Origin of the sequence: Enterobacter sp. CRENT-193 (assembly GCF_002787395.1) — a bacterium.
GTDB classification, from domain to species: domain Bacteria; phylum Pseudomonadota; class Gammaproteobacteria; order Enterobacterales; family Enterobacteriaceae; genus Enterobacter; species Enterobacter hormaechei_C.
This window is the reverse complement of sequence record NZ_CP024812.1, coordinates 399,768-515,110: the sequence shown is the minus strand read 5'-3', so window position 1 is coordinate 515,110 and position 115,343 is coordinate 399,768. Positions and strand designations below refer to the sequence as shown.

The following is a 115,343-nucleotide window of genomic DNA, read 5'->3' as shown; positions in this document are numbered from 1 at the left end:
CTCATTTTTTTATGTCTGGTCTATTTTGCCAACGATATCTATCAGGTGGTTTCCGCACCGCTGATTAAACAGATGCCGCTGGGCGCGACGATGATTGCAACGGACGTTGCTTCGCCGTTCTTTACCCCGATCAAGCTGACCTTCTGGGTGTCGTTGATTGCCTCTGCGCCGGTCATTTTGTATCAGGTCTGGGCATTTGTGGCGCCCGCGCTGTACAAGCATGAACGCAAGCTGGTTATTCCGCTGCTGGTGTCCAGTTCGCTGCTGTTTTATATCGGCATGGCGTTCGCCTACTTCGTTGTCTTCCCGCTGGCCTTCGGCTTCCTGACGCATACCGCGCCGGAAGGGGTGCAAGTGTCGACGGACATCGCCAGCTACCTCAGCTTCGTGATGGCGCTGTTTATGGCCTTTGGTGTCGCCTTCGAGGTGCCCGTAGCGATTGTCCTGCTCTGCTGGGTAGGGGTGACCACGCCTGACGATCTGCGTAAGAAGCGCCCGTACATCCTGGTGGGGGCATTTGTTGTAGGTATGCTGTTAACGCCACCGGACGTCTTCTCGCAAACCTTACTGGCGATACCGATGTACTGCCTGTTTGAAGTCGGCGTATTCTTCGCTCGTTTCTACGTCGGAAAGGGGCGTACCCGGGACGAAGAAGACGAGCCGTCTGAAGAGACCACGAAAGAATAAAACCAACCGCCCGTCAGGGCGGTTGTCATATGGGGATACGTATGTTTGATATCGGGCTTAACCTCACTAGCTCCCAGTTTGCGAAAGACCACGATGAGGTGGTGGCGCGCGCCTTTGCCGCCGGCGTGGGTGGGCTGCTACTGACGGGAACGAATCTGCATGAGAGTGAGCAGGCACGGCAGATGGCGCAACGCTATCAACACTGCTGGTCCACCGCAGGCGTGCATCCTCATGACAGCAGCCAGTGGACGCATGAAAGCGCTGAGGCGCTTCATCGTCTGGCACAAACGCCAGAAGTGGTTGCCATTGGCGAATGCGGGCTTGATTTCAACCGTAACTTCTCGACGCCTGAAGAGCAGGAGAAGGCATTTACCGCCCAGCTTGCGCTGGCAGCAGAGCTGGAGATGCCGGTGTTTATGCACTGTCGCGATGCGCATGAACGTTTTCTGGCGCTGCTGGAACCCTGGCTGGAGAAGCTGCCCGGTGCGGTGTTGCACTGCTTTACGGGCTCCCGTCAGGAAGCGCTGGATTGCCTGAACCGCGGGCTTTATTTGGGTATCACGGGCTGGGTCTGCGATGAGCGTCGTGGGCTGGAACTGCGTGAGCTGTTACCCGTTATCCCGGCCGATCGTTTGCTGCTGGAAACGGATGCGCCGTATCTGTTGCCCCGTGATATGCAGCCCAAACCGCCATCACGACGTAATGAACCGGCCTACCTGGGGCATATTGCTGAGCGAGTGGCGCACTGGCGGGGAGAAGATGCGCAGTGGCTGGCAGCACAAACCGATCATAACGTGCGTCGTCTGTTCGGCGTGCAGTTCTAAACTTTGCGGAAATCGGTGTTTTTCACGCTCTGCAACACCTCTTTGTTCAGCAGGTTGAGCAGCAGCATGGAGCGCGCTTCACCGTCCGGCTCAGCGAAGATGGCCTGTAAGCCTTCAAAGGCGCCTTCGGTGATCACCACGCTGTCGCCAGCATAAGGGGTTTCCGGATCGGTAATATCTTCAGGCTGCTGGTAGACAGAAAGCTGATGAATAACCGATGACGGTACTCTTGCCGGATGGGCGCCAAAACGCACAAAATGGCTGACGCCGCGTGTGGCACTGATCGTCGTGGTGTGGATCACTTCGGGGTCGAATTCGACGAACAGGTAATTCGGGAACAGAGGCTCACTGACGGTCGTGCGTCTTCCACGCTGCATTTTTTCAAGCGTGATCACGGGTGTCAGGCAGTTCACAGACTGACGTTCAAGATGTTCCTGCGCGCGCTGAAGTTGCCCGCGTTTGCAATACAGTAAATACCAGGCCTGCATAATCACTCTTCCCATTGTTCGGGGCGCAAGCATACCAAAACCCTGGCGGGATCGCTAAGGTGATTATAATGGCGAAAAAGAGAGTAAGTCGTGGAAGTTCACGCTAATTTAACAAAATTACAGCATCACGCGGTCTTACGCCGTATAATGAAGCGCTTACAGAGAGGCCATGATTAACTGCATGAAATACCACGATCTACGCGACTTCCTGGCGCTGCTGGAAAAGCAGGGCGAACTCAAACGCATTACGCTTCCTGTTGATCCGTATCTGGAAATGACAGAAATCGCTGACCGCACCCTGCGCGCGGGCGGCCCGGCGTTGCTGTTTGAAAACCCAAAAGGCTACACCATGCCGGTGCTGTGCAACCTGTTTGGCACACCTCGCCGCGTGGCGCTGGGGATGGGGCAGGAAGATGTCACGGCGTTACGTGAAGTGGGCAAACTGCTGGCCTTTCTGAAAGAGCCGGAGCCGCCAAAAGGGTTCCGCGACCTGTTCGACAAACTGCCGCAGTTTAAGCAGGTGTTGAATATGCCCACCAAACGCCTGCGCGGTGCGCCGTGCCAGCAAAAAGTGCTGGAAGGCGATGCGGTGGATCTGACCAAAATTCCCATCATGCAGTGCTGGCCTGAAGATGCCGCACCGCTGATCACCTGGGGCCTCACCGTGACGCGTGGGCCGCATAAAGAGCGTCAAAACCTCGGCATTTACCGCCAGCAGCTGATTGGCAAAAATAAGCTCATCATGCGCTGGTTGTCCCATCGCGGCGGGGCGCTGGATTTCCAGGAGTGGTGCGCGGCCCATCCGGGCGAACGCTTCCCGGTTTCCGTCGCGCTGGGTGCCGATCCGGCAACCATCCTGGGCGCGGTGACGCCTGTTCCTGATACGCTGTCTGAATATGCCTTTGCAGGACTGCTGCGCGGCACCAAAACCGAAGTGGTGAAGTGCATCTCCAATGACCTGGAAGTACCGGCCAGCGCAGAGATTGTGCTGGAAGGTTACATTGAACAGGGCGAGCTGGCACCCGAAGGGCCGTACGGCGACCACACCGGCTATTACAACGAAGTGGATAACTTTCCGGTGTTCACCGTCACCCACATTACCCAGCGTGAAGATGCCATCTATCACTCCACCTATACCGGCCGTCCACCCGACGAACCGGCGGTACTGGGCGTGGCGCTGAACGAAGTGTTCGTGCCGATCCTGCAAAAGCAGTTCCCGGAAATCGTTGATTTTTATCTGCCGCCGGAAGGGTGTTCGTATCGCCTGGCGGTGGTGACGATGAAGAAGCAGTATGCCGGTCACGCTAAGCGCGTGATGATGGGCGTATGGTCTTTCCTGCGCCAGTTTATGTATACCAAGTTTGTGATTGTCTGCGATGATGACGTCAATGCCCGCGACTGGAATGACGTTATCTGGGCCATCACCACGCGTATGGATCCGGCGCGTGATACGGTGTTAGTGGAAAACACGCCGATTGATTACCTGGATTTTGCCTCGCCGGTTTCCGGACTTGGCTCAAAAATGGGACTGGATGCCACGAACAAATGGCCTGGCGAAACCGACCGTGAATGGGGTCGCCCGATCGAAAAAGATCCTGCCGTGACCGCGCGAATTGACGCGATCTGGGACGAGCTGGCCATAATGAATAACGGTAAGGCAGAATAAGACCGTTTAGCCCTATAGACTTCCCGACAGAGAGAGCGAATGACAACCTTAAGCTGTAAAGTGACGTCGGTAGATGCTATTACCGACACCGTATATCGCGTCCGTTTGGTTCCTGAAGCGGCATTCTCATTCCGTGCCGGTCAGTACCTGATGGTCGTGATGGACGAGCGTGATAAGCGTCCTTTCTCTATGGCCTCAACGCCAGCAGAGAAGGAATTTATTGAGCTGCATATTGGTGCGTCTGAGCTTAACCTGTACGCGATGGCCGTGATGGACCGCATCCTGAAAGAGCGTGAAATCGTGGTCGATATTCCTCATGGCGAGGCCTGGCTGCGTGAAGACGAAGACCGTCCGCTGATCCTGATTGCCGGTGGCACGGGCTTCTCCTATGTCCGCTCTATTCTGCTGACGGCGCTGGCGCGTAATCCAAATCGCGATATCACCATCTACTGGGGCGGCCGTGAAGAGAAGCACCTTTACGATCTGTCTGAGCTGGAGGCGCTGAGCGTAAATCATCCAAACCTGCGCATTGAGCCGGTTGTCGAGCAGCCGGAAGAGGGCTGGCGCGGGCGCAGCGGTACGGTGCTGACTGCGGTATTGCAGGATCACGGGACGCTGGCCGGGCACGATATCTACATTGCCGGTCGCTTTGAAATGGCAAAAATTGCCCGCGACCTGTTCTGCAACGAGCGTGACGCGCGGGAAGATCGTCTGTTTGGCGATGCGTTTGCGTTTATCTGATTGAGAGACCCGCTTCGGCGGGTTTTTTATGCTCGGGCAATAGCCTGGTGAAAATTTAACCTTGAAATGGGCGGCGCATTGCCGTTATTCTTGTTCCCGTTAAATTTCGCCCTCAGGAGCGCCCCCCAAAAATGAACAAACACGACTGATGAATTTCGATCCTTGCTCAACGCATCGCGTCGGCAGGGGATGTTTTGATTTCATTCAGGAGTGCTTATGGCTCATTTTGCGCAGTCCCCCTCTTTTATTTTGCATCAGGTCACCTGTCAGTTTGCGACGGGCGATATCCTTTTTGGTCCACTGAATCTTTCTCTGGATGCGTCAGTGTGCGCGCTGGTTGGCCGCAACGGCAGCGGTAAAACACGCCTTCTCCGGTTGCTGGCAGGAGTTGATGAACCCGCCAGCGGTCATATTGAACGCTTTGGTACACACGTCTACGTGGCGCAGCAGCAGGATATTTCTGCGGATACCACGCTTGCCGAACTGCTTGGTTACGACGCGATCTTTGCGGCGCGCACGCGCATCGACAGCGGTCATTATGAACCCGACGATCTCGACACGCTCGACGGTTATTGGGATCTGGCTGAACGGCTGAGCCAGGCTTTTATCGCTGCAAAACTTCCCCCTTTTGACCCGAGTAAACGCGCGGCAGAGTTGAGCGGTGGCGAGCGCATTCGTGCCTTGCTGTGCAGCGCATTCACCGCGGATGCTGACTACCTGCTGCTGGACGAACCGACCAACCACCTCGACAGGCAAGGCCGCAAGTGGTTCTACGAGCAGCTTTCCAGGTATCAGGGCGGGGTGCTGGTGGCCTCTCACGACCGTGAGTTGCTGGCCCAGGTACCGCGAATCCTTGAACTGAGCGCGTTGGGCTTGCGCAGCTACGGTGGGAATTATGCTGACTATCGAACCCAGCGTGATGCTGAACAGCTGGCTGCCCGCGCCGCGCTGGAGCATGCTGCCACCGAGCGCAAGCGTACCCGCGCCCGTATGCATAAAGAGCATGACGACAGCCTGCGGCGTTCAGCCAAAACGCTTCGCACGGTCGACAGCCTTAACATCGCCTCGTTTGAACGGGTCAAATACAAAGGGGCGGCGAAAGAGCGTATTGGTTCCTGGAAAAAACAGCATAGCGATCAAAACCATGCTTTGAACGCTGCGGTCAACCAGGCACGCGAGCGGGTTGAAGAGGATAATGCGGTGATGTTTACCCTGCCGGGCAGTGAAATCCCGGAAGGGAAACAGGTGCTGGTGCTGGAAGAACTGGTGCTTCCGCACGTGCCTGTCCCACCGATAAACTGGCGAATGGATGGCCCGATGCGCGTGGCGCTACGCGGGCCGAACGGCTGTGGAAAATCCACGCTGTTGAAAGTGATGTTGGGCGAAACCGCCCCTGTTACGGGAACCTGTAAGGTCTCTGTCAGATGTGCTTATCTCGATCAGCATCTTTCCCGGCTGGATCTGTCGCAGTCGGTGATGACACACCTTAGCCTGGGCAATACGCCGCTCGAAGAGGGGGCGCTGCGTACCCGTTTAGCGCAGCTTCAGCTGGGCGCGGAGAAAGTGACACTTCCACTGGCCGAACTGAGTGGCGGCGAGCGCCTGAAGGCCGCGCTGGCCTGCGTATTGTGGCGTGAAGCGGCAACGCAGCTGTTGCTTCTGGATGAGCCGACCAACCACCTCGATCTGGCCTCTGTTCAGGCCATTGAAGCGGCCTTAGCCGATTACCCCGGCGCGCTGCTGGTGGTGTCGCACGATGAAGCTTTTCTGGCAGGGCTGAAGCTGACGCATGAACTGGTGTGGGAAGAGACGGGATGGCGATGTGAAAGCCTGTAAACACAAGCCCCCGCAAGGGCGGGGGCAAACAAACTTTATCAGGCTAACTGCTTGCGAAGGTCAGGGTTTGCCTGGATCAGGCGCATCAGCTTTAGCTCGGCTGGGGTAGGTTTTTCACGTTTTGACTCCCACTCCAGCACCATTGCTACGCTGACACCCATTGCTCTTGCGAATTCATCTGTTTTCAGGCCCGATCCTTTGCGTAAACGCTCAAATTCACTAAAAGGATTGGACTTTTGATTCAGGGTAACCGTCGGCGGTACATCTTTAAAAATAATCTGTTCCAGGCTGCTCAGCAGCTCAAACTCAGGATCTTTTAATTCCATTGAGAACTCCTCATAAATCACACATCGGGATCATGAACATCAGAGAGCCTGTTAAGAATAGTCCCTAAACCAGACACAGGATCGTCACGGCTGTGATTAATTGTGCGATAACGATCGCTTTACACGTTTCAGCTATATGGATAGTTATGCTAATTACCTGATTAGTCATATGTAGGGATTCACAGGTATTTTTTTGTAAATAGTCAGTACAAAAACGGGAATACCCGTTTTGCATGAAAACTCTATCTTGCAAGGCTGACCTGGACTATCCTTGTCAGCGTTGGGCACGCGTGTGCCGGTGTGCGCTTTTTGGGTGAAAGGAGTAATAAAATGGCGACAGGAAAGTCCTGCTCTCGCTGGTTTGCGCCTATTGCGGCGTTATTGATGGTTGTTAGCCTGAGTGGGTGTTTCGATAAAGAAGGCGATCAGCGCAAAGCGTTTATCGATTTTCTACAGAATACAGTGATGCGTAGCGGCGAGCGTTTACCAACGCTGACTGCGGATCAGAAAAAACAGTTTGGTCCATTCGTGTCGGATTACGCCATTCTGTATGGCTATTCTCAGCAGGTAAGCCAGGCGATGGATTCCGGTATTCGCCCGGTAGTGGATAGCGTGAATGCCATCCGTGTTCCACAGGATTATATGACCCAGCGCGAACCGCTACGCCAGTCAAATGGCGCGCTTGGGGTACTGAGCCAGCAGCTGCAAAATGCCAAAATGCAGGCTGATGCGTCGCGTTCCGCGTTGAAGCAGGGCGAGGATCTTAAACCGGTCTATGACCAGGTGTATGAGAAAGTCGTGACCAAGCCGTCAAACGCTTTGCAACCGCTGATCCCGGCGGCGCAGGTCTTTACTCAGCAGTTGGTCCAGGTGGGTGACTTTATTAGTGAACAAGGTACGCAGGTGAGCTTTGTCTCTAACGGTATCCAGTTCCCGACCTCCCAGCAGGCGAGCCAGTATAACGCGCTGATCGGTCCGCTCGCGTCCCAGCATCAGGCCTTTAGCCAGGCCTGGAGCGCAGCGGTCGCTGCTACGGAATAAGAAAAACCCCCGCTTCGGCGGGGTTTTTTTATGCTTGATGAAAATAACGCTTGTCATTCATCTACCACATCGGTATAACTATGTTCGTCGGTTTGTTACACAGACCTAAAGCAGTTTAGTAAAGCAGTCCAGATTGTTATCCATAGATACCCTTCGTAGTGACCCTTCCTTCATCGCTTAAAAATCTGTAACGCAATCCATCAAGCCGGAAGGCACAATATATTTGTTAATAAGGTAATTTCTATGTCTGCTAAAATGACTGGTCTGGTAAAATGGTTCAACGCTGATAAAGGTTTCGGCTTCATCACTCCTGACGATGGCTCTAAAGACGTGTTCGTACACTTCTCTGCTATCCAGAACGATGGCTACAAATCTCTGGATGAAGGTCAGAAAGTTTCCTTCACCATCGAAAGCGGCGCTAAAGGCCCAGCAGCTGGTAACGTTGTAAGCCTGTAAGCTTCCAGCCCAGTAGCACTAAATTCAAAAACCCGCCTTCTGGCGGGTTTTTTCGTTTCTACTGTTGTATCTGCGGGTTAACGCAGTTCTTATTCACTTTACCGCCGAGCGCGGCAATCAGGTTATCCACGGCGGTCGCCGCCATGTTGTAGCGTGTTTCATGAGTTGCAGAGCCGATGTGAGGCAGGGCGACGACGTTCGGCATGGTCAGTAGCGGAGAATCCACCGGCAGCGGCTCCTGTTCAAACACGTCCAGACCAGCGGCGTGGATCTCACCGTTTTGCAGTGCCTCAATCAGCGCCTTCTCATCGACCACCGGACCACGACCCGCGTTGATGAAAATGGCCGATTTCTTCATCTTTTCAAACGCCGCTTTGCCGATGAGATGACGCGTTTCATCCGTCAGCGGCAGGATCAGGCAGACAAAGTCGGCTTCCCGCAACAGCGTATCAAGCTCGCAATAAAGGGCGTTGAAACGTTCTTCAGCTTCACTGTGGTGACGGCGCGCGTTATACAGAATGGGCATGTTGAAGCCAAAATGCGCGCGCTGTGCCAGCGCCAGACCGATACGGCCCATCCCAACAATCCCCAGCGTTTTGCCATGAACGTCCACGCCGAACCAGTCCGGGCCAATGCTTTTGGACCATTCGCCCGCTTTCACGCGCTCGGCCACTTCCACTACACGACGGGCGGTGCTGAGCACCAGCGCCATCAGCGTGTCGGCGACGGTCTCCGTCAGGGCATGGGGCGTGTGCATCAGCAGGATGTTGCGCGCGTTTAGCGCATCCACGTCGAAATTGTCGTATCCCACCGAAACGGTTGAGGTAGCACGAAGCTTCGGCATTTTCTCCAGCAGCGCTGCATCCACCTTTTCGCTCGAACCCAGCAGGCCCTCGGCGCTGGCAAACGCGTCGGCGTGCTGTGCCACGGTTTCCGGGCTGAGGTTCTTTACCCGGGTAACGGTAAAGTGTTCCTCCAGGCGTTTTTGCAGATCTTCAGGCAGTGCTTTGTACAAAATGACGGACGGCTTCATGCTAATCTCCGTTGATTTTAAAAGGATTCAGGCGTGGCGTGCGCCGACGGGTAGCTGTTGATTATTAGCAGGCTTAACAATCAGAGTAAGCCATACCGAGGCAAAAAGCGCCACCCCCATAAAGATGTAAGAGGCCGACGGGCTGCCGGTGGCACCGTTAAGATAGCCCACAAACCACGAGCCAAAGAACGAACCCAGCGCACCCATACTGTTGATCAACGCCATCGCGCCCCCTGCGACGTTACGCGGCAGCATTTCCGGGATGATGGCAAAGAACGGACCATACGGGGCATACATGGCCGCACCCGCAATCACCAGCAGAGTGTACGAGACCCAGAAGTGGTTCGCGCCTACGGCCCAGGAGCCAATGAAGGCAAAAGCAGCGATCAGCAGCAGTGGCCAGACGAACAGCTTACGGTTTTGCAGCTTGTCCGATGCCCAGGAGACGATAATCATCGCGATGGTCGCAGCCAGGTAAGGCACCGATGACAGCCAGCCCACTTCCACCATGCCAAGGTTTTCACCGCCGCTGCGGATAATCGACGGCAGCCACAGCACAAAACCGTACACGCCAATACTCCAGGTAAAATACTGTGCACACAGCAGAATAACGTTCCGGGAGCGGAAGGCTTCGCCGTAGTTACGCACCGCTTTAAGCCCCTGCTGCTCTTTATCCAGCTGCGCCTGGAGTGCGGCTTTTTCGTCTTCAGAAAGCCATTTCGCCTGGGCTGGCTTATCTTTCACCAACACCCACCAGCAGAAGGCCCAGATAATCGCGGGAACCCCTTCGATGATGAACATCTCGCGCCAGCCGAAGGACTGGATCAGATAGCCGGAAACCACCGACATCCACAGCACGGTGACCGGGTTACCGAGTATCAGGAACGTATTAGCACGTGAACGCTCCGATTTTGTGAACCAGTTGCTGATGTAAATCAGCATTGCTGGCATGACGGCCGCCTCAACCACGCCGAGAATAAAGCGAATAGCCGCCAGAGCAGGAATGTTATTCACCACGCCAGTAAGCGACGCACAGGCACCCCATAAGATCAGGCAGATGAAAATGAGCTTTCGCACGCTGCGGCGTTCAGCGTAAATCGCGCCGGGGATCTGGAAGAAGAAATACCCCAGGAAGAAGAGGGCGCCCAGCAGGGACGAGACCCCTTTGGTGATCCCGAGGTCTTCGTTGATCCCGGCGGCGGATGCGAAACTGAAGTTGGCACGATCCAGGTACGCCAGGCTGTACGTGATAAACACGATTGGCATGATGTACCACCAGCGTTTTACTGCATTGGTCGAACTGTTCATAGGCTTGCCTCTGTTGTTGAGGTTGTTGCCGCCGTTGTCTGTAGGGTACACGGTGGCTTAATTATCTGGTGCGGATTGCTGCCCCACCCTGGTCCACTCTCACGGGGAGAGGGAATTTAGACGCCGAGCTCTGCTCGTGTTGGTAATCCTTCGCTGTCGCCCTGCACCTGAATCGCCAGCGAACCAATTTTGTTGCCTCGCGCCACGGCCTGCGACAGCGGTTTGCCCTCCAGCAGGGCGCTGATGACCCCGACGGCAAACCCATCGCCCGCGCCCACGGTATCGATCACGTTGTCGACTTTTACCGCAGCGACAGCGCCTTGCTCACCGTCGGCAGTTTTAAACCATGCGCCGTCGGCACCGGTTTTCAGCACCACGGCTTTTACCCCTCTGTTGAGGTAAAAATCAGCAATGCCTTCGGGCGTGCTTTCGCCAGTGAGGATCATTCCCTCTTTTATGCCCGGCAGAACCCAGTCCGCCTGAAACGCCAGTCGGTTGAGTTTCTCAGCCATCTCCGCTTCGCTTTTCCACAGCACCGGGCGCAGGTTCGGATCAAAGGAGATGGTTTTGCCCTGCGCTTTCATTGCCGAAGCCGCGTGATCGAGTAAATCGTACGAGCTGGCCGAGAGCGCCGCCGCCACGCCGCTCAGGTGCAGGTGGCGCGCGGAGGAGAAATACGCGGCGTGATAATCATCCACGGAGAGATGGCTTGCCGCTGAGCCTTTGCGGAAATACTCCACGATGGGATCGGTTCCATTTTCAACTTTAGATTTCAGCTGAAAGCCCGTCGGGAAGCGTCCATCGAGCGTGACGCCTGCGGCATCAATGCCCTCTTTTTTCAGCGAGTCGAGAACGAAATGGCCAAAGCTGTCATTGCCCACGCGGCTCACCCAGCCGACATTCAGCCCCAGCCGCGCAAGGCCGGTAGCGACATTCAATTCGGCGCCTGCCACGCGTTTGATGAAGTGCTCCACTGCGCTCAGCTCGCCCGTTTCGGTGGCGACAAACATCGCCATGGCCTCGCCGATAGTGATAACGTCCAGCGTCTTGTGCATGGTTTACTCCTCGCGCAGCAGGTTGACGTAATGGCGGGTGACGGCGGTGAGATCCGTCCCTTCGAGCGGAAATTCGATACCGCGCGGCGCGTCGGCAGGCAGTTGATTAAGCAGATCCCGCCAGCGAGAATCGGTCTGATCCGGCGCGACGGCGCGGAACTGCGCCTTATGCGGGACTGCGGCCTTCACATGAATATAGCTCACGGCGGGAGCCAGCTGACGTGCAGCCTCTTCCGGGGAGTCGCCAACCCACAGCCAGTTGCCCATATCGAACGTCAGTGTGACCGGCAGCGCCATTACCCGGCAGGCGGCTTTGAAGCGCTGCATCGGCGCGAGCTGCCCGCAGTCGGTCTGGTCGTTTTCCACCACCAGCGTCATGCCGCTTTCATCCAGCAGTGCGCGCAGGGCTTCAAGCGGTTGTTTGTCGCTGAAATGACCCAGCGAGACTTTAAGCCACAGCGCGTTCAGTGCGCTGGCTTCGCTAAGGTAGCGTGGAAGATCCGGGTTGAGGGTTCCATCGGGCATAAGCAGGGGGACCGGGGCGGAGTAGCACGCCAGTAAACCCAGCAGTTCAATGGACTCGCCCAGCGCAGGCAGGGCCATTAACTCGTCGTGGCTGAAGAGCTCACGGCGGATTTCAACGCCATCAGCCCCTGCGCCAGCAATCACGGGAAGCATCGCCCGTTGACCGCCTGCCTGTCGCACCTGATCCGCACCATACGCGGCGGTGACCACCATAATTTTCCTGCTCATTTCCTGACTCCAGAGCGTAATCGATAGTATTACGCTAGATGGAACCGGTTCCAAAGAAAAGATCGGGATGCTGAATTTATGATCGCTGTCACGAAGGGAAAATTAACGGGCAGTAGAGCCGCGAACGATCAGCTCGCCAGAAAAAACCTGCTCGCGTACGGCGTCGCGGGTGCCTTCAATGCGGCGAACCACTTGTTCAACCGCGGCATAGCCGATCTGCCAGGTGGGTTGTTTGAGGGTGGTAATGCCTACGCCAGCAAGTTCAGCCCACTCCAGTTCATCAAAGCCGAGCAAGCCGATGTCGCTGCCCCAGTGCAGGCCAATGCGTTTAAGCGAGCGGGCAACCTGAAGCGTCAGCGCCCCGTTAGCGGAGATCACCGCCTTACGCATTCCCCGATGGCGGGTATGGAACTGGCGCAGGGTATTATCCAGCTGTCCGGCTTCATGGAGGGGGATTTCAGCATTTTCGGCGATCACACCGGGATAACGCGCCAGCGTGGCGCGAAATGCAGCCAGGCGGTCGCGGCGGGTGTTAACCATACCCAGCGGTTCGCTCAGGAACAGAATGGCTTCGAAACCCTGTTCAATCAGGTGCTCGGTGGCAGTGGTGGCCGCCTGGGTGTTATCCAGCCCGACCACATCGCAGGCAAATTCCGGGATTTTGCGGTCAATAAGCACCATCGGGAGAGACGATTGTTGCAGACGATTTAGCCCCTCTTCGCGCATCCCGACGGCATTGACCACGATCCCTTCCACCTGATAGCTGCGCAGCAGATCGAGGTAATGCAACTCCTGATCAACTTCGTTATTGGTGTTACAGACCAGCGGGGTAAAGCCTTTTTCCCGGCACGCCGCTTCGATGCCGCTGAGTACGTTAACGGAGTAGGGGTTAGTGATATCGGCGATGATAAGCCCAATCAGGCGGGTGCGACCCCGCTTGAGGCCGCGCGCCATCAGGCTGGGACGGTAGTCGAGATCGGCAATGGCTTGTTCGATCCGCGCCAGCAGCGCATCGGACAGCAGGTGTTTCTCGCCGTTGAGGTAGCGTGAAATGCTGGTTTTACCGGTTTTGGCGGCTTTCGCCACGTCGCTAATGGTGGCCCGGGTTGGTTTGATCATCGCTGATTTCCCTGAATTTAGTGAGAATACCTTAGCGGGAAAATCTGGCGAATCAAGCAATTTGCCGGGTGGCGGTCTGATGCCCTCACCCCAACCCTCTCCTACAGGAGAGGGCGCAAATACTAAAACGGCAACGGGGTTGCCGTTTTGCTTTTACCTACTGCACAGGACTCAACGTAATTTCAACGCGGCGGTTCTGCGCTTTGCCTTCCGCCGTGCTGTTGCTGGCGATCGGGTTAGCCGGACCCATGCCGCTGGTGCGGATGCGGTTCGCTTCTACGCCCTGGGTGATCAGCGAGCTGGCCACGGAATCGGCGCGCTGCTGCGACAGACGCATGTTCAGATCCTGGCTGCCGGTGCTGTCAGTGTAACCAATCACGTTCACGGCAGTTTTATTGTACTCTTTCAGCACTGCGGCCACGCCGGTCAGGGTGTTCGCGCCTGCGGGTTTCAGCGTCGCGCTGCTGCTGTCAAAGGTCACGTTGTTTGGCATGTTCAGGATGATGTTGTCACCGCTGCGCGTCACGCTCACGCCCGTACCTTTCATTTTGTCACGCAGTTTTGCTTCCTGCACGTCCATGTAATAACCCACGCCGCCGCCCAGGGCTGCGCCTGCCGCTGCGCCAATCAGCGCACCTTTGCCGCGATCTTTCTTGGAGGAGGAGAGTACGCCAACGCCAGCGCCCACCAGGGAACCAATACCCGCGCCAATGCCGGATTTGCCCGCTTCGCGTTCACCGGTGTAAGGGTTGGTTGTGCAGCCTGAAACAGCCAGTGCGCCGCTCACCAGAGCGGCAATAACGAGTACGCGTTTTTTCATCTTATTTCCTTAATCCTTTTTATTCTTTGCCACGACGGACGTGGCAGTGGATTATGACGTCCGGATACGGAGAAAATTCAGTGTATAACTCTGAAATTTGTCACAAACGATAAATTGCCTCAATGAAAGGCCGAAACACCTGCACGCAACCAGGAGCGCACGCTTTGAGCACCTCAACAAAAACCATTCTGACCGCCGCCCACTGGGGGCCGATGCTGGTCGAAACCGATGGCGACACTGTGCTGTCGTCTCGCGGGGCTTTGCCTTCGCGCCATCTCAACTCTTTACAGACCGTCGTTCGCGATCAGGTACACAGCAAGACCCGCGTCCGCTGGCCGATGGTGCGTAAAGGCTTTCTGGCGTCACCGGATAAACCGCAGGGTATTCGCGGGCAGGATGAGTTCGTGCGCGTGAGCTGGGACGATGCGCTGGCGCTGATCCATACGCAGCATAAACGCATCCGCGACAGCTATGGCCCGTCGTCCATTTTTGCCGGCTCCTATGGCTGGCGCTCAAACGGCGTGCTGCATAAGGCTGCAACCCTGCTGCAACGCTATATGAGCCTGGCCGGAGGATACACCGGCCATCTGGGCGATTACTCGACCGGCGCGGCGCAGGCAATCATGCCGTATGTCGTGGGCGGGAATGAGGTTTATCAGCAGCAGACCAGCTGGCCGCTGGTGCTGGAGCATACAGAGGTGGTGGTGCTGTGGAGCGCCAACCCGCTCAATACCCTGAAAATTGCCTGGAATGCGTCCGACGAGCAGGGCGTTTCCTACTTCGATGCGCTGCGCAAAAGCGGCAAGCGCATCATCTGTATCGATCCGATGCGCTCTGAAACCCTGGATTTCTTCGGCGACAGCGCCGAGTGGATCGCGCCGCATATGGGCACCGACGTGGCGATGATGCTGGGCATCGCCCACACCCTGGTGGAGAACGGCTGGCACGACACGGAATTTCTGGCGCGTTGTACCACGGGGTTCGATAAATTTGCCGACTATCTGACGGGACAAAGCGACGGTATTGCCAAAACCGCAGAGTGGGCCGCGGCGATTTGCGGCGTTAATGCCGTTAAAATCCGCGAACTGGCGGCGTTATTCCATAGCCATGTCACGATGCTCATGTCCGGCTGGGGGATGCAGCGCCAGCAGTTTGGCGAGCAAAAGCACTGGATGCTGGTGACGCTCGCCGCGATGCTTGGGCAGATTGGCACACCCGGCGGCGGTTTTGGCCTTTCCTATCACTTTGCCAACGGCGGCAACCCGACGCGTAAAGCCGCGGTGCTGGCGTCCATGCAGGGCTCGGTGCAGGGTGGCGTGGACGCTGTGGATAAAATTCCGGTGGCACGCATTGTTGAAGCCCTGGAGAACCCCGGCGGGTTTTATCAGCACAACGGTCAGGATCGCCATTTCCCGGATATTAAGTTTATCTGGTGGGCGGGTGGGGCCAACTTCACCCATCACCAGGATACCAACCGCCTAATCCGCGCCTGGCAGAAACCGGAGCTGGTGGTGATCTCGGAGTGCTTCTGGACTGCGTCAGCGAAACATGCCGATATCGTTTTGCCTGCCACGACCTCGTTCGAGCGTAACGATCTCACCATGACGGGGGATTACAGCAACCAGCATATGGTGCCGATGAAGCGCGTCGTGGCTCCCCGGGATGAAGCGCGGGATGATTTCGACGTCTTTGCCGACCTGAGTGAAATGTGGGAAGCGGGCGGGCGGGAGCGTTTCACCGAGGGCAAAACGGATCTGCAATGGCTGGAAACATTTTACCAGATTGCCAGCCAGCGCGGGGCTGCGCAGGGCGTGTCCCTGCCGCCATTTGCTGAGTTCTGGGAGGCGAATCAACTCTTCGAAATGCCAGAAAGCGAGCAGAACGCGCGGTTTGTGCGCTTTGCTGACTTCCGTCGCGATCCGGAGAATCACCCGTTAAAAACCGAAAGCGGGAAGATTGTGATCTACAGCGAACGCATCGCCAGCTTTGGCTACGCGGACTGTCCGCCGCATCCGGCGTGGCTGGAGCCGGACGAATGGCATGGCAATGCGCAGCCGGGGCAGCTTCAGCTGCTGTCTGCCCATCCTGCCCATCGTCTGCACAGCCAGCTCAACTATTCGGCTCTGCGCGAGCAGTATGCGGTGGCGGGTCGTGAGCCGATCGCGCTGAATAGCGACGATGCAAAGGCGCGGGGGATTAACGACGGCGATCTCGTTCGGGTCTGGAACGCGCGCGGGCAGGTGCTGGCAGGCGCCGTGGTGAGTGACGGGATCCGCCCTGGCGTTTTCTGCATTCATCAGGGCGCATGGCCGGATCTGGCGCTGGACGAGGGCGGTATTTGTAAGAACGGCGCCGTAAACGTGCTGACCAAAGATCTCCCCAGCTCGAAGCTGGGGAATGGCTGCGCGGGGAATACGGCGCTGGCATGGGTGGAGAAATATGAGGGGCCGGCGCTTACCCTTACGGCGTTTGATCCGCCTGCCAGCTCATGATCCACGTCGGGTGTTGGGTATCATCCTGCCAGGCGCTGTCTTCGATGCGAAAACCCTGAGCATGATAGAAATTCACCGCCCGCACGTTTTTCTGGTACACCTCCAGGGTTAAATACGGGTAGTGCTGCTGAACGTGGTTCAGCAGCGCACGCCCAATCCCCTTTCCGATGAACGCCGGGGCGACAAACAGCGCCCCCACGAACTGGAACTGCATGACGCTGATAAAACCGCACAGGGTACCGTTTTCTTCCCAGACCCAGGTCTCGGCGGCGGGAAGGTATTCATCCCGCACTACCGCTTCATTCGCTTGCCAGTAACTTGCGTCGATAAACGGATGCGCCTCGGTGGTGCTCTCCAGCCACAGACTCAAAAGCGGCGCGGTGTTCTCACTTTGCCATTTGCGGATCATGGTGGCCCTCCGGATGGCAGAAGCAGCCCGTAATGTGGTCATTGACCAGCCCGCAGGCCTGCATAAAGGAGTAACAGATGGTGGTGCCCACAAACTTAAAGCCGCGTTTTTTCAGCGCTTTCGACAGGGCATCTGAGGCGGGGGTCGACGTTGGGATCTCTGCAAGCGTGGCGGCCTGCGTCACCTTCGGCTCGTTATCCACAAACGACCAGACAAATGCTGAAAAGGGTTCGCCATTTTGCTCCATCGCCAGATAAGCACGCGCGTTACCAATAATGGCCTGAATTTTACCGCGATGGCGGATGATACCGGTATCCAGAACCAGCTTTTGTACGTCGTCGTCGGTCATGGCGGCAACCGCAGCCGGATCGAACTGGTGGAAGGCTTTGCGATAGTTCTCACGCTTTTTCAGAACGGTGATCCACGACAGCCCGGCCTGCTGGCCTTCAAGGCAAATCATTTCAAATAGTTTTTTACCGTCGGTTTCCGGTACGCCCCATTCCTTGTCGTGATAATCGATATAAAGCTGATCCTGGCTTACCCAGCCGCAACGTTGCATAGGTCATCTCCCTTCCTGATACGGTAAACGCAAAAATTTCAATCTGCCCGGCTTGACGTGTCTGCTAAAGAGACAATAGTTAATACAGGGCTATACGCCCTAATACCTCTTCGAACAATGACATATATCGCCGAACTCGGCTCTTTCTGGAGTCGCTTTGATGATGATAAAAAAAATCAGTGGTCGCCATGCTGCTTCTGGCCTGGTGGGTGTTTCAGTCTGCCTGCTTTTTTGTCACACCGCTTTTGCGTGGCAACAGGAATATATCGTTTCAGATGCACAAAGTAATACGACGGAACGTTATACATGGGACGCCGATCACCAACCTCGTTATGAAGATATTCTCGCGGAGCGTATTAACCGCACGCAGAATGCTACGGGGTTTACCCTGAACGATCCCTCCGGTTCGGATGCGGAAACCGTTCTGAGCGTTGGCTGGAATTTTCCCGTGGCGGGACATTTCACCACCGGGCCCGTCATGGCGTGGCGCACTGATGGCGCCCCCCCTGTAACGGTGAATGCGTTTGAGGATACAACCACCACGCAGTCGCTTACCGATCCCCTCTGGCATGCCAGCGTGAACTCATTGGGTTGGCGTGTTGATACGCAGTATGGTGATTTACACCCCTGGGCGAAGATCAGCTATAACCAGCAAACTGAAGAAGAATATTTATATACGCTGGGATTGAGCGCCAAATTTTAAGGGTTGTTATTTTTTTAAACGATACGATAACATATTTAATACAATTATGACGGGGTCTGGAGCGATAGTGCCCACTAACAGAACAGCGCTTCATTCCCCGGCAAGGTCATTCATTCCAGATCCCAGGCATTTCATTCCTTCTCTCCTGCATTTCATTCCGTTTTTCCCCAACGCTATAAAGGTTTTGTTTATCGTTGTCCTCAGCGAATTTCCATAATTTATCTTGCAGGACACTGCCATGAACACATCAACTTATAACCGCACGCGTTGGCTGACGCTATTCGGCACCATCGTTACCCAGTTCGCACTGGGATCGGTCTATACCTGGAGCCTGTTTAACAGCGCCCTGTCCGATAAGCTCGGCGCGCCGATAAGCCAGGTGGCATTCTCCTTCGGCTTGCTGAGTCTTGGGTTAGCAATTTCCTCTTCCGTGGCGGGCAAACTTCAGGAACGTTTCGGCGTGAAGCGTGTAACCATGGCATCCGGGATCTTGCTGGGCTTGGGATTCTTCCTGACGGCATATTCTAACAACCTGATGATGCTGTGGCTGAGCGCCGGGGTGCTGGTGGGGCTGGCGGACGGCGCAGGTTATCTGCTGACGCTGTCTAACTGCGTGAAGTGGTTCCCGGAGCGTAAAGGGCTTATCTCCGCATTTGCCATTGGTTCATATGGCCTGGGCAGCCTCGGCTTCAAATTCATCGATGCGCATCTGCTGGCCTCGGTTGGGCTTGAGAAAACCTTTATGATCTGGGGCGTGATTGTGCTGGTAATGATCCTCTTCGGCGCCACGCTGATGAAAGATGCGCCGCAGCAGGAAGTGAAAACCGTTAACGGCGTGGTGGAGAACGATTTCACCCTCGCTCAGTCCATGCGTAAGCCGCAGTACTGGATGCTGGCGGTGATGTTCCTGACGGCCTGCATGAGCGGTCTGTATGTCATCGGTGTGGCGAAAGATATCGCGCAGGGAATGGTAAAACTGGACGCGGCGACGGCGGCGAACGCCGTAACGGTCATCTCTATCGCTAACCTCTCGGGTCGTCTGGTACTGGGTATCTTGTCTGACAAAATCGCCCGGATCCGCGTGATTACGCTGGGGCAGGTGATCTCCCTGGTGGGTATGGCAGCACTGCTGTTCGCTCCGCTGAACGAGGCGACATTCTTTGCGGCGATAGCCTGCGTAGCCTTTAACTTTGGCGGCACTATTACCGTCTTCCCGTCGCTGGTGAGCGAGTTCTTCGGCCTGAACAACCTGGCGAAAAACTACGGCGTGATTTATCTCGGCTTCGGTATCGGCAGTATTTGCGGTTCACTGATTGCCTCGCTGTTTGGTGGCTTCTACGTGACATTCTGCGTGATATTTGCCTTGCTGATTATTTCGCTGGCGCTGTCCACCACGATTCGTCAGCCGCAGCGCGAGGTATATAAAGAAGCGCATGCATGATTCGATAAAAAGGGGCCGCAGGGCCTCTTTTATTTATTTCTAAATCGCTTCCGGACTTGCTATTTTGTAAAAATCTTCATCGATTCACATTCTCTGCTGCCACTTTTCTTTCCTGCTGTGGTCTACTTATCGCGCTTGTAGACGTTTCTGATAACGGTTTCTCTCGCATCTACTTACTCTGTCAGCTTTCTCACTGAGATTCGGCGGGTCTTTATACCCCTTCCCCCAGGGTTGTTTGCATGAAATATATTAGGTCTCTTACCCAGCAAAGATTGTGTCTGATGCTGGCTGTCTATATCGGTTTGTTTCTGAATGGCGCGGTGCTGTTCAGACGAGTGGAAGGTTATTTCGAACACCTCACTGTAAGAAATGGAATTTTTGCCGCGATTGAAGTGTTTGGCTCAATTCTGGCGACCTTCTTCCTGCTACGCCTGCTCTCGCTTTTTGGCAGACGTACATGGCAGGTTCTGGCCTCGCTGGTGGTGATTATCTCTGCCGCCGCAAGCTATTACATGACATTCATGAACGTGGTCATTGGCTACGGTATTGTGGCTTCGGTGATGACCACGGACATCGACCTCTCGAAAGAGGTGGTGGGAAAAGGGTTCATCATGTGGACAATTTTGACCTGCCTGATCCCGCTCTTCTTTATCTGGAGTAATACCTGTCGCTATACCCTGTTACGCCAGCTGCGTACTCGTGGACAACGCATCCGCAACGTCGCCGTCGTTCTTCTGGCGGGTCTGCTGGTATGGGCCCCTATTCGCCTGATGGAAAAACAGCAAAAACGGATCGAAAAAGCGACAGGCGTAGATATGCCAAGCTATGGCGGCGTGGTGGCTAACTCCTATCTGCCGTCTAACTGGCTGTCGGCGTTAGGTCTTTATGCCTGGGCTCAGGCGGACGAATCCAGCGATGTGAAATCGCTGATTAACCCAACCAAAAAGTTCACCTACCAGGCTCCGGCTGAAGGGCTGGATGATACTTACGTGGTCTTCGTTATCGGCGAAACGACGCGCTGGGATCATATGGGTATCCTCGGTTATGACCGCGATACCACCCCGAAACTGGCGCAGGAAAAGAATCTTGTAGCTTACCGCGGCTACTCCTGCGATACCGCCACGAAGCTCTCGTTGCGCTGTATGTTTGTTCGTGAGGGCGGTGCGAGTGATAATCCTCAGCGCACTCTCAAAGAGCAAAACGTGTTTGCTGTTCTGAAGCAGCTTGGATTTAGCTCCGATCTGTTCGCCATGCAAAGTGAGATGTGGTTCTACACCAACACCATGGCGGATAACATCGCCTACCGCGAGCAGATTGGCGCCGAGCCGCGTAACCGCGGAAAGAACGTTGATGACATGTTGCTGCTCTCTGAGATGGAACAGTCACTGAAAAACCATCCGCAGGGTAAGCATCTTATTGTTCTGCATACCAAAGGGTCACACTACAGCTACTATCAGCGTTACACGCGCGATTTCGCCAAATGGACGCCTGAGTGCGTCGGCATTAACAAGAACTGTAGCAAGCAGGAGCTGATCAATGCCTATGATAACTCGATTCTGTATGTGGATACCTTCCTCAGTCGGGTGATCGACCAGCTTCGCGATAAGAAAGCGATTGTGATCTACGCGGCCGACCACGGCGAGTCCATCAACGAGAAAGAGCATTTACACGGTACGCCGCGTAAGCTGGCTCCGCCTGAGCAGTTCCGCGTGCCGATGATCATGTGGATGTCGGATAAGTACCTGGAAAATCCGGACAAAGCCAAAATGTTTGCCCATCTGAAACAGCAGGCAGAGATCAAGGTACCGCGCCGTCACGTTGAGCTGTACGACACCATTATGGGCTGTCTCGGCTATACCTCACCGAACGGTGGGATTAACGAAAACAACAACTGGTGTAAACTCCCTGATAACACCACAAAAGCCGCGCAGTAGCTGGTCTGGCGAGAATATCGCCAGTTGAATGGCTTTTTGAAAATAAGGGATTGACGGGGGCGCACCTCAGCAGTAAGATGCGCTCCGCATTCGGCGAGTAGCGCAGCTTGGTAGCGCAACTGGTTTGGGACCAGTGGGTCGGAGGTTCGAATCCTCTCTCGCCGACCACATTCTAAAAAGGGCTAACCGCAAGGTTAGCCCTTTTTGCATTAACGCGTTACCCCGCACGAGTCCTCAAAATACCCCTTAGCCCTGCTTCCCCCTGCCTGCTTGCGGTTTTGTGACATAATCCATTGTATTTTTTTATATATAGTTTGATCTTTTTTCGCGTTGCTTATGGATAACCTCAGCATTTTTCGCTGTGCGTTTTAACGTTCGCGGTATTTAGTGCTCAGATAATCACCATCCTGTAAGAAAATTTACCCATTCTGAATAAAACTTAATCACTGAGTGTTGCGAAATATGAAGATAATTGTGCTGCATCATGGCGAGTAGCATAAATTTCTCTGCTGAAAACTCATGGTCAGGGTTTTTTTAATCTTTGTTTGCGGTTTCTCACACTCCACGTAAATCCCCGCCACCTGTATTGACGTTTTCACATTCTGTTGACAGATTGTAGGGCACGAGGGGCATTTCAGGGAGGATCTGCGCTGCAACTCAAACGCTCTTCTGAAAGGATTCTCTATCCCTTTTAACGCCTTCGGGCATCACCGACCGGACCGGGTAAAAAATAAATAAAGGTCAGGCGGCGTAACACAACAAAGCAAAACATCACATTGGAGCACAATAATGAGTATTTCCTTGAAGAAGTCAGGGATGCTGAAGCTTGGTCTGAGCCTGGTGGCCATGACCGTTGCAGCAAGCGTACAGGCAAAAACCCTGGTTTACTGTTCTGAAGGCTCTCCGGAAGGCTTTAACCCACAGCTCTTTACCTCTGGTACGACTTACGACGCAAGTTCTGTACCGATCTATAACCGTCTGGTTGAATTTAAAACCGGCACCACGGAAGTGATTCCTGGCCTGGCTGAAAAGTGGGATATCAGCGAAGACGGTAAAACCTATACCTTCCACCTGCGTCAGGGCGTGAAGTGGCAGGACAGCAAAGAATTTAAACCTACGCGCGACTTTAACGCCGACGACGTTGTGTTCTCCTTCGACCGTCAGAAAAATGCCCAGAACCCGTACCATAAAGTGTCTGGCGGCAGCTATGAATACTTCGAAGGGATGGGTCTGCCAGACCTGATCGCTGAAGTGAAAAAAGTGGACGATAAAACCGTCCAGTTTGTGCTGACGCGTCCGGAAGCGCCATTCCTGGCTGACCTGGCGATGGACTTCGCCTCTATTCTCTCTAAAGAGTATGCGGACAACATGCTGAAAGCCGGCACTCCGGAAAAAGTGGACCTGAACCCAATCGGTACCGGCCCGTTCCAGCTGCTTCAGTACCAGAAAGATTCCCGTATTCTGTATAAAGCCTTCCCGGGCTACTGGGGCACCAAGCCGCAGATCGACCGTCTGGTCTTCTCCATCACGCCTGACGCATCCGTGCGTTACGCAAAATTGCAGAAAAACGAATGTCAGGTGATGCCGTATCCAAACCCGGCTGACATCGCGCGCATGAAGCAGGACAAAAATATCAACCTGCTGGAGCAGGCGGGCCTGAACGTGGGTTATCTCTCCTTCAACACCGAGAAGAAACCGTTCGATGACGTGAAAGTGCGTCAGGCGCTGACCTACGCGGTGAACAAAGAAGCGATCATCAAAGCCGTTTACCAGGGCGCTGGCGTTGCGGCCAAGAACCTGATCCCACCAACCATGTGGGGCTATAACGACGACATAAAGGACTACACCTACGATCCTGAGAAAGCGAAAGCGCTGCTGAAAGAAGCGGGCCAGGACAAAGGCTTTACCGTCGAGCTGTGGGCGATGCCGGTACAGCGTCCTTACAACCCGAACGCACGCCGTATGGCGGAAATGGTTCAGGCTGACTGGGCGAAGATTGGCGTGCAGGCCAAGATTGTGACCTACGAGTGGGGCGAGTACCTGAAGCGCGCCAAAGCGGGTGAACACCAGGCGGTCATGATGGGCTGGACCGGCGACAACGGGGATCCGGACAACTTCTTCGCGACTCTGTTCAGCTGTGCGGCAGCGAAAGACGGTTCTAACTATTCTCGCTGGTGCTACAAGCCGTTTGAAGATCTGATCCAGCCGGCGCGTGCGACCGACGATCACAACAAACGTATCGAACTGTACAAGCAAGCGCAGGTTGTCATGCACGATCAGGCTCCGGCGCTGATTGTTGCTCACTCCACCGTGTACGAACCAGTGCGTAAAGAAGTGAAGGGCTACGTGGTCGATCCACTGGGCAAACACCACTTCGAAAACGTGTCTGTTGAATAATAAGTAGGGTGTTCTCCCTCTCCCTCCTGGAGAGGGCAGGGGTGAGGGGCGTGCATGCACCCCCTCACCCTAACCCTCTCCCACAGGGAGAGGGAATTTACATTTGTGAGCAATACAGACGTCACGCCACTGGTCGTGCGTCATCAGAGAGAATCCGGGTTATGTTGCAGTTCATCCTCCGACGTCTGGGACTTGTTATCCCCACGTTTATCGGTATCACCCTTCTCACTTTTGCCTTCGTCCATATGATCCCCGGCGACCCGGTAATGATTATGGCGGGCGAGCGTGGTATTTCCCCTGAGCGCCATGCACAGCTGCTGGCTGAACTCGGCCTCGATAAGCCGATGTGGCAGCAGTATCTCCACTATATCTGGGGCGTGTTGCACGGCGATTTAGGGATTTCACTGAAAAGCCGTCTTCCGGTGTGGGACGAGTTCGTACCTCGCTTTAAAGCGACGCTGGAACTCGGTATCTGCGCCATGATCTTCGCGACCGCGGTAGGGATCCCCGTTGGCGTACTGGCTGCCGTTAAACGTGGCTCTATTTTTGACCACACCGCTGTTGGCCTGGCACTGACCGGCTACTCCATGCCTATCTTCTGGTGGGGCATGATGCTGATCATGCTGGTCTCGGTGCAGTGGAACCTGACGCCGGTCTCCGGACGCGTCAGCGATATGGTTTTCCTTGACGACACCAATCCGTTAACCGGCTTTATGCTGATTGATACAGCGATCTGGGGCGAAGAGGGCAACTTCATTGATGCGGTTGCGCACATGATCCTGCCTGCAATGGTGTTGGGCACCATCCCTCTGGCGGTGATCGTGCGTATGACCCGTTCCTCCATGCTGGAAGTGCTGGGCGAGGATTATATTCGTACTGCCCGCGCTAAAGGCCTGACCCGTATGCGCGTCATCATCATTCATGCCCTGCGAAACGCTATGCTGCCGGTGGTAACCGTTATCGGTTTGCAGGTCGGTACGCTGCTGGCGGGGGCGATCCTGACCGAAACCATCTTCTCCTGGCCGGGTCTTGGACGCTGGCTGATTGATGCGCTGCAACGCCGTGACTATCCGGTTGTGCAGGGCGGTGTACTGCTGGTCGCGACGATGATTATTCTCGTCAACCTGCTGGTCGATTTGCTGTACGGCGTGGTGAACCCGCGTATTCGTCATAAGAAGTAAGGGGCCATCATGTCACAAGTTACTCAAAATAAAGTGGTCACCGCACCGGTACCAATGACGCCGATGCAGGAATTCTGGCACTACTTCAAGCGCAACAAAGGCGCGGTCGTCGGGCTGGTGTATGTTTCCATCATGATCCTGATTGCGGTGTTTGCGAACGTACTTGCGCCGTATAACCCGGCTGATCAGTTCCGCGATGCGCTGCTGGCACCTCCTGCATGGCAGGACGGCGGAAGCCTGGCGCACCTGCTGGGCACCGACGACGTGGGTCGCGATGTGCTTTCGCGCCTGATGTACGGCGCACGCCTGTCGCTGCTGGTTGGCTGCCTCGTTGTCGTACTGTCGCTGATCATGGGGATCGTACTCGGCCTGGTGGCAGGCTACTTCGGCGGCATTGTTGATAACATCATCATGCGCGTCGTCGACATTATGCTGGCATTGCCAAGCCTGCTGCTGGCGCTGGTGCTGGTGGCGATCTTCGGTCCGTCGATTGGTAACGCCGCGCTTGCGCTGACGTTTGTTGCGCTACCGCACTATGTGCGTCTGACCCGTGCGGCGGTGCTGGTGGAAGTGAACCGCGACTACGTTACCGCCTCTCGCGTGGCGGGTGCCGGTGCGATGCGTCAGATGTTTATCAATATCTTCCCAAACTGCCTTGCGCCGCTGATTGTTCAGGCGTCGCTCGGTTTCTCTAACGCCATTCTTGATATGGCCGCTCTTGGCTTCCTTGGCATGGGTGCGCAGCCGCCAACACCGGAGTGGGGCACCATGCTCTCCGACGTGTTGCAGTTCGCGCAAAGCGCCTGGTGGGTCGTCACCTTCCCGGGTCTGGCGATTCTGCTGACGGTGCTGGCATTTAACCTGATGGGTGATGGTCTGCGTGATGCACTTGATCCCAAACTGAAGCAGTAAGAGGCACGAGATGGCGTTATTAAATGTAAATAAATTATCCGTGCACTTTGGCGACGAAGGCACACCGTTTCGCGCCGTGGACCGTATCAGCTACAGCGTTAATCAGGGCGAAGTGGTCGGGATTGTAGGAGAGTCGGGCTCCGGTAAGTCAGTGAGTTCGCTGGCGATTATGGGGCTGATTGACTACCCCGGCCGCGTGATGGCGGAAAATCTGGAGTTCAACGGTCAGGATCTGAAGCGTATTTCCGAAAAACAGCGCCGCCAGCTGGTGGGCGCGGAAGTGGCGATGATCTTCCAGGACCCCATGACCAGCCTGAACCCATGCTACACCGTGGGTTTCCAGATTATGGAAGCGATTAAGGTGCATCAGGGTGGGAATAAGAAAACCCGTCGCCAGCGTGCTATCGATCTGCTGAACCAGGTGGGGATACCTGACCCAGCATCGCGTCTGGACGTTTACCCGCATCAGCTTTCCGGCGGCATGAGTCAGCGCGTGATGATCGCCATGGCGATTGCCTGTCGACCAAAACTGCTGATTGCCGATGAACCAACTACCGCGCTGGACGTGACCATCCAGGCGCAAATCATCGAGCTGCTGCTGGAGTTGCAGCAGAAAGAGAATATGGCGCTGGTGCTGATTACGCACGACCTGGCGCTGGTGGCGGAAGCGGCACACAAAATCATCGTGATGTACGCGGGTCAGGTGGTGGAGACCGGAAGTTCGCACGATATCTTCCGCGCGCCGCGTCATCCGTATACGCAGGCGTTGCTGCGTGCGCTGCCGGAGTTTGCCCAGGACAAAGCGCGTCTGGCGTCACTGCCGGGTGTGGTTCCGGGTAAATATGACCGTCCGCAGGGCTGCCTGCTGAATCCGCGCTGCCCGTATGCGACAGATAAATGCCGCGCCGAGGAGCCAGAGCTGAATCTGCTGGCCGATGGTCGGCAGTCAAAATGCCACTACCCACTCGATGATGCCGGGAGGCCAACACTATGAGTACGCACCAGGCCACCACGCAACAGCCGCTGTTGCAGGCTATCGACCTGAAAAAACATTACCCGGTGAAGAAGGGGATTTTTGCCCCCGAGCGCCTGGTAAAAGCGCTGGACGGCGTCTCCTTCAGCCTTGAACGCGGTAAAACGCTGGCGGTCGTCGGGGAGTCGGGCTGTGGGAAATCCACGCTGGGCCGTCTGCTGACGATGATTGAAACGCCAACCGGCGGCGAGCTTTACTATCAGGGCCAGGATCTGCTCAAGCACGATCCGCAGGCGCAGAAGCTGCGTCGCCAGAAAATCCAGATTGTGTTCCAGAACCCGTACGGTTCTTTAAACCCGCGTAAAAAAGTGGGGCAGATTCTGGAAGAACCGCTGCTGATTAACAGCAATCTGAGCAAAGAGCAGCGTCGTGAAAAAGCGCTGGCGATGATGGCGAAGGTGGGGCTTAAAACCGAGCATTACGATCGCTACCCGCATATGTTCTCTGGTGGTCAGCGTCAGCGTATTGCCATCGCTCGTGGGCTGATGCTTGACCCGGACGTGGTGATTGCCGATGAGCCGGTCTCAGCGCTTGACGTGTCCGTTCGCGCGCAGGTGCTTAACCTGATGATGGATTTACAGCAGGATCTGGGACTGTCGTACGTCTTCATCTCCCATGACCTGTCCGTGGTCGAGCACATTGCCGATGAGGTGATGGTGATGTATCTGGGACGCTGCGTGGAGAAGGGGACGAAAGATCAGATCTTTACTAACCCGCGTCATCCGTATACCCAGGCACTGCTGTCTGCGACGCCGCGGCTGAACCCGGATGACCGCCGTGAGCGCATTAAGCTGACCGGTGAGTTGCCAAGCCCGCTTAACCCGCCGCCGGGATGTGCGTTTAACGCCCGCTGCCGTCGCCGCTTCGGTCCGTGTACGCAGTTGCAGCCACAGCTAAAGGATTATGGTGGACAGCTGGTGGCCTGCTTCGCGGTCGATCAGGATGAAAACGGCGAAAAGCCGCATGCATAAATAAAAAACCGGCGATAAGCCGGTTTTTTTTACGTCTGAGGTCTACTTCCGTAAACGAATCTGGTCGACGGCGTGTTTCTCACTCTTGGTGAGGATCAGGCTTGCGCGTTCGCGCGTCGGCAGGATGTTCTCTTTGAGGTTGACGTAGTTGATCTCATTCCACAGCCCGGTCGCCACGCTGATAGCCTCTTCTTCAGAGAGCTGGGCGTAGTTGTGGAAGTAGGAATCCGGGTCGGTGAACGCCCCTTCGCGGAACTTCAGGAAGCGGTTGATATACCAGCGTTGCAGCAAATCTTCCGGCGCATCGACATAGATTGAGAAATCGACAAAGTCAGAGACAAACACATGATGCGGATCGTGAGGGTAATCCATCCCGCTTTGCAGGACGTTTAAGCCTTCCAGAATCAGGATGTCGGGCTGCACAACCGTTTTGTCGCCATCCGGGATGCGGTCGTAGATCAGATGCGAGTAAACCGGCGCGGTAACATGAGGTACGCCCGATTTTAGATCTGAAACAAACTTTACCAGGCGGTGCATATCATAAGAGAGCGGGAAGCCCTTCTTTTTCATCAGGCCGCGTTCTTTCAACACCTCGTTGGGATGCAGGAAGCCGTCGGTGGTGATCAGCTCCACGCTGCGGTGTTCCGGCCAGCGGCTCAGCAGCGCCTGAAGCACGCGCGCGGTGGTACTTTTACCCACTGCCACGCTGCCCGCAATACTGATGATATAAGGAATACGTTGACCGTTCGTGCCGAGGAACTGTTCCAGTACGGCCTGACGACGCAAATTGGAGCTGATATAGAAGTTAAGCAAGCGAGAGAGGGGGAGATAGATTTCTGCCACCTCTTCCAGGGAGAGATCTTCGTTTATCCCTTTTAGCCGTGCGATTTCACCTTCCGTCAGTGTCATAGGGACGGAGTCACGCAGGGCTGCCCACTGGCTACGGTTAAACTGAAGATAGGGCGTCATTAACGTTTGCTCTTTTTTGCTCATAAGCATGCTTCTGTGAACCATCACGAAACGGCGGGTGCGGGCTCATCACATAGTTAATTTTGGACAATGGGCAGGAGGTTAACACCAGATGAGAGGAATAATAAGAAAAAATATGGGAAAGCGATGCTTAACCGGGCAGGTATCACGTGGGGCTATAGCGTGCCGAAATCAGGCGTTCATGTTGAATTTTTAACCGTGAGCGGATGAATTTACAGCGGTTAGCCCTGGTTTCGAATAAAATGTGAGCGAAAGAACGTTTTATGCAATTTTTTAGTTGCATGACTGCGCAGGTCTCCATAGAATGCGCGCTACTTGATGCCGACTTAGCTCAGTAGGTAGAGCAACTGACTTGTAATCAGTAGGTCACCAGTTCGATTCCGGTAGTCGGCACCATCAAGTCCGGTGGGGTTCCCGAGCGGCCAAAGGGAGCAGACTGTAAATCTGCCGTCACAGACTTCGAAGGTTCGAATCCTTCCCCCACCACCACTTTCTGGCAGCGTCAACGCCGCCGGAGCTGGTTGGAAAAATTGACCAGCTCGAACAGAAAAGAGAGAAATCTCTTTTTTTGTTACAGAAAGAACTGGGTAGCCGAGTTTCAGGATGCGGGCATCGTATAATGGCTATTACCTCAGCCTTCCAAGCTGATGATGCGGGTTCGATTCCCGCTGCCCGCTCCAATACGTGCTGATATGGCTCAGTTGGTAGAGCGCACCCTTGGTAAGGGTGAGGTCCCCAGTTCGACTCTGGGTATCAGCACCACTTCACTTCTCCCTCCCTTTCTCTCTGTTTCAATGTAAATGTATTCAACAGTTCAGGCATTTTCGCCTGGTTGATGTGGTGATATCACCGATTTATCCGTGTCTTAGAGGGACAATCGATGTCTAAAGAAAAGTTTGAACGTACAAAACCGCACGTTAACGTCGGTACTATCGGCCACGTTGACCATGGTAAAACAACGCTGACCGCTGCAATCACTACCGTACTGGCTAAAACCTACGGCGGTGCTGCTCGTGCTTTCGACCAGATCGATAACGCACCAGAAGAAAAAGCTCGTGGTATCACCATCAACACTTCTCACGTTGAGTATGACACCCCGACTCGCCACTACGCACACGTAGACTGCCCAGGCCACGCCGACTATGTTAAAAACATGATCACCGGTGCTGCGCAGATGGACGGCGCGATCCTGGTTGTTGCTGCGACTGACGGCCCTATGCCTCAGACTCGTGAGCACATCCTGCTGGGTCGTCAGGTAGGCGTTCCTTACATCATCGTGTTCCTGAACAAGTGCGACATGGTTGATGACGAAGAGCTGCTGGAACTGGTAGAGATGGAAGTTCGTGAACTGCTGTCTCAGTACGATTTCCCAGGCGACGACACTCCAATCGTTCGTGGTTCCGCGCTGAAAGCGCTGGAAGGCGATGCAGAGTGGGAAGCGAAAATCATCGAACTGGCTGGCTACCTGGATTCTTACATCCCAGAACCAGAGCGTGCGATTGACAAGCCATTCCTGCTGCCAATCGAAGACGTATTCTCCATCTCCGGTCGTGGTACCGTTGTTACCGGTCGTGTAGAGCGCGGTATCATCAAAGTTGGTGAAGAAGTTGAAATCGTTGGTATCAAAGAGACTGCGAAGTCTACCTGTACTGGCGTTGAAATGTTCCGCAAACTGCTGGACGAAGGCCGTGCTGGTGAGAACGTTGGTGTTCTGCTGCGTGGTATCAAACGTGAAGAAATCGAACGTGGTCAGGTTCTGGCGAAGCCAGGCTCAATCAAGCCACACACCAAGTTCGAATCTGAAGTGTACATTCTGTCCAAAGACGAAGGCGGCCGTCATACTCCGTTCTTCAAAGGCTACCGTCCACAGTTCTACTTCCGTACAACTGACGTGACCGGTACCATCGAACTGCCAGAAGGCGTAGAGATGGTAATGCCAGGCGACAACATCAAGATGGTTGTGACTCTGATCCACCCAATCGCGATGGACGACGGTCTGCGTTTCGCAATCCGTGAAGGCGGCCGTACCGTTGGCGCGGGCGTTGTTGCTAAAGTTCTCGGCTAATCGCTGATAACATTTGACGCAATGCGCAATAAAAGGGCATCATTTGATGCCCTTTTTGCACGCTTTCACATCAGAACCTGGCTCATCAGTGATTAATTTTGTCATAATCATTGCTGAGACAGGCTCTGCGGAGAGCGTATAATACGAAAAGCGAATAGCATTTCGATTGGTTTGCCTCGCACTCGCGGGGTGAAAATGTTTGTAGAATACTTCTGACAGGTTGGTTTATGAGTGCGAATACCGAAGCTCAAGGGAGCGGGCGCGGCCTGGAAGCGATGAAATGGGTAGTTGTAGCCGTGCTGCTGATTGTGGCGATTGTCGGCAACTATCTTTATCGTGACATGATGCTGCCGCTACGCGCGCTTGCAGTGGTAATTCTGATTGCTGCGGCGGGTGGTGTCGCGCTGTTGACGACGAAAGGCAAAGCGACCGTTGCGTTTGCCCGCGAAGCGCGTACCGAAGTCCGCAAGGTCATTTGGCCGACTCGCCAGGAAACATTGCACACCACGCTGATTGTAGCGGCGGTAACCGCTGTAATGTCACTGATCCTGTGGGGACTGGATGGTATTCTGGTTCGCCTGGTATCCTTTATCACTGGCCTGAGGTTCTGAGATGTCTGAAGCCCCTAAAAAGCGCTGGTACGTCGTTCAGGCGTTTTCCGGTTTTGAAGGCCGCGTAGCTACGTCGCTGCGTGAGCATATCAAATTACACAATATGGAAGAGTTATTTGGCGAAGTTATGGTTCCGACCGAAGAAGTGGTTGAGATCCGTGGCGGCCAACGTCGCAAAAGCGAACGTAAATTCTTCCCGGGTTACGTGCTGGTTCAGATGGTGATGAACGACGCGAGCTGGCACCTGGTGCGCAGCGTACCACGCGTGATGGGCTTTATCGGCGGCACATCTGACCGTCCGGCGCCAATCAGCGACAAAGAAGTTGATGCGATTATGAACCGCCTCCAGCAGGTGGGTGATAAACCGCGTCCGAAAACGCTGTTTGAACCGGGTGAGATGGTTCGTGTTAACGACGGTCCGTTTGCTGACTTTAATGGCGTCGTCGAAGAAGTGGACTACGAGAAGTCCCGCCTGAAAGTTTCCGTTTCTATCTTTGGTCGTGCGACCCCGGTAGAGCTGGACTTTGCTCAGGTAGAAAAAGCCTAAGCAGCGATCAAAAAAGCGACGATTTAATCGTTGCACAGGGCGCGAGATTGGAATACAATTTCGCGCCTTTTGTTTTTATGGGTTCCGACCCGTAAAACGAATTTTATTCACGGGGAGCCTCTCCGAGGCGTTATTACCCAATCAGAGGATTTTAGAATGGCTAAGAAAGTACAAGCCTACGTCAAGCTGCAGGTTGCAGCAGGTATGGCGAACCCAAGTCCACCAGTTGGTCCAGCTCTGGGTCAGCAGGGTGTGAACATCATGGAATTCTGTAAAGCGTTCAACGCCAAAACTGAATCCATGGAGAAAGGTCTGCCAATCCCAGTTGTAATCACTGTTTACGCTGACCGTTCTTTCACTTTCGTTACCAAAACCCCTCCAGCAGCAGTTCTGCTGAAGAAAGCAGCGGGCATCAAGTCTGGTTCCGGTAAGCCGAACAAAGACAAAGTGGGTAAAATTTCCCGCGCTCAGTTGCAGGAAATCGCGCAGACCAAAGCTGCCGACATGACTGGTTCCGACATTGAAGCGATGACTCGCTCCATCGAAGGTACTGCACGTTCCATGGGCCTGGTAGTGGAGGACTAAGAAATGGCTAAACTGACCAAGCGCATGTCCGTGATCCGTGACAAAGTTGATGCGACCAAACAGTACGACATCAACGAAGCTATCGCTCTGCTGAAAGAACTGGCAACTGCTAAGTTCGTTGAAAGCGTTGACGTTGCCGTTAACCTGGGCATCGACGCTCGTAAATCCGATCAGAACGTTCGTGGCGCAACTGTACTGCCACACGGTACTGGCCGTTCCGTACGCGTAGCTGTATTTGCTCAGGGTGCAAACGCTGAAGCTGCTAAAGCTGCCGGCGCTGAACTGGTAGGTATGGAAGATCTGGCTGATCAGATCAAGAAAGGCGAAATGAACTTTGACGTTGTTATTGCTTCTCCAGATGCAATGCGCGTTGTTGGCCAGCTGGGCCAGGTTCTGGGTCCACGCGGCCTGATGCCAAACCCGAAAGTGGGTACTGTAACTCCTAACGTTGCTGAAGCAGTTAAGAACGCTAAAGCAGGTCAGGTTCGTTACCGTAACGACAAAAACGGCATCATCCACACCACCATCGGTAAAGTGGACTTTGACGCTGACAAACTGAAAGAAAACCTGGAAGCTCTGCTGGTTGCGCTGAAAAAAGCAAAACCAACTCAGGCGAAAGGCGTGTACATCAAGAAAGTTAGCATCTCCACCACCATGGGTGCAGGTGTTGCAGTTGACCAGGCTGGCCTGAGCGCTGCTGCAAACTAATGCCTTTACGTGGGCGGTGATTTTGTCTACAATCTTACCCCCACGTTTGCTAACAAAAGTTAGCGGCTAAAAGAATTGTTCGTTGGAGCCTGGCCTATCCAGGCCTCCGTCGAAGACCGCAGGTGTTTCGCAAGAAACTTAATCCCCTGCGTAGACGGTGACAGAACGCTAAGATTATTTTAAATACTCTGGCTTGTTTCTGCTCACCGTATTAAGACGCTCTTCCCGTTGGGTCGAGTGAAGTGAGTTCCGGAACATGAGTTCCGGCAAACATCCAGGAGCAAAGCTAATGGCTTTAAATCTTCAAGACAAACAAGCGATTGTTGCTGAAGTCAGCGAAGTAGCCAAAGGCGCGCTGTCTGCAGTAGTTGCGGATTCCCGTGGCGTTACTGTAGACAAAATGACTGAACTGCGTAAAGCAGGTCGTGAAGCTGGCGTATACATGCGTGTTGTTCGTAACACCCTGCTGCGTCGCGTAGTTGAAGGTACTCAGTTCGAGTGCCTGAAAGACACGTTTGTTGGTCCGACCCTGATTGCATACTCTATGGAACACCCGGGCGCTGCTGCTCGTCTGTTCAAAGAGTTCGCGAAAGCGAATGCAAAATTTGAGGTCAAAGCTGCAGCCTTTGAAGGTGAGTTGATCCCGGCATCGCAAATCGATCGCCTGGCAACCCTGCCGACCTACGAAGAAGCAATTGCACGCCTGATGGCAACCATGAAAGAAGCTGCGGCTGGCAAACTGGTTCGCACTCTGGCTGCTGTACGCGATGCGAAAGAAGCTGCTTAATCGCAGTTATCTTTATAAAGCATTTGCTTACGTATAAACTTATTCTGATTTTCAGGAACAATTTAAATGTCTATCACTAAAGATCAAATCATTGAAGCAGTAGCAGCTATGTCCGTAATGGACGTTGTAGAGCTGGTTTCTGCAATGGAAGAAAAATTCGGTGTTTCTGCTGCTGCTGCTGTAGCTGTAGCTGCGGGCCCGGCTGAAGCTGCTGAAGAAAAAACTGAATTCGACGTAATTCTGAAAGCTGCTGGCGCGAACAAAGTTGCTGTAATCAAAGCAGTACGTGGCGCAACTGGCCTGGGTCTGAAAGAAGCTAAAGACCTGGTAGAATCTGCTCCAGCTGCGCTGAAAGAAGGCGTGAGCAAAGACGACGCAGAAGCACTGAAAAAATCTCTGGAAGAAGCTGGCGCTGAAGTTGAAGTTAAATAAGCCAACTTTTCTGGTTGCAGCCTAAGCAATTAGGCTGATGGCTGGTGACTTTTTAGTCACCAGCCTTTTTGCGCTGTAAGGCATCAGCAGCATTTCACACTGTTTGACTGCTGGTTGTCCTGACAATGCTTGTTTCTATCGACGACTTAATATACTGCGACAGGGTGCTCGCTCTGTGTAAATCGCAATGAAATGGTTTAAGCGTGATAGCAACAGGTATTGCGGAAAGTATTCAATTTTCCGGTCCACAAAATGGTGTTGCACAAACTGTCCCTTCGTCGGACAGATGGGTCGACTTGTCAGCGAGCTGAGGAACCCTATGGTTTACTCCTATACCGAGAAAAAACGTATTCGTAAGGATTTTGGTAAACGTCCACAAGTTCTGGACATTCCATATCTCCTTTCTATCCAGCTTGACTCGTTCCAGAAGTTTATCGAGCAAGATCCTGAAGGGCAGTACGGCCTGGAAGCAGCCTTCCGTTCCGTGTTCCCGATTCAGAGCTACAGCGGTAATTCCGAGCTGCAGTACGTCAGCTACCGCCTTGGCGAACCGGTGTTTGACGTTCAGGAATGTCAGATCCGTGGCGTGACCTATTCCGCACCGCTGCGCGTAAAACTGCGTCTGGTGATCTACGAGCGCGAAGCGCCGGAAGGCACCGTAAAAGACATTAAAGAACAAGAAGTCTACATGGGTGAAATTCCACTCATGACGGACAACGGTACTTTCGTTATCAACGGTACTGAGCGTGTTATCGTTTCCCAGCTGCACCGTAGCCCGGGCGTCTTCTTCGACAGCGATAAAGGTAAAACGCACTCTTCCGGTAAAGTACTGTATAACGCACGCATCATTCCTTACCGTGGTTCATGGCTGGACTTCGAATTCGATCCAAAAGACAACCTGTTTGTCCGTATCGACCGTCGTCGTAAGCTGCCTGCAACCATCATTCTGCGTGCACTGAACTATACCACTGAGCAGATCCTGGACCTGTTCTTTGAGAAAGTGATCTTTGAAATCCGCGACAACAAGTTGCAGATGGAGTTGGTGCCGGAACGTCTGCGTGGTGAGACCGCGTCGTTCGACATCGAAGCCGACGGCAAAGTGTATGTGGAAAAAGGTCGCCGTATCACCGCGCGCCACATCCGCCAGCTGGAAAAAGATGATATCAAACACATCGAAGTTCCGGTTGAATACATTGCAGGAAAAGTAGCCGCGAAAGATTACGTTGATGAATCAACTGGCGAGCTGATCTGCCCGGCGAACATGGAGCTGAGCCTGGATCTGCTGGCTAAGCTGAGCCAGGCTGGCCACAAACGTATCGAAACGCTGTTCACCAACGATCTGGACCACGGTCCGTACATCTCTGAGACTGTACGCGTCGACCCAACCAACGATCGTCTGAGCGCGCTGGTCGAAATCTACCGCATGATGCGTCCTGGTGAGCCACCAACTCGCGAAGCGGCTGAAAGCCTGTTCGAGAACCTGTTCTTCTCCGAAGACCGCTACGATCTGTCCGCGGTTGGTCGTATGAAGTTCAACCGTTCTCTGCTGCGCGACGAAATCGAAGGTTCCGGTATCCTGAGCAAAGACGACATCATTGAAGTGATGAAGAAGCTCATCGATATCCGTAACGGTAAAGGCGAAGTGGACGATATCGACCACCTCGGCAACCGTCGTATCCGTTCCGTAGGCGAAATGGCGGAAAACCAGTTCCGCGTTGGCCTGGTACGTGTAGAGCGTGCGGTGAAAGAGCGTCTGTCTCTGGGCGATCTGGATACCCTGATGCCTCAGGATATGATCAACGCCAAGCCGATTTCTGCGGCAGTGAAAGAGTTCTTCGGTTCCAGCCAGCTGTCTCAGTTCATGGACCAGAACAACCCGCTGTCTGAGATCACGCACAAACGTCGTATCTCCGCACTCGGCCCAGGCGGTCTGACCCGTGAACGCGCAGGCTTTGAAGTTCGAGACGTACACCCGACTCACTACGGTCGCGTATGTCCAATCGAAACGCCTGAAGGCCCAAACATCGGTCTGATCAACTCCCTGTCCGTGTACGCACAGACGAACGAATACGGTTTCCTCGAGACCCCGTATCGTAAAGTGACCGACGGTGTTGTTACTGACGAAATTCATTACCTGTCTGCTATCGAAGAAGGCAACTACGTTATCGCTCAGGCGAACTCCAACCTGGATGACGAAGGCCACTTTGTAGAAGATCTGGTTACCTGCCGTAGCAAAGGCGAATCCAGCTTGTTCAGCCGCGACCAGGTTGACTACATGGACGTATCCACTCAGCAGGTGGTATCCGTCGGTGCGTCCCTGATCCCGTTCCTGGAACACGATGACGCCAACCGTGCATTGATGGGTGCGAACATGCAACGTCAGGCCGTTCCAACTCTGCGTGCTGACAAGCCGCTGGTTGGTACCGGTATGGAACGTGCTGTTGCCGTTGACTCCGGTGTTACAGCAGTTGCTAAGCGTGGCGGTACCGTTCAGTACGTTGACGCATCCCGTATCGTTATCAAAGTTAACGAAGACGAGATGTATCCGGGCGAAGCGGGTATCGACATCTACAACCTGACCAAATACACCCGCTCTAACCAGAACACCTGTATCAACCAGATGCCATGTGTGTCTCTGGGTGAGCCAGTTGAGCGCGGCGACGTGCTGGCAGATGGTCCGTCCACCGACCTCGGTGAACTGGCGCTCGGTCAGAACATGCGCGTAGCGTTCATGCCGTGGAACGGTTACAACTTCGAAGACTCCATCCTCGTCTCAGAGCGTGTGGTTCAGGAAGATCGTTTCACCACCATCCACATTCAGGAACTGGCATGTGTGTCCCGTGACACCAAGCTGGGGCCAGAAGAGATCACTGCCGACATCCCTAACGTGGGTGAAGCTGCGCTCTCCAAACTGGATGAATCCGGTATTGTTTACATCGGTGCGGAAGTCACCGGCGGTGATATTCTGGTAGGTAAGGTGACGCCGAAAGGTGAAACCCAGCTGACGCCAGAAGAGAAACTGCTGCGTGCTATCTTCGGTGAGAAAGCGTCTGACGTTAAAGACTCTTCTCTGCGCGTACCAAACGGTGTTTCCGGTACGGTTATCGACGTTCAGGTCTTCACTCGTGATGGCGTTGAGAAAGATAAGCGTGCGCTGGAAATCGAAGAGATGCAGCTCAAACAGGCTAAGAAAGACCTGTCTGAAGAACTGCAAATCCTCGAAGCAGGTCTGTTCAGCCGTATCTATGCGGTGCTGGTTGCCGGTGGCGTTGAAGCTGAGAAGCTCGACAAACTGCCACGCGATCGCTGGCTGGAACTGGGCCTGACCGACGAAGAGAAACAGAATCAGCTGGAACAACTGGCTGAGCAGTATGACGAACTGAAACACGAGTTCGAGAAAAAACTCGAAGCGAAACGCCGTAAAATCACTCAGGGCGACGATCTGGCACCAGGCGTGCTGAAGATTGTTAAGGTGTATCTGGCTGTTAAACGTCAGATCCAGCCTGGTGATAAGATGGCAGGTCGTCACGGTAACAAGGGTGTTATCTCTAAGATCAACCCGATCGAAGATATGCCGCACGATGCTAACGGTACGCCGGTAGATATCGTACTGAACCCACTGGGCGTACCGTCTCGTATGAACATCGGTCAGATTCTGGAAACCCACCTGGGTATGGCTGCGAAAGGTATCGGCGATAAGATCAACGCCATGCTGAAACAGCAGCAGGAAGTCGCGAAACTGCGCGAGTTCATCCAGCGTGCCTACGATCTGGGTACCGACGTTCGTCAGAAAGTCGACCTGAACACCTTCAGCGATGAAGAAGTGCTGCGTCTGGCAGAGAACCTGCGCAAAGGTATGCCAATTGCAACGCCGGTATTCGACGGTGCAAAAGAAGCTGAAATCAAAGAGCTGCTGCAACTGGGTGGTCTGCCAACGTCTGGTCAGATTACGCTGTTTGACGGCCGTACCGGTGAACAGTTCGAGCGTCCGGTAACCGTAGGTTACATGTACATGCTGAAACTGAACCACCTGGTCGACGACAAGATGCACGCTCGTTCTACCGGTTCTTACAGCCTGGTTACTCAGCAGCCGCTGGGTGGTAAGGCTCAGTTCGGTGGTCAGCGCTTCGGGGAGATGGAAGTGTGGGCGCTGGAAGCATACGGCGCAGCATACACCTTGCAGGAAATGCTCACCGTTAAGTCTGATGACGTGAACGGTCGTACTAAGATGTATAAGAACATCGTAGACGGCAACCATCAGATGGAACCGGGCATGCCAGAATCCTTCAACGTACTGTTGAAAGAGATTCGTTCGCTGGGTATCAACATCGAACTGGAAGACGAGTAATTCTCGCTCAAACAGGTCACTGCTGTCGGGTTAACGCCCGACAGCAGAGTGTGCTAACTCCGACGGGAGCAAATCCGTGAAAGACTTATTAAAGTTTCTGAAAGCGCAAACTAAAACCGAAGAGTTTGATGCGATCAAAATTGCTCTGGCTTCGCCAGACATGATCCGTTCATGGTCTTTCGGTGAAGTTAAAAAGCCGGAAACCATTAACTACCGTACGTTCAAACCTGAGCGTGACGGCCTTTTCTGTGCGCGTATTTTCGGGCCAGTAAAAGATTACGAGTGCCTGTGCGGTAAGTACAAGCGCCTGAAACACCGTGGTGTGATCTGTGAGAAGTGTGGCGTTGAAGTGACCCAGACCAAAGTACGCCGTGAGCGTATGGGCCACATCGAGCTGGCGTCTCCAACCGCTCACATCTGGTTCCTGAAATCTCTGCCGTCCCGTATCGGCCTGCTGCTGGATATGCCGCTGCGCGATATCGAACGTGTTCTGTACTTCGAATCTTATGTGGTTATCGAAGGCGGGATGACCAATCTGGAACGTAACCAGATCCTGACCGAAGAACAGTATCTGGACGCGCTGGAAGAGTTCGGTGACGAATTCGACGCGAAGATGGGTGCGGAAGCTATCCAGGCCCTGCTGAAGAGCATGGATCTGGAGCAAGAGTGTGAAACTCTGCGCGAAGAGCTGAACGAAACCAACTCCGAAACCAAGCGTAAAAAGCTGACCAAGCGTATCAAACTGCTGGAAGCGTTCGTTCAGTCTGGTAACAAACCAGAGTGGATGATCCTGACCGTTCTGCCGGTTCTGCCGCCAGATCTGCGTCCGCTGGTTCCGCTGGATGGTGGTCGTTTCGCAACGTCAGATCTGAACGATCTGTACCGTCGCGTAATCAACCGTAACAACCGTCTGAAACGTCTGCTGGATCTGGCTGCGCCGGACATCATCGTACGCAACGAAAAACGTATGCTTCAGGAAGCAGTCGATGCCCTGTTGGATAACGGTCGTCGTGGTCGTGCGATCACCGGTTCTAACAAACGTCCTCTGAAATCTTTGGCCGACATGATCAAAGGTAAGCAGGGTCGTTTCCGTCAGAACCTGCTCGGTAAGCGTGTTGACTACTCCGGTCGTTCTGTAATCACCGTAGGTCCATACCTGCGTCTGCATCAGTGCGGTCTGCCGAAGAAAATGGCACTGGAGCTGTTCAAACCGTTCATCTACGGCAAGCTGGAGCTGCGTGGCCTGGCCACCACCATCAAAGCCGCGAAGAAAATGGTTGAGCGTGAAGAAGCTGTCGTTTGGGATATCCTGGACGAAGTGATCCGCGAACACCCGGTACTGCTGAACCGTGCACCAACTCTGCACCGTCTGGGTATCCAGGCCTTTGAGCCGGTACTGATCGAAGGTAAAGCTATCCAGCTGCACCCGCTGGTTTGTGCGGCCTATAACGCCGACTTCGATGGTGACCAGATGGCTGTTCACGTACCGCTGACGCTGGAAGCCCAGCTCGAAGCGCGTGCGCTGATGATGTCTACCAACAACATCCTGTCTCCAGCGAACGGTGAACCTATCATCGTTCCTTCTCAGGACGTTGTACTGGGTCTGTACTACATGACCCGTGACTGTGTTAACGCCAAAGGCGAAGGCATGGTGCTGACTGGCCCTAAAGAAGCTGAGCGTATTTATCGCGCTGGCCTGGCCTCTCTGCATGCGCGCGTTAAAGTGCGTATCACCGAATACGAAAAAGATGAAAACGGCGAATTCGTTGCGCACACCAGCCTGAAAGACACGACCGTTGGCCGTGCCATTCTGTGGATGATCGTACCGAAAGGTCTGCCTTTCTCCATCGTCAACCAGGCGCTGGGCAAGAAAGCGATCTCCAAAATGCTGAACACCTGTTACCGCATTCTGGGTCTGAAGCCGACCGTTATCTTCGCTGACCAGACAATGTACACCGGCTTTGCTTATGCAGCGCGTTCAGGTGCATCTGTTGGTATCGATGACATGGTCATCCCAGAGAAGAAACACGAGATCATCTCTGAAGCGGAAGCTGAAGTTGCTGAGATCCAGGAGCAGTTCCAGTCTGGTCTGGTAACCGCAGGCGAACGCTATAACAAAGTTATCGATATCTGGGCTGCGGCGAACGATCGTGTATCCAAAGCGATGATGGATAACCTGCAAACCGAAACCGTGATTAACCGTGACGGCGTAGAAGAGCAGCAGGTCTCCTTCAACAGCATCTACATGATGGCCGACTCCGGTGCGCGTGGTTCTGCGGCACAGATTCGTCAGCTGGCAGGTATGCGTGGTCTGATGGCGAAGCCAGATGGATCCATCATCGAAACGCCAATCACCGCGAACTTCCGTGAAGGTCTGAACGTACTCCAGTACTTCATCTCCACGCACGGTGCGCGTAAAGGTCTGGCGGATACCGCACTTAAAACGGCGAACTCCGGTTATCTGACGCGTCGTCTGGTTGACGTTGCGCAGGATCTTGTCGTCACCGAAGACGATTGTGGCACCCTCGAAGGTATCACCATGACCCCTGTTATCGAGGGTGGTGATGTTAAAGAGCCGCTGCGCGATCGCGTACTGGGTCGTGTGACCGCGGAAGACATTCTGAAGCCGGGCACCGCAGACATTCTGGTTCCACGCAACACCCTGCTGCACGAACAGTGGTGTGACCTGCTGGAAGCGAACTCTGTTGACTCCGTGAAAGTGCGTTCCGTTGTATCCTGTGACACCGACTTTGGTGTGTGTGCGCACTGCTACGGTCGTGACCTGGCGCGTGGCCACATCATCAACAAAGGTGAGGCTATCGGCGTTATCGCGGCACAGTCCATCGGTGAGCCGGGTACACAGCTGACGATGCGTACGTTCCACATCGGTGGTGCGGCATCTCGTGCGGCTGCTGAATCCAGCATCCAGGTGAAAAACAAAGGTAGCATCAAGCTCAGCAACGCGAAGTCGGTTGTGAACTCCAGCGGTAAACTGGTTATCACTTCCCGTAACACCGAGCTGAAGCTGATCGACGAATTTGGTCGTACCAAAGAGAGCTATAAAGTGCCTTACGGTGCGGTTATGGCGAAAGGTGATGGCGAGCAGGTTGCTGGCGGTGAAACCGTTGCAAACTGGGATCCACACACCATGCCGGTAATCACCGAAGTAAGTGGTTTCATCCGCTTTACTGACATGATCGACGGCCAGACCATTACTCGTCAGACCGACGAGCTGACCGGTCTGTCTTCTCTGGTGGTTCTGGATTCTGCTGAACGTACTACCGGTGGTAAAGATCTGCGTCCTGCACTGAAAATCGTTGATGCGCAGGGTAACGACGTTCTGATTCCTGGTACCGATATGCCTGCGCAGTACTTCCTGCCGGGTAAAGCGATTGTACAGCTGGAAGATGGCGTACAGATCAGCTCTGGTGATACCCTGGCGCGTATTCCTCAGGAATCCGGCGGTACCAAGGACATCACCGGTGGTCTGCCACGCGTTGCGGACCTGTTCGAAGCACGTCGTCCGAAAGAGCCTGCAATCCTGGCTGAAATCAGCGGTATCATCTCCTTCGGTAAAGAGACCAAAGGTAAGCGCCGTCTGGTTATCACGCCTGTAGATGGCAGCGAGCCGTACGAAGAGATGATTCCTAAGTGGCGTCAGCTCAACGTGTTCGAAGGTGAACGCGTAGAACGTGGTGACGTGGTTTCCGACGGTCCAGAAGCGCCGCACGACATCCTGCGTCTGCGTGGTGTGCATGCTGTTACCCGTTACATTGTTAACGAAGTACAGGACGTATACCGTCTGCAAGGCGTTAAGATTAACGATAAACACATTGAAGTTATCGTTCGTCAGATGCTGCGTAAAGCGACCATCGAAAACGCGGGCAGCTCCGACTTCCTGGAAGGCGAGCAGGTTGAATACTCACGCGTTAAGATCGCTAACCGCGATCTGGAAGCGAACGGCAAAATTGGCGCGACCTTCTCGCGCGATCTGCTGGGTATCACCAAAGCGTCTCTGGCAACCGAGTCCTTCATCTCTGCTGCATCGTTCCAGGAAACCACGCGTGTCCTGACCGAAGCGGCTGTTGCAGGTAAACGTGATGAACTGCGCGGTCTGAAAGAGAACGTTATCGTGGGTCGTCTGATCCCGGCCGGTACCGGTTATGCGTACCACCAGGATCGTATGCGTCGTCGCGCAGCGGGCGAACTGCCAGCTGCACCGCAGGTGACTGCCGAAGATGCATCCGCGAGCCTGGCAGAACTGCTGAACGCAGGTCTGGGCGGTTCCGACAACGAGTAATCGTTGATGCCGTAAATAAAAAACCCGCCTCGGCGGGTTTTTTTATATCTGCATTTTCAGTTTACCAGCGGGATGCGTCGATAAAGCTCAATCATGTCGCCCGCCAGATCCTGAATAACCATCGCGTTCATCAGGTGGTCCTGAGAGTGAACGGTGATCAGGTTAACCGGCAGTTTTCCTGTCCCTTCGTCAAGACCGATCAGCTGCGTCTGGATCGTATGCGCATGTTTCACATATTCACGCGACTCTTCCATCGCTTTCTCGGCTTCGTCAAAGTCGCCTTTTCGCGCCATCTGCAACGCCGTCAGGGCCGCACTGCGCGCCGCGCCTGCGTTGACCAGCAGTTCCATGATCGTGGTTTCTAAGTCTTCCATTATGACTCCAGAAGTTTGAGCGCTTTTTCCAGTACGGCATCACCTTTCATCATGCCGTAATCCATCATGTCGATGACCGCGACCTTTTTTCCGAGCGGATCGGCCTGCGCCTGGAGTTTTGCCTGTTCGTATTTGACCTGTGGCCCCAGTAATACGATATCAGCCGTCGCGATGTTATCTTTGAACTCCGCGACCGGAACGGCTTTAATGGTTACTTCGACTCCTTTTTTCTGCGCGGCATCTTTCATACGTTGAACCAGCATGCTGGTTGACATTCCCGCTGCACAGCATAAAACGATGTTCTTCATAGTCAGCCTCGATCTACATGTGTTTATTGATAATTATCCCGTGCAGACTGCTTCAACAACCGCTTTACCACGATTGTGTGTCAGGCATCACAAAGAAATCGGCATTATTCTGAAACCGGTTACAATTTTACCGCGGAGAGCATTCTGCCCGTCAGATCGGGCAGAATTTGAGGAAGGGTATTATCGGCTGGCCGTGCTTACGATGCGGTTTTTACCCTGTTGTTTAGCGGTATACAGCGCTTCATCTACGCTACCGATAAATTGTTCCAGCGGTTCGAAGTGCCACTCTCCCGTCCCGGCGCTGAAGGTCACTCGCAGGTTCTCTTCCCGCCAGGTCCGCTTTTCAACGGCGGTGCGCCAGGCTTCCAGTAGCGCGTGCGCGGAGTTCATCAGCTCGGCCGGGAAGATCACGCCGAACTCTTCTCCACCGTAGCGGTAAACGGAAACGTGGTGCGGCTGCATGATCTGAATACCTTCGCGTGCCACGTTGCGCAGCACAATATCCCCGCTCAGGTGGCCCCAGGTGTCGTTAATAGATTTGAAGTTATCGATATCGACCAGCGCCAGAACGAAGGGTTGATGAGCGGTCAGCAGCTCATCCACATCGTTGTCGAACGCACGGCGGTTTTTGCAGCCTGTCAGCGCATCATGGGTGGCCTGACGGACATAGGCCAGCTCGCGTTCTTTATTGGTTCGAATGGTATGGCTGAGCATCGCTTCAAGGCGTGGCGCCTGGTTGACGTCGCCGGTTTTGATGGCATTGATAATGTTCATCAGCACAGAACGCGAGGCATGACGAAGGTAAAGCCCAAACAGAATGATGATGATTGCCGCCAGCGCAAATCCCCAGCCGACGACGGTGGTCTCATGCCGGGTGATGACGGTAAGCGTGGCATCGGAGACCCGATAAATCACAAACCAGTCCGGATTGGTGAAAGAGTAGTAGTAATACCAGGTTTTACTTTTGGGGTCGAAAAGATGGCCCTCGCCGCTGGTCATTTGGTCCATCAGCGCTTCGCTTACGTACTGCTTAAAGAGCGCCCCCGTGTCCGGATGCAGCACAACAGCGCCGTCACGCTCCACAACAAAAAACTCACCCTGAACCGGCGCCACCATCTGGCGCAGGGTATACCCCATGGACGTTAAATCAAGATGGAAAGCGAGCGTGCCCTTCAGGCGGCCTTCCGGTGAAATGACCGGCTTATAGAGAGTGACCGTAGGATGTTGGGTAAAATAGTCCAGATAGGGGCGGGTGTAGTGAGGAAAGTTGCTGGCTTCCGCTTGTCCGATAAACCATGGACGGGTCCGGGCGTCGAACGACTTACCCTTCTCCGTTGGCAGCACTTCCGGCGCGCGCAGATGGCGCCCTACTGTGTCCGCCAGAGAGATAGACGACACCGTCGGCATCAGGTTCTGCAAATGCATCAACATCTGCAAACCGTGTGTCGGGTCGATATTAATTGTCTGATTTACTCTGTCGTTACGGGCGAAGTACATCGCAGCACGACCAAGAATATAGTCATTTTCTCGCAGGATGGATTCGGTATAGTTTACCGCCAGATTATGGGTGAAGTTACCATTAATCTTATGATAATCCTCAAGAAAATCCTTTCTCTGTGAAAGGATAACCAGGATGGCGATCAGCGCAAAACTGAGCAGGATCCCCGCGAAGCTGACCATAATTGGCCGCGTAAAAGAGAGCTTTTTACTGTGGAGTGCCATGAGTTGTACATCAATCCAGATGGTAGACGCGTTGCGTCTGTCGATACCCTCAGCATAGTCGCTGTCCGGTTGCTGGTAGTAAATTATACAGAAGGCGATTACCGACGAGATGATTTATCTTAAGCGTAGATAAGAAACGACGTATTTATTGTATCGATTAAAATTTTGTTTAAGAGGCGGAGGGCAGGGCGAAACGAGGAAGAAGCATTTTCACCCTGGTCAGCGTCCGTTGCTGACGTGGTAAAGCATAAGAAAACCAGGCAGATCGCCTCAATCGCCCGGTTTTGATCTTACGAGCCGCCTCGTAACCTTTTCGCGTTTTTGCAGTCGGTTTCAGCGCTAATGCGAGGCTCTTCCCAGCCAGCTATCCCAGTCTTTCCACACGGGCTGTAGCCCCTGGGCAGTCAGGGCTTCCGCCACCGCTTCGGGCCGTCGTCCGTCGTGCGGTGCAAACTGTTCCAGTTCCGGGTGATCGTCCGCGTAACCGCCCGGCTGCGTTTTGGAAAAGGCGCTAACGTTATTGATCGCCAGCGGGATCGCGCGGTCGCGAAACGCGGGTGATTCACGCGTGGAGAGCGACAATTCCACTTCCGGCGCGAACAGGCGAAATGCACACAGGGTTTGCACCAGCTGGCGCTCATCCATCAGCGAAGCGGGTTCAACGCCTCCCGTACACGGACGCAGCCGCGGGAAAGAGATGGAATAGCGGCTTTGCCAGTAGCGCTGCTGTAGCCACAGCAGATGCTCCGCCACCATATAGCAGTCCACCCGCCAGCTGTCGGACAGACCGATAAGCGCGCCCAGCCCAATTTTATCGATACCGGCGCGCCCCAGCCTGTCCGGCGTTTCCAGCCGGAAGATGAAATCCTGCTTCTTCCCTTTCAGGTGATGCCGGGCATAGGTCGCCTCGTGGTAGGTTTCCTGATAGACCATGACGCCGTCCAGCCCGAGCGTTTTCAGCTCCGCATATTCCTCCTGCGACAAAGGCTGCACTTCCATTTGCAACGAGGCAAATTCGCGGCGGATGGCCGGAAGATGCTGGCGAAAATAGTCCATCCCCACTTTGCCCTGATGTTCACCCGTCACCAGCAGGAGATGTTCAAAACCCATCTCACGAATAGCCGCACACTCGCGGGCGATCTCATGCTCATCCAGCGTTTTACGCTTAATACGGTTGCTCATGGAGAAACCACAGTAGGTGCAGTCGTTGGCGCACAGGTTAGAAAGATAGAGCGGCACGTAAAAACTCACCGTGTTGCCAAAACGCTGGCGGGTGAGGCGTTGCGCGCGCTGCGCCATCGGTTCAAGGTACGCGCCGGCTGCCGGAGAAAGCAGCGCCATCAAATCCTCGCGGGTCAAATGTTTGGCTGTTAATGCCCGCTCTACGTCCGCAGAGGTTTTACTGTTGATGCGTAAGGCAATATCGTCCCAGTTCAGCTGACGCCAGCGATCGGTAAAGGTAGCCATCAGAGCGCCTCCAGAAAATCGGTCAGCGGGCTGGTGGCCTGCGCCTGAACGCAGCGCGAGCCAGGGCCGGACTGGCGTGCCAGCAGACCGGACTCCACGGCAAGGCGGAACGCACGCGCCATCATCACCGGGTCGTCGGCCACCGCAATCGCGGTATTGACCAGCACCGCATCGGCCCCCATCTCCAGCGCCTGCGCGGCGTGACTGGGTACGCCGATGCCCGCATCCACCACCACGGGCACGGTCGCCTGCTCGATGATGATCTCCAGCATCGCGCGGGTCTCCAGTCCCTGGTTGGAGCCAATGGGTGCCCCTAACGGCATTACGGCCGCGCAGCCGACCTCTTCCAGACGCTTGCACAGCACGGGGTCGGCACCGCAGTAGGGCAGGACGGTAAATCCCTGCTGCACCAGCTTCTCTGCCGCTTTCAGGGTTTCGATCGGATCGGGCAACAGCCAGCGGGCGTCCGGATGAATTTCCAGCTTCAGCCAGCGGGTGCCGAGCGCTTCCCGCGCCAGTTGCGCAGCGAAAATTGCTTCCTCGGCCGTTTTCGCACCGGAGGTATTCGGTAAGAGCGTCACGCCTGCCTCCAGTAACGGCGCAAGTATGGCATCGTTGTGCTGACGCAAATCCACGCGCTTCATCGCCAGTGTCACCAGCTGGCTGCCGCTCTCACGAATGGCATCCACCATCAGCTGCGGGGAGGCGAATTTTCCGGTTCCGGTAAACAGATGTGAATCAAAGACTTTGTCGGCAATACGTAACATCTCAGCCCCCTGCGATAACCTGAAACAGCAGGATCTGGTCGCCTTCATTGACCTGCTGATGTTCCCACCGCTCGCGCGGCAGGATCTGTTGATTGAGCGCCAGCGCCGTTCCCGGCTTCAGCTGGCGCAGCGTGTCGAGCAGGGCGGCAACGGTAAGATCGTCGTCGCACGTCATCGGCTCATCGTTAAACAGAATGCGCATTGCGGCCTCCGCATACCGGGCAGTGGCTGGCGCGGTTTAACACCAGATGACGCCATCCGCTGGAGCGGGCGTCGAACAGCCGCAGCGTGTTGCGTTCTGTCTCTATGCCGCTGAGCAACTTGATGGCCTCCAGCGCCTGAAGAGTACCCATCACGCCCACCACCGGGCCCAGAATGCCTGCCGTGCGGCAGTTACGCTCCGGTTCAGCCTCGTCAGGCCACAGGCAGCGGTAGCAGCCCTGTGCCCACGGCGGCGTAAGCACCATTATCTGCCCGCCGAAACCGACCGCGCTGGCGGTGATCAGCGGCGTGTTCTGTGCAACACAGGCCGCGTTGATGGCCTGACGCGTCGCCATGTTGTCCGTGCAGTCCAGCACCGCGTCGGCAAGGGCAACTTCGCGTTGCAGCTCGTCTCCGCTAAGCCGCGTCTGGAGCGCAACCAGTTCGATATCGGGGTTAAGCTGGTTCAGCCGCTGGCGCGTAACCTGCGCCTTAGGCTGGTTAACATCTTCTGTCGTGAAGAGGATTTGCCGTTGCAGGTTGCTGAGGTGTACTTCATCGTCATCGGCCAGTACCAGCGTACCCACGCCCGCACCGGCCAGATACAGCGCGGCGGGGGCGCCTAATCCGCCCAGGCCGACAATCAGTACCCGGCTGGCGAGCAGCTTTTGCTGCCCGTCGATGGCGATATCCTCCAGCAGGATCTGGCGGCTGTAACGCATAAAATCACGATCTTTCATCGCCTGCTCCTGCCAGTTGTAAAAGCTGAGCGGTGGCGGCCTGCCAGTCTGCCGCCTGGGTGATGGCGCTGACGACGGCGATACTGCCGACGCCGGTTTCCAGCACGGCGGGCGCACGTTCAAGGCTGATCCCGCCGATGGCAACGGTGGGGTAATCGGCAAGGCGCTTAACGTGGGCCGACAGCTGTGTCAAACCCTGTGGAGCGGACGGCATCTGTTTGGTTTGCGTTGGGAAAACGTGCCCGAGCGCGATGTAAGAGGGGCGGGCCGCCAGCGCCACGTTGATCTCCATATCATCATGGGTAGAAACGCCCAGCCGCAGACCGACGTCACGGATCGCGTTGAGATCGGTCGTTTCCAGATCTTCCTGTCCCAGATGCACGCCGTACGCCTGGTGTTTAACCGCCAGCCGCCAGTAGTCGTTGATAAACAGGCGGGCGTGGTAGCGACGTCCCAGCGCGATAGCGGCGATCACGTCGGCCTCCACCTCTTCATCGCGTTTATCCTTAATGCGTAGCTGGATCGTGCGAACGCCTGCCTCCAGCAGGCGAGCGATCCACGCCACGCTGTCCACCACCGGGTAAAGCCCTAAGCGGAAGGGGACAGGGGGGAAATCAGGCTGGTACATTATGCCTCCTCTTTTTTGAGGTAGATTTCGCCGCCTTTCGCGCGGAAGGTTTCCGACATGTCCGCCATGCCGACTTCAATGGTCTGCGCGGCGGCGTAATCGCGTACTTCCTGGCTGATTTTCATCGAGCAGAATTTTGGTCCGCACATGGAGCAGAAGTGCGCGACTTTGCCCGATTCCTGCGGCAGGGTTTCGTCGTGGTAGGCGCGGGCGGTGAACGGATCGAGGGCCAGGTTAAACTGGTCTTCCCAGCGGAATTCAAAGCGCGCTTTGGACATGGCGTTGTCGCGAATTTGCGCGCCCGGATGGCCTTTCGCCAGATCCGCCGCGTGGGCGGCAATCTTGTAGGTAATCAGTCCCTGCTTCACGTCCTCTTTGTTTGGCAGGCCGAGGTGCTCTTTCGGCGTCACGTAGCAGAGCATGGCGCAGCCGAACCAGCCGATCATCGCCGCCCCAATGCCTGACGTGAAGTGGTCATAGCCCGGCGCGATGTCAGTTGTCAGTGGCCCCAGCGTGTAGAACGGTGCTTCGTGGCAGTGCTCCAGCTCTTCGGTCATGTTGCGACGGATCATCTGCATCGGCACATGGCCCGGGCCTTCAATCATCACCTGCACGTCGTACTCCCAGGCGATTTTGGTCAGCTCGCCCAGCGTGTGCAGCTCGGCAAACTGCGCCTCGTCGTTAGCATCGCGGATGGAGCCAGGACGCAGGCCGTCGCCCAGCGACAGGGAGACGTCGTACGCGGCGCAAATTTCGCAGATTTCGCGGAAGTGTTCGTAGAGGAAGTTTTCCTGATGATGGGAAAGGCACCATTTCGCCATAATGGAACCGCCGCGTGAGACGATACCGGTCAGACGTTTCGCCGTCATCGGCACGTAGCGCAGCAGCACGCCCGCGTGGATGGTGAAGTAGTCCACGCCCTGTTCCGCCTGCTCCAGCAGCGTGTCGCGGAACGCTTCCCAGGTGAGGTTTTCGGCGATGCCGTTGACCTTCTCCAGCGCCTGATAAATCGGGACGGTGCCAATCGGCACCGGGCTGTTACGCAGGATCCATTCGCGGGTTTCGTGAATATAGCGGCCGGTGGAAAGGTCCATCACCGTATCCGCGCCCCAGCGCGTCGACCAGACCAGCTTTTCCACCTCTTCTTCGATGGATGACGTCACCGCTGAGTTGCCGATGTTGGCGTTGACCTTCACCAGGAAGTTGCGGCCGATAATCATCGGCTCGGATTCCGGGTGGTTGATGTTGGCGGGGATAATGGCGCGCCCGGCGGCCACTTCATCACGCACAAATTCCGGCGTGATGTTCTCCGGCAGGCGAGCGCCAAACCCTTCACCCGGATGCTGGTGGCGCAGCACTTCGCTGCGGATGCGCTCGCGGCCCATGTTTTCGCGGATGGCGATGAACTCCATCTCCGGCGTGACGATACCCTGGCGCGCGTAGTGCAGCTGGGTTACGCATTTGCCCGCTTTAGCGCGTTTTGGCGTCAGCAGGCCGGTAAAGCGCAGCGCGTCCAGACCGTCGTCGGCCAGGCGTTCTTTGGTGTATGCAGAACTGCGTACGCTCAGTTCTTCGCAGTCGTTACGCGCCTCTATCCACGGCTGGCGCAGCTTTGCCAGACCCTGCTGGACGTTGATAGCCACATCAGGATCGCCGTACGGGCCGGAGGTGTCATACACCGGCACGGCTTCGTTGTCTTCATACTGCGGATTCTCTTTGCTGCCGCCGATAAGCGTCGGGCTGAGCTGGATTTCGCGCATCGGGACGCGGATATCGGCCTGCGAGCCGGAAATGTAGATGCGTTTCGAGTTCGGGAAAGCGGTGCCTTCCAGGGTGTCGATGAAGCGTTGTGCGTGTTCGCGCTGTTCGCGGCGGGTCAGTTTTGCAGTAGACATAGCTCATTCCAAAAGTGAAGGACATGGCTTGTCAGACGACGGATGAAGCAAGAGAAGATCGCCTCAGGGGCGATACAACAGCAGTGTGACTCTTGTTCCCTTCGCAGGTATTAACCTGATCAGGTTCCGCGGATCCCGAATTAACGGTCTCAGCCCGTGCTTTCACACTGGGCACTCCGACAAGAAAAATCCCCCTCCGCAGAGGGGCGAATGGTTGTAAATTACTCGTTAACGATTAAGAACTCAAGCAGGGCGCGCAACGTTATCGCTGGTGCTGATATTCAGGTTGTTGTCCAGCACGAGGGCGATGAGCTTGTCTTCCAGCGTGAATCGCTCTTCCAGCGCTTCGCCAAGGTCGGAAAGCGCCTGCTGAAACTCAAGATAGTTATCGTGATCGATAGCGTTCTCCAGCGCGGAATCGTAGTAGTCCATGATCCGCTGGGTGTTGGCTTCCAGCAGCGGACAGAGTTTACTGGCCGCTAAATACGGCGTTGTCCCTTCCATTTCGCGGATAATGCGTTCATAAAGGTTGAAATGGCCGTCGGAGAGGTAGTCGACAAGGCTCTGACAAAAATCATCCAGCGCTTTTTCGTTCAGCCGCATAAAGGATTCTTTGCCAGGCTTAAGACCGACCAGATTGTAATACGCCACAAGGAGATGCTTGCGCACATGTAGCCAGCGATCCACCAGGGTGTTACTTCCTCCAACGCGCTCAGTCAGGCTTTCCAGCTGGTTTAACATGGTCGACTCCATAAGGTTTAGAATGGGATCTGCTTATCCAAAATGTAACCACAATGCTAACAACATGTCAGTGAAGCGAAGGTAGTGCAATAGATATGGATCGTATTATTGAAAAATCAGATCTGGGTTGGTGGATCGTCAGTCACGAGCAAAAGTTGTGGCTGCCCGGTGGGGAGATACCCTACGGTGCGGCAGAAATCTTCGATCTCGTCGGCCAACCTGCGCTGCGGATCGGCGAGTGGCAGGGCGATCCGGTATGGTTGATCCTACAGGCTCGTCGTCAGGATATGGGATCCGTTCGTCAGGTGTTGGATCGGGATGTCGGCCTGTTCCAGCTGGCGGGGCGCGGCGTGCAGCTGGCGGAGTTTTACCGCTCGCACAAATACTGCGGCTACTGCGGCCACACCATGCACCCGAGCAAAACCGAGTGGGCAATGCTTTGCGGCCACTGCCGTGAACGCTACTATCCGCAAATCGCACCGTGCATCATTGTCGCCATCCGCCGTGATGATTCCATCCTGCTGGCGCAGCATACCCGTCATCGCAACGGCATTCATACTGTCCTCGCCGGGTTCGTGGAAGTCGGCGAAACGCTGGAACAGGCGGTGGCGCGTGAGGTGATGGAGGAGAGCGGCATTAAGGTGAAAAACCTGCGCTATGTGACGTCGCAGCCGTGGCCGTTCCCGATGTCCCTGATGACCGCGTTTATGGCGGAATACGACAGCGGCGAGATTGTTATCGATAAGAAAGAGCTGCTGGAGGCGAACTGGTATCGCTACGACGATTTACCGCTGCTGCCCCCGCCGGGAACGGTGGCGCGTCGCCTGATAGAAGATACCGTGGCAATGTGTCGGGCCGAGTATGAGTAGTGTTACACTGACGGACTGACGCAATAAGGAACTGCAAAATGACCGAACTGAAGAACGATCGTTATCTGCGTGCGCTGCTGCGCCAGCCCGTTGATGTCACCCCGGTGTGGATGATGCGCCAGGCGGGACGCTATCTGCCAGAGTACAAAGCCACGCGCGCGCAGGCGGGCGATTTTATGTCGCTGTGCAAAAACGCCGAGCTGGCCTGTGAAGTGACGCTCCAGCCGCTGCGCCGCTTCCCGCTCGATGCCGCCATTCTTTTTTCGGACATTCTCACCATTCCGGATGCGATGGGCCTTGGGCTCTATTTCGAAACCGGCGAGGGCCCGCGTTTTACCTCACCGATCAAAAGCAAAGCCGACGTTGATAAGTTGCCGATCCCCGATCCGGAAGGCGAGCTGGGCTATGTGATGAACGCCGTGCGCACCATTCGCCGCGAGCTCAAAGGCGATGTGCCGCTGATTGGCTTCTCCGGTAGTCCGTGGACGCTGGCCACCTACATGGTGGAAGGCGGCAGCAGCAAAGCCTTTACCGTCATCAAAAAGATGATGTACGCCGAGCCGCTGGCCCTGCATGCGCTGCTCGACAAGCTCGCGAAGAGCGTCACGCTCTACCTCAACGCGCAGATTAAAGCAGGTGCGCAGTCGGTGATGATTTTCGACACCTGGGGCGGCGTGCTGACCGGACGTGATTATCAGCAGTTCTCCCTGTACTACATGCACAAAATTGTCGATGGCCTGCTGCGTGAAAACGAAGGCCGTCGCGTGCCGGTGACGCTGTTTACCAAAGGCGGCGGCCAGTGGCTGGAAGCGATGGCGGCCACCGGCTGCGACGCGCTGGGCCTCGACTGGACCACCGATATTGCCGATGCGCGCCGTCGCGTGGGGGACAAAGTGGCGCTTCAGGGCAACATGGACCCGTCCATGCTCTATGCACAGCCTGCCCGTATCGAAGAGGAAGTGTCGACTATACTGTCTGGTTTCGGCCAGGGTGAAGGCCACGTCTTTAACCTCGGCCACGGCATTCATCAGGATGTGCCGCCTGAACACGCAGGCGTATTTGTGGAGGCGGTGCATCGGCTTTCTGCCCAGTATCATAAGTAAGGAGTGGTTATGGATCTCGCGTCGCTACGCGCTCAGCAAATCGAACTGGCTTCATCGGTGATCCGTGAGGATCGTCTGGATACGGACCCTCCGCGGTACATTGGCGGGGCGGACGTCGGGTTTGAGCAGGGCGGTGAAGTGACGCGAGCGGCGATGGTGGTGCTGAAATACCCGTCGCTGGAGCTGGTGGAGTACAAGGTGGCGCGTATCGCCACCACCATGCCCTATATCCCCGGCTTTCTCTCCTTCCGCGAATATCCCGCGCTGCTGGCCGCTTGGGAACAACTCTCGCAAAAACCTGACCTGCTGTTTGTTGATGGGCATGGTATCTCCCATCCGCGTCGCTTAGGCGTTGCCAGCCACTTTGGTCTGCTGGTGGACGTGCCGACCATCGGCGTGGCGAAAAAACGCCTGTGCGGCGCGTTTGAGCCGCTCTCTGCCGAACCGGGCGCGCTGGCGCCGCTTATTCATAAAGGCGAGCAGCTGGCGTGGGTCTGGCGCAGTAAAGCGCGCTGCAACCCGCTGTTTATCGCAACCGGGCATCGGGTGAGCATGGACAGCGCCCTGGCGTGGGTGCAACGCTGTATGAAGGGCTACCGTTTACCGGAGCCAACCCGCTGGGCTGACGCCGTGGCCTCTTCACGTCCGGCATTCATTCGTTGGCAGGAAATTCAGCCGTGATTCAGGTAAACTGCGGCTAATTTTCGATTCGAGACATCATCATGTTACAAAACCCGATTCATCTGCGCCTTGAAAAGCTGGAAAGCTGGCAGCACGTGACGTTTATGGCTTGCCTGTGCGAGCGCATGTATCCCAACTATGCCGCGTTCTGCAAGCAGACAGCGTTTGGCGAAGGCCAGATTTATCGTCGTATCCTGGATTTAATCTGGGAGACGCTGACGGTCAAAGACGCGAAGGTGAATTTTGACTCTCAGCTCGAAAAGCTGGAAGAGGCTATTCCGGCTGCGGATGATTTCGACCTGTATGGCGTCTACCCGGCCATTGATGCCTGTGTGGCGTTGAGCGAGCTGATCCACTCCCGTCTGAGCGGTGAAACCCTGGAACACGCCATTGAAGTCAGTAAGGCATCCATTACCACCGTTGCGATGCTGGAAATGACCCAGGAAGGCCGTGAAATGACCGACGAAGAGCTGCGTGCTAACCCGGCGGTAGAACAGGAATGGGACATTCAGTGGGAGATTTTCCGCCTGCTGGCAGAGTGTGAAGAGCGTGATATTGAGCTGATCAAAGGGCTGCGCGCGGACCTGCGCGAGGCCGGTGAGAGCAATATTGGTATAATTTTTAACCAATGAGACAACAAAACGTGATTTAACGCCTGTTTTGTCGCTCCTCGACTCTTCCCTTTCGCCCCCCGTCTGGTCTACATTTGGGGGGCGAAAAAAAGTGGCTATCGGTGCGTGTATGCAGGAGAGTGCTTTTTTGGCATTTTCGTCGCACTCGATGCTTAGCAAGCGATAAACACATTGAAAGGATAACTTATGAACAAGACTCAACTGATTGATGTAATTGCGGACAAGGCTGATCTGTCTAAAGTGCAGGCTAAAGCTGCTCTGGAATCTACCCTGGCTGCTATTACTGAGTCTCTGAAAGAAGGCGATGCTGTACAACTGGTTGGTTTCGGTACCTTCAAAGTGAACCACCGCGCTGAGCGTACTGGCCGCAACCCGCAGACCGGTAAAGAAATCAAAATCGCCGCAGCTAACGTGCCGGCATTTGTTTCTGGTAAAGCACTGAAAGACGCAGTTAAGTAAGACGCGTGGCAGTGAACAGTTTTAACGAAGGGGCGGCAACGCCCCTTTTGTCATTCTGGCGTGGACCGCTCGCGCTGGCAGGCGTACTGTTGCTGTCTGCCTGTAGTCATGATTCCTCACTCCCCCCGTTTACCGCCAGCGGCTACGCTGACAACCAGGGTGCGGTCAGGATCTGGCGCAAAGATTCCAGCGATGAAGTCCATATGCTCACCGCGTTCAGCCCATGGCATAACGGCAATACCTCGACCGCAGAATACCGCTGGCAGGGCGATGCCCTGTCGCTCATTGAACTGAATATCTACAGTAAGACTCCCGAACACGTGAAGGTGCGTTTCGACGACCACGGCGAGCTGAGCTTTATGCAGCATGAGGTCAGTGGACTGAAAAAGCAGCTTTCCAGCGATCAGGTCGCCCTCTACCGCTACCGTGCTGAACAACTTCGCCAGACCAGCGATGCGCTGCGTCAGGGCCGCGTGGTGCTGCGTCAGGGGCGCTGGCATGCCGACGGCACGGTGACCACCTGCGAAGGGCAGACGGTGAAGCCTGAGCTTGAATCCTGGGCAACCGAACACATTCAGCGTCGTCAGCGGCATTCATCTGTGGAGGTGAGTGTGGCATGGCTGGAAGCGCCGGAAGGCTCTCAGCTGTTGCTGGTGGCGAATGAAGATTTCTGCACCTGGCAGCCGACAGAAAAGAGTTTTTGATTTAAGTCCCCTCTCCCTTGAGGGAGAGGGTTAGGGTGAGGGGAAATTACTCTCCCTGCTCCCGCGCAATAGCACGATAACCGATATCCTGACGGCTGAAGCTGCCGTTCCAGTGAATATCCGCCATCAGCGCATAGGCGCGTTTCTGCGCTTCTGCCACGGTCTGGCCCAGCGCGGTCGCACACAGCACGCGGCCGCCGTTGGTGAGCACGCGGTCATCGTCAGCCAGCTTCGTACCGGCGTGGAACACCTTCGCGCCGTCAATCTCTTCCAGCGGCAGGCCGTGGATCTCATCTCCAGTGTTGTAGCTACCCGGATACCCACCCGCAGCAATCACCACACCTAAAGAGGCACGCTCGTCCCACTCTGACGTTTTCTCATCCAGTTTGCCTTCGCAGGCCGCAAGGCACAGATCCACCAGGTCGGATTTCATGCGCAGCATGATCGGCTGGGTTTCCGGATCGCCAAAGCGGCAGTTGAATTCGATCACCTTCGGGTTACCCTGCTTGTCGATCATCAGGCCTGCATAAAGGAAACCGGTGTAGGTATTGCCTTCCGCCGCCATCCCTTTCACGGTTGGCCAGATGATGCGGTCCATGGTGCGCTGATGCACCTCATCGGTAACAACGGGAGCAGGAGAGTAAGCGCCCATTCCCCCAGTGTTGGGGCCGGTATCGCCATTGCCCACACGCTTGTGATCCTGGCTGGTGGCCATCGGCAGAACGTGCTCGCCATCGACCATCACGATAAAGCTCGCCTCTTCGCCGTCGAGGAACTCTTCAATCACGATGCGGTGGCCCGCATCGCCAAAGGCGTTACCTGCCAGCATATCCTGAACCGCGGCTTCGGCTTCTTCGAGGGTCATCGCGACGATCACGCCTTTACCCGCGGCCAGACCGTCGGCCTTGATAACAATCGGCGCGCCCTTCTCACGTAACCAGGCCAGAGCAGGCTCCACTTCAGTGAAATTCTGATATTCCGCCGTCGGGATGTTATGACGCGCGAGAAAATCTTTGGTGAAGGCTTTTGAGCCTTCCAGCTGTGCGGCACCCTCCGTTGGGCCAAAGATTTTCAGGCCAGCTGCGCGGAAGGCGTCTACGACGCCAATCACCAGCGGCGCTTCCGGGCCAACGATGGTCAGATCGATGTTCTCGGTCTGGGCAAAGCTCAGCAGTGCCGGGATATCGGTCACGCCGATGGCGACGTTTTGCAGCGCGGGTTCCAGCGCCGTACCGGCATTACCCGGTGCCACAAAGACGGTTTCAACCTGCGGAGACTGCGCTGCTTTCCACGCCAGGGCGTGCTCGCGCCCGCCGTTACCAATCACTAATACTTTCATTTTCTGCTCCGGGAATTAATGGCGGAAGTGGCGCATGTCGGTGAAGATCATTGCGATGCCGTGTTCGTCGGCAGCGGCAATCACTTCGTCATCACGGATTGAACCGCCAGGCTGGATCACACAGGTGATACCCACAGCAGCGGCCGCATCGATTCCGTCGCGGAACGGGAAGAAGGCATCAGAGGCCATGGCGGAGCCTTTCACTTCCAGACCTTCGTCGCCTGCTTTGATACCGGCAATTTTTGCAGAGTAAACGCGGCTCATCTGGCCTGCGCCTATCCCGATGGTCATGTTCTCTTTGGCGTAGACGATGGCGTTGGATTTCACGAACTTAGCCACTTTCCAGCAGAACAGCGCGTCACGCAGTTCCTGTTCGGTCGGCTGACGTTTGGTGACGACACGCAGATCGGCTTCGCTCACCATCCCCAGATCGCGGTCCTGAACCAGCAGACCGCCGTTCACGCGCTTGAAGTCCAGGCCCGGCACGCGTTCCGCCCACTGACCGCAAACCAGCACGCGCACATTCTGTTTTGCCGCAGTGATTTTCAGCGCTTCTTCTGATGCGGACGGCGCGATGATCACTTCGACAAACTGGCGGGAGATGATGGCCTGCGCGGTTTCCGCATCCAGCTCGCGGTTAAAGGCGATAATGCCGCCGAACGCGGAGGTCGGGTCGGTTTTGTAGGCGCGATCGTAGGCATCCAGAATAGAAGTGCTTACCGCAACGCCGCATGGGTTGGCGTGCTTGACGATAACGCAGGCCGGCTCGCTGAATTCTTTCACGCATTCCAGCGCGGCGTCGGTGTCGGCAATGTTGTTATAGGAAAGGGCTTTGCCCTGAACCTGCTGGGCGGTCGCAACGGAGGCTTCCTTTACCTCTTCTTCTATATAGAAGGCAGCCTGCTGGTGGCTGTTCTCACCGTAACGCATATCCTGCTTCTTAATGAAGTTCAGGTTCAGGGTGCGCGGGAAGCGGCCAGAGGGATCTTTGCTTTCACCATGGTAAGCCGGTACCAGGCTACCGAAGTAGTTGGCGATCATGCTGTCGTAGGCGGCGGTAAGCTCGAAGGCTTTGATGGCGAGATCGAAACGCGTTTCAAGTGTCAGGGACCCTTCGTTGGCATCCATCTCATTAATAATGGCGTTGTAGTCGCTGCTCTTCACCACGATGGCCACATCTTTATGGTTCTTGGCTGCGGAGCGCACCATGGTCGGGCCGCCGATATCGATATTTTCAACCGCATCTTCCAGAGAGCAGCCTTCGCGGGCGACGGTCTGGGCGAACGGGTAGAGGTTAACAACGACCATATCGATAGGCGCGATATCGTGCTGTTCCATAATGGCGTCGTCCTGACCGCGACGGCCAAGAATACCGCCGTGGACTTTCGGATGCAGGGTTTTGACGCGTCCATCCATCATTTCCGGGAAACCGGTGTAATCGGACACTTCGGTTACCGGCAGACCTTTCTCTGCTAACAGGCGCGCGGTGCCACCTGTAGAAAGCAGCTCCACACCGCGTGCGGAAAGTGCCTGGGCGAATTCGACGATACCGGCTTTATCAGAAACACTGAGCAGAGCGCGGCGGACTGGACGACGTTGTTGCATGGTAAATCCCCTGGATTTCACGATTACAGAGAGCGTTAGATGAATTTTCCTGTGAAAAACTCATCTAACACACCTGACGAGGCATCCTTGTAAAGCGCGAGCATTTTAACGAAAACGTTTGCGCAACGCTCGCACATTTTTACTTTTTCGTATCATTGTGGATAAGTCTGTGTGTAAAAAGGTATAAGGCGGGGTTTTGCTGTGGAATGCAGCAGTCAGTCATTTTTCTGTCATTTAGCGGTTGCGGCCTGCGGAGAACTCCCTATAATGCGCCTCCATCGACACGGCGGATGTGAATCACTTCACAAACAACCCGGTCGGTTGAAGAGAAAAAATCCTGAAAATCAGGGTTGACTCTGAAAGAGGAAAGCGTAATATACGCCACCTCGCAACGGTGAGCGAAAGCCGCGTTGCACTGCTCTTTAACAATTTATCAGACAATCTGTGTGGGCACTCAAAGTGACATGGATTCTTAACGTCCTCGGACGAAAAATGAATACCAAGTCTCAACGAGTGAACACGTAATTCATTACGAAGTTTAATTCATTGAGCATCAAACTTTTAAATTGAAGAGTTTGATCATGGCTCAGATTGAACGCTGGCGGCAGGCCTAACACATGCAAGTCGAACGGTAACAGGAAGCAGCTTGCTGCTTCGCTGACGAGTGGCGGACGGGTGAGTAATGTCTGGGAAACTGCCTGATGGAGGGGGATAACTACTGGAAACGGTAGCTAATACCGCATAACGTCGCAAGACCAAAGAGGGGGACCTTCGGGCCTCTTGCCATCGGATGTGCCCAGATGGGATTAGCTAGTAGGTGGGGTAACGGCTCACCTAGGCGACGATCCCTAGCTGGTCTGAGAGGATGACCAGCCACACTGGAACTGAGACACGGTCCAGACTCCTACGGGAGGCAGCAGTGGGGAATATTGCACAATGGGCGCAAGCCTGATGCAGCCATGCCGCGTGTATGAAGAAGGCCTTCGGGTTGTAAAGTACTTTCAGCGGGGAGGAAGGCGATAAGGTTAATAACCTTGTCGATTGACGTTACCCGCAGAAGAAGCACCGGCTAACTCCGTGCCAGCAGCCGCGGTAATACGGAGGGTGCAAGCGTTAATCGGAATTACTGGGCGTAAAGCGCACGCAGGCGGTCTGTCAAGTCGGATGTGAAATCCCCGGGCTCAACCTGGGAACTGCATTCGAAACTGGCAGGCTAGAGTCTTGTAGAGGGGGGTAGAATTCCAGGTGTAGCGGTGAAATGCGTAGAGATCTGGAGGAATACCGGTGGCGAAGGCGGCCCCCTGGACAAAGACTGACGCTCAGGTGCGAAAGCGTGGGGAGCAAACAGGATTAGATACCCTGGTAGTCCACGCCGTAAACGATGTCGACTTGGAGGTTGTGCCCTTGAGGCGTGGCTTCCGGAGCTAACGCGTTAAGTCGACCGCCTGGGGAGTACGGCCGCAAGGTTAAAACTCAAATGAATTGACGGGGGCCCGCACAAGCGGTGGAGCATGTGGTTTAATTCGATGCAACGCGAAGAACCTTACCTACTCTTGACATCCAGAGAACTTAGCAGAGATGCTTTGGTGCCTTCGGGAACTCTGAGACAGGTGCTGCATGGCTGTCGTCAGCTCGTGTTGTGAAATGTTGGGTTAAGTCCCGCAACGAGCGCAACCCTTATCCTTTGTTGCCAGCGGTCCGGCCGGGAACTCAAAGGAGACTGCCAGTGATAAACTGGAGGAAGGTGGGGATGACGTCAAGTCATCATGGCCCTTACGAGTAGGGCTACACACGTGCTACAATGGCGCATACAAAGAGAAGCGACCTCGCGAGAGCAAGCGGACCTCATAAAGTGCGTCGTAGTCCGGATTGGAGTCTGCAACTCGACTCCATGAAGTCGGAATCGCTAGTAATCGTGGATCAGAATGCCACGGTGAATACGTTCCCGGGCCTTGTACACACCGCCCGTCACACCATGGGAGTGGGTTGCAAAAGAAGTAGGTAGCTTAACCTTCGGGAGGGCGCTTACCACTTTGTGATTCATGACTGGGGTGAAGTCGTAACAAGGTAACCGTAGGGGAACCTGCGGTTGGATCACCTCCTTACCTTAAAGAACCTGCCTTTGTAGTGCTCACACAGATTGTCTGATGAATGATGAACTTCTGAATGTACTTTTGAGTGCATTAAGAAGTTTTGCTCTTTAAAAATCTGGATCAAGCTGAAAATTGAAACGACACACAGCTCATGTGTGTTCGAGTCTCTCAAATTTTCGCAACCATGAAGTGAAACATCTTCGGGTTGTGAGGTTAAGCGACTAAGCGTACACGGTGGATGCCCTGGCAGTCAGAGGCGATGAAGGACGTGCTAATCTGCGAAAAGCGCCGGCGAGGTGATATGAACCTTTGACCCGGCGATGTCCGAATGGGGAAACCCAGTGTGTTTCGACACACTATCGTTAACTGAATACATAGGTTAACGAGGCGAACCGGGGGAACTGAAACATCTAAGTACCCCGAGGAAAAGAAATCAACCGAGATTCCCCCAGTAGCGGCGAGCGAACGGGGAGCAGCCCGGAGTCTGAATCAGCTTGTGTGTTAGTGGAACGGTCTGGAAAGTCCGACGGTACAGGGTGATAGTCCCGTACACGAAAACACACTTGCTGTGAACTCGAAGAGTAGGGCGGGACACGTGGTATCCTGTCTGAATATGGGGGGACCATCCTCCAAGGCTAAATACTCCTGACTGACCGATAGTGAACCAGTACCGTGAGGGAAAGGCGAAAAGAACCCCGGCGAGGGGAGTGAAAAAGAACCTGAAACCGTGTACGTACAAGCAGTGGGAGCACCTTCGGGTGTGACTGCGTACCTTTTGTATAATGGGTCAGCGACTTATATTCTGTAGCAAGGTTAACCGTATAGGGGAGCCGAAGGGAAACCGAGTCTTAACTGGGCGTTAAGTTGCAGGGTATAGACCCGAAACCCGGTGATCTAGCCATGGGCAGGTTGAAGGTTGGGTAACACTAACTGGAGGACCGAACCGACTAATGTTGAAAAATTAGCGGATGACCTGTGGCTGGGGGTGAAAGGCCAATCAAACCGGGAGATAGCTGGTTCTCCCCGAAAGCTATTTAGGTAGCGCCTCGTGAACTCATCTTCGGGGGTAGAGCACTGTTTCGGCTAGGGGGCCATCCCGGCTTACCAACCCGATGCAAACTACGAATACCGAAGAATGTTATCACGGGAGACACACGGCGGGTGCTAACGTCCGTCGTGAAGAGGGAAACAACCCAGACCGCCAGCTAAGGTCCCAAAGTCATGGTTAAGTGGGAAACGATGTGGGAAGGCACAGACAGCCAGGATGTTGGCTTAGAAGCAGCCATCATTTAAAGAAAGCGTAATAGCTCACTGGTCGAGTCGGCCTGCGCGGAAGATGTAACGGGGCTAAACCATGCACCGAAGCTGCGGCAGCGACACTATGTGTTGTTGGGTAGGGGAGCGTTCTGTAAGCCGTTGAAGGTGTGCTGTGAGGCATGCTGGAGGTATCAGAAGTGCGAATGCTGACATAAGTAACGATAAAGCGGGTGAAAAGCCCGCTCGCCGGAAGACCAAGGGTTCCTGTCCAACGTTAATCGGGGCAGGGTGAGTCGACCCCTAAGGCGAGGCCGAAAGGCGTAGTCGATGGGAAACAGGTTAATATTCCTGTACTTGGTGTTACTGCGAAGGGGGGACGGAGAAGGCTATGTCAGCCGGGCGACGGTTGTCCCGGTTTAAGCATGTAGGCGGAGGTTCCAGGTAAATCCGGTACCTTTTAACGCTGAGGTGTGATGACGAGGCACTACGGTGCTGAAGTGATAAATGCCCTGCTTCCAGGAAAAGCCTCTAAGCATCAGGTAACACGAAATCGTACCCCAAACCGACACAGGTGGTCAGGTAGAGAATACCAAGGCGCTTGAGAGAACTCGGGTGAAGGAACTAGGCAAAATGGTGCCGTAACTTCGGGAGAAGGCACGCTGATAGGTAGGTGAAGTCCCTGCGGACGGAGCTGAAATCAGTCGAAGATACCAGCTGGCTGCAACTGTTTATTAAAAACACAGCACTGTGCAAACACGAAAGTGGACGTATACGGTGTGACGCCTGCCCGGTGCCGGAAGGTTAATTGATGGGGTTAGCGGCAACGCGAAGCTCTTGATCGAAGCCCCGGTAAACGGCGGCCGTAACTATAACGGTCCTAAGGTAGCGAAATTCCTTGTCGGGTAAGTTCCGACCTGCACGAATGGCGTAATGATGGCCAGGCTGTCTCCACCCGAGACTCAGTGAAATTGAACTCGCTGTGAAGATGCAGTGTACCCGCGGCAAGACGGAAAGACCCCGTGAACCTTTACTATAGCTTGACACTGAACACTGGTCCTTGATGTGTAGGATAGGTGGGAGGCTTTGAAGCGTGGACGCCAGTCTGCGTGGAGCCATCCTTGAAATACCACCCTTTAATGGCTGGTGTTCTAACGTAGACCCGTAATCCGGGTTGCGGACAGTGTCTGGTGGGTAGTTTGACTGGGGCGGTCTCCTCCCAAAGAGTAACGGAGGAGCACGAAGGTTGGCTAATCCTGGTCGGACATCAGGAGGTTAGTGCAATGGCATAAGCCAGCTTGACTGCGAGCGTGACGGCGCGAGCAGGTGCGAAAGCAGGTCATAGTGATCCGGTGGTTCTGAATGGAAGGGCCATCGCTCAACGGATAAAAGGTACTCCGGGGATAACAGGCTGATACCGCCCAAGAGTTCATATCGACGGCGGTGTTTGGCACCTCGATGTCGGCTCATCACATCCTGGGGCTGAAGTAGGTCCCAAGGGTATGGCTGTTCGCCATTTAAAGTGGTACGCGAGCTGGGTTTAGAACGTCGTGAGACAGTTCGGTCCCTATCTGCCGTGGGCGCTGGAGAATTGAGGGGGGCTGCTCCTAGTACGAGAGGACCGGAGTGGACGCATCACTGGTGTTCGGGTTGTCATGCCAATGGCACTGCCCGGTAGCTAAATGCGGAAGAGATAAGTGCTGAAAGCATCTAAGCACGAAACTTGCCCCGAGATGAGTTCTCCCTGAGACTTTAAGTCTCCTGAAGGAACGTTGAAGACGACGACGTTGATAGGTCGGGTGTGTAAGCGCAGCGATGCGTTGAGCTAACCGATACTAATGAACCGTGAGACTTAACCTTACAACGCCGAAGGTGTTTTGGCGAAGAGACAGACACGATTTTCAGCCTGATACAGATTAACAGAATTTGCCTGGCGGCTTTAGCGCGGTGGTCCCACCTGACCCCATGCCGAACTCAGAAGTGAAACGCCGTAGCGCCGATGGTAGTGTGGGGTCTCCCCATGTGAGAGTAGGGAACTGCCAGGCATCAAACAAGAAGAACCCCGTACCGTAAGGTGCGGGGTTTTTTGCTTTTGTTTTTCTCCCTCTCCCTGTGGGAGAGGGCCGGGGTGAGGGCACCAAACCGCACCATCCCCTCCTTGAAACTTTCTCACCTTACGCTTGCAGGCTCGACATTAACCCCGTTTCTGGGTATCGTTAGCTGTCTGGATGTCTAAACGTTTATACGTATGCTGTGAGGATTTAAGGTTATGCCGATTCGGGTGCAGGACGAGCTACCAGCCGTCAATTTCTTGCGTGAAGAGAATGTCTTCGTAATGACAACTTCGCGTGCTTCTGGTCAGGAAATTCGCCCGCTGAAGGTGCTGATCCTTAATTTGATGCCAAAGAAGATCGAAACAGAGAACCAGTTCTTGCGTTTGCTCTCCAACTCTCCGCTTCAGGTTGATATCCAGCTGCTGCGCATTGACGCGCGTGAGTCACGCAACACGCCTGCTGAGCATCTGAATAACTTCTACTGTAATTTTGAAGATATTCGCGATGAGAACTTCGATGGATTGATCGTCACCGGCGCACCGCTGGGTCTGGTGGAATTTAATGACGTTGCCTACTGGCCACAGATCAGGCAGGTGCTGGAGTGGGCAAAAGATCACGTCACGTCCACCTTGTTTGTCTGTTGGGCGGTACAGGCCGCATTGAATATCCTGTATGGTATTCCCAAGCAAACCCGCAGCGACAAACTTTCTGGCGTATACGAACACCACATCCTTCACCCGCATGCGCTGCTGACGCGTGGTTTCGATGACACTTTCCTGGCTCCCCATTCTCGCTACGCCGATTTTCCGGCACAGCTGATCCGCGATTATACCGACCTGGAAATTCTGGCCGAAACGGAAGACGGCGATGCCTACCTCTTTGCCAGTAAAGACAAACGCATCGCGTTCGTTACCGGCCATCCTGAGTACGATCCGCATACCCTCGCGGCAGAGTATTTTCGTGACGTTGAAGCGGGTCTGAATCCGGATGTCCCGTACAACTATTTCCCGAAAAACGATCCACAAAACACGCCTCGGGCAACCTGGCGTAGTCATGGAAATTTGCTGTTTACCAACTGGCTCAACTATTACGTCTACCAGATTACGCCGTACGATCTTCGCCACATGAATCCGACGCTGGAGTAATCGTCTGCATTAAACGATCCTAAAGCGTTTCAGCTATTCAGATCAGGCACCTTCGGGTGCCTTTTTTATTTCCGAAATCCTGTTCAACATACCAGGAAACTTTAACTCTATAGTAATCATGAAGTTGCGTTGCAATTAAAATTAAAATGGAAATTGTTTTTGATTTTGGAAAAATTATAGATAGTCTTAATTCTGCTGAGCGAAAACTACACAACGATCTTTCGCTCGCGTCGGGGGCGTGATTTGGATCTTTGATGAGGAGCAGAACGATGACTCAACAGGCAACAACGGTCGATGAACTGACCTTTACCCAGCCGAATGGTGAGCAAGAACAGCAAGTTTTGACGGCAGAAGCGGTAGAGTTTCTGACTGAACTGGTGACTCGCTTTACGCCACAGCGTAATAAACTGCTGGCGGCGCGCATTCACCAACAGCAGGGGATCGATAACGGCAAGTTGCCAGGATTTATTTCGGAAACTGCTTCCATTCGTCATGGTGATTGGAAAATCCGCGGAATCCCTGAAGATTTACAGGATCGTCGTGTGGAGATCACCGGCCCGGTAGAGCGCAAAATGGTGATCAACGCCATGAATGCCAACGTCAAAGTCTTTATGGCCGATTTTGAAGACTCGCTGGCACCGGACTGGCAGAAAGTTATCGACGGGCAGATCAACCTGCGCGACGCCGTCAATGGCACCATCAGCTATACCAACGAAGCCGGTAAAATTTACCAGCTCAAACCGAATCCGGCGGTGCTGATCTGTCGCGTACGCGGTCTGCATTTGCCAGAAAAGCACGTCACCTGGCGCGGAGAAGCGATTCCGGGCAGCCTGTTCGACTTTGCGCTGTACTTCTTCCACAACCATAAAAACCTGCTGGCGAAAGGCAGCGGCCCCTATTTCTATCTGCCGAAAACCCAGTCCTGGCAGGAAGCGGCGTGGTGGAGTGAAGTTTTCAGCTACGCAGAAGACCGCTTCAGCCTGCCGCGCGGCACCATTAAAGCCACGCTGCTGATTGAAACCCTGCCTGCCGTATTCCAGATGCATGAGATCCTCCATGCGCTGCGTGACCATATTGTGGGCCTGAACTGCGGCCGCTGGGATTACATCTTCAGCTACATCAAAACGCTGAAAAACCATGCCGACCGGGTATTGCCGGATCGTCAGGTTGTGACTATGGATAAACCGTTCCTCAGCGCCTACTCGCGCCTGCTGATTAAGACCTGTCACAAACGCGGCGCCTTTGCGATGGGCGGCATGGCGGCCTTTATCCCGAGCAAAGATGCTGAGCGTAACAACCATGTGCTCAACAAGGTGAAAGCCGATAAAGAGCTGGAAGCCCGTAATGGCCACGACGGGACGTGGATTGCCCATCCCGGTCTGGCCGATACGGCGATGGAAGTCTTTAACCGCGTACTCGGCGACAACAAAAACCAGCTGTTTGTCACCCGTGAAGATGATGCGCCCATCGCAGAAGAACAGTTGCTCGCGCCGTGTGCGGGCGAGCGTACGGAAGAGGGCATGCGCGCCAACATTCGCGTCGCCATGCAGTACATCGAGGCATGGATCTCCGGCAACGGCTGCGTGCCGATTTACGGCCTGATGGAAGATGCCGCCACGGCGGAAATTTCACGTACCTCCATCTGGCAGTGGATCCACCATCAAAAAACGCTCAGCAACGGCAAACCGGTAACCAAAGCCCTGTTCCGTCAGATGCTGGCCGAAGAGATGCGGGTCATCCAGGACGAACTGGGCGAGCACCGCTTCAGCAGTGGGCGTTTTGACGATGCTGCACGTCTGATGGAGCAAATCACCACCTCTGATGACTTAATCGACTTCCTGACCCTGCCGGGCTACCGCTTCCTGGCGTAATTCACCACATAACAATATGGAGCATCTGCACATGAAAACCCGTACCCAACAGATCGAAGAGTTACAAAAAGAGTGGACCCAACCGCGCTGGGAAGGCATTCGCCGCCCGTACAGCGCAGAGGAAGTGGTGAAGTTACGTGGCTCGGTTAACCCGGAATGTACGCTGGCGCAGAACGGCGCGGCAAAAATGTGGGATCTGCTGCACGGGGGAGCTAAAAAAGGCTATATCAACAGCCTCGGCGCACTGACTGGCGGTCAGGCATTGCAGCAGGCGAAGGCCGGCATTGAAGCTATCTATCTTTCCGGCTGGCAGGTCGCGGCGGATGCTAACCTTGCCTCCAGCATGTATCCGGATCAATCTCTTTATCCGGCGAACTCGGTGCCGTCAGTGGTGGATCGGATCAACAATACCTTCCGCCGTGCGGATCAGATCCAGTGGGCCGCGGGTATCGAACCCCACGATCCGCGTTTTATAGACTATTTCCTGCCGATCGTCGCCGATGCGGAAGCCGGTTTCGGCGGCGTGCTGAACGCCTTTGAGCTGATGAAATCCATGATTGAGGCCGGTGCAGCGGCCGTTCACTTTGAAGATCAACTGGCGTCGGTCAAGAAGTGCGGGCATATGGGCGGGAAAGTGCTGGTACCAACCCAGGAAGCGATCCAAAAGCTGGTTGCCGCGCGTCTGGCTGCTGACGTGCTCGGCGTGCCGACGCTGGTGATTGCCCGTACCGATGCTGATGCGGCGGACCTGATCACCTCTGACTGCGATCCGTACGACAGCGAATTTATTACCGGCGAGCGCACCAGCGAGGGATTCTATCGCACGCATGCCGGTATCGAACAGGCCATCAGCCGCGGTCTGGCCTATGCCCCTTACGCTGACCTGGTCTGGTGTGAAACCTCCACGCCGGATCTGGCGCTGGCGAAGCGTTTTGCCGATGCGATTCATGCGAAGTATCCGGGCAAGCTGCTGGCCTATAATTGTTCGCCGTCCTTCAACTGGCAAAAGAATCTGGACGATACCACCATCGCCAGCTTCCAGCAGCAGCTGTCGGATATGGGCTACAAGTACCAGTTCATCACCCTGGCGGGTATCCACAGCATGTGGTTCAACATGTTCGACCTGGCGCACGCCTACGCGCAGGGCGAAGGCATGAAGCACTATGTTGAGAAGGTGCAGCAGCCAGAATTTGCGGCAGGCAAAGAGGGATATACCTTCGTTTCGCACCAGCAGGAAGTGGGAACCGGCTACTTCGATAATGTGACCACGATTATTCAGGGCGGGGCCTCCTCCGTCACGGCATTAACGGGCTCAACGGAAGAAGCACAGTTCTAATCTTTTCCCCCTCTCCCCCCTCGGGGAGAGGGTTGGGGTGAGGGGGAATATATGTCGCGTGGTCTGGAATTACTGATTGCCCAAACTATTTTGCAGGGCTTCGATGCCCAATATGGCCGCTTTCTGGAAGTCACCTCCGGCGCGCAACAGCGTTTTGAGCACGCCGACTGGCATGCGGTTCAGCAGGCCATGAAGCAGCGTATCCATCTTTATGATCACCATGTAGGTCTGGTGGTGGAGCAACTGCGCTGTATCACCGACGGTAAAAGCCCGGATGCGGATTTTTTACTGCGCGTGAAAGAGCATTACACCCATCTGTTACCCGACTACCCGCGCTTCGAGATTGCGGAGAGCTTTTTCAACTCCGTCTATTGCCGGTTATTTGACCACCGCTCATTATCTCCTGAGCGGTTATTTATCTTCAGCTCCCAGCCGGAGCGCCGCTTCCGTACCATTCCGCGTCCGCTGGCGAAAGATTTCTTTCCCGATCGCGGCTGGGAAAAGCTCCTGCACCGTGTCTTAACGGATTTGCCGCTGCGCCTGCCGTGGGAGAATAAACCCCGGGATATCGGCTATATCCACGCGTATCTCAGTGAAACCTTCGGCGAGGAGGTGCTCAGCCGCAGCCATTTGCAGGTTGCCAACGAGCTTTTCTACCGGAATAAGGCCGCCTGGCTGGTGGGCAAACTGGTTACGCCGACAGCCATCGTGCCGTTTCTGCTGCCCATTCACCGTACCGACGACGGCGAACTGTTTGTCGATACCTGCCTGACTACCAGCGCTGAGGCCAGTATCGTATTTGGCTTCGCCCGTTCCTATTTTATGGTGTACGCTCCGCTGCCTGCCGCCCTGGTGGAGTGGCTGCGCGAGATCCTGCCGGGCAAAACCACCGCCGAGCTGTACATGGCGATTGGCTGTCAGAAGCATGCCAAAACGGAAAGTTATCGGGAATACCTGCGTTATGTCACCACGGCTGATGAGCAGTTTATCGAAGCGCCGGGGATCCGCGGCATGGTGATGCTGGTTTTCACACTGCCGGGCTTCGACCGCGTGTTTAAGGTGATTAAGGATAAATTCGCCCCGCAGAAGGAGATGAGCGCCGCGCACGTTCGCGCCTGCTATCAGCTGGTTAAAGAGCACGATCGTGTCGGGCGAATGGCCGATACCCAGGAGTTTGAAAACTTTGTGCTGGATAAGCAGCAGATCGATCCGTCGCTGGTGTCGCTGCTAATGCAGGAAGCGCCGACGAAAATTACCGATCTTGGCGATAAGATTGCGATTAGCCATCTCTATATCGAACGCCGGATGGTGCCGTTAAATATCTGGCTGGAGCAGTCCGAAGGCCAGGCTTTACGAGACGCCATTGAAGAGTACGGCAATGCGATTCGCCAGCTCGCCGCCGCCAATATTTTCCCCGGCGACATGCTGTTTAAAAACTTCGGCGTCACCCGTCACGGGCGGGTGGTGTTCTACGATTACGATGAAATTTGCTACATGACCGAGGTGAACTTCCGCGATATCCCGCCGCCGCGCTATCCGGAAGATGAACTGTCCAGCGAGCCGTGGTACAGCGTATCGCCGGGCGATGTGTTTCCGGAGGAGTTTCGCCACTGGCTGTGTGCCGACCCGCGCATCGGGCCGCTATTCGAAGAGATGCATGCCGATCTGTTCCGCGCCAGCTACTGGCGCGGGCTGCAAACGCGGATCAAAAATGGACACGTGGAAGATGTCTACGCTTACCGCCGCAAGCAGCGGTTTTGCATCCGCTTTTCTCCCTCTCCCTGTGGGAGAGGGCCGGGGTGAGGGCATCAGGCGGCAATGCACGTTTAACGAATCCCACCATACGCCAGCGTCACCTCTTTCGCGGCCTTAATCACCATCGCGCCCAGCTCGGTGACGCGGTCGTCGGTCATGCGTGAAATCGGCCCGGAGATGGAGATGGCGGCAAACGGCTCGCGGTGCTCGTCAAAAATGCAGGACGCGAGGCAGCGCAGCCCGAGGGCATGTTCTTCGTCATCAAACGAATAGCCGCGCTTGCGGGTCAGAGCCAGATCTTCTTTCAGATGCACGGGCGACACCAGCGTGGCGTGGGTATAGGCGTGCAGCCCTTTACGGTGCAGCAGCCCCGTTACCTGCTCTTCGCTCAGCTGCGAGAGAAACGCTTTCCCTGCGCCAGAGGCGTGCATTGGCAGCTTGCCGCCAATCGGTGCGGACATGCGCATCAGCTGCGTACACTGCACCTGGTCGATAATAATCGCCTGGTGATCGCTCTGATCCAGTACGGCCAGGTTTACCGTCTCGCCGGACTCCTCCATCAGCTTGCGCAGAATCGGGTGGACAATCGCCAGCAGGTTGCGGCTTTGCAGGAAGCTGCTGCCGACAATAAACGCATGCGCCCCCACCGCCCAGTGTCCCAGCTCGCCCACCTGACGCACGAATCCCAGCTGCTGCATGGTGGTCAGCAGACGGTGCGTGGTGGAGTTCGGCAGGCCAGCCTGCTGCGCCAGCTCCGTCAGGGCCACGCTGCCGTGCGATTCGGCTATCCATTCCAGCAGCTTCAGGCCGCGCGTCAGGGATTGAACCTGTCCGCCAGGTTGTGCAGCGGTGGTTGCAGCAGGTTTTCTGCCGCGTTTAGCGGGAACGGTCGTAACCATGACGAACTCCTTTTTCTGTATCGTGGAAATCATTTTCGTTTTATTTGGTGGTTTTGCAACCGCTTTCCTGACTGATCGGAGGAGTGATAGTGAACATGTCTCATGTTACCGCTGTGTGACTTTTCGACCCTGCGAGATTATGCCAGTATGGAACGCAGCCTTTTGGCCATGTTGAGCGTTGTCGGGAGCAAGTGTGAGCAGCAAAGTAGAGCAACTGCGTGCGCAGTTAAATGAACGAATTCTGGTGCTGGACGGCGGCATGGGCACCATGATCCAGGGCTATCGTCTGTGTGAAGACGATTTCCGCGGAGAGCGCTTTGCCGACTGGCCTTGTGACCTGAAAGGGAACAATGACCTGCTGGTGTTGAGTAAACCGTCAGTCATCAGAGATATCCACAACGCTTACTTCGAAGCGGGTGCGGATATTGTAGAAACCAACACCTTCAACTCGACAACCATCGCCATGGCGGATTACCAGATGGAGTCCCTGTCGGCGGAGATCAACTTTGAAGCGGCGAAGCTGGCGCGCGCCTGCGCCGACGAATGGACGGCCCGTACGCCGGACAAGCCGCGCTACGTAGCCGGGGTGCTGGGCCCGACCAACCGCACCGCGTCGATTTCTCCGGACGTGAACGACCCGGCGTTTCGGAACATCACGTTTGACCAGCTGGTGGCCGCGTATCGGGAGTCCACTAAAGCGCTGGTGGAAGGCGGCTCCGACCTGATCCTGATTGAAACCGTATTCGACACCCTCAACGCCAAAGCGGCAATTTACGCGGTAAAAGAGGAGTTCGAGTCGCTGGGCGTCGACCTGCCGATCATGATTTCCGGTACCATCACCGATGCCTCGGGGCGCACGCTTTCCGGCCAGACAACCGAAGCGTTTTATAACTCTCTGCGCCATGCCGAAGCGCTCTCCTTCGGCCTGAACTGCGCGCTGGGGCCGGACGAGCTGCGCCAGTACGTGCAGGAGCTTTCCCGTATCGCGGAATGCTACGTCACCGCCCACCCGAACGCCGGTCTGCCGAACGCGTTTGGTGAGTACGATCTGGATGCCGACACCATGGCGGCGCAAATCCGCGAATGGGCTGAATCTGGTTTCCTCAACATCGTCGGCGGCTGCTGCGGCACCACGCCTGAGCATATCGCCGCCATGAGCAACGCCGTCGCCGGGCTTCCACCGCGCAAGCTACCCGAGCTTCCGGTTGCCTGTCGCCTGTCCGGCCTGGAGCCGTTGACCATCGGCGACGACAGCCTGTTTGTGAACGTGGGTGAACGTACTAACGTTACCGGCTCCGCGAAGTTCAAGCGTCTGATCAAAGAAGAGAAGTACAGCGAAGCGCTGGACGTTGCCCGCCAGCAGGTGGAAAGCGGCGCGCAAATTATCGATATCAACATGGACGAGGGGATGCTCGACGCCGAAGCGGCGATGGTGCGTTTCCTCAACCTGATTGCCGGTGAGCCGGATATCGCCCGCGTGCCGATCATGATTGACTCTTCTAAATGGGACGTCATCGAAAAAGGGCTGAAGTGCATTCAGGGCAAAGGCATCGTTAACTCCATCTCGATGAAAGAGGGGGTCGATACCTTTATCCACCACGCGAAGCTGGTGCGTCGCTACGGGGCCGCCGTGGTGGTGATGGCCTTCGATGAAGTGGGTCAGGCCGATACCCGCGAGCGCAAGATTGAGATTTGCCGCCGCGCGTACAAAATTTTGACCGAAGAGGTGGGCTTCCCGCCGGAAGACATCATCTTCGACCCGAACATCTTCGCCGTCGCGACCGGCATCGAAGAGCACAACAACTACGCCCAGGACTTCATCGGCGCGTGTGAAGACATTAAACGCGAACTGCCGCATGCGCTGATCTCCGGCGGCGTGTCAAACGTCTCGTTCTCGTTCCGCGGCAACGACCCGGTTCGTGAGGCGATCCACGCCGTGTTCCTCTACTATGCCATCCGCAACGGGATGGACATGGGGATCGTCAACGCCGGCCAGCTGGCAATTTACGACGATCTGCCAGCCGAGCTGCGCGACGCCGTAGAAGACGTGATCCTCAATCGTCGTGACGACGCCACCGAACGCATGCTGGATCTGGCGGAAAAATACCGCGGCAGTAAATCTGACGAATCAGCCAACGTTCAACAGGCCGAATGGCGCTCCTGGGATGTGAATAAGCGTCTGGAATACTCGCTGGTAAAAGGCATTACCGAGTTTATCGAGCAGGATACTGAGGAAGCGCGTCAGCAGGCCGCCCGTCCGATTGAAGTGATCGAAGGGCCGCTGATGGACGGCATGAACGTGGTCGGCGATCTGTTTGGCGAGGGCAAAATGTTCCTGCCGCAGGTGGTGAAATCCGCCCGCGTCATGAAACAGGCGGTGGCGTATCTGGAACCCTTTATCGAAGCCAGCAAAGAGAAGGGCTCCAGTAACGGTAAAATGGTCATCGCCACCGTGAAGGGCGACGTACACGACATCGGCAAAAACATCGTTGGCGTGGTGTTGCAGTGTAATAACTACGAAATTATCGATCTTGGCGTGATGGTCCCGGCGGATAAAATCCTCAGGACCGCGCGCGAAGTGAATGCGGATTTGATTGGTCTTTCCGGGCTGATTACGCCGTCGCTGGACGAAATGGTCAACGTGGCAAAAGAGATGGAGCGCCAGGGCTTCACCATTCCACTGCTGATTGGCGGGGCAACCACCTCGAAAGCCCACACGGCGGTGAAAATCGAGCAGAACTACAGCGGGCCGACGGTGTATGTCCAAAACGCCTCGCGCACCGTGGGCGTGGTCTCCGCGCTGCTGTCCGACACCCAGCGCGATGACTTTGTCGCCCGCACCCGCAAAGAGTATGAAACCGTCCGCATTCAGCATGGACGTAAGAAACCGCGCACGCCGCCGGTTTCGCTTCAGGCGGCGCGCGAAAACGATCTGGCGTTCGACTGGTCCAGCTATACGCCGCCGGTCGCACACCGTCTGGGCGTGCAGGACGTGACGGCCTGCATCGAAACGCTGCGTAACTACATCGACTGGACGCCGTTCTTCATGACCTGGTCGCTGGCGGGCAAATATCCGCGCATTCTTGAAGATGAGGTGGTGGGCGAAGAGGCGAAGCGCCTGTTTAAAGATGCTAACGACATGCTCGACAGGCTGAGCGCAGAGAAAGCCCTCAACCCGCGCGGCGTGGTGGGGCTGTTCCCGGCGAACCGCGTGGGCGACGACGTGGAAATCTACCGCGATGAAACCCGCACCCATGTGCTGGCCGTGAGCCACCATCTGCGCCAGCAAACCGAGAAAGTGGGCTTTGCCAACTACTGCCTGGCGGATTTCGTCGCACCGAAACTCTCCGGTAAAGCCGACTATATCGGCGCCTTTGCCGTAACCGGCGGTCTGGAAGAAGACGCGCTGGCGGATGCGTACGACGCGCAGCATGATGATTACAACAAAATCATGGTGAAAGCGATTGCCGATCGCCTGGCGGAAGCCTTTGCCGAGTATCTGCACGAGCGCGTACGTAAGGTGCACTGGGGCTACGCGGCCAATGAGAATCTCAGCAACGAGGAGCTGATCCGCGAAAATTACCAGGGCATTCGTCCGGCGCCGGGGTATCCGGCCTGCCCGGAACACACCGAGAAGGGCACTATCTGGAAACTGCTGGACGTAGAAGCGCATACGGGCATGAAGCTCACCGAGTCATTTGCCATGTGGCCGGGCGCGTCCGTTTCCGGCTGGTACTTCAGCCATCCGGACAGCAAGTACTTCGCCGTGGCACAGCTTCAGCGCGATCAGATTGAGGATTACGCTCTGCGTAAAGGCATGAGCGTGTCAGAGGTGGAACGCTGGCTGGCGCCGAATTTAGGCTACGACGCAGACTAACGTCACTTTTCCTTACAACAAACAGGGCACCGCTATGGTGCCTTGTCTCTTTCTTACGTTTAAACCCTTATACTGAACCTCAGGAAAACGAATAACGATAAGGAGGAATGCCTACCGTGTTGACGTTGTTACACCTGCTCTCCGCAGTCGCACTGCTGGTATGGGGCACCCATATCGTTCGTACCGGCGTGATGCGTGTGTTTGGCGCACGTTTACGTACCGTTCTCAGCGGCAGCGTTGAGAAGAAGCCGCTCGCCTTCTGCGCGGGTATTGGCGTCACGGCGCTGGTGCAAAGCAGCAACGCCACCACCATGCTCGTCACCTCGTTCGTGGCGCAGGATTTGGTGGCGCTCGCCCCGGCGCTGGTGATTGTCCTTGGCGCCGACGTCGGTACCGCGCTGATGGCGCGTATCCTGACGTTCGATCTCTCCTGGCTGTCGCCGCTGCTGATTTTTATCGGCGTCATTTTCTTCCTCGGCCGTAAGCAAAGCCGTGCCGGGCAGCTTGGCCGCGTCGGTATTGGCCTCGGGCTGATCCTGCTGGCGCTGGAGTTGATTGTGCAGGCTGTCACGCCGATCACCCAGGCCAACGGTGTACAGGTCATCTTCGCCTCGTTAACCGGCGATATTATGCTGGATGCGCTGATCGGCGCGGTATTTGCCATCGTCAGCTACTCCAGCCTGGCAGCGGTCCTGCTGACGGCGACCTTAACCGCCGCAGGGGTCATTTCCTTCCCGGTGGCGCTGTGCCTGGTGATCGGTGCCAACCTCGGCTCTGGCCTGCTGGCGATGCTCAACAACAGCGCCGCCAACGCTGCCGCCCGCCGGGTGGCGCTGGGGAGTTTGCTCTTTAAGCTGGTGGGCAGCCTGATTATTCTGCCGTTTGTGCACCCGCTGGCGAACCTGATGGACAATCTCTCTCTGCCGAAAGCGGAGCTGGTGATCTACTTCCACGTCTTCTACAACCTGGTGCGCTGTCTGGCGATGGTGCCGTTTGCCGCGCCGATGGCCCGCTTCTGCGAGCGGCTAATTCGTGATGAACCGGAGCTGGACGCGCGCCTTAAACCGAAGCATCTGGACACCTCTGTGCTGGACACGCCCGCGCTGGCCATCGCCAATGCCGCCCGCGAAACGCTGCGCATGGGTGACGCGATGGAAACCATGCTGGAAGGGTTGCAAAAGGTGATGCACGGCGAGCCGCGCGAAGAAAAAGAGCTGCGCAGGCTGGCGGACGATATCAACGTGCTGTATACCGCCATCAAGCTCTATCTGGCGCGGATCCCCCAGGACGAGCTGGCGGAAGAGGAATCCCGCCGCTGGGCGGAAATTATTGAGATGTCGCTTAACCTGGAGCAGGCTTCGGATATTGTCGAGCGTATGGGCAGTGAAATCGCGGATAAATCCCTGGCCGCACGTCGGGCGTTTTCTGTGGAAGGGCTGAAAGAGCTGGAAGCGCTGCACGAACAGCTGGTCAGCAACCTGAAGCTGGCGATGTCGGTCTTCTTCTCCAGCGACGTGCCGAGCGCGCGCCGCCTGCGCCGCAACAAGCATCGTTTCCGCATCCTTAATCGCCGCTACTCGCACGCCCACGTTGAGCGTCTGCATCAGCAGAACGTGCAGAGTATCGAAACCAGCTCGCTCCATCTGGGGCTGCTGGGCGATATGAAACGTCTCAACTCGTTGTTCTGCGCGGTGGCGTACAGCGTGATGGAGCAACCGGATGAAGATGACGAGCGGGATGAGTATTAATCCCCAGAGGGTTTGATTGTTAACCCAAGGCCCAATGCTTTCATGACCGCCAGCGTGGTTTTGAGCGTTGGGTTCCCCTTATCACTGAATGATCGATACAGTTGTTCTCGTGACAGGCCCGTTTGCTGGGAAATGGTCGACATCCCTTTCGCTCGGGCGATGACGCCCAGCGCTTTAGCAATGTACGCTGAGTCACCCGTCTCTAATGCATCAGCCATAAACACAGCGATTTCCTCGTCATCCACCAGTGCGTTGGCTGGATCGTAGGGTGTTAATTTATGCATGCTCATTCACTCCTGCCATTGGGATACATTGCTCAGCATTTTTGCCATAAGTATGTCTCTGGCCTGGCTGCTTTTGTCACCACCACATAACAGCACGATGATGCAATTGCCCTGGTCCTTAAAATAGACTCTGTAGCCCGGGCCCAAGTGGATCCTCAGTTCACTGATACCTTCCCCCACGGGTCTAATGTCGCCCGCTAAGCCATTTGCCAGCCTAAAGAGGCGGGAAGCGATAATCGTCTTTGCCCGCCTGTCCTTTAAATTTTGCTCCCAGCGTCGGAAGGATTCTGTCTGAACGATCTCCTTCATATTACTCCCTGTGATTTATAAACTACAAGCAATTGTCTCTGGAGAGTAAAGCTAAAAGGAGTTAGCTCAAGGATAAATAGCCTGACGCTAAATCCTGAAAGCGTCTCGCAAACTAAAAAACCCGTCTCAGTAACCGTCGGCTAATCTTTTTTTCCAGCCCAAACCTAAGGTATATTTCGCCCTTCACAGGAGAAACTATGCTGCCAACTCAATCAACCCGATTAAACAAATACATTAGCGAGAGCGGGATCTGCTCACGTCGCGAGGCTGACCGTTACATTGAACAGGGTAACGTGTTTCTTAACGGCAAACGCGCCACCATTGGTGATCAGGTGGTACCTGGCGATGTGGTGAAAGTGAATGGTCAGGTCATCGAACCGCGTGATGCCGAAGACCTGGTGTTTATCGCGTTGAACAAACCGGTTGGGATTGTCAGCACCACGGAAGATGGCGAGCGGGACAACATTGTTGATTTCGTGAACCACAGCAGCCGCATTTTCCCGATTGGCCGTCTGGATAAAGACTCTCAGGGGCTGATTTTCCTCACCAACCACGGCGATCTGGTCAACAAAATTCTGCGTGCCGGTAACGACCACGAGAAAGAGTACATCGTGACGGTGAACAAGCCGGTGACGGACGAGTTCATTCGCGGGATGGGCGCAGGCGTGCCGATTCTGGGCACCGTGACGAAGAAGTGTAAAGTCAGAAAAGAGGCGCCGTTTGCCTTCCGCATTACCCTGGTGCAGGGCTTAAACCGCCAGATCCGCCGCATGTGCGAGTATTTTGGTTATGAAGTGACGAAGCTGGAACGCACGCGCATCATGAACGTCAGCCTGTCCGGGATCCCGCTGGGCGAGTGGCGTGACTTAACGGACGACGAGCTGATCGAGCTGTTCAAACTTATCGAGAACTCCTCGTCCGAAGCGAAGCCGAAAGCTAAAGCCAAACCGAAAACGCAGGCGATTAAGCGTCCGGTGGTGAAGGCACCGCAGGCGGAAGAGAAAGGGCGAGGCAAGCCGGGCAACGGAAAACGCTTTACCCAGCCGGGGCGCAAAAAGAAAGGGCGCTGATTAGCGCCTTCCACGGGTTGATGTATTGGCGGACCAGGAAAAGGTCGCCTCTGCATCCGGCTTATAAGCCTGCTCTTTTTTCAGCTTGCGGGCTTTTTTCGCCGCAGCCTCACGTTGCGCCATCAGCTTGTCGATGTACTCTTTTTTAACCTGATTGGTTTCGGCGTTCGTCAGCGTGCGGCCATGCGCGATGCGGGCGCGGTCGAGAAGCGTTTTAAGTTCGCGCTGCTCGGCTTCGGTCATGTCTTTCTGGGTCAAACGTGGTGTAGCCATTGCTGAAGCCTCCTGATGGGGAGGCTTCAGTGTAAAGCAAGCCGGGACAATTAACCCTGTTTCACCGCATCTTTTTTCGGTTGGTCATCAATCGGCTTACCGGACCAGTACCCTGCTAACAGCGAACCGGACAGGTTATGCCAGACGGAGAACAGCGCCCCCGGTAGCGCTGCCAGCGGTGAGAAGTAAATTTTACCCAGCGCCGCCGCCAGGCCGGAGTTCTGCATCCCCACTTCGATCGCCAGCGTGCGGCAGGTGGATTCGTCAAAGCCAAACAGCTTCCCGCCCCAGTAACCGCCCAGCAGACCAATAGTGTTATGCAGCACAACCGCGACGATCACCACAAAGCCCACCGAAGCAATGTGCGATGCGGAACCGGCTACCACGGCGCTGATAATGGCCAGTATGCAGATCATCGAAAACGCGGGCAGATACGGCTCAACCGCTTTCACCACCCGCGGGAAGAGATGGTGGATCACCAGCCCCAGCGCAATCGGGATCACCACGATTTGCAGGATGCTGAGCAGCATGCCCATCACGTCCACCTGGATATGCGCGTCGACATACAGGCGGGTTAACAGAGGCGTGGCAATCACGCCCACCAGCGTGGAAACGGACGAGATGGTGACGGAAAGCGCCACGTCGCCTTTCGCCAGATAGATCATGACGTTAGATGCCGTGCCGCTGGCAACGCTCCCCACCAGCACCATCCCGGCGGAAAGGTCGGGCGGCATCTTAAAGGCCATCGCCAGCAGCCAGGCCGCGAGCGGCATCACCAGGTAGTGCAGGAAAATCCCTGCGGCAACCGGCGCCGGGCGAGACAGCACGCGTTTGAAATCGTCAATTTTCAGATGCACGCCCATGCCGAACATAATCAGCATCAGCAGCGTGGTGACCCACGGACCAATGCCCGTGAACGTGGCAGGAGTGTAATACGCGAGTACAGAGAGCAGCAGCGCCCATAACGGGAACAGCCGGGTGATAGCGGAGAGCATAGTGAATTCCTTGCAGTATTGTCGTGTTGTTTTGTTATAAAAAAGCCGGGTCTGTGCCCGGCTTATCGATATTGTTTAACGTGCTAACGAATTTTATTCAAACAAATTCTGATGAAGTTTCTGCACGACCTGCTCGGCCTGATCGGCAGGGACCAGGAAGCAGAGGTTGTAGCTGGATGCACCGTAGCAGATCATGCGGATATTGAACGGGTCGAGCACGCCGAACACCTCTTTACCCACGCCACAGGCGCGCGACAGCTTGTTGCCGATGATGGCCACCAGCGCCAGGTCTTCTTCCACTTCCACACGGCACAACTCGGAAAGCTCGATCAGCAGCGACTGCGTCAGCAGGGTATCACCCGTTGAGGTTGAACCGGTGGTGTCCAGCGTCAGCGCAATACTCACTTCAGAAGTGGTAATCAAATCTACAGAGATATTGTGGCGCGCCAGGATGCCAAACACTTCTGCCAGGAAGCCGCGGGAATGCAGCATATTATGGCTGTGCAGGGTAACCAGCGTCTGCTTACGACGCAGGGCCAGCGCGCGGAACAGCGGCGGGTTCTCGGTTTTCTTGCAGACCAGCGTCCCGCCCGCCTTTGGATCTTTACTTGAGCCAACGAAGACCGGAATGTCGCTGCGCACGGCGGGCAGCAGCGTGGCCGGATGCAGCACTTTCGCGCCGAAGGTGGCCATTTCAGCCGCTTCTTCAAAGGCGATCACGTCAATACGTTTTGCCGCAGAGACCACGCGCGGGTCGGTGGTGTAGATTCCCGGCACGTCCGTCCAGATATCCACGCGGGTGGCGTGCAGGGCTTCACCCAGCAGGGCGGCGGTGTAGTCGCTACCGCCACGGCCCAGCGTGGTTGTGCGCCCTTTGGCTTCGCTGCCGATAAAGCCCTGGGTGATCACTATGCCTTCATCCAGGCGCGGGGCAAGCTGCTGGTTAGTCAGCTCAGCCAGGACTTCCACGTCCGGCTCGGCGCGGCCAAAGCGGTCGCTGGTGCGCATGACTTTACGCACGTCGAACCACTGCGCCTGAATATTGCGCTCGCGCATGATCTCAACGAACAGCAGGGTAGACATTAGTTCACCGTGGCTGACCAGCTCATCGGTCAGGGCGGTAGAGGTTGCCAGCGACGCGGCTTCGGCCAGAGTGGTGATATTTTCCAGCAGGCGTTCCACTTCCTCACGAATGACGTTCGGGTTTTGCAGACGCTCGAGAATGTCGAACTGAATTTTGCGCAGTGCATCCAGCTTCACGAAACGCTCGGTCGCTTCCAGTCCTTCAGACAGAGAAACCAGCAGGTTCGTCACGCCGGCTGAGGCGGAAAGTACCACCAGGCGGGTATTCGGATCGGCCAGCACCACATCGGCGCTGCGGTTCATGGCATCGTAGTCTGCCACACTGGTGCCGCCAAACTTGGCGACCACAAAACTCGTCATAACAACCTCGTGTCAGGGAATGAATAGAGCGACCTTGGCACAAGAATGAAGCGAGAACAGGTGCAGGCGCAAAATACGGCCCTATAAATAAAATGCGGGGGAGGTCCTGTCAATGCTGGGATTATGCGGATTTTTCATGGGGGGGTACCCCTCAGAAACAGGACTTATAACAGGCCCATATTTTATGCTCCTTTTTACCCCTTTTTGACCAACATTTCGCCACGCCGGAAGGGCGCGACAGCAGCTATACTTTTCGGGTCTTTTCACCTGCGTTTGATGCAGACCAGGGCAATGGCATAAAAACCATCACAATTTTTATTTGCAGGCGCTACAATCGACCGCAGTCACAATTCTCAAATCAGAAGAGTATTGCTATGAAAAACATCAACCCAACGCAGACCGCTGCATGGCAGGCACTACAGAAACATTTTGATGAAATGAAAGACGTCACCATCGCGGATCTGTTCGCGAAAGATGCCGATCGTTTCAGCAAGTTTTCCGCCACCTTCGATGACCTGATGCTGGTGGATTTCTCCAAGAACCGTATCACCGAAGAGACGCTGGCGAAGCTGCAAGATCTGGCGAAAGAGACTGAACTGGCAGATGCCATCAAATCCATGTTCTCCGGTGAGAAGATCAACCGCACCGAAGACCGTGCCGTGCTGCACGTGGCGCTGCGCAACCGTAGCAATACTCCAATTATCGTTGACGGCAAAGATGTGATGCCGGAAGTGAACGCGGTGCTGGAAAAGATGAAAACCTTCTCCGAAGCGATCATCTCAGGTAGCTGGAAAGGCTACACCGGCAAAGCGATCACCGACGTCGTAAACATCGGTATCGGCGGCTCTGACCTCGGCCCGTTCATGGTGACCGAGGCGCTGCGCCCGTACAAAAACCACCTCAACATGCACTTCGTGTCCAACGTCGATGGGACCCACATCGCTGAAGTGCTGAAAAAGGTGAACCCGGAAACCACGCTGTTCCTGGTGGCGTCTAAAACCTTCACCACTCAGGAAACCATGACCAACGCCCACAGCGCGCGCGACTGGTTCCTGAAAACCGCGGGCGACGAAAAGCACGTGGCGAAACACTTTGCGGCGCTGTCCACCAACGGTAAAGCGGTAGGCGAGTTCGGCATTGATACGGCGAACATGTTCGAGTTCTGGGACTGGGTTGGCGGCCGCTACTCTCTGTGGTCTGCAATCGGCCTGTCCATCATTCTGTCCGTCGGCTTCGACAATTTCGTTGAGCTGCTCTCCGGCGCGCACGCGATGGACAAACACTTCTCCACCACCGCGCCTGAGAAAAACCTGCCGGTACTGCTGGCGCTGATCGGGATCTGGTACAACAACTTCTTCGGCGCTGAAACCGAAGCGATTCTGCCGTACGACCAGTACATGCACCGCTTTGCGGCCTACTTCCAGCAGGGCAACATGGAATCCAACGGCAAGTACGTTGACCGTAACGGCAACGCGGTGGATTACCAGACTGGCCCAATCATCTGGGGCGAGCCGGGCACCAACGGTCAGCACGCGTTCTACCAGCTGATCCACCAGGGCACCAAAATGGTACCGTGCGATTTCATCGCCCCGGCGATTACGCACAACCCACTGTCAGACCACCATCCGAAGCTGCTGTCTAACTTCTTCGCCCAGACCGAAGCGCTGGCGTTCGGTAAATCCCGCGAGGTGGTTGAGCAGGAGTACCGTGATCAGGGTAAAGATCCGGCAACGCTGGAGCACGTGGTGCCGTTTAAAGTGTTCGAAGGCAACCGTCCAACTAACTCCATTCTGCTGCGCGAAATCACGCCGTTCAGCCTGGGGGCGCTGATTGCCCTCTACGAGCACAAAATCTTCACTCAGGGCGCTATTCTGAACATCTTCACCTTTGACCAGTGGGGCGTTGAGCTGGGCAAACAGCTGGCAAACCGCATTCTGCCAGAGCTGGGTGACGATAAAGCGATCGACAGCCACGACAGCTCCACCAATGGTCTGATTAACCGTTATAAAGCCTGGCGTGCGTAATAAATATGTCATGAACAATGCCGGCGATATGCCGGCATTTTTTTATCGGATAATTCCTGATGTCTGTTAGTTATCTCAAATTCTGAATCTGAGTTTAATCCGAAAAAGACGGTAACCCCGTTAATTGCTGAGGTTTATTTTAAGAAAATACGGAGTGATGCTTTAATGTTCTTATATTATAACTTATTGATTTATATTGATTATATATTTGCTTGATTCTTTTTTCCTTCCATTTTTAACCATTAGTCTGAAAACCTCATCCCTATTTACCCCCACGGTAAACCCACTGCTTTAGTTGTGTATACTCGAATCCGCCTGAATTTCTTTTCGGGCAAATCTCCATTCATTCATTGAAGGGAAATTGTTATGAAGAAAGTACTGTATGGCATTTTTGCCATATCTGCGCTTGCGGCGACGTCTGTCTATGCAGCTCCGGTCCAGGTCGGGGAAGCAGCAGGGTCGGCAGCGACGTCTGCGTCTGCGGGGAGTTCTACCGCAGCCAGCACCAGCGCCGTAAGTTCAGCCGTGGGTGTCGCGCTGGCGGCAACCGGTGGCGGTGATGGCTCCAATACCGGAACCACGACCACTACGACGACCAGCACCCAGTAATACCGGGTGTTTTAATCATAACCACACTTCGGTGTGGTTATTTCGCCCCTTCGGAGAAGAGTCGTGAAGCGACCTGCAATCATCCTGATTTGCCTGCTGTTGCAGGCGTGCTCAGCTACCACCAAAGGGCTGGGCCACTCACTGTGGGACAGCATGTTCGGCACGCCGGGCGTGCATCTGACCGATGACGAACTTCAGAACATGCCGTATGCCAGCCAGTACATGCAGCTAAACGATGGTCCGCAACTGTTTGTGGTGCTCGCTTTCGATGAAAACGGGCAGCAGAAATGGGTGACGCAGGATCAGGCCACCATCGTGACGCAGCATTCCCGCATCGTGAAAACGTTGCTCGGCGGCGACAACCTGCTTGAGGTGAACAACCTGGCTGAAGATCCGCTCATCAAGCCGAATCAGATTGTCGATGGCGCAAGCTGGACGCGCACGATGGGCTGGACCGAGCACAAACAGGTGCGCTACGCCACGGCCCGCTCCACCTTCCGCTGGGACGGTACGGATAGTGTCAAAGTGGGCAGCGACGAAACGCAGGTGCGCGTGCTGGATGAAGAGGTGACAACCGATCAGGCCACCTGGCATAACCGCTTCTGGGTGGACGAAGAGGGGCAAATCCGCCAGTCCTTACAGTATCTCGGTGCCGGATTCTTCCCGGTGAAGACCACCCTGATCAAGGCGGCGAAATCATGAAAATGTTCATCCACATTGCGTTTCTCGCCAGCCTGGCCTCGCCGCTGGCGTGGTCTGCGGGAACGGTACAGGTCTACACCCCGGACAGCGAAAAACCTAAAACCTTAACCAATGCCGGGCATCTGCTCGATCTGGTGGGGCAGCCGAGGCTGGCGAAAAGCTGGTGGACCGGGGCGGTTATCAGCGAGCGTCAGGCGACGATTGTAGCGGAACAAAAACATCAGGCGCTGCTCGCCCGACTGAGCGGGCTGGCACAACAGGAAGATGCCGACGATGCCGCGGCTATTACTAGCCTGCGTCAGCAGCTTCAGGCGGTTAAGGTGACGGGGCGCCAGAAGGTGAATCTCGATCCCAACGAAGTGCGTGTCGCGGAAAACGGCAATCCGTCGCTGGAAGGGGACTATACCCTGTGGCTTCCGGCTCAGCCTTCCACCGTCACCGTGATGGGGCTTCTCAGCAGCCCTGGCAAAAAGCCGTTTACGCCGGGCCGGGACGTGGCGAGCTATCTCGACGAGCAAAGTCTGCTCAGCGGAGCGGATAAAAGCTATGCCTGGGTGGTCTATCCGGACGGGCATACGCAGAAAGCGCCGGTGGCTTACTGGAATAAACGCCATATCGAACCTATGCCGGGCAGCATCATTTTTGTCGGTTTTGCCGACCATTTCTGGACGAAAGCGTATGACGGGCTTAATGCCGATATCCTTCGCTCCCTGATACAGCGGATACCGGAATAATGAAAAAAACCTATCTCTACAGCATGCTTGCACTGTGCGTGAGTGCCGCCTGTCATGCAGAAACGTATCCGGCACCCATCGGCCCGTCGCAGTCCGATTTTGGCGGCGTGGGCTTACTGCAAACCCCAACCGCGCGTATGGCCCGCGAGGGGGAAATCAGCCTTAACTATCGCGATAACGATCAGTACCGTTACTACTCTGCGTCCGTGCAGCTGTTCCCCTGGCTGGAGACCACGCTGCGCTACACCGACGTGCGTACAAAACAGTACAGCAGCGTAGACGCTTTCTCCGGCGATCAGACCTACAAAGACAAAGCCTTCGACGTGAAGCTGCGCCTGTGGGAAGAGAGCTACTGGATGCCGCAGGTCTCCGTTGGTGCGAAAGACATTGGCGGGACCGGCCTGTTTGACGCGGAATACATCGTGGCCAGCAAAGCCTGGGGACCGTTTGATTTCTCACTCGGTCTGGGATGGGGCTATCTGGGTACCAGCGGCAACGTCAAAAATCCGTTCTGCTCCTACAGTGATAAATACTGCTACCGTGATAACAGCTACCAGAAAGCGGGCTCCATCAACGGCGACCAGATGTTCCACGGCCCGGCCTCGCTGTTTGGTGGTGTAGAGTATCAAACGCCATGGCAGCCGCTGCGCCTGAAGCTGGAGTACGAAGGTAATAACTACAGCGAAGATTTTGCCGGCAAAATTGAGCAGAAGAGCAAGTTTAACGTCGGCGCCATTTACCGCGTCACCGACTGGGCCGACGTTAACCTCAGCTATGAGCGCGGTAATACCCTGATGTTTGGCTTTACCCTGCGCACTAACTTTAACGACATGCGGCCGCACTATAATGACAACCCGCGGCCAAAATATCAGCCGGAGCCGCAGGATGCGATCATTCAGCACTCCGTGGTAGCGAACCAGCTGACGCTGCTGAAATATAACGCGGGCCTGGCGGATCCGAAGATCCAGACCAAAGGCGATACGCTGTATGTTACCGGCGAGCAGGTGAAATACCGCGACTCCCGCGAAGGGATCGAGCGCGCCAACCGGATCGTCATGAACGATCTGCCGGAGGGGATCCGCACGATCCGCGTGACGGAGAACCGCCTGAATCTGCCGCAGGTCACCACCGAAACCGATGTTGCCAGCCTTAAGCGTCATCTTGAAGGCGAACCGCTCGGGCATGAAACCGAGCTGGTGCAAAAACGCGTTGAGCCGGTGGTGCCGGAAACCACCGAGCAGGGCTGGTATATCGATAAATCGCGCTTCGATTTCCATATCGATCCGGTGCTGAACCAGTCCGTGGGTGGGCCGGAAAACTTCTACATGTATCAGCTGGGCGCGATGGCGACGGCGGATCTGTGGGTGACCGACCACCTGTTGACCACCGGTAGTCTGTTCGGCAACATTGCCAACAACTACGACAAATTTAACTACACCAACCCGCCGAACGATTCAAAACTGCCGCGCGTGCGTACCCGCGTTCGCGAATATGTGCAGAACGATATCTACGTGAATAACCTCCAGGCCAACTACTTCCAGTACTTCGGCAATGGCTTCTACGGCCAGGTTTACGGTGGCTATCTGGAAACCATGTTCGGCGGCGCCGGGGCAGAAGTGCTTTATCGTCCTGTCGACAGCAACTGGGCGTTTGGGGTTGATGCCAACTACGTGAAACAGCGTGACTGGCGCAGCGCGCAGGACATGATGAAGTTCACCGACTACAGCGTCAAAACCGGCCACCTGACCGCCTACTGGACGCCGTCGTTCGCGCAGGACGTGCTGGTGAAAGCCAGCGTCGGCCAGTATCTGGCGGGTGATAAGGGCGGCACGCTGGATATCTCCAAACACTTTGACAGCGGCGTTGTGGTGGGCGGCTATGCCACCATCACCAACGTTTCGCCAGACGAGTACGGGGAAGGGGACTTCACCAAAGGGGTGTACGTGTCGATTCCGCTGGATCTGTTCTCATCAGGCCCAACCCGCAGCCGTGCGGCAGTGGGCTGGACGCCGCTGACGCGCGACGGCGGTCAGCAGCTTGGACGTAAATTCCAGCTGTATGATATGACCAGCGATAAGAACATTAACTTCCGCTGATGCTTCACGCCGGGCGGCACTGCGTTTGCCCGGCCTACGGTTTTTGTAGGCCCGGTAAGCGCAGCGCCACCGGGCGAATGCGCCAAACATAAACAAAAAATATAGATCCCCGTCACATTTTTGCGTTATACAGGAACCTCGCCCTGGAGAATGAGGTGCTGTATGACATCCCTGACTCGTCCGCGCGTTGAGTTTATCTCAACGATACTCCAGACCGTACTGAACCTCGGTCTGCTGAGCCTTGGCCTGATCCTGGTCGTTTTTCTGGGTAAAGAGACGGTGCATCTGGCGGATGTGCTCTTTGCTCCTGAGCAAACCAGCAAATACGCACTGGTGGAAGGCCTGGTGGTCTACTTTCTCTACTTTGAATTTATCGCCCTGATTGTGAAGTACTTTCAGTCCGGCTTTCACTTCCCGCTGCGCTATTTTGTCTACATTGGCATCACCGCCATTGTGCGGCTGATCATCGTCGATCATAAATCCCCGCTCGACGTGCTGATCTACTCGGCGGCGATCCTGCTGCTGGTGATCACCCTCTGGCTGTGCAACTCAAAGCGGCTAAAACGCGAATAAAAAAAGGGCGCTCCGAAGAGCGCCTAACAACAGTCACAAGTTGGTTCAATACAATACGTCTAAAGTTGAGGGTTGCAGTGGCATAACAAATGAAACTTAACCTTTCACACCGCCCGCCGTCAGGCCGTTGACCAGCCAGCGCTGGGCCAGCAGGAACACCACGGTAATCGGGATGGCAGAGAGGACGGCCGCCGCGGCAAAGTCGCCCCACAGGTAGTTTTGCGGGTTGAGGTACTGCTGCATACCGACGGCCAGGGTGTAGCTGTTTACATCGCGCAGTAACAGAGAGGCGACCGGTACTTCGGTGATCGCCGCGATAAACGACAGAATAAACACCACCGCCAGAATCGGCACCGACAACGGCAGCAGCACCAGGCGGAACGCCTGCCACGGTGTCGCGCCATCCAGTGCCGCCGCTTCTTCCAGCGAGCCGTCGATGGTTTCGAAATAGCCTTTAATGGTCCACACGTGCAGGGCGATACCGCCGAGATAGGCGAAGATCACGCCGCCGTGAGTGTTCAGGCCGATGAACGGCACGTACTGGCCCAGACGGTCAAACAAGGCATATAACGCCACCAGCGACAGTACGGCCGGGAACATCTGGAAAATCAGCATCCCTTTCAGCAGGGTCGCTTTGCCCGGAAAACGCATACGGGCGAAGGCGTAAGCACAGGTGGTCGAGAGCGTCACGATGCCGATGGCTGTGATGGTTGCCACCTTCACCGAGTTCCACAGCCACAGCAGCACCGGGAACGGCGGCGGCGTGACGCGGCCATCCGCGTGTTCCACGCTGAAGCCCAGCGCGAGCTTCCAGTGCTCCCAGGAGATTTCGTCAGGGATCAGGCTCCCGGTGGCGAAGTTCCCCGAACGCAGGGAGATGGCGATAACCATCAGCAGCGGGAACATGATCGCCGCGATGAAAATCAGCAGGCCTAAGTGCGTCGCGAGGAGGCGCAGTTTCTGAGATTTGGGTTGTACCATTGCCATGTTCAGTGCCCTCCTTAGTCAAATTTCATACGTGTGGCTTTCAGGTTCACAATCGCCAGGGCGCCAACCAGCAGGAAGATCAGGGTGGCAATCGCCGCCGCCAGGCCGAAGTCCTGACCGCCGCCGCCCTCGAAGGCGATGCGGTAGGTGTAGCTCACGAGCAGGTCGGTATAGCCTGCTGGCGTAGTCGTACCGAGACGGTCCGGACCACCGTTGGTCAACAGTTGAATCAGCACGAAGTTGTTAAAGTTAAAGGCGAAGCTGGCAATCATCAGCGGCGTCAGCGGCTTAATGAGCAGCGGCAGGGTAATTTTGAAGAAGTTCTGGAACGGACCCGCGCCGTCCATCGCCGAGGCTTCGTACAGGTCGTCCGGGATGGCCTTCAGCAGCCCCATGCACAGGATCATCATGTACGGATAGCCCAGCCAGGTGTTCACGATGATAATCATCGAGCGAGCGGTGGTCGGGTCGCTGAACCAGGCCGGTTTAATGCCGAACAGCGCGCTCAGCATCATGTTGATTTCACCGAAGCTCTGGTTAAACAGCCCTTTGAAAATCAGAATCGAGATAAACGACGGTACGGCATACGGCAGAATCAGCAGCACGCGGTAAATCGCTTTGCCCTTCAGGGACTCCCACTGCACGAGGCAGGCCAGCACCATGCCCACGGCCACGGTCAGGATCACGGTCAGCACCGAGAAGACCACCGTCCAGACGAAGATGGCGAAGAACGGTTTCTGAATGCCTTCGTCGGTAAACACGCGGGTAAAGTTGTCCCAGCCGATGGTGACGGTATAGCCCGGGCTGAGTTTGTCATCCCCCCAGCTGCCGTCGGCATTCACCGACTGATAGAAACCAATATCGTTGTTCGGGCGGTACTTCACGCCGCTCTGGTTGTTGGTCAACGTGCCGTCATCCGCCAGGGTATAGAGCGGTTGGGTGCCGGAGAACTGGCGCAGCGAGCTCATGATCACTTTGCTTTCGTCTGGCAGTACGGCGGTGAGCTGGGTCAGTGCCTGGCGATTCTGGGTGATGATACGCAGGTTGGCACGTTCACCTTCCGGCAGGGCCGCAGCCTCTTTTAAGGTCAGCTTCTGCTCACCGCCAAATTTGAACGCGTCGGAAAGATAGGTTTTGCCGCTCTCACCGTCAGTGAGCGCTAACTTCCACTCATCACCCGCAGGATACAGGCCGAAGTTAAAAGTTTTACCCGCCTGATAAGAACGGTCCAGAAGCACCTGGGTGGCACGCTCCTGCGCGAGCTGGTTGGTGCTGCTGTAGTTGGTAAAGGCAATCGCGATGGTGCAGATCAGCGGAAAGAGGACAAACAGCCCCATCCCGGCAACGCCCGGGTAAACATAGCGCCAGGCATACGCTTTACGGTTGGCGAAAATATACAGGCCAACCGAGCTTAAAATCAGCGTCATGATGGCGAATAGGTATTCCCCTTGCACGTACATTAAAACAACAAGGTAACCCACCAGCAGACACAGCAGACCTATCACTGACCACTTCAGTGCGTCGCTTTGCCACCAGTGTTTCTTTTTAATGACATCCATGGGGTTCTTCCTCTACAACGGTGGAAACTTATCGTCAGGTGGCGCTGCGCTTACCTGACCTACGGATCGTGCCGTAGTCGTAGGGCGGGTAAGCGCATGCGCCACCCGCCGTTTTTCAGACTTACTTAGTAATACGACCCTGAGCATCTTTCAGCGCGGCATCGACAGTCTGGCGACCGCTTGCAGCGTTGATGACGGCGGTACGGGTGGCGTACCAGAATGCAGCCATCTGAGGGATGTTCGGCATGATTTCGCCTTTCTGGGCGTTATCCATGGTGGCCGCAATACGTGGATCTTTCGCCAGCTGATCCTGGAAGGATTTCAGCGCAACGGCGCCCAGCGGTTTGTCCTTGTTCACTTCATCCAGACCCTGATCGGTCAGCAGGTAGTTTTCGAGGAACTCTTTCGCCAGCTCTTTGTTCGGGCTGGCGGCGTTGATGCCTGCGCTCAGCACGCCCACGAACGGTTTAGACGGTTTGCCGTTGAAGGTTGGCAGCAGGGTCACGCCGTAGTTGATTTTGCTCTTGTCGATGTTGGTCCAGGCCCACGGACCGTTGATGGTCATCGCGGTTTCGCCTTTGTTGAACGCCGCTTCCGCGATGGAGTAGTCAGTATCCGCGTTCATGTGTTTGTTCTTAATCAGGTCAACCAGGAAGGTCAGACCTTTTTTCGCGCCCGCACTGTCCACGCCCACGTCTTTCACGTCATATTTGCCGTTTTCAAACTTGAACGCGTAGCCGCCGTCGGCAGCAATCAGCGGCCAGGTGAAGTACGGTTCTTGCAGGTTGAACATCAGAGCGGATTTACCCTTCGCCTTCAGCTCTTTATCCAGAGCAGGGATCTCTTCCCAGGTTTTCGGTGGGTTTGGCACCAGGTCTTTGTTGTAAATCAGTGACAGGGCTTCAACCGCGATTGGGTATGCGATCAGCTTGCCGTTATAGCGAACGGCGTCCCAGGTGAACGGGAACAGTTTGTCCTGGAAGGCTTTGTCTGGCGTAACTTCTGCCAGCAGGCCAGACTGCGCGTAGCCCCCGAAACGGTCATGCGCCCAGAAGATAATGTCCGGACCATCGCCCGTTGCCGCAACCTGCGGGAACTTCTCTTCCAGTTTGTCCGGGTGCTCTACGGTAACTTTGATACCGGTGTCTTTCTCGAATTTTTTGCCCACTTCGGCCAGACCGTTATAGCCCTTGTCGCCGTTAATCCAGATAACCAGCTTACCTTCTTCAATTTTGGCGAGAGCCGGTGCGGAAATCATCATTGCTGCGAGGGCGGACAATGCGAAAACGCGTGCGCCAGTCTTGATCTTCATATCTGCCATCCTTTATTGGTGATGTGCTCGTGGATACATAAGGTGGTTCAACGTGACTCAGTCTCCTTATTTGACATCCTCTTTCCATCCTCCCAGTCCCTACGCCCCACCCCCTGTTTGTGTGATCCCTGTAACATAAATTTAAGTTATGAGTGCTGGCGCACATAAAAACCCACTGAATTTTGCAGGCCGCTTCACGATTTTCGCCTCGGCCCCTCAGCTGCGGTCGCAGAGCCTGCTCTCTCATCCTCCCGCCTCCTCCCCCATAAAAAAGCCGGGGGGTGGAGGATTCACGAAAGTAATGGAACACGCATAGTGAACTTATCTTGAATGTTTCTGTCGGTGACAGGTTGTAACGAAGGGAGAAGGGCATGGCGAGCGTACAGCTGCGTAATGTAACGAAAGCCTGGGGCGACGTAGTGGTGTCAAAAGACATCAATCTGGACATCCACGAAGGTGAATTTGTGGTGTTCGTGGGTCCATCAGGCTGTGGTAAATCGACTCTGCTGCGTATGATTGCCGGTCTTGAAACCATCACCAGTGGCGATTTATTTATTGGTGATACCCGAATGAACGACATCCCACCAGCAGAACGCGGCGTGGGCATGGTGTTCCAGTCTTATGCGCTTTATCCGCATCTTTCCGTTGCCGAGAACATGTCCTTTGGCCTGAAGCTGGCCGGCGCGAAAAAAGAGACCATTAACCAGCGCGTCACCCAGGTGGCGGAAGTGCTTCAGCTGGCACATCTGCTGGAGCGTAAACCGAAGGCGCTCTCCGGCGGTCAGCGTCAGCGTGTGGCGATCGGCCGTACGCTGGTGGCCGAGCCGCGCGTGTTCCTGCTCGATGAACCTCTCTCTAACCTGGATGCCGCCCTGCGCGTCCAGATGCGTATCGAAATCTCCCGTCTGCACAAACGCCTTGGACGCACGATGATTTACGTCACCCACGATCAGGTCGAAGCGATGACGCTGGCCGACAAAATCGTGGTGCTGGATGCCGGTCGCGTGGCGCAGGTGGGCAAACCGCTGGAGCTGTATCACTACCCGGCAGACCGCTTTGTTGCGGGCTTTATTGGCTCGCCAAAGATGAACTTCCTGCCCGTAAAAGTGACCGCGACGGCAATCGAACAGGTACAGGTGGAGCTGCCAAACCGTCAGCAAGTCTGGCTGCCGGTCGACAGCGCCAACGTACAGGTGGGGGCCAATATGTCCCTCGGTATCCGCCCTGAGCATTTACTGCCGAGCCACATCGCTGATGTGACGCTGGAAGGTGAAGTTCAGGTCGTCGAACAGCTTGGTCACGAAACACAGATTCATATCCAGATCCCCGCCATCCGTCAGAACCTGGTCTACCGCCAGAATGACGTGGTGTTGGTAGAAGAGGGTGCCACATTCGCTATCGGTTTGCCGCCAGAGCGTTGCCATCTGTTCCGTGAGGATGGCACTGCATGTCGTCGGTTGCACAAAGAGCCAGGCGTTTAAGCATTCCAATTACAAAGAAAAGCAATGATCTCAGGAGATAGAATAATGATTACTCTGCGCAAAGTCCCTCTGGCTGTCGCCATTGCGGCAGGCATCCTGTCTGCCCAGGCGGGCGCCGTAGACTTTAAAGGTTATGCTCGTTCCGGCATTGGCTGGACCGGAAGTGGCGGTGAACAACAATGTTTCCAGGCAACAGGCGCACAAAGTAAATACCGTCTCGGTAACGAATGTGAAACCTACGCCGAACTGAAACTGGGCCAGGAAGTGTGGAAAGAAGGCGACAAGAGCTTCTATTTCGACACCAACGTAGCGTACTCCGTTTCTCAACAGAATGACTGGGAATCCACCAGCCCGGCCTTCCGTGAAGCTAACGTGCAGGGTAAAAACCTGATTGAATGGCTGCCAGGCTCTACCATCTGGGCCGGTAAGCGCTTCTATCAGCGTCATGACGTACACATGATCGACTTCTACTACTGGGATATCTCTGGTCCTGGTGCCGGTATTGAAAACATCGATCTGGGCTTTGGTAAACTCTCTCTGGCAGCGACCCGTTCTTCTGAGTCCGGCGGTTCTGCAACCTTCGCCGATCGTGATGCGAACGGCGACCGTATTTATGACAACGTGGTACCAAACGATGTCTTCGACGTCCGTTTAGCCGGTCTGGAAACCAACCCGGGCGGTACGCTGGAGCTGGGCGTTGACTACGGTCATACCAACATTCCTGACGACTACTATCTGCAACCTGGCGCCTCTAAAGATGGCTGGCTGTTCACCGCTGAACACACCCAGAGCATGATGAAAGGATTCAACAAGTTCGTACTGCAATACGGTACGGATTCCATGACCTCTAACGGTAAAGGTATTCCACAGGGCGGCAGCATCGATAACGACGGCTCTATGTGGCGCGTGCTGGACCACGGTGCAATCACCCTGGCAGACCGTTGGGACCTGATGTACGTCGGTATGTACCAGAACATCGATCGTGACAACAACAACGGTACCGAGTGGTGGACCGTGGGTGTTCGTCCAATGTTCAAATGGACGCCGATCATGAGCACCTTGCTGGAAGTGGGCTACGACAACGTTAAGTCTCAGAAAACTGACGACAAAAACAGCCAGTACAAAATCACCCTGGCACAGCAATGGCAGGCAGGCGACAGCATCTGGTCCCGTCCGGCTATCCGTGTCTTCGCAACCTACGCGAAGTGGGATGAGAAATGGGGCTATGCAAACAACGACTCAGGTGCAGGTTACACCTCTGGCGTAGCGTATAGCGACACCTCCGCGAAAACCTTCAGCCGTGGCGACAACGATGAGTGGACCTTCGGCGCCCAGATGGAAATCTGGTGGTAATTCGTCGAGCCTGACGTAATGACCTGAAAAGAGGGGCGTAAGCCCCTCTCTCCTTAGGGTGCTGCGCGCTATTGCCTGGCCACCGCAGTGCTCACGCTATCAGAGGTAATAACAATGAAAATGAAGAAAAGTCTCGTCGCGCTGTGCCTCTCTGCGGGGCTGTTGGCCTGTGCGCCTGCGCTCACCTATGCAGATGTGAATTTTGTTCCTCAAAATACCAGTGCTGCGCCAGCTATTCCGGCTGCGGCTCTTCAGCAACTGGTGTGGACGCCAGTTGATCAGTCGAAAACGCAAACCACGCAGCTTGCCGCTGGCGGTCAGTCGCTGAACGTGCCGGGTATCAGCGGTCCGGTTGCTGCTTTCAGCGTGCCGGCGAATATCGGCGAGCTGACCCTGACGTTAACCAGTGAAGTCAATAAACAGACCAGCGTCTTCGCGCCTAACGTGCTGATCCTCGATCAGAGCATGACGCCATCCGCATTCTTCCCAAGCGACTATTTCAGCTATCAGGAGCCTGGCGTCATGAGTGCCGATCGGCTGGAAGGCGTTATGCGCCTGACGCCAGCCCTGGGTCAGCAGAAGATTTATGTCCTGGTGTTCACGACTGAAAAAGATCTGCAACAGACAACGAAGCTGGTTGATCCGGCGAAAGCCTACGCAAAAGGCACCGGTAACGCTGTCCCGGATATCCCGGATCCGCATGCTCGCCATACTACCGACGGCCTGATCAAGCTGAAAGTCTCCACCAACAGCGCCTCCAGCGTACTCGTAGGCCCGCTGTTTGGCTCATCTGGCCCGGGGCCGGTAACGGTGGGTAATACTGCCGCGCCTGTGTATGCCGCGCCAGCCGCAACACCGGCCGCGGCTCCGGCCCCGGCGAAAAAAGCCGAGCCGGTGCTTAACGATACTGAAACGTACTTTAACAACGCCATCAAGCAGGCAGTTAAAAACGGCGATGTCGATAAAGCGCTGAAACTGCTTGATGAAGCCGAGCGTTTAGGTTCAACCACTGCCCGTTCCACCTTTATCAGCAGTGTAAAAGGCAAGGGGTAACCGTCTCCCCACAGTGCTGATTTTGTTAGTCGTTTGGTGCGCCTTCGCGGGCGCACTTTTTTTGGCTAAGTTGCACCATTGTTGCGATAGTGATCGCTAAATTTGGTTTGTCCGTCCTCATTTTGCCAATCTGCGATACAATGCCTTTACGTTATGTATCGGAGAGTCTGGCATGTCACACCCCGCGCTAACGCAGCTGCGTGCGCTACGCTATTTCGACCAAATACCCGCGCTTAACCCGGAGCAACTGGACTGGCTGCTGCTGGAAGATTCCATGACAAAACGTTTTGAGCAACAGGGTAAAACGGTCACGGTGACGATGATTCAGGAAGGGTTTGTCTCGCCTGCGGAGATTGCCAGCGAGCTGCCGCTGCTGCCGCAGGAAGAACGCTACTGGCTGCGTGAAATTTTACTCTGTGCAGATGGCGAGCCGTGGCTTGCCGGGCGGACGGTGGTTCCTGAGTCTACACTTTCCGGGCCGGAGCTTGCATTGCAACGCCTCGGCAAAACGCCCCTGGGGCGCTATCTGTTCACCTCGTCTGAACTGACCCGTGATTTTATTGAAATTGGTTGCGATGCCGATTTGTGGGGGCGCCGTTCCCGCCTTCGTTTGAGTGGCAAGCCGTTAATACTGACGGAACTCTTTTTGCCTGCATCGCCGTTGTACTAAGAGGGAGAGAAAATGGAGTGGAGTCTGACGCAGAATAAGCTGCTGGCCTATCACCGCCTGATGCGTACTGATAAACCCATTGGCGCGCTGCTGCTGCTGTGGCCGACCTTATGGGCGCTGTGGGTTGCCACGCCGGGCGTGCCGCCGCTGTGGATCCTGGCGGTATTTGTGGCGGGTGTCTGGCTGATGCGCGCTGCGGGTTGTGTGGTCAACGACTATGCTGACCGGAAATTTGATGGACATGTTAAGCGCACCGCGAATCGTCCTCTGCCGAGCGGTCAGGTGACCGGGAAAGAGGCGCGCATTCTGTTTGTGGTGCTGGTGCTTCTCTCTTTCATGCTGGTGTTAACCCTTAACACCATGACCATTCTACTGTCCGTTGCGGCTCTGGCGCTGGCCTGGGTTTACCCGTTCATGAAGCGATACACCCATCTGCCGCAGGTGGTATTGGGTGCGGCATTTGGCTGGTCGATTCCCATGGCGTTTGCCGCGGTCAGCGAGTCCGTTCCGCTCAGCTGCTGGCTGATGTTCCTGGCGAATATTCTCTGGGCCGTTGCGTACGATACCCAATACGCGATGGTCGATCGCGATGACGATCTCAAGATTGGCATCAAATCGACGGCGATCCTGTTTGGTCGTCACGACAAGCTGATCATCGGCATATTACAGGTGGCGGTGCTGGCGCTGATGGTGGCGATTGGTCGCCTGAACGGGCTGAAATGGGAGTTTTACTGGTCCGTACTGGTGGCGGGGCTGCTGTTTGCGTATCAGCAGAAGCTGATCGCGAAGCGCGAGCGTGAAGCCTGCTTTAAAGCGTTTCTGAATAATAACTACGTCGGGCTGGTGCTGTTTCTGGGCCTGGCGATGAGTTACTGGTCATAAAAAAGCCGGGTGGTGGCTTCGCCTTACCCGGCCTACGATTTAGCGGAACATGTAGGCCGGGTAAGCGTTAGCGTCACCCGGCTTTAGCATCATTCGCCCTGCGTCGAACTCTCAATCGTTAAACGCACATCCGCGGTAATCAGCTCTGCCAGCATCTGGTAAACCTTCATCGTCTCTTCCGGCTCGGCATCGCCCGTATCGCTAATGTACCCTTCGTCGCGCAGCGTCAGCACCAGGGAGCTGAATACCGCTTTGTCGAAGAATTCCGGGGCGTTAATGCCATGCAGAACGGAGAGGCGCTGGGCCAGCGTCCGGCTCTCTTTTTCCAGCGTACCGCGGTTGATGGACGGATTTGCACTCAGCAACCAGAAGGTAATGGCGTAGCGCTGCAACGTCTCACGCGCACCGGAAGCCAGGAGCTGCAAGGTACGTGAACGTGACGGATTGATATGCAGTTCATCATCACTGATGGTAATCAGCCCCTGTCGATGCATCTCTGCCGTCATTTTATCGAGCTCTGCCGCCAGTTCATCCTTACTCCAGCGCAGGAACAGCTCCGCTTTCAGCATCGGGTAGATGGCCTGAATATGGCGCAGCAGCTCCTGACGCGAAATACGGCGGTGCTGGGTAATAATGGCCGCCATCAGCGACGGCAGCATCAGCATGTGCGTGATGTTATTACGGTAGTAGGTCATCAGCACGGCCTGCTCGCGCGGCAGAATGATGATGTCACCAATCGTATCTTTCTCGACTTCGAACTTGTTCATCTGCAACGCGTGATCGATCAGCTCGCTGGCGGTGGCAGACGGCACGGTCGAATCCACGGAATACGGCACGTTGCGCATGATATCCAGGTAGCAGTCAATCTGCTCGGTCAGCTGTTCGCGGGTCAGTGAACGCTGGCGAGAGGCCAGAAGCGCAGTACAACACAGGTTCATGGCGTTTGCCGCACCAGCATTGTTGATGCGTACCATCAGCTCGGATGCAATGCCGTTGACCGTTGGCGTCAGCCAGGCCGGACGTACCGCTTCGATAGGATCGATAGACTCGCGCCACTCCGGAACATGATGGTTCAGATATGTCATCAGCGGCAGGGGCTCGCCAAAGTTCACGTATCCCTGGCCGAGGTTGCGCAATTTACTCAGCCCACGCAGCATCTGCGGCAGACTCTCTTTCTCTTTGGTTGCACCGCGCAGCTCTTTCGCGTAGGTGCCCACTTCCATCACGTGTTCATAACCGATGTAAATCGGCACCAGCGTGATAGGACGGGTACCGCCACGCAGCATGGCCTGAATGGTCATCGACAGCGTGCCGGTCTTTGGATCGAGCAGACGACCGGTACGCGAGCGACCGCCTTCAACAAAGTACTCCACAGAATAACCGCGGCTGAACAGCTCGCCCAGATACTCCCTGAAGACGGTGGAGTAAAGCTTGTTACCTTTAAAGGTACGACGAATGAAGAACGCACCCAGACGGCGGAAAATCGGGCCTGCTGGCCAGAAGTTCAGGTTGATACCGGCAGCAATATGCGGTGGCACCAACCCCTGGTGATAGAGCACGTAAGAGAGCAACAAGTAGTCCATGTGGCTGCGGTGGCAGGGCACATAGACAATCTCGTGGCCGTCGTGCGCTAACTGACGCACGCGTTCGGCGTTGTGGACGTTAATCCCCTGATAGAGGCGGTTCCACGTGAAGCCGAGGATACGGTCAGAGAGGCGAATCATCTCGTAGGAGAAGTTCGCGGCGATCTCTTCCATCAGCGCGATTGCGTTCTGCTGCGCTTTCTCGTGCGAAATTTTCTTGCTGCGCGCTTCATCTTCTACGGCACGGGCAATCGCTTTGGAAGCCAGCAGCTTGTTGAACAGATCCTGACGTGCCGGGAGACGTGGTCCAACGGCCGCCAGACGCTGACGTGCAAAGTGCATACGCGCAACGCGCGCCAGCTTTTGCGCAATGATTTTGTCAGTGCCGTGTTCATCCGCCATGCGGCGCAGTGAAACGGAAGGTGAGAAGCGGACAAAACTGTCGCGTCCCAGCCAGGAGACGGCGAAAAACTTCTGAATGCCGTTGAGCATACGCAGCGGCGGGTTCTCTTCCCCTTTTTCGCGCCCCGGACGACGGCCAAACATCACCGACACCGGCACCATCTGCACGTCCAGATCGGGGTTGCTGCGGTGCAGATCGAGGTAATCATGGAACAGCTTAATGGACTCTTCTTTCGGCGTGTAATAGGTGAACACGCGCGGCCCGCCATGGATGAACACGTAGCGTGGCAGCAGCGTACCGTCGACTTCCAGCGGTTCAAGTGGGTCAGGTAAATCGTGCGCCAGACATTGAGCGCGAAGCGTCAGCAGGTCTGCCTTCGAGTTATAAGGCAAAACGTACATAATAGGGCGCGACGTATCGAGCCCTAATTCCAGCGCAGGTTCTGCTGGGATAGATTTACTTTTTACCAGGACGCTTAATGGTAAATTAAGTAATTTGTAGTAAATTCGTGGCCAGCCGGACATAAACGATGTAAAGCCTCTGGTTAATAATGCAATTGCGGCGCAAGGATAACAGAAAGCGCGCAAAATTTCTGTTGTTACCCGTCATACTTCAGGTTGCAGCAAAACGCGCTGCGGCTTTAGTTACAGACGCTATTTATCATAAAAGGTTCTTTTAATGGCCAATAATACCACTGGGTTAACTCGAATCATTAAAGCTGCCGGTTATTCATGGAAAGGTTTCCGCGCTGCATGGGTTAATGAAGCCGCTTTCCGCCAGGAGGCGGTTGCTGCAATCGTTGCCGTTGTCATCGCCTGCTTCCTTGATGTTGATGCTATCACCCGCGTACTGCTCATCGGATCTGTCTTTCTGGTGATGATAGTGGAAATTCTTAATAGCGCTATTGAGGCCGTTGTTGACCGAATCGGGTCGGAATTCCATGAATTGTCTGGCCGGGCGAAAGACATGGGTTCCGCTGCCGTACTGCTGGCGATTATCACTGCGGCGATCACCTGGGTCACGCTGCTTTGGTCGCATTTCCGATGAGCCTCGAGGAATAATTAAGTCCCTGGTTTTTTGTGCAGTTTTTGGTTCCAAAATCGCCTTTGACTGTATATACTCACAGCATAACTGTATATACACCCAGGGGGCGGTATGAAAGCGTTAACGACCAGGCAGCAAGAGGTGTTTGATCTCATTCGGGATCATATCGGCCAGACGGGTATGCCACCCACGCGTGCAGAAATTGCGCAGCGTCTGGGCTTCCGTTCTCCTAATGCTGCCGAAGAGCACCTTAAAGCGCTGGCGCGTAAGGGCGTGATTGAGATTGTTTCCGGCGCCTCACGCGGTATTCGTCTGCTGGTGGAAGAAGAGAGCGGTATTCCGCTGGTGGGTCGCGTAGCGGCAGGTGAACCTCTGCTGGCGCAGCAGCACATCGAAGGGCACTATCAGGTTGATCCAGGCATGTTCAAGCCGAGCGCCGATTTCCTGCTGCGCGTTAGCGGAATGTCCATGAAAGATATCGGTATTTTGGATGGCGATCTGCTGGCGGTACACAAAACGCAGGACGTGCGTAACGGGCAAGTCGTGGTGGCGCGCATTGATGATGAAGTGACGGTTAAGCGCCTGAAAAAACAAGGCAATACCGTGCAGCTTCTGCCTGAAAACAATGAATTCTCCCCGATTGTGGTGGATCTCCGCGAGCAGAGCTTCTCTATTGAAGGGCTGGCGGTCGGCGTTATCCGCAACGGTGAATGGCTATAATCTCTTCCTGACAGGCTGTAGTTCCTCTACAGCCTGGCCTGTTTTCTGATTCCGGTAATTTCCATGGCATTGCTAACTTCTGCCGATAAGGCGTTGTGGCGTCTTGCGCTACCGATGATTTTTTCCAATATTACCGTTCCTCTGCTTGGGCTGGTGGATACGGCGGTTATCGGGCATCTCGATTCGCCGATTTATCTCGGCGGCGTCGCGATCGGCGCAACGGCGACCAGCTTTCTCTTTATGCTGCTGCTTTTTCTGCGCATGAGTACGACGGGCCTGACGGCCCAGGCGTATGGTGCAAAAGATCCCCTGCGTCTGGCGCGTGCGCTGGTTCAGCCGCTCATTCTGGCGTTCGGTGCTGGCGCGTTAATCGTTCTGTTGCGTACGCCGCTGATTGATTTTGCGCTCCATATTGTGGGCGGCAGCGATGCCGTACTGGAACAGGCCCGGCGGTTCCTCGAAATTCGCTGGCTCAGCGCGCCCGCTTCACTGGCAAACCTGGTCCTGCTGGGCTGGCTGTTGGGCGTGCAGTACGCCCGCGCGCCGGTGATCCTGCTGGTGGTAGGCAACCTGCTTAACATTATGCTCGATCTGTGGCTGGTGATGGGGCTGCACATGAACGTCCGGGGCGCGGCGCTGGCCACGGCAATTGCCGAGTACGGTACGCTGCTGATCGGTTTGGGGATGGTCTGGCGCGTGCTGGCGATGCGCGGTATCACCCTGGATCTGCTGAAATCGGCCTGGCGCGGCAACATTCGTAAGCTGCTGGCGCTTAATCGCGACATCATGCTCCGTTCTCTCCTGCTGCAACTCTGCTTTGGCGCCTTAACCGTTTTTGGTGCGCGTCTTGGGCCTGAGATCGTTGCCGTCAACGCAGTGCTCATGACGTTACTGACCTTTACCGCTTACGCGCTGGATGGTTTTGCTTACGCCGTCGAGGCGCATTCAGGGCAGGCCTATGGCGCGCGTGAAAGCGGCCAGTTACGTGAAGTCTGGCGTGCTGCCTGTCGTCAGGCGGGTCTGGTGGCGCTGGCCTTTGCTCTGGTATACGCCTGTTTTGGTGGGCATATTGTCGCACTACTCACCTCGTTGCCCGCGCTACGTGAGCTGGCCGATCGCTACATCCTCTGGCAGGTAGTATTACCGGTGGTGGGTGTGTGGTGCTATTTGCTGGACGGCATGTTTATTGGTGCGACGCGAGGGGCGGAGATGCGCAACAGCATGGCCGTCGCGGCGGCGGGGTTTGGCCTGACGCTGCTGACCCTGCCGTATCTCGGCAATCATGGTCTGTGGCTGGCGCTGGCGGTGTTTCTCTCACTGCGTGGCCTTTCGCTGGCCGTTATCTGGCATCGTCACTGGCGAAACAATACCTGGTTTCCAGCCCCGCACGATATATCGTAACGGTTAAAGATTCCGAATATAAAAACAACTACCGAATCCTTAACTACAATAATAATCACGTCCAGCAGAAAAGAACGTAGCGGGCGATACTCATAGACGCTTAACACGAGGACACGATTATGAATAAAGACGAAATCGGCGGCAACTGGAAGCAATTCAAAGGTAAAGCGAAAGAACAGTGGGGTAAGCTGACAGATGACGATATGACCGTCATTGAAGGTAAGCGCGATCAGCTGGTAGGTAAAATCCAGGAGCGCTACGGTTACGAAAAAGATCAGGCGGAAAACGAAGTCAAAGACTGGGAAACCCGTAACGACTACCGCTGGTAACCGGTACTATCCCCAAGGGCGGCCCTGAGCCGCCTTTTTCTTTGGCTTTAACGCGGCTTTTTCTTCACCAGGATAGAGTGATCGTGCTGACAGTCATCCTGATGACGGCATGACTCCACCTCCACGCAGGCAGAACATAAGCCGTGGGCTTCAATCACGTTATGGCGCAGCGCAAAGCCCATTCTGGCTGCCAGCGTATGCATAATATCTTCCACACCTTCCGCACACTCTTCCTTCACCACACCACAGCGATCGCAGATAAACATGGCGGACGTGTGAGTTGGCTGGTCAAAAAGATGGCACAGCACATAGCTGTTTGTTGATTCCACTTTATGCACAAACCCTTGCTCCAGCAGAAAATCCAGCGCCCGATAAACGGTCGGCGGTTTTGCCTGCGGCTCGCTTTCACGCAGCAGATCGAGCAGATCGTAGGCGCTTATGGCGCCCTGTTGCAGGCTCATCAGACGCAGTACCTCAAGGCGCTGCGGGGTCAGGCGCACATTGCGTTGCGCGCACAGCTTTTCAGCTTGCGCTAACAGCTCTTTTGTGGACTTGTCCATCGGGCACCTCGGATGTGGTAAGGGGTGAAAACTCTCACTTTATCATGTTCTGCTAAAAACACCGAGATCCGCCAGGCTGTGCTATACCTGACGCATCGCAAATCAGGAGATCGCAAAATGAAAAGACCTGACTGTATTCGGCACTGGCGGGACGTGGAAGGCGCTGATGACGCAACGTATCCTGACAGCAACGAACGTTTTTCTATTGGCGCGCCGCTGGCCCGCAAACTGGGTCTCGGCCGCATTGGTATTCACCATGAACGGCTGCCGCCCGGACGCCGCACATCTTATCCGCATGCGGAAAGCGACGAAGAGGAGTTTGTTTACGTTCTGGAGGGTTACCCTGAGGCCTGGATCAATGGCTATTTATGGAAGCTCGAACCCGGAGACAGCGTGGGATTTCCAGCCGGGACGGGCGTGTGTCACACCTTTATCAACAATACCGATGAAGAGGTGCGCTTACTGGTGGTGGGTGAGGCCAATAAAAAACATAACCGTATCTACTATCCGCTCAATCCGGTGTATGCCGCGACGCGCGAAGACCGCTGGGTCGACCATCCGCCTCAGTTTTTTGGGCCGCACGATGGAAAACCTGGGCGAAAATAATTTCCTCTTCTATAAATATTGATGGTCGTCACATATTACAACAGGCCGGGATGGAATTTAACTTAAGGAAATAGCGGGTCTTTTTGCACTTATTCACAGCAATAGTTCGTTCCTGTTTGGGTGATAACAGACAGGGTTAACTAATAACAAACTATTTACGAGCACACTGTGAAAAAACATTTTAAATTTTCGATGGTTAGCATCGCTGTCTCCTTTTTTATGGCAAATCAGGCGGGAGCAGCCAATACCTGGACGGAAGCGCGTAGCGACGCAATGGGCGGAACGGGTGTCGCGGCAGGGAGCTATGGCAGCGGGGCGTTAATCAACCCCGCGTTGCTGGCAAAATCTAAACCGGACGATAGTGTCACTGTGATCCTGCCGTCCATTGGTGCGCAGATTTCAGATAAAGACAATCTTCGGGATAAGATTGATGACATCAGTGATGATGTGAATAACTATCGCAGCACACTGAATAATATTAATCCTGTCGATCTTTTTAACCCTTCAAGCCCTGCCTCTTTGCAGGTCTCTTCGGCGGCAGGCGATCTTGCCGATCAACTGGATTCATTGAAAGGGAAAACCGCCAGCGGTAAAGCAGGAGGGGGGATCGCCGTAAGCATTCCTAATGATGTACTTTCAGTCGCTTTTGTAGCGAAAGCCAATGCGCGTGCACGCGTGAGCTCTTATATCGATCAGGGCGATATCGATAAGCTACGTTTAGTAGAGGCTACGCCCGTTGCCGTATTTGGCGTTAACCCGAATGATCTCAAATCAAAAGGGTATGGCCGTGCAGCAATCGTTTCGGATTATGGTGTTGCAATCGCACGTCAGTTTGATCTTAGCGGTGTGCCGGTTTCCGTCGGCATCACCCCGAAGCTACAAAAAACATGGCTTTATAACTACACCGTTTCTATCTACAACTTTGACAGTGATGATATAAACAGTAGCCGTTACCGCAATGATGACACCGGGTTTAACGTTGATGCTGGCCTTGCGGCAGACTTTGGGGAAAACTGGACGGTCGGCCTGACCGGTCAGAATCTCTTCTCTCGCGATATCGACACCAAAGAAGTGGATGGGGTACGCGATACCTATCAAATTAGTCCTGTCGTCACTGCCGGGGCCGCCTGGCATAACGATCTGGTCACGCTTACCGCAGACGGCGATCTGACCGAAACCAAGGGCTTTAAAAGCGAAGACACCTCCCAGTACGTTGGCGTCGGTGCCGAAGTCACGCCGCTGAGCTGGCTGGCAGTACGCGCCGGTTATCGTGCGGATATGAAAGGGAACGACAGCAACGTCTTTACCGGCGGTGTCGGTTTCGCGCCGTTCAACGCCGTCCACGTTGACCTGATGGGGCTTTATGGCGAAGACGAGACCTGGGGCGCAGGGGCACAGTTGAGCATGACGTTCTAAAGTCCACCGGAGGCGCTGCGCCTCCGGCTTTTCTTTATGCTATAGTAGCGCCCCTTTTCCACCGGATGCTTAAAACTTCGCCATGTCGTCAGAATTCCAGACCGCTTTCCCTGCACACCGTTTCTCCATTGCGCCAATGCTCGACTGGACGGACAGACACTGCCGCTATTTCCTGCGCCAGCTCTCCCGCCATACGCTGCTGTACACCGAAATGGTCACTACCGGCGCAATTATTCATGGCAAGGGCGATTATCTGGCGTACAGCGAAGAGGAGCATCCGGTTGCGCTGCAACTGGGTGGCAGCGATCCGGCTGCGCTGGCGCAGTGCGCGAAGCTGGCTGAAGAACGCGGCTATGACGAGATTAACCTCAACGTCGGTTGCCCGTCCGACCGTGTGCAAAACGGTATGTTCGGCGCGTGTCTGATGGGAAATGCACACCTGGTGGCGGACTGCATCAAAGCGATGCGCGACGTCGTCTCTATCCCGGTCACGGTCAAAACCCGTATCGGCATAGACGACCAGGACAGCTATGAGTTTCTGTGTGATTTCATCAACACGGTATCAGGGAAGGGTGAATGCGAGATGTTTATCATCCACGCCCGTAAAGCCTGGCTCTCTGGCCTCAGCCCGAAAGAGAACCGTGAGATCCCGCCGCTGGACTACCCGCGCGTGTATCAGCTGAAGCGTGACTTCCCGCACCTGACGATGTCCATTAACGGCGGCATCAAGTCGCTGGAAGAGGCCAAAGCGCATCTTGAACATATGGATGGGGTGATGGTCGGGCGCGAGGCGTATCAGAACCCGGGCATTCTGGCGACGGTCGATCGCGAAATCTTTGGCGTTGACGGTGCTGACTACGATCCCGTGGCGGTAGTGCGCGCCATGTATCCGTACATTGAGCGCGAGCTGAGTCATGGTACGTATCTGGGCCACATTACCCGCCATATGCTTGGCCTGTTCCAGGGCATTCCTGGTGCGCGCCAGTGGCGTCGTTATCTCAGCGAGAACGCGCATAAAGCCGGTGCGGATATTGAGGTACTGGAACACGCGCTGCGTCTGGTTGCGGATAAACGTTAAATTTCGCTAAAAGATGGTCAAATACGCCACGCCCTGCAACACATTGCGGGGCGTTTTGCTTTCAGAACAACAACTTATTTTTGGCATGATTCTTGTAAAGATCGCAGCATCATTCGGGAACTCGTGGGAGAGCACCATGCTTGAACTACTTTTTGTGATTGGTTTCTTTATCATGCTGATGGTCACGGGCGTGTCGCTGCTCGGTATCCTGGCCGCGCTCGTTGTGGCCACGGTGGTGATGTTTGTCGGCGGTTTATTTGCCCTGACGATTAAACTCTTGCCGTGGTTACTTCTGGCGATTGCGGTGGTATGGGCGATACGGGCGATTAAATCGCCAAAACTGCCCAGTTATCAGCGTAATAACCGCTTCCGTTACTAAGGTATTGAGGGGTACGTCACATACCTGCAACTTTTCCGGCAGCAATCCTTAGAACAGAATAGGATTTACTTATCGAATCTGTCACTATGGCTGCCGCTAAAGAATTCATCGAGCTGTACCCTACATACAGCCGAACTAAAAAAAGAAAGGGCTTCCCACGGGAAGCCCAATTTCTTTTTATGGCTCAGGGAATTAACAGACTCGACCCCTGCGTTGCCCGGCTCTCCAGCACCTCATGCGCACGTTGCGCATCGGTCAGCGGATATTTCTGCGCCTCTGCCACATCCACTTTAATCACCCCGCTGGCGATCAGCGAGAACAGCTCGTTGCTGGCTTCCTCGAGTTCTTCCCGGTTGGTGATGTAACCTTGCAGGGAAGGGCGAGTGACGTACAGTGATCCTTTCTGATTCAGAATGCCCAGGTTCACCCCGGTGACAGCCCCGGAGGCGTTACCGAAGCTCACCATCAGCCCGCGACGTTGCAGGCAGTCCAGCGAAGATTCCCAGGTGTCTTTCCCCACCGAGTCATACACCACGCGGACCTTTTTGCCGCCAGTGATCTCTTTTAGCCGCTCAACGATGCTCTCTTCCCGGTAGTTGATCACCTGCCATGCGCCCGCGTCCAGCGCACGCTGCGCTTTTTGCGCGCTGCCTGTGGTGCCGATCAGCTTCGCGCCCAGGGCTTTCGCCCACTGGCAGGCAATCAGCCCCACGCCACCTGCGGCTGCGTGAAACAGGAATTGCTCGTCAGGCTTAATTTCGTAGGTTTTACGCAGCAGATAATAGACCGTCAGCCCTTTCAGGAATGAGGCGGCAGCCTGCTCGAAGCCGATCGCATTTGGCAGAAGCGCCGCTTTCTCGGCCGGAACGTTATGGATGGAGCTGTAAGCGCCCAGCGCCGACTGCGCGTACACCACGCGATCGCCTTCCTTAATGTGCTTAACCGCGCTGCCCACTTTGCTGACGATGCCGGCCGCCTCTGTGCCCAGCCCGCTCGGCATCGACGGAGGCGGATAGAGGCCGCCGCGAATATAGGTATCGATGTAGTTAATGCCGATAGCTTTGTTTTCCACCTGGATTTCGTTCTCGCCAGGCGCAGCGGGGGTAAATTCCACCGCTTTGAGTACGTCAGGGCCACCATGCTTGTGAAATTCAATACGTGTTGCCATGCTTCCTCCAGAATGTGGTAATCTTTCGACCCACTCTTTATCTCGGTAACTCCATTCACTATGGCAGGAAACAAACCCTTCAACAAACAGACTGAACCTCGTGAGCGTGATTATCAGGTCGCCGGGTTAAAAGTCCCGCCGCACTCGATTGAAGCGGAACAGTCGGTGTTGGGCGGTTTAATGCTGGATAACGAACGCTGGGACGACGTCGCCGAGCGCGTTGTCGCGGAAGACTTCTATACCCGCCCGCACCGCCACATCTTTACGGAAATGGCGCGTTTGCAGGAGTCGGGCAGCCCGATCGACCTGATTACGCTCGCAGAATCGCTGGAGCGTCTGGGACAGCTCGACAGCGTCGGCGGATTTGCCTATCTGGCAGAACTGTCAAAAAACACGCCAAGTGCCGCGAACATCAGCGCTTACGCTGATATCGTTCGTGAACGTGCCGTTGTCCGCGAGATGATCTCGGTGGCGAATGAGATCGCCGAGGCCGGTTTCGATCCCCAGGGGCGCACCAGCGAAGATCTGCTCGACCTGGCGGAATCCCGCGTCTTTAAAATCGCCGAAAGCCGTGCGAATAAAGACGAAGGCCCGAAAAACATCGCCGATGTGCTCGACGCCACCGTTGCACGTATTGAGCAGCTTTTCCAGCAGCCGCACGATGGCGTGACGGGGGTGAACACCGGTTATGACGATCTCAACAAGAAAACGGCAGGTCTTCAGCCGTCGGATTTGATTATCGTGGCCGCACGTCCGTCGATGGGTAAAACAACATTTGCAATGAACCTCGTCGAAAACGCGGCGATGTTGCAGGATAAGCCGGTGCTTATCTTCAGTCTGGAGATGCCCTCTGAACAGATCATGATGCGTTCTCTGGCGTCCCTGTCGCGCGTGGATCAGACCCGCATCCGTACCGGTCAGCTGGACGATGAGGACTGGGCGCGGATCTCCGGCACCATGGGGATTTTGCTGGAAAAACGGAACATCTATATTGATGACTCCTCCGGCCTGACGCCGACGGAAGTGCGCTCCCGCGCGCGCCGTATCGCCCGTGAACACGGTGGCATCGGTCTCATCATGATCGACTACCTTCAGCTGATGCGCGTTCCGTCGCTTTCCGACAACCGTACGCTGGAGATTGCCGAGATTTCGCGCTCGCTCAAGGCGTTAGCCAAAGAGCTGCACGTGCCGGTGGTGGCGCTGTCGCAGCTTAACCGCTCTCTGGAACAACGTGCAGACAAGCGCCCGGTCAACTCCGACCTGCGTGAATCCGGCTCCATCGAGCAGGATGCCGACTTAATCATGTTCATCTACCGTGATGAGGTTTATCACGAGAACAGCGACCTGAAAGGGATCGCCGAAATTATTATTGGTAAGCAACGTAACGGCCCCATCGGTACGGTACGTCTGACCTTTAACGGCCAGTGGTCGCGTTTCGACAACTATGCCGGTCCTCAATATGATGATGAGTAATTTCTAAGGAATTCAAATGCAAGCGGCAACTGTTGTTATTAACCGCCGCGCTCTGCGACACAACCTGCAACGTCTGCGAGAACTGGCGCCCGCCAGTAAGCTCGTTGCAGTCGTGAAAGCGAACGCTTACGGACACGGTCTTCTTGAGACCGCGCGAACGCTCCCCGATGCCGACGCTTTTGGCGTCGCCCGTCTCGAAGAAGCTCTCCGCCTGCGCGCAGGTGGAATTACGCAACCGATTCTGCTCCTCGAAGGCTTTTTTGAAGCCTCGGACCTGCCGACCATTGCCGATCAGCACCTGCACACGGCGGTGCATAACGAAGAACAGCTGGCCGCGCTGGAAACGGCCGAACTGAGCGAGCCGGTCACCGTCTGGATGAAGCTCGACACGGGCATGCACCGTCTGGGCGTGCGGCCGGAAAGCGCGGAGGCGTTTTATCAGCGTCTGTGTCAGTGCAAAAATGTGCGTCAGCCGGTAAACATCGTCAGCCACTTTGCCCGCGCCGATGAGCCTGAATGCGGCGCAACGGAACAGCAGCTTGATATCTTCAACACCTTCTGCGAAGGCAAACCGGGGATGCGCTCGATCGCGGCATCCGGCGGTATTCTGCTGTGGCCGCAGTCGCACTTCGACTGGGCGCGTCCGGGCATCATTCTTTACGGCGTATCGCCACTGGAGAACAAACCCTGGGGGCCGGACTTTGGCTTTAAGCCGGTGATGTCGCTGGTTTCAAAGCTGATTGCCGTGCGTGAGCACAAAGCGGGAGAGCCGGTAGGTTACGGCGGCACCTGGATCAGCGAGCGCGATACCCGTCTTGGCGTGGTGGCGATGGGCTACGGTGACGGCTATCCCCGCGCCGCACCAACGGGCACGCCGGTGCTGGTCAACGGTCGTGAAGTGAAGATTGTCGGCCGCGTGGCGATGGACATGATTTGTGTTGATCTGGGGCCCGACGCGCAGGATAAAGCGGGGGACGATGCGGTGATGTGGGGCGAAGGCCTGCCGGTAGAACGTATTGCTGAAATAACAAAAGTGAGTGCTTACGAACTTATCACGCGTCTTACCTCAAGGGTCGCGATGAAATACGTCGACTAAGCATGAGCGGGATGCGGTGCATCCCGCTGCTGTTAACATCCCCTCGATCTTCTTCCGCTTCCGGTTTATTGTTGAATTCCCTGCCTCATAATAATCCGGAGAACATCGCGTGTTTCAGAAAGTAGACGCCTACGCCGGCGACCCTATCCTCTCCTTGATGGAGCGTTTCAAAGAAGATCCTCGCAGCGACAAAGTGAACCTCAGCATTGGTCTTTACTACAACGAAGACGGCATCATTCCTCAGTTGAAAGCCGTTGCTGAAGCTGAAGCGCGTCTTAACGCAACCCCGCACGGTGCTTCGCTTTATCTGCCGATGGAAGGATTAAACACCTACCGCAACACTATCGCGCCGCTGCTGTTTGGTGCGGACCACGCGGTGCTCGCGCAAAAGCGCGTAGCGACTATCCAGACGCTGGGTGGCTCGGGTGCGCTGAAGGTAGGCGCAGATTTCCTGAAAAAGTACTTCCCGGATTCCGGCGTGTGGGTCAGCGACCCGACGTGGGAAAACCACGTTGCGATCTTCGAGGGCGCGGGCTTTAAGGTTGAAACCTATCCGTGGTTCGACAGCGAAACGAACGGCGTGCGCGTTGATGCGCTGCTGGAAAAACTGAACACCCTGCCGGAGCGCAGCATCGTATTGCTGCATCCGTGCTGCCATAACCCGACGGGTGCGGACCTCACCAATGCCCAGTGGGATGCGGTGATCGAGATACTGAAGGCGCGTAACCTGATCCCGTTCCTCGACATCGCCTATCAGGGCTTTGGCGCGGGCATGGAAGAAGACGCCTACGCCATTCGCGCGATTGCCAGCGCGGGGCTTCCCGCTCTGGTCAGCAACTCCTTCTCAAAAATCTTCTCCCTGTACGGCGAGCGCGTTGGCGGTCTGTCCGTGGTGTGTGAAGACGCCGAAGCCGCGGGACGCGTACTCGGCCAGCTGAAAGCGACGGTCCGCCGGATCTACTCCAGCCCGCCGAACTTTGGTGCGCAGGTGGTGGCGACAGTTCTCGGTGACGAAACACTGAAAGCCACCTGGCTTGCGGAAGTGGAAGCGATGCGTAAGCGCATCCTGTCGATGCGTCAGGAGCTGGTTAACGTCCTGAAAGAGGCCGTGCCTGGGCATAACTTTGATTATCTTCTCAAGCAGCGCGGGATGTTCAGCTACACCGGACTGAGCGCAGCGCAGGTCGATCGCCTGCGTGAAGAGTTCGGTGTCTACCTGATCGCCAGCGGCCGTATGTGCGTGGCGGGTCTGAATGCCAGCAACGTCCAGCGCGTGGCGCAGGCGTTTGCAGCTGTGATGTAAGTACTCACTACTTATTATCTCCCTCTCCCTGTGGGAGAGGGCTGGGGTGAGGGCATCAGGCCGCAGAAAATCTTGCCCGGTGGCGGCTGCGCCTTACCGGGCCTACATCACTCATCCACACTTTGTGATCGTCTTCTTTTTATTCCGCTTCATAAGTAAAAACTCCTTTCCTTCCCCTCCCGCTGGGGTTATGGTCGGATAGTTTTTTGACCATCCGCTCAAAATAAAAAGATAACAAACTGAATATTCAGGGGAAAATATGCGCAAGATCACACTGGCGCTCAGCGCCGCCTGCTTATTGTTCTCGCTTAATAGTACCGTTGTTGCGCGGGCTTCTGCACCCACGCCGCTTTACACCGGCACCACCGCCGCCATTCTTGCCGAACAGGCCCCCATTCACTGGGTTTCAGTGGCACAAATTGAAAACAGCCTGACGGGTCGCCCGCCGATAGCCGTGGGCTTCGATATTGACGATACCGTTCTCTTCTCCAGCCCCGGTTTCTGGCGCGGCAAAAAAACGTACTCCCCGGACAGCGAAGCCTATCTGAAAAACCCGGAATTCTGGGAAAAGATGAACAACGGCTGGGATGAGTTCAGTATCCCGAAAGAGGTTGCCCGCGCGCTGATCGCCATGCACGTAAAGCGCGGCGACAGCATTTACTTCGTGACCGGACGTAGCCAGACCAAAACCGAAACCGTCTCGAAAACGCTACAGGATGATTTTCTGATCCCGGCGGCCAGCATGAATCCGGTCATTTTTGCCGGGGACCAGGAAGGGCAAAACACCAAAACCCAGTGGCTGGAAAAGAAAAATATCAAAGTGTTCTACGGGGATTCAGATAACGACATCACCGCGGCGCACGACGTGGGAGCCAGAGGCATCAGGGTGTTACGCGCCTCGAACTCCACCTACCGACCGCTGCCGATGGCCGGAAAATTTGGTGAAGAGGTGATCGTTAACTCTGAATACTGATGTATTAACGGCGGGGTGAATGCTTTTTTAAGCAAATCTCGCCGCGCGGGTTTTACCTTTCGCTTTCTTGCTGCACACTTAGAAAGATTCACCTTTCATAATGGAGCAGCACATGTGGTATCAACAGACCCTGACCTTAAGCGCAAAACCACGCGGATTTCACCTTGTGACGGACGAAGTCATCGGGCAAATCCGCGACCTGTCGCGCGTCAAAACGGGTTTGCTGCATCTGCTGCTTCAGCACACGTCTGCTTCTCTCACGCTTAATGAAAATTGCGATCCCACCGTCCGGTCTGACATGGAGCGGCATTTTCTGAAAACCGTCCCGGATAACGCCCCGTATGAGCATGATTACGAGGGGGCGGACGATATGCCTTCGCACATCAAATCCTCTTTGCTGGGCGTCTCGCTGATGCTGCCGGTCCACAACGGACGGTTACTGCTGGGAACGTGGCAGGGGATCTGGCTGGGAGAACATCGCATTCACGGTGGTTCGCGTAAAATTATCGCAACGCTACAAGGGGAATAAAGATGACAATTTCGGAGATACTTCAGTACTGCATGAGCAAGCCGGGGGCGGAACAAAGCGTACACAGCGACTGGAAAGCCACGCAGATCAAAGTGGGGGATGTGTTGTTCGCGATGGTGAAAGAGGTGGATGCGCGGCCTGCGGCATCACTGAAAACCAGTCCTGAACTGGCCGACTTACTGCGCCAGCAGCACGATGATGTCAGGCCTAGCAAGCATCTGAATAAAGCACACTGGAGTACGGTGTTTCTCGACGGCTCGCTGCCAGATTCGCAAATTTACTACCTGGTGGATGCGTCGTATCAACAGGCGGTAGAACTGCTGCCGGAAACGATCCGACAGCAGCTCTCCGTGTAACGATTACAGCAACGGTTTGAGGAAGCGCGCGGTGTGCGAGGCTTCGCACTCTGCAACGGTCTCTGGCGTACCGGAGACGAGGATTTCACCGCCGCCGCTGCCGCCTTCCGGGCCGAGATCGACAATCCAGTCCGCGGTTTTAATCACGTCCAGGTTGTGCTCAATCACCACGATGGTGTTGCCCTGATCGCGCAGCTGGTGCAGCACGTCCAGCAGCTGCTGGATATCCGCAAAATGCAGGCCGGTGGTCGGCTCGTCCAGAATGTACAGCGTCTGACCGGTACCGCGTTTGGACAGCTCACGCGCCAGCTTCACGCGCTGCGCTTCACCGCCGGACAGCGTTGTCGCTGACTGCCCCAGACGGATATAGGTCAGACCCACATCCATCAGGGTTTGCAGCTTACGCGCCAGCGCAGGGACGGCGTCAAAGAACTCGCGCGCCTCTTCGATGGTCATATCCAGCACTTCGTGGATGGTCTTGCCTTTGTACTTAATCTCCAGCGTTTCGCGGTTATAGCGCTTGCCTTTGCACTGGTCGCACGGCACGTAGATATCCGGCAGGAAGTGCATCTCAACCTTGATTACGCCGTCGCCCTGGCACGCTTCACAGCGGCCGCCGCGCACGTTAAAGCTGAAACGGCCTGGCGTGTAGCCGCGCGAACGCGCTTCCGGTACACCCGCGAAGAGTTCAC

The 115,343-nt window shown here is 55.3% G+C and carries 99 protein-coding genes, 5 tRNA genes, 3 rRNA genes and 1 riboswitch (2 of these 108 cut by a window edge); of the genes, 71 read left to right on the top strand and 36 right to left on the bottom strand.

Features of this window, described 5'->3' with window-relative positions; translation table 11 throughout:
- Positions 1–687, top strand: the 3' portion of a protein-coding gene (gene tatC, locus CU081_RS02540) for a Sec-independent protein translocase subunit TatC (RefSeq protein ID WP_022650181.1). It extends 84 nt beyond the left edge of the window; the window shows 687 of its 771 coding nt (coding positions 85–771); the start codon falls outside the window, past its left edge; it ends in the stop codon at positions 685–687.
- Positions 688–728: 41 nt separating this feature from the next.
- On the top strand, positions 729–1,511 hold the full coding sequence (gene tatD, locus CU081_RS02535; protein WP_022650182.1) for a 3'-5' ssDNA/RNA exonuclease TatD: 783 nt from the start codon (positions 729–731) through the stop codon (positions 1,509–1,511).
- Here tatD and rfaH read toward each other — a convergent pair.
- Complete coding sequence (gene rfaH, locus CU081_RS02530) at positions 1,508–1,999, bottom strand: transcription/translation regulatory transformer protein RfaH (RefSeq protein WP_003860779.1); 492 nt, start codon at positions 1,997–1,999, stop codon at positions 1,508–1,510. The genes tatD and rfaH overlap by 4 nt on opposite strands.
- Positions 2,000–2,168: 169 nt before the next feature.
- On the opposite strand from rfaH, the gene ubiD reads away from it, so the two are divergent.
- The 3 genes from ubiD (at position 2,169) to CU081_RS02515 (ending at position 6,242) form a co-directional block, all read left to right on the top strand.
- Complete coding sequence (ubiD, locus tag CU081_RS02525; protein ID WP_022650184.1) at positions 2,169–3,665, top strand: 4-hydroxy-3-polyprenylbenzoate decarboxylase; 1,497 nt, start codon at positions 2,169–2,171, stop codon at positions 3,663–3,665.
- A 39-nt stretch (positions 3,666–3,704) separates the two neighbouring features.
- The gene (fre, locus tag CU081_RS02520) at positions 3,705–4,406 is read left to right on the top strand and encodes an NAD(P)H-flavin reductase (RefSeq protein WP_003860778.1); all 702 of its coding nucleotides are present in this window, start codon (positions 3,705–3,707) and stop codon (positions 4,404–4,406) included.
- A 216-nt stretch (positions 4,407–4,622) separates the two neighbouring features.
- Positions 4,623–6,242 (top strand): ABC-F family ATP-binding cassette domain-containing protein, encoded by a 1,620-nt coding sequence (locus CU081_RS02515; RefSeq protein WP_022650185.1) that lies wholly within the window; start codon positions 4,623–4,625, stop codon positions 6,240–6,242.
- A gap of 38 nt (positions 6,243–6,280) precedes the next feature.
- Here the strand turns inward: CU081_RS02515 and CU081_RS02510 are convergent, their stop codons facing one another.
- The gene (locus CU081_RS02510) at positions 6,281–6,568 is read right to left on the bottom strand and encodes an HTH-type transcriptional regulator (RefSeq protein WP_003860776.1); all 288 of its coding nucleotides are present in this window, start codon (positions 6,566–6,568) and stop codon (positions 6,281–6,283) included.
- A gap of 330 nt (positions 6,569–6,898) precedes the next feature.
- Here CU081_RS02510 and CU081_RS02505 point away from each other — a divergent pair, with 330 nt between their 5' ends.
- Both CU081_RS02505 and cspE read left to right on the top strand, forming a co-directional pair.
- Positions 6,899–7,609, top strand: coding sequence for a DUF3053 domain-containing protein (locus CU081_RS02505; protein WP_017383576.1), 711 nt, complete (start codon positions 6,899–6,901; stop codon positions 7,607–7,609).
- Between the two features lie 243 nt (positions 7,610–7,852).
- Positions 7,853–8,065, top strand: coding sequence for a transcription antiterminator/RNA stability regulator CspE (cspE, locus tag CU081_RS02500; protein WP_003860775.1), 213 nt, complete (start codon positions 7,853–7,855; stop codon positions 8,063–8,065).
- Between the two features lie 58 nt (positions 8,066–8,123).
- Here cspE and ghrB read toward each other — a convergent pair whose 3' ends face one another.
- From ghrB to CU081_RS02470, 6 genes are all read right to left on the bottom strand, one after another.
- Positions 8,124–9,098: a glyoxylate/hydroxypyruvate reductase GhrB gene (gene ghrB, locus CU081_RS02495; RefSeq protein WP_022650187.1), complete on the bottom strand. Its 975-nt coding sequence runs from the start codon at positions 9,096–9,098 to the stop codon at positions 8,124–8,126.
- A gap of 27 nt (positions 9,099–9,125) precedes the next feature.
- Positions 9,126–10,406 carry an MFS transporter gene (locus CU081_RS02490; RefSeq protein WP_017694735.1) on the bottom strand — a complete coding sequence of 427 codons (1,281 nt, stop codon included), beginning with the start codon at positions 10,404–10,406 and terminating at the stop codon, positions 9,126–9,128.
- A gap of 116 nt (positions 10,407–10,522) precedes the next feature.
- Positions 10,523–11,461, bottom strand: coding sequence for a sugar kinase (locus tag CU081_RS02485; RefSeq protein WP_022650188.1), 939 nt, complete (start codon positions 11,459–11,461; stop codon positions 10,523–10,525).
- Between the two features lie 3 nt (positions 11,462–11,464).
- Positions 11,465–12,214 (bottom strand): sugar phosphate isomerase/epimerase family protein, encoded by a 750-nt coding sequence (locus tag CU081_RS02480; RefSeq protein WP_032645959.1) that lies wholly within the window; start codon positions 12,212–12,214, stop codon positions 11,465–11,467.
- A gap of 102 nt (positions 12,215–12,316) precedes the next feature.
- A complete protein-coding gene (locus CU081_RS02475) occupies positions 12,317–13,333 on the bottom strand; it encodes a LacI family DNA-binding transcriptional regulator (RefSeq protein WP_015569988.1) in 1,017 nt (338 codons plus the stop codon).
- Between the two features lie 157 nt (positions 13,334–13,490).
- Complete coding sequence (locus CU081_RS02470) at positions 13,491–14,153, bottom strand: OmpA family lipoprotein (RefSeq protein WP_022650190.1); 663 nt, start codon at positions 14,151–14,153, stop codon at positions 13,491–13,493.
- Positions 14,154–14,275: 122 nt separating this feature from the next.
- Between CU081_RS02470 and CU081_RS02465 the strand changes: the two genes are divergently transcribed.
- Positions 14,276–16,645 (top strand): molybdopterin guanine dinucleotide-containing S/N-oxide reductase, encoded by a 2,370-nt coding sequence (locus CU081_RS02465; protein WP_044704522.1) that lies wholly within the window; start codon positions 14,276–14,278, stop codon positions 16,643–16,645.
- On the opposite strand, the gene CU081_RS02460 is transcribed toward CU081_RS02465, so the two are convergent.
- On the bottom strand, positions 16,614–17,054 hold the full coding sequence (locus tag CU081_RS02460; protein WP_022650192.1) for an N-acetyltransferase: 441 nt from the start codon (positions 17,052–17,054) through the stop codon (positions 16,614–16,616). The two genes, CU081_RS02465 and CU081_RS02460, sit on opposite strands and share 32 nt — an antisense overlap.
- Complete coding sequence (gene tag / locus CU081_RS02455; protein WP_022650193.1) at positions 17,032–17,613, bottom strand: DNA-3-methyladenine glycosylase I; 582 nt, start codon at positions 17,611–17,613, stop codon at positions 17,032–17,034. The genes CU081_RS02460 and tag overlap by 23 nt, the downstream gene beginning before the upstream one ends.
- Before the next feature lie 160 nt (positions 17,614–17,773).
- Between tag and CU081_RS02450 the strand changes: the two genes are divergently transcribed.
- The 9 genes from CU081_RS02450 (at position 17,774) to dppF (ending at position 28,185) form a co-directional block, all read left to right on the top strand.
- Complete coding sequence (locus CU081_RS02450; RefSeq protein WP_022650194.1) at positions 17,774–18,316, top strand: lipase; 543 nt, start codon at positions 17,774–17,776, stop codon at positions 18,314–18,316.
- A gap of 238 nt (positions 18,317–18,554) precedes the next feature.
- Positions 18,555–19,757 (top strand): L-lactate MFS transporter, encoded by a 1,203-nt coding sequence (locus tag CU081_RS02445; RefSeq protein WP_022650195.1) that lies wholly within the window; start codon positions 18,555–18,557, stop codon positions 19,755–19,757.
- A gap of 239 nt (positions 19,758–19,996) precedes the next feature.
- The gene (gene eptB, locus CU081_RS02440) at positions 19,997–21,691 is read left to right on the top strand and encodes a kdo(2)-lipid A phosphoethanolamine 7''-transferase (protein WP_022650196.1); all 1,695 of its coding nucleotides are present in this window, start codon (positions 19,997–19,999) and stop codon (positions 21,689–21,691) included.
- A 91-nt stretch (positions 21,692–21,782) separates the two neighbouring features.
- Positions 21,783–21,859 (top strand) — tRNA-Pro (locus tag CU081_RS02435).
- A gap of 621 nt (positions 21,860–22,480) precedes the next feature.
- Positions 22,481–24,088: a dipeptide ABC transporter periplasmic-binding protein DppA gene (gene dppA, locus CU081_RS02430; RefSeq protein WP_003860756.1), complete on the top strand. Its 1,608-nt coding sequence runs from the start codon at positions 22,481–22,483 to the stop codon at positions 24,086–24,088.
- Between the two features lie 161 nt (positions 24,089–24,249).
- Entirely contained in the window at positions 24,250–25,269 is a 1,020-nt protein-coding gene (dppB, locus tag CU081_RS02425; protein WP_006810536.1) for a dipeptide ABC transporter permease DppB, read from the top strand.
- 9 nt (positions 25,270–25,278) lie between these two features.
- Entirely contained in the window at positions 25,279–26,181 is a 903-nt protein-coding gene (gene dppC, locus CU081_RS02420) for a dipeptide ABC transporter permease DppC (RefSeq protein ID WP_003862349.1), read from the top strand.
- A 10-nt stretch (positions 26,182–26,191) separates the two neighbouring features.
- Complete coding sequence (gene dppD, locus CU081_RS02415) at positions 26,192–27,175, top strand: dipeptide ABC transporter ATP-binding protein (RefSeq protein WP_022650197.1); 984 nt, start codon at positions 26,192–26,194, stop codon at positions 27,173–27,175.
- Positions 27,172–28,185 carry a dipeptide ABC transporter ATP-binding subunit DppF gene (dppF, locus tag CU081_RS02410; RefSeq protein WP_022650198.1) on the top strand — a complete coding sequence of 338 codons (1,014 nt, stop codon included), beginning with the start codon at positions 27,172–27,174 and terminating at the stop codon, positions 28,183–28,185. Before dppD ends, dppF begins: the two co-directional genes overlap by 4 nt.
- 42 nt (positions 28,186–28,227) lie before the next feature.
- On the opposite strand, the gene coaA is transcribed toward dppF, so the two are convergent.
- Positions 28,228–29,178 (bottom strand): type I pantothenate kinase, encoded by a 951-nt coding sequence (gene coaA, locus CU081_RS02405; protein WP_015569977.1) that lies wholly within the window; start codon positions 29,176–29,178, stop codon positions 28,228–28,230.
- A gap of 317 nt (positions 29,179–29,495) precedes the next feature.
- On the opposite strand from coaA, the gene CU081_RS02400 reads away from it, so the two are divergent.
- The 13 genes from CU081_RS02400 (at position 29,496) to rpoC (ending at position 43,558) form a co-directional block, all read left to right on the top strand.
- A tRNA-Thr gene (locus CU081_RS02400) sits at positions 29,496–29,571 on the top strand.
- A gap of 8 nt (positions 29,572–29,579) precedes the next feature.
- Positions 29,580–29,664: transfer RNA gene (locus CU081_RS02395), tRNA-Tyr, on the top strand.
- A gap of 116 nt (positions 29,665–29,780) precedes the next feature.
- Positions 29,781–29,855 (top strand) — tRNA-Gly (locus tag CU081_RS02390).
- A 6-nt stretch (positions 29,856–29,861) separates the two neighbouring features.
- Positions 29,862–29,937 (top strand) — tRNA-Thr (locus CU081_RS02385).
- A gap of 118 nt (positions 29,938–30,055) precedes the next feature.
- Positions 30,056–31,240 (top strand): elongation factor Tu, encoded by a 1,185-nt coding sequence (tuf, locus tag CU081_RS02380; RefSeq protein WP_014885484.1) that lies wholly within the window; start codon positions 30,056–30,058, stop codon positions 31,238–31,240.
- Between the two features lie 227 nt (positions 31,241–31,467).
- Entirely contained in the window at positions 31,468–31,851 is a 384-nt protein-coding gene (gene secE, locus CU081_RS02375; RefSeq protein ID WP_003862342.1) for a preprotein translocase subunit SecE, read from the top strand.
- Position 31,852: 1 nt separating this feature from the next.
- Positions 31,853–32,398 (top strand): transcription termination/antitermination protein NusG, encoded by a 546-nt coding sequence (gene nusG / locus CU081_RS02370; RefSeq protein ID WP_003862341.1) that lies wholly within the window; start codon positions 31,853–31,855, stop codon positions 32,396–32,398.
- Positions 32,399–32,554: 156 nt separating this feature from the next.
- Positions 32,555–32,983: a 50S ribosomal protein L11 gene (gene rplK / locus CU081_RS02365; RefSeq protein ID WP_003862340.1), complete on the top strand. Its 429-nt coding sequence runs from the start codon at positions 32,555–32,557 to the stop codon at positions 32,981–32,983.
- A gap of 3 nt (positions 32,984–32,986) precedes the next feature.
- Positions 32,987–33,691: a 50S ribosomal protein L1 gene (gene rplA, locus CU081_RS02360; protein ID WP_006810530.1), complete on the top strand. Its 705-nt coding sequence runs from the start codon at positions 32,987–32,989 to the stop codon at positions 33,689–33,691.
- Between the two features lie 289 nt (positions 33,692–33,980).
- The gene (rplJ, locus tag CU081_RS02350; protein WP_003862338.1) at positions 33,981–34,478 is read left to right on the top strand and encodes a 50S ribosomal protein L10; all 498 of its coding nucleotides are present in this window, start codon (positions 33,981–33,983) and stop codon (positions 34,476–34,478) included.
- Between the two features lie 66 nt (positions 34,479–34,544).
- The gene (gene rplL / locus CU081_RS02345; protein ID WP_002445276.1) at positions 34,545–34,910 is read left to right on the top strand and encodes a 50S ribosomal protein L7/L12; all 366 of its coding nucleotides are present in this window, start codon (positions 34,545–34,547) and stop codon (positions 34,908–34,910) included.
- Between the two features lie 319 nt (positions 34,911–35,229).
- The gene (rpoB, locus tag CU081_RS02340) at positions 35,230–39,258 is read left to right on the top strand and encodes a DNA-directed RNA polymerase subunit beta (RefSeq protein ID WP_008503453.1); all 4,029 of its coding nucleotides are present in this window, start codon (positions 35,230–35,232) and stop codon (positions 39,256–39,258) included.
- 76 nt (positions 39,259–39,334) lie between these two features.
- Positions 39,335–43,558: a DNA-directed RNA polymerase subunit beta' gene (rpoC, locus tag CU081_RS02335; RefSeq protein WP_022650200.1), complete on the top strand. Its 4,224-nt coding sequence runs from the start codon at positions 39,335–39,337 to the stop codon at positions 43,556–43,558.
- 56 nt (positions 43,559–43,614) lie between these two features.
- Here the strand turns inward: rpoC and CU081_RS02330 are convergent, their stop codons facing one another.
- From CU081_RS02330 to CU081_RS02285, 10 genes are all read right to left on the bottom strand, one after another.
- A complete protein-coding gene (locus tag CU081_RS02330; RefSeq protein WP_003862327.1) occupies positions 43,615–43,932 on the bottom strand; it encodes a PTS lactose/cellobiose transporter subunit IIA in 318 nt (105 codons plus the stop codon).
- Positions 43,932–44,240, bottom strand: a complete 309-nt coding sequence (locus CU081_RS02325) for a PTS sugar transporter subunit IIB (RefSeq protein ID WP_010425948.1) — start codon at positions 44,238–44,240, stop codon at positions 43,932–43,934. The genes CU081_RS02330 and CU081_RS02325 overlap by 1 nt, the downstream gene beginning before the upstream one ends.
- A gap of 180 nt (positions 44,241–44,420) precedes the next feature.
- Positions 44,421–45,962 (bottom strand): sensor domain-containing diguanylate cyclase, encoded by a 1,542-nt coding sequence (locus tag CU081_RS02320; protein WP_022650201.1) that lies wholly within the window; start codon positions 45,960–45,962, stop codon positions 44,421–44,423.
- Between the two features lie 339 nt (positions 45,963–46,301).
- Positions 46,302–47,429: a 2-iminoacetate synthase ThiH gene (gene thiH, locus CU081_RS02315; RefSeq protein ID WP_022650202.1), complete on the bottom strand. Its 1,128-nt coding sequence runs from the start codon at positions 47,427–47,429 to the stop codon at positions 46,302–46,304.
- On the bottom strand, positions 47,429–48,196 hold the full coding sequence (gene thiG, locus CU081_RS02310) for a thiazole synthase (RefSeq protein ID WP_022650203.1): 768 nt from the start codon (positions 48,194–48,196) through the stop codon (positions 47,429–47,431). Before thiG ends, thiH begins: the two co-directional genes overlap by 1 nt.
- Position 48,197: 1 nt before the next feature.
- A complete protein-coding gene (gene thiS, locus CU081_RS02305) occupies positions 48,198–48,398 on the bottom strand; it encodes a sulfur carrier protein ThiS (RefSeq protein ID WP_003862324.1) in 201 nt (66 codons plus the stop codon).
- On the bottom strand, positions 48,382–49,137 hold the full coding sequence (thiF, locus tag CU081_RS02300) for a thiazole biosynthesis adenylyltransferase ThiF (protein WP_022650204.1): 756 nt from the start codon (positions 49,135–49,137) through the stop codon (positions 48,382–48,384). Before thiF ends, thiS begins: the two co-directional genes overlap by 17 nt.
- Entirely contained in the window at positions 49,124–49,765 is a 642-nt protein-coding gene (gene thiE, locus CU081_RS02295) for a thiamine phosphate synthase (protein WP_022650205.1), read from the bottom strand. The genes thiF and thiE overlap by 14 nt, the downstream gene beginning before the upstream one ends.
- Positions 49,765–51,660 carry a phosphomethylpyrimidine synthase ThiC gene (gene thiC / locus CU081_RS02290; protein ID WP_022650206.1) on the bottom strand — a complete coding sequence of 632 codons (1,896 nt, stop codon included), beginning with the start codon at positions 51,658–51,660 and terminating at the stop codon, positions 49,765–49,767. The genes thiE and thiC overlap by 1 nt, the downstream gene beginning before the upstream one ends.
- Before the next feature lie 79 nt (positions 51,661–51,739).
- Positions 51,740–51,849, bottom strand: a riboswitch (TPP riboswitch).
- A gap of 54 nt (positions 51,850–51,903) precedes the next feature.
- Entirely contained in the window at positions 51,904–52,401 is a 498-nt protein-coding gene (locus tag CU081_RS02285) for an Rsd/AlgQ family anti-sigma factor (RefSeq protein WP_022650207.1), read from the bottom strand.
- A gap of 95 nt (positions 52,402–52,496) precedes the next feature.
- Between CU081_RS02285 and nudC the strand changes: the two genes are divergently transcribed.
- The 6 genes from nudC to CU081_RS02255 all read left to right on the top strand — a co-directional run bounded on the left by nudC (position 52,497) and on the right by CU081_RS02255 (position 56,849).
- Positions 52,497–53,270: an NAD(+) diphosphatase gene (gene nudC / locus CU081_RS02280; protein WP_022650208.1), complete on the top strand. Its 774-nt coding sequence runs from the start codon at positions 52,497–52,499 to the stop codon at positions 53,268–53,270.
- A 38-nt stretch (positions 53,271–53,308) separates the two neighbouring features.
- On the top strand, positions 53,309–54,373 hold the full coding sequence (gene hemE, locus CU081_RS02275; protein WP_022650209.1) for a uroporphyrinogen decarboxylase: 1,065 nt from the start codon (positions 53,309–53,311) through the stop codon (positions 54,371–54,373).
- A 9-nt stretch (positions 54,374–54,382) separates the two neighbouring features.
- On the top strand, positions 54,383–55,054 hold the full coding sequence (gene nfi, locus CU081_RS02270) for a deoxyribonuclease V (protein ID WP_003862312.1): 672 nt from the start codon (positions 54,383–54,385) through the stop codon (positions 55,052–55,054).
- Between the two features lie 41 nt (positions 55,055–55,095).
- Positions 55,096–55,686 carry a YjaG family protein gene (locus CU081_RS02265; RefSeq protein WP_003862310.1) on the top strand — a complete coding sequence of 197 codons (591 nt, stop codon included), beginning with the start codon at positions 55,096–55,098 and terminating at the stop codon, positions 55,684–55,686.
- Between the two features lie 186 nt (positions 55,687–55,872).
- Positions 55,873–56,145, top strand: a complete 273-nt coding sequence (hupA, locus tag CU081_RS02260; protein WP_002445246.1) for a nucleoid-associated protein HU-alpha — start codon at positions 55,873–55,875, stop codon at positions 56,143–56,145.
- Between the two features lie 11 nt (positions 56,146–56,156).
- Positions 56,157–56,849, top strand: a complete 693-nt coding sequence (locus CU081_RS02255; RefSeq protein WP_022650210.1) for a DUF1481 domain-containing protein — start codon at positions 56,157–56,159, stop codon at positions 56,847–56,849.
- Between the two features lie 46 nt (positions 56,850–56,895).
- On the opposite strand, the gene purD is transcribed toward CU081_RS02255, so the two are convergent.
- Positions 56,896–58,188, bottom strand: coding sequence for a phosphoribosylamine--glycine ligase (gene purD, locus CU081_RS02250; RefSeq protein WP_022650211.1), 1,293 nt, complete (start codon positions 58,186–58,188; stop codon positions 56,896–56,898).
- 15 nt (positions 58,189–58,203) lie between these two features.
- The gene (gene purH / locus CU081_RS02245; protein WP_058647313.1) at positions 58,204–59,793 is read right to left on the bottom strand and encodes a bifunctional phosphoribosylaminoimidazolecarboxamide formyltransferase/IMP cyclohydrolase; all 1,590 of its coding nucleotides are present in this window, start codon (positions 59,791–59,793) and stop codon (positions 58,204–58,206) included.
- 563 nt (positions 59,794–60,356) lie between these two features.
- Here purH and CU081_RS02235 point away from each other — a divergent pair.
- From CU081_RS02235 to aceK, 7 genes are all read left to right on the top strand, one after another.
- Positions 60,357–61,898: ribosomal RNA gene (locus tag CU081_RS02235) — 16S ribosomal RNA — on the top strand.
- A gap of 199 nt (positions 61,899–62,097) precedes the next feature.
- Positions 62,098–65,000, top strand: a 23S ribosomal RNA gene (locus CU081_RS02230).
- Between the two features lie 69 nt (positions 65,001–65,069).
- Positions 65,070–65,185, top strand: a 5S ribosomal RNA gene (gene rrf, locus CU081_RS02225).
- Together the 16S, 23S and 5S rRNA genes form the textbook arrangement of a ribosomal RNA operon.
- A gap of 224 nt (positions 65,186–65,409) precedes the next feature.
- Positions 65,410–66,339: a homoserine O-acetyltransferase MetA gene (gene metA, locus CU081_RS02220; RefSeq protein ID WP_003860360.1), complete on the top strand. Its 930-nt coding sequence runs from the start codon at positions 65,410–65,412 to the stop codon at positions 66,337–66,339.
- Positions 66,340–66,608: 269 nt separating this feature from the next.
- Positions 66,609–68,210, top strand: a complete 1,602-nt coding sequence (aceB, locus tag CU081_RS02215) for a malate synthase A (protein WP_022650213.1) — start codon at positions 66,609–66,611, stop codon at positions 68,208–68,210.
- Positions 68,211–68,241: 31 nt separating this feature from the next.
- On the top strand, positions 68,242–69,546 hold the full coding sequence (aceA, locus tag CU081_RS02210; protein WP_003860356.1) for an isocitrate lyase: 1,305 nt from the start codon (positions 68,242–68,244) through the stop codon (positions 69,544–69,546).
- A gap of 51 nt (positions 69,547–69,597) precedes the next feature.
- Entirely contained in the window at positions 69,598–71,349 is a 1,752-nt protein-coding gene (aceK, locus tag CU081_RS02205) for a bifunctional isocitrate dehydrogenase kinase/phosphatase (protein ID WP_022650214.1), read from the top strand.
- A gap of 23 nt (positions 71,350–71,372) precedes the next feature.
- Here aceK and iclR read toward each other — a convergent pair whose 3' ends face one another.
- The gene (gene iclR / locus CU081_RS02200) at positions 71,373–72,200 is read right to left on the bottom strand and encodes a glyoxylate bypass operon transcriptional repressor IclR (protein WP_003860353.1); all 828 of its coding nucleotides are present in this window, start codon (positions 72,198–72,200) and stop codon (positions 71,373–71,375) included.
- A 193-nt stretch (positions 72,201–72,393) separates the two neighbouring features.
- On the opposite strand from iclR, the gene metH reads away from it, so the two are divergent.
- Both metH and CU081_RS02190 read left to right on the top strand, forming a co-directional pair.
- Entirely contained in the window at positions 72,394–76,077 is a 3,684-nt protein-coding gene (gene metH / locus CU081_RS02195; protein WP_022650215.1) for a methionine synthase, read from the top strand.
- 116 nt (positions 76,078–76,193) lie between these two features.
- Positions 76,194–77,825, top strand: a complete 1,632-nt coding sequence (locus CU081_RS02190) for a Na/Pi cotransporter family protein (RefSeq protein WP_003860350.1) — start codon at positions 76,194–76,196, stop codon at positions 77,823–77,825.
- Here the strand turns inward: CU081_RS02190 and CU081_RS02185 are convergent.
- Both CU081_RS02185 and CU081_RS02180 read right to left on the bottom strand, forming a co-directional pair.
- The gene (locus CU081_RS02185) at positions 77,822–78,109 is read right to left on the bottom strand and encodes an addiction module antidote protein (RefSeq protein WP_022650216.1); all 288 of its coding nucleotides are present in this window, start codon (positions 78,107–78,109) and stop codon (positions 77,822–77,824) included. The two genes, CU081_RS02190 and CU081_RS02185, sit on opposite strands and share 4 nt — an antisense overlap.
- 6 nt (positions 78,110–78,115) lie before the next feature.
- Positions 78,116–78,418, bottom strand: coding sequence for a type II toxin-antitoxin system RelE/ParE family toxin (locus tag CU081_RS02180; protein ID WP_003860348.1), 303 nt, complete (start codon positions 78,416–78,418; stop codon positions 78,116–78,118).
- 197 nt (positions 78,419–78,615) lie between these two features.
- Here CU081_RS02180 and rluF point away from each other — a divergent pair, with 197 nt between their 5' ends.
- Positions 78,616–79,488, top strand: a complete 873-nt coding sequence (gene rluF / locus CU081_RS02175) for a 23S rRNA pseudouridine(2604) synthase RluF (RefSeq protein WP_003860347.1) — start codon at positions 78,616–78,618, stop codon at positions 79,486–79,488.
- On the opposite strand, the gene CU081_RS02170 is transcribed toward rluF, so the two are convergent.
- From CU081_RS02170 to lysC, 3 genes are all read right to left on the bottom strand, one after another.
- The gene (locus CU081_RS02170) at positions 79,489–79,761 is read right to left on the bottom strand and encodes a DUF3811 domain-containing protein (protein ID WP_003860346.1); all 273 of its coding nucleotides are present in this window, start codon (positions 79,759–79,761) and stop codon (positions 79,489–79,491) included.
- Positions 79,762–79,811: 50 nt separating this feature from the next.
- Entirely contained in the window at positions 79,812–80,756 is a 945-nt protein-coding gene (panS, locus tag CU081_RS02165) for a ketopantoate/pantoate/pantothenate transporter PanS (RefSeq protein ID WP_022650218.1), read from the bottom strand.
- Between the two features lie 93 nt (positions 80,757–80,849).
- Positions 80,850–82,199, bottom strand: coding sequence for a lysine-sensitive aspartokinase 3 (lysC, locus tag CU081_RS02160; protein ID WP_003860344.1), 1,350 nt, complete (start codon positions 82,197–82,199; stop codon positions 80,850–80,852).
- A 374-nt stretch (positions 82,200–82,573) separates the two neighbouring features.
- Between lysC and pgi the strand changes: the two genes are divergently transcribed.
- The 6 genes from pgi (at position 82,574) to psiE (ending at position 88,937) form a co-directional block, all read left to right on the top strand.
- Entirely contained in the window at positions 82,574–84,223 is a 1,650-nt protein-coding gene (gene pgi, locus CU081_RS02155; RefSeq protein WP_003860343.1) for a glucose-6-phosphate isomerase, read from the top strand.
- A gap of 366 nt (positions 84,224–84,589) precedes the next feature.
- Complete coding sequence (gene yjbE, locus CU081_RS02150) at positions 84,590–84,832, top strand: exopolysaccharide production protein YjbE (RefSeq protein WP_003860341.1); 243 nt, start codon at positions 84,590–84,592, stop codon at positions 84,830–84,832.
- 63 nt (positions 84,833–84,895) lie between these two features.
- The gene (locus tag CU081_RS02145) at positions 84,896–85,534 is read left to right on the top strand and encodes a YjbF family lipoprotein (RefSeq protein ID WP_003860339.1); all 639 of its coding nucleotides are present in this window, start codon (positions 84,896–84,898) and stop codon (positions 85,532–85,534) included.
- Positions 85,531–86,268 carry a capsule biosynthesis GfcC family protein gene (locus CU081_RS02140; protein ID WP_039268679.1) on the top strand — a complete coding sequence of 246 codons (738 nt, stop codon included), beginning with the start codon at positions 85,531–85,533 and terminating at the stop codon, positions 86,266–86,268. The genes CU081_RS02145 and CU081_RS02140 overlap by 4 nt, the downstream gene beginning before the upstream one ends.
- Positions 86,268–88,364, top strand: a complete 2,097-nt coding sequence (locus tag CU081_RS02135) for a YjbH domain-containing protein (protein WP_003860333.1) — start codon at positions 86,268–86,270, stop codon at positions 88,362–88,364. Before CU081_RS02140 ends, CU081_RS02135 begins: the two co-directional genes overlap by 1 nt.
- 162 nt (positions 88,365–88,526) lie before the next feature.
- Positions 88,527–88,937, top strand: a complete 411-nt coding sequence (gene psiE, locus CU081_RS02130; RefSeq protein ID WP_000202963.1) for a phosphate-starvation-inducible protein PsiE — start codon at positions 88,527–88,529, stop codon at positions 88,935–88,937.
- Between the two features lie 96 nt (positions 88,938–89,033).
- On the opposite strand, the gene malG is transcribed toward psiE, so the two are convergent.
- The 3 genes from malG to malE form a co-directional block, all read right to left on the bottom strand.
- A complete protein-coding gene (gene malG, locus CU081_RS02125; protein WP_003860332.1) occupies positions 89,034–89,924 on the bottom strand; it encodes a maltose ABC transporter permease MalG in 891 nt (296 codons plus the stop codon).
- Between the two features lie 14 nt (positions 89,925–89,938).
- Complete coding sequence (gene malF / locus CU081_RS02120) at positions 89,939–91,483, bottom strand: maltose ABC transporter permease MalF (protein ID WP_003860331.1); 1,545 nt, start codon at positions 91,481–91,483, stop codon at positions 89,939–89,941.
- A 121-nt stretch (positions 91,484–91,604) separates the two neighbouring features.
- The gene (malE, locus tag CU081_RS02115) at positions 91,605–92,795 is read right to left on the bottom strand and encodes a maltose/maltodextrin ABC transporter substrate-binding protein MalE (protein ID WP_003860330.1); all 1,191 of its coding nucleotides are present in this window, start codon (positions 92,793–92,795) and stop codon (positions 91,605–91,607) included.
- Between the two features lie 371 nt (positions 92,796–93,166).
- On the opposite strand from malE, the gene malK reads away from it, so the two are divergent.
- The 5 genes from malK (at position 93,167) to ubiA (ending at position 98,234) form a co-directional block, all read left to right on the top strand.
- Positions 93,167–94,276: a maltose/maltodextrin ABC transporter ATP-binding protein MalK gene (malK, locus tag CU081_RS02105; protein WP_003860329.1), complete on the top strand. Its 1,110-nt coding sequence runs from the start codon at positions 93,167–93,169 to the stop codon at positions 94,274–94,276.
- A 42-nt stretch (positions 94,277–94,318) separates the two neighbouring features.
- Positions 94,319–95,629: a maltoporin gene (locus CU081_RS02100; protein ID WP_026080558.1), complete on the top strand. Its 1,311-nt coding sequence runs from the start codon at positions 94,319–94,321 to the stop codon at positions 95,627–95,629.
- Between the two features lie 114 nt (positions 95,630–95,743).
- On the top strand, positions 95,744–96,682 hold the full coding sequence (gene malM, locus CU081_RS02095) for a maltose operon protein MalM (RefSeq protein WP_003860327.1): 939 nt from the start codon (positions 95,744–95,746) through the stop codon (positions 96,680–96,682).
- Between the two features lie 172 nt (positions 96,683–96,854).
- On the top strand, positions 96,855–97,352 hold the full coding sequence (gene ubiC / locus CU081_RS02090) for a chorismate lyase (protein WP_003860326.1): 498 nt from the start codon (positions 96,855–96,857) through the stop codon (positions 97,350–97,352).
- Positions 97,353–97,364: 12 nt separating this feature from the next.
- Positions 97,365–98,234, top strand: a complete 870-nt coding sequence (gene ubiA / locus CU081_RS02085; RefSeq protein WP_003860324.1) for a 4-hydroxybenzoate octaprenyltransferase — start codon at positions 97,365–97,367, stop codon at positions 98,232–98,234.
- 89 nt (positions 98,235–98,323) lie between these two features.
- Here ubiA and plsB read toward each other — a convergent pair whose 3' ends face one another.
- Positions 98,324–100,744, bottom strand: a complete 2,421-nt coding sequence (plsB, locus tag CU081_RS02080) for a glycerol-3-phosphate 1-O-acyltransferase PlsB (RefSeq protein WP_003860322.1) — start codon at positions 100,742–100,744, stop codon at positions 98,324–98,326.
- A gap of 154 nt (positions 100,745–100,898) precedes the next feature.
- Here plsB and CU081_RS02075 point away from each other — a divergent pair, with 154 nt between their 5' ends.
- The 4 genes from CU081_RS02075 to CU081_RS02060 all read left to right on the top strand — a co-directional run bounded on the left by CU081_RS02075 (position 100,899) and on the right by CU081_RS02060 (position 103,714).
- On the top strand, positions 100,899–101,267 hold the full coding sequence (locus tag CU081_RS02075; RefSeq protein WP_003860321.1) for a diacylglycerol kinase: 369 nt from the start codon (positions 100,899–100,901) through the stop codon (positions 101,265–101,267).
- A 108-nt stretch (positions 101,268–101,375) separates the two neighbouring features.
- The gene (gene lexA, locus CU081_RS02070; RefSeq protein WP_003860318.1) at positions 101,376–101,984 is read left to right on the top strand and encodes a transcriptional repressor LexA; all 609 of its coding nucleotides are present in this window, start codon (positions 101,376–101,378) and stop codon (positions 101,982–101,984) included.
- Between the two features lie 63 nt (positions 101,985–102,047).
- Complete coding sequence (dinF, locus tag CU081_RS02065) at positions 102,048–103,385, top strand: MATE family efflux transporter DinF (protein WP_022650222.1); 1,338 nt, start codon at positions 102,048–102,050, stop codon at positions 103,383–103,385.
- Positions 103,386–103,504: 119 nt separating this feature from the next.
- On the top strand, positions 103,505–103,714 hold the full coding sequence (locus CU081_RS02060) for a CsbD family protein (RefSeq protein WP_003860314.1): 210 nt from the start codon (positions 103,505–103,507) through the stop codon (positions 103,712–103,714).
- Between the two features lie 47 nt (positions 103,715–103,761).
- On the opposite strand, the gene zur is transcribed toward CU081_RS02060, so the two are convergent.
- Positions 103,762–104,274: a zinc uptake transcriptional repressor Zur gene (gene zur / locus CU081_RS02055; protein WP_003860309.1), complete on the bottom strand. Its 513-nt coding sequence runs from the start codon at positions 104,272–104,274 to the stop codon at positions 103,762–103,764.
- Between the two features lie 117 nt (positions 104,275–104,391).
- Here zur and CU081_RS02050 point away from each other — a divergent pair, with 117 nt between their 5' ends.
- From CU081_RS02050 to pspG, 4 genes are all read left to right on the top strand, one after another.
- The gene (locus CU081_RS02050) at positions 104,392–104,880 is read left to right on the top strand and encodes a cupin domain-containing protein (RefSeq protein WP_003860307.1); all 489 of its coding nucleotides are present in this window, start codon (positions 104,392–104,394) and stop codon (positions 104,878–104,880) included.
- A gap of 168 nt (positions 104,881–105,048) precedes the next feature.
- Positions 105,049–106,296, top strand: a complete 1,248-nt coding sequence (gene traF / locus CU081_RS02045; protein ID WP_003860305.1) for a conjugal transfer protein TraF — start codon at positions 105,049–105,051, stop codon at positions 106,294–106,296.
- A gap of 82 nt (positions 106,297–106,378) precedes the next feature.
- Positions 106,379–107,374 carry a tRNA dihydrouridine(20/20a) synthase DusA gene (dusA, locus tag CU081_RS02040; protein WP_058647335.1) on the top strand — a complete coding sequence of 332 codons (996 nt, stop codon included), beginning with the start codon at positions 106,379–106,381 and terminating at the stop codon, positions 107,372–107,374.
- Positions 107,375–107,510: 136 nt separating this feature from the next.
- Positions 107,511–107,753 carry an envelope stress response protein PspG gene (gene pspG, locus CU081_RS02035; protein WP_003860302.1) on the top strand — a complete coding sequence of 81 codons (243 nt, stop codon included), beginning with the start codon at positions 107,511–107,513 and terminating at the stop codon, positions 107,751–107,753.
- Between the two features lie 184 nt (positions 107,754–107,937).
- Here the strand turns inward: pspG and CU081_RS02030 are convergent, their stop codons facing one another.
- Entirely contained in the window at positions 107,938–108,921 is a 984-nt protein-coding gene (locus CU081_RS02030) for a quinone oxidoreductase (protein ID WP_003860300.1), read from the bottom strand.
- Between the two features lie 60 nt (positions 108,922–108,981).
- Here CU081_RS02030 and dnaB point away from each other — a divergent pair, with 60 nt between their 5' ends.
- The 6 genes from dnaB (at position 108,982) to CU081_RS02000 (ending at position 114,651) form a co-directional block, all read left to right on the top strand.
- Positions 108,982–110,394, top strand: a complete 1,413-nt coding sequence (dnaB, locus tag CU081_RS02025) for a replicative DNA helicase (protein ID WP_003860298.1) — start codon at positions 108,982–108,984, stop codon at positions 110,392–110,394.
- A gap of 16 nt (positions 110,395–110,410) precedes the next feature.
- The gene (gene alr / locus CU081_RS02020) at positions 110,411–111,490 is read left to right on the top strand and encodes an alanine racemase (protein ID WP_003860296.1); all 1,080 of its coding nucleotides are present in this window, start codon (positions 110,411–110,413) and stop codon (positions 111,488–111,490) included.
- A 109-nt stretch (positions 111,491–111,599) separates the two neighbouring features.
- Positions 111,600–112,793, top strand: coding sequence for an aromatic amino acid transaminase (gene tyrB, locus CU081_RS02015; protein ID WP_022650225.1), 1,194 nt, complete (start codon positions 111,600–111,602; stop codon positions 112,791–112,793).
- 259 nt (positions 112,794–113,052) lie between these two features.
- The gene (aphA, locus tag CU081_RS02010; RefSeq protein ID WP_022650226.1) at positions 113,053–113,766 is read left to right on the top strand and encodes an acid phosphatase AphA; all 714 of its coding nucleotides are present in this window, start codon (positions 113,053–113,055) and stop codon (positions 113,764–113,766) included.
- A 112-nt stretch (positions 113,767–113,878) separates the two neighbouring features.
- Complete coding sequence (locus CU081_RS02005) at positions 113,879–114,295, top strand: secondary thiamine-phosphate synthase enzyme YjbQ (protein ID WP_022650227.1); 417 nt, start codon at positions 113,879–113,881, stop codon at positions 114,293–114,295.
- Positions 114,296–114,297: 2 nt separating this feature from the next.
- On the top strand, positions 114,298–114,651 hold the full coding sequence (locus CU081_RS02000; RefSeq protein ID WP_003860288.1) for an MmcQ/YjbR family DNA-binding protein: 354 nt from the start codon (positions 114,298–114,300) through the stop codon (positions 114,649–114,651).
- Positions 114,652–114,654: 3 nt separating this feature from the next.
- Here CU081_RS02000 and uvrA read toward each other — a convergent pair whose 3' ends face one another.
- Positions 114,655–115,343, bottom strand: the final stretch of a protein-coding gene (uvrA, locus tag CU081_RS01995) for an excinuclease ABC subunit UvrA (RefSeq protein ID WP_003860287.1). It continues 2,134 nt past the right edge of the window; the window shows 689 of its 2,823 coding nt (coding positions 2,135–2,823); its start codon lies off the right edge, out of view; its stop codon occupies positions 114,655–114,657.

What these genes read in the sequence shown, in the direction of transcription:
- tatD (WP_022650182.1), top strand. Translation starts at nt 729, where the DNA reads ATGTTTGATATCGGGCTTAACCTCACTAGCTCCCAGTTTGCGAAAGAC.
- rfaH (WP_003860779.1), bottom strand. Translation starts at nt 1,999, where the DNA reads ATGCAGGCCTGGTATTTACTGTATTGCAAACGCGGGCAACTTCAGCGC.
- ubiD (WP_022650184.1), top strand. Translation starts at nt 2,169, where the DNA reads ATGATTAACTGCATGAAATACCACGATCTACGCGACTTCCTGGCGCTG.
- fre (WP_003860778.1), top strand. Translation starts at nt 3,705, where the DNA reads ATGACAACCTTAAGCTGTAAAGTGACGTCGGTAGATGCTATTACCGAC.
- CU081_RS02515 (WP_022650185.1), top strand. Translation starts at nt 4,623, where the DNA reads ATGGCTCATTTTGCGCAGTCCCCCTCTTTTATTTTGCATCAGGTCACC.
- CU081_RS02510 (WP_003860776.1), bottom strand. Translation starts at nt 6,568, where the DNA reads ATGGAATTAAAAGATCCTGAGTTTGAGCTGCTGAGCAGCCTGGAACAG.
- CU081_RS02505 (WP_017383576.1), top strand. Translation starts at nt 6,899, where the DNA reads ATGGCGACAGGAAAGTCCTGCTCTCGCTGGTTTGCGCCTATTGCGGCG.
- cspE (WP_003860775.1), top strand. Translation starts at nt 7,853, where the DNA reads ATGTCTGCTAAAATGACTGGTCTGGTAAAATGGTTCAACGCTGATAAA.
- ghrB (WP_022650187.1), bottom strand. Translation starts at nt 9,098, where the DNA reads ATGAAGCCGTCCGTCATTTTGTACAAAGCACTGCCTGAAGATCTGCAA.
- CU081_RS02490 (WP_017694735.1), bottom strand. Translation starts at nt 10,406, where the DNA reads ATGAACAGTTCGACCAATGCAGTAAAACGCTGGTGGTACATCATGCCA.
- CU081_RS02485 (WP_022650188.1), bottom strand. Translation starts at nt 11,461, where the DNA reads ATGCACAAGACGCTGGACGTTATCACTATCGGCGAGGCCATGGCGATG.
- CU081_RS02480 (WP_032645959.1), bottom strand. Translation starts at nt 12,214, where the DNA reads ATGAGCAGGAAAATTATGGTGGTCACCGCCGCGTATGGTGCGGATCAG.
- CU081_RS02475 (WP_015569988.1), bottom strand. Translation starts at nt 13,333, where the DNA reads ATGATCAAACCAACCCGGGCCACCATTAGCGACGTGGCGAAAGCCGCC.
- CU081_RS02470 (WP_022650190.1), bottom strand. Translation starts at nt 14,153, where the DNA reads ATGAAAAAACGCGTACTCGTTATTGCCGCTCTGGTGAGCGGCGCACTG.
- CU081_RS02465 (WP_044704522.1), top strand. Translation starts at nt 14,276, where the DNA reads ATGAAAGGCCGAAACACCTGCACGCAACCAGGAGCGCACGCTTTGAGC.
- CU081_RS02460 (WP_022650192.1), bottom strand. Translation starts at nt 17,054, where the DNA reads ATGATCCGCAAATGGCAAAGTGAGAACACCGCGCCGCTTTTGAGTCTG.
- tag (WP_022650193.1), bottom strand. Translation starts at nt 17,613, where the DNA reads ATGCAACGTTGCGGCTGGGTAAGCCAGGATCAGCTTTATATCGATTAT.
- CU081_RS02450 (WP_022650194.1), top strand. Translation starts at nt 17,774, where the DNA reads ATGATGATAAAAAAAATCAGTGGTCGCCATGCTGCTTCTGGCCTGGTG.
- CU081_RS02445 (WP_022650195.1), top strand. Translation starts at nt 18,555, where the DNA reads ATGAACACATCAACTTATAACCGCACGCGTTGGCTGACGCTATTCGGC.
- eptB (WP_022650196.1), top strand. Translation starts at nt 19,997, where the DNA reads ATGAAATATATTAGGTCTCTTACCCAGCAAAGATTGTGTCTGATGCTG.
- dppA (WP_003860756.1), top strand. Translation starts at nt 22,481, where the DNA reads ATGAGTATTTCCTTGAAGAAGTCAGGGATGCTGAAGCTTGGTCTGAGC.
- dppB (WP_006810536.1), top strand. Translation starts at nt 24,250, where the DNA reads ATGTTGCAGTTCATCCTCCGACGTCTGGGACTTGTTATCCCCACGTTT.
- dppC (WP_003862349.1), top strand. Translation starts at nt 25,279, where the DNA reads ATGTCACAAGTTACTCAAAATAAAGTGGTCACCGCACCGGTACCAATG.
- dppD (WP_022650197.1), top strand. Translation starts at nt 26,192, where the DNA reads ATGGCGTTATTAAATGTAAATAAATTATCCGTGCACTTTGGCGACGAA.
- dppF (WP_022650198.1), top strand. Translation starts at nt 27,172, where the DNA reads ATGAGTACGCACCAGGCCACCACGCAACAGCCGCTGTTGCAGGCTATC.
- coaA (WP_015569977.1), bottom strand. Translation starts at nt 29,178, where the DNA reads ATGAGCAAAAAAGAGCAAACGTTAATGACGCCCTATCTTCAGTTTAAC.
- tuf (WP_014885484.1), top strand. Translation starts at nt 30,056, where the DNA reads ATGTCTAAAGAAAAGTTTGAACGTACAAAACCGCACGTTAACGTCGGT.
- secE (WP_003862342.1), top strand. Translation starts at nt 31,468, where the DNA reads ATGAGTGCGAATACCGAAGCTCAAGGGAGCGGGCGCGGCCTGGAAGCG.
- nusG (WP_003862341.1), top strand. Translation starts at nt 31,853, where the DNA reads ATGTCTGAAGCCCCTAAAAAGCGCTGGTACGTCGTTCAGGCGTTTTCC.
- rplK (WP_003862340.1), top strand. Translation starts at nt 32,555, where the DNA reads ATGGCTAAGAAAGTACAAGCCTACGTCAAGCTGCAGGTTGCAGCAGGT.
- rplA (WP_006810530.1), top strand. Translation starts at nt 32,987, where the DNA reads ATGGCTAAACTGACCAAGCGCATGTCCGTGATCCGTGACAAAGTTGAT.
- rplJ (WP_003862338.1), top strand. Translation starts at nt 33,981, where the DNA reads ATGGCTTTAAATCTTCAAGACAAACAAGCGATTGTTGCTGAAGTCAGC.
- rplL (WP_002445276.1), top strand. Translation starts at nt 34,545, where the DNA reads ATGTCTATCACTAAAGATCAAATCATTGAAGCAGTAGCAGCTATGTCC.
- rpoB (WP_008503453.1), top strand. Translation starts at nt 35,230, where the DNA reads ATGGTTTACTCCTATACCGAGAAAAAACGTATTCGTAAGGATTTTGGT.
- CU081_RS02330 (WP_003862327.1), bottom strand. Translation starts at nt 43,932, where the DNA reads ATGGAAGACTTAGAAACCACGATCATGGAACTGCTGGTCAACGCAGGC.
- CU081_RS02325 (WP_010425948.1), bottom strand. Translation starts at nt 44,240, where the DNA reads ATGAAGAACATCGTTTTATGCTGTGCAGCGGGAATGTCAACCAGCATG.
- CU081_RS02320 (WP_022650201.1), bottom strand. Translation starts at nt 45,962, where the DNA reads ATGGCACTCCACAGTAAAAAGCTCTCTTTTACGCGGCCAATTATGGTC.
- thiH (WP_022650202.1), bottom strand. Translation starts at nt 47,429, where the DNA reads ATGGCTACCTTTACCGATCGCTGGCGTCAGCTGAACTGGGACGATATT.
- thiG (WP_022650203.1), bottom strand. Translation starts at nt 48,196, where the DNA reads ATGTTACGTATTGCCGACAAAGTCTTTGATTCACATCTGTTTACCGGA.
- thiS (WP_003862324.1), bottom strand. Translation starts at nt 48,398, where the DNA reads ATGCGCATTCTGTTTAACGATGAGCCGATGACGTGCGACGACGATCTT.
- thiF (WP_022650204.1), bottom strand. Translation starts at nt 49,137, where the DNA reads ATGAAAGATCGTGATTTTATGCGTTACAGCCGCCAGATCCTGCTGGAG.
- thiE (WP_022650205.1), bottom strand. Translation starts at nt 49,765, where the DNA reads ATGTACCAGCCTGATTTCCCCCCTGTCCCCTTCCGCTTAGGGCTTTAC.
- thiC (WP_022650206.1), bottom strand. Translation starts at nt 51,660, where the DNA reads ATGTCTACTGCAAAACTGACCCGCCGCGAACAGCGCGAACACGCACAA.
- CU081_RS02285 (WP_022650207.1), bottom strand. Translation starts at nt 52,401, where the DNA reads ATGTTAAACCAGCTGGAAAGCCTGACTGAGCGCGTTGGAGGAAGTAAC.
- nudC (WP_022650208.1), top strand. Translation starts at nt 52,497, where the DNA reads ATGGATCGTATTATTGAAAAATCAGATCTGGGTTGGTGGATCGTCAGT.
- hemE (WP_022650209.1), top strand. Translation starts at nt 53,309, where the DNA reads ATGACCGAACTGAAGAACGATCGTTATCTGCGTGCGCTGCTGCGCCAG.
- nfi (WP_003862312.1), top strand. Translation starts at nt 54,383, where the DNA reads ATGGATCTCGCGTCGCTACGCGCTCAGCAAATCGAACTGGCTTCATCG.
- CU081_RS02265 (WP_003862310.1), top strand. Translation starts at nt 55,096, where the DNA reads ATGTTACAAAACCCGATTCATCTGCGCCTTGAAAAGCTGGAAAGCTGG.
- hupA (WP_002445246.1), top strand. Translation starts at nt 55,873, where the DNA reads ATGAACAAGACTCAACTGATTGATGTAATTGCGGACAAGGCTGATCTG.
- purD (WP_022650211.1), bottom strand. Translation starts at nt 58,188, where the DNA reads ATGAAAGTATTAGTGATTGGTAACGGCGGGCGCGAGCACGCCCTGGCG.
- purH (WP_058647313.1), bottom strand. Translation starts at nt 59,793, where the DNA reads ATGCAACAACGTCGTCCAGTCCGCCGCGCTCTGCTCAGTGTTTCTGAT.
- metA (WP_003860360.1), top strand. Translation starts at nt 65,410, where the DNA reads ATGCCGATTCGGGTGCAGGACGAGCTACCAGCCGTCAATTTCTTGCGT.
- aceB (WP_022650213.1), top strand. Translation starts at nt 66,609, where the DNA reads ATGACTCAACAGGCAACAACGGTCGATGAACTGACCTTTACCCAGCCG.
- aceA (WP_003860356.1), top strand. Translation starts at nt 68,242, where the DNA reads ATGAAAACCCGTACCCAACAGATCGAAGAGTTACAAAAAGAGTGGACC.
- aceK (WP_022650214.1), top strand. Translation starts at nt 69,598, where the DNA reads ATGTCGCGTGGTCTGGAATTACTGATTGCCCAAACTATTTTGCAGGGC.
- iclR (WP_003860353.1), bottom strand. Translation starts at nt 72,200, where the DNA reads ATGGTTACGACCGTTCCCGCTAAACGCGGCAGAAAACCTGCTGCAACC.
- CU081_RS02185 (WP_022650216.1), bottom strand. Translation starts at nt 78,109, where the DNA reads ATGCATAAATTAACACCCTACGATCCAGCCAACGCACTGGTGGATGAC.
- CU081_RS02180 (WP_003860348.1), bottom strand. Translation starts at nt 78,418, where the DNA reads ATGAAGGAGATCGTTCAGACAGAATCCTTCCGACGCTGGGAGCAAAAT.
- rluF (WP_003860347.1), top strand. Translation starts at nt 78,616, where the DNA reads ATGCTGCCAACTCAATCAACCCGATTAAACAAATACATTAGCGAGAGC.
- CU081_RS02170 (WP_003860346.1), bottom strand. Translation starts at nt 79,761, where the DNA reads ATGGCTACACCACGTTTGACCCAGAAAGACATGACCGAAGCCGAGCAG.
- panS (WP_022650218.1), bottom strand. Translation starts at nt 80,756, where the DNA reads ATGCTCTCCGCTATCACCCGGCTGTTCCCGTTATGGGCGCTGCTGCTC.
- lysC (WP_003860344.1), bottom strand. Translation starts at nt 82,199, where the DNA reads ATGACGAGTTTTGTGGTCGCCAAGTTTGGCGGCACCAGTGTGGCAGAC.
- pgi (WP_003860343.1), top strand. Translation starts at nt 82,574, where the DNA reads ATGAAAAACATCAACCCAACGCAGACCGCTGCATGGCAGGCACTACAG.
- yjbE (WP_003860341.1), top strand. Translation starts at nt 84,590, where the DNA reads ATGAAGAAAGTACTGTATGGCATTTTTGCCATATCTGCGCTTGCGGCG.
- CU081_RS02140 (WP_039268679.1), top strand. Translation starts at nt 85,531, where the DNA reads ATGAAAATGTTCATCCACATTGCGTTTCTCGCCAGCCTGGCCTCGCCG.
- CU081_RS02135 (WP_003860333.1), top strand. Translation starts at nt 86,268, where the DNA reads ATGAAAAAAACCTATCTCTACAGCATGCTTGCACTGTGCGTGAGTGCC.
- psiE (WP_000202963.1), top strand. Translation starts at nt 88,527, where the DNA reads ATGACATCCCTGACTCGTCCGCGCGTTGAGTTTATCTCAACGATACTC.
- malG (WP_003860332.1), bottom strand. Translation starts at nt 89,924, where the DNA reads ATGGCAATGGTACAACCCAAATCTCAGAAACTGCGCCTCCTCGCGACG.
- malF (WP_003860331.1), bottom strand. Translation starts at nt 91,483, where the DNA reads ATGGATGTCATTAAAAAGAAACACTGGTGGCAAAGCGACGCACTGAAG.
- malE (WP_003860330.1), bottom strand. Translation starts at nt 92,795, where the DNA reads ATGAAGATCAAGACTGGCGCACGCGTTTTCGCATTGTCCGCCCTCGCA.
- malK (WP_003860329.1), top strand. Translation starts at nt 93,167, where the DNA reads ATGGCGAGCGTACAGCTGCGTAATGTAACGAAAGCCTGGGGCGACGTA.
- malM (WP_003860327.1), top strand. Translation starts at nt 95,744, where the DNA reads ATGAAAATGAAGAAAAGTCTCGTCGCGCTGTGCCTCTCTGCGGGGCTG.
- ubiC (WP_003860326.1), top strand. Translation starts at nt 96,855, where the DNA reads ATGTCACACCCCGCGCTAACGCAGCTGCGTGCGCTACGCTATTTCGAC.
- ubiA (WP_003860324.1), top strand. Translation starts at nt 97,365, where the DNA reads ATGGAGTGGAGTCTGACGCAGAATAAGCTGCTGGCCTATCACCGCCTG.
- plsB (WP_003860322.1), bottom strand. Translation starts at nt 100,744, where the DNA reads ATGTCCGGCTGGCCACGAATTTACTACAAATTACTTAATTTACCATTA.
- CU081_RS02075 (WP_003860321.1), top strand. Translation starts at nt 100,899, where the DNA reads ATGGCCAATAATACCACTGGGTTAACTCGAATCATTAAAGCTGCCGGT.
- lexA (WP_003860318.1), top strand. Translation starts at nt 101,376, where the DNA reads ATGAAAGCGTTAACGACCAGGCAGCAAGAGGTGTTTGATCTCATTCGG.
- dinF (WP_022650222.1), top strand. Translation starts at nt 102,048, where the DNA reads ATGGCATTGCTAACTTCTGCCGATAAGGCGTTGTGGCGTCTTGCGCTA.
- CU081_RS02060 (WP_003860314.1), top strand. Translation starts at nt 103,505, where the DNA reads ATGAATAAAGACGAAATCGGCGGCAACTGGAAGCAATTCAAAGGTAAA.
- zur (WP_003860309.1), bottom strand. Translation starts at nt 104,274, where the DNA reads ATGGACAAGTCCACAAAAGAGCTGTTAGCGCAAGCTGAAAAGCTGTGC.
- CU081_RS02050 (WP_003860307.1), top strand. Translation starts at nt 104,392, where the DNA reads ATGAAAAGACCTGACTGTATTCGGCACTGGCGGGACGTGGAAGGCGCT.
- dusA (WP_058647335.1), top strand. Translation starts at nt 106,379, where the DNA reads ATGTCGTCAGAATTCCAGACCGCTTTCCCTGCACACCGTTTCTCCATT.
- pspG (WP_003860302.1), top strand. Translation starts at nt 107,511, where the DNA reads ATGCTTGAACTACTTTTTGTGATTGGTTTCTTTATCATGCTGATGGTC.
- CU081_RS02030 (WP_003860300.1), bottom strand. Translation starts at nt 108,921, where the DNA reads ATGGCAACACGTATTGAATTTCACAAGCATGGTGGCCCTGACGTACTC.
- dnaB (WP_003860298.1), top strand. Translation starts at nt 108,982, where the DNA reads ATGGCAGGAAACAAACCCTTCAACAAACAGACTGAACCTCGTGAGCGT.
- alr (WP_003860296.1), top strand. Translation starts at nt 110,411, where the DNA reads ATGCAAGCGGCAACTGTTGTTATTAACCGCCGCGCTCTGCGACACAAC.
- aphA (WP_022650226.1), top strand. Translation starts at nt 113,053, where the DNA reads ATGCGCAAGATCACACTGGCGCTCAGCGCCGCCTGCTTATTGTTCTCG.
- CU081_RS02005 (WP_022650227.1), top strand. Translation starts at nt 113,879, where the DNA reads ATGTGGTATCAACAGACCCTGACCTTAAGCGCAAAACCACGCGGATTT.
- CU081_RS02000 (WP_003860288.1), top strand. Translation starts at nt 114,298, where the DNA reads ATGACAATTTCGGAGATACTTCAGTACTGCATGAGCAAGCCGGGGGCG.